The organism is Lactobacillus huangpiensis (assembly GCF_019972815.1).
In the GTDB taxonomy this organism is placed as follows: domain Bacteria; phylum Bacillota; class Bacilli; order Lactobacillales; family Lactobacillaceae; genus Lactobacillus; species Lactobacillus huangpiensis.
Map to the genome: position 1 here is coordinate 115,343 of NZ_BPPA01000005.1, position 112,106 is coordinate 227,448.

Below are 112,106 nucleotides of genomic sequence, written 5' to 3' on the forward strand. Positions count from 1 at the left end.
CCATAAATTCAAAACCGCTGCTGAAATTCTTGATTAACTGGAAACTGCCCGCCTTGCTGGAAGTATAAATATAAGAATAAGCAGGATTTTCCTTCAGTTGTTGTTTCTGCAATTTTAAGATAGTGGGGAAATCCTGATCAAAGTTTTTCACTTTTACAAAGCTGACAAACTTGTCTTGTCCTTTTTTTTCGGTCCATTTTTTTGGTGAAACCAGGCGAATGATTTTAGCAATACCATCAGGAACCATAGCTCCAAAGGCATTATTAGCGTATGTTGCTGGGACGTCCAATTTTTCAGTAGGCAAATTGACCTTCTTGTATGCCGGTTTGCCATTTTTCATGTAAAACTTGACGTTTTTGACCGGGTTATTGTTAAATTCACTGCGGTTAAAATACAAATATTTACCCTGTTCTTTATAATGATAGGTTTGCTCACGAGTAATCGTCAGTTTATTTTTAGCCTGCTCAACTTTGGGAGAGTCACTGATAATAGTAGTGTCATAATAAAAATTGTCTTCAAGCTGCTCACTGAGCGTGCTGAAGTTAAGCCCTACAGTAATAGCTCCAAGTGCCAAGGCAAAAAGCAGTGAAACAACTGTCAAAATTCGCGTATAATCATGCAATCGAAATTTCAACTGACCTAAAGTAAATACCCGAATGCCATGATAGGAAAAGCTTCTGCGGTTAAGCAAAAATCCGATTAAGGCACTGAAAAAAGCGTTAAATGTGAAATAGGAACCAGCGACTATTGTCACCAGCGCTGCTGGAATAATAAATAAAATAGCACCGCCTGGAAGACCCAAAATAAAGTAGCCTGCAGCTAAAAGTAACAGACCCAGTATTCCTTGAATCCAGTGCAAGACCGGCCGGTGTTTGTAAGCAACTGGCTTTTGGTCATCGCGTAACAGTTCAATTACTGGCGTCTTGGTTAATTTACGGACGTTTTTCAAAGCTCCGAATAAGAACATGATAATGAAGAAGATAACTGTCCAAATGATAGCGTTTGGTAAAACAACAGCAAAATGTTTCACCGTCAACCCTAAGCGAGATATCAACAGCTGTGACACTATTGCAGTCAGACCAAACCCGAGCACAATACCCACTAGTGTAGCTAAAATGCCAGTTATTAGAGTTTCCAAAAAAATTAATAACCCAATTTTGGTACTCTTAGCTCCCAGCATCATGTACATGCCGTAATCGTGTTTGCGCATGCTCAACAAAAAAGAATTGGCATAAACAAGGTAAACCATGGTAATGATTATCAGCAAGATAATACCAAAGGCAAAAGTGAACCGAACATAGTTACTTGGTGCTGAAATATCGTTTTTGATAAAAGTGGGGTTAATTGTGATTGTAAGGAACATGTAAAAGATCATGCTGGCAACAACCAAGCCGGAAAATAAAACCGCATAATCTTTAAAACGACTTTTGATTCCCGTTAAGGACAACTTCCAAACCATTTTAGTTCTCCTTATTCGTCAGTATCTAAGTGGTCGATTAATAGATGGTAAAATTCTTGTCTGGACTGACCGTTTTTCAACATTTGCTCACCAATCTTGCCGTCTTTAATAAATAAAATACGACTGGCAAAGCTGGCAGCAAACGGATCGTGCGTAACCATCAGAGTGGTAATACCATCGTTTTGATTCAAATCAGCCATAGTATAGAGCAATTCGCGGGCGCTCTTTGAATCTAAGGCACCCGTCGGCTCATCGGCAAGCAAAATTGCAGGTTCATGTACTAACGCCCTGGCAGCTGCCACTCTCTGTTTTTGCCCACCTGATACTTCAGCGGGATACTTGGGCAAGATTTCTTTGATGCCTAGTCTAGTTGCAATTTTGTCAACCAGCGGATCAATTTTTCTGGGAGAAATACCCCTTAAACTTAAAGGCAAGGCAATATTTTCACGATTAGTTAAATTTTCCAGCAAATTAAAGTCTTGAAAAATAAAGCCGATTTGCTTACTTCTAAAGTCAGCTAATTGATTGGCATTTAAAGTGCTGTTATCCTCATGGTTAATAAAAACATTGCCTGTTGTCGGTTTGTCCAAAGTTGACAAAATGTTAAGCAAAGTTGTTTTACCGGAACCAGAGGCACCCATAATGGCTACAAATTCACCTGAATTAACCGCGAAATTAATGCCTTTGAGAGCCTGATACTGCTTTTCGCCACGCTTGCCGTATGTCTTAGTAACTTGGTCTACTCTTAAAATTTCAGTCATTTGTAAGATCCTCTTCGCAATACTTCTGTACTATTTATCTAATACACTAATTCTATTATTAACTTTTGTCAATAAAAAAATAAGTCTCTCCGACTTTGAAAGACTTATCTGAATACTTTTTCCTTGTTTTTAGCGGTCATTTAAGAATATTAAGTTTTTCTTAAAAACACTTCTTTTTTCTTAGCCTACTCTGCGTAATACCTTGTTAAGCGGCGTCATAATAATTGGCGTCACAATTGCAGTGAATACTGCCTCAACCAGACCATTCAGACCCAGGGCAATTATTAACGCTTTAATTAAAGGCGTCCCCTGAGCGAAGCTGCCCAAATGGCCTAGCAGTTTGGCAGAGTTGCCCATGAAAACCAGACTGGTTAATAGAATTACAAAAACAGTGTTAGTTAAAGAAGTCACTGCTCCCGCAACCGTGTAGCTTACTTCTTTAATGCTATTTTTCTTTTTAGCAGTTAATTTTCCAATCAGTCCTGGAAAAAGCCCCGCCAAAACACTAGGAATTACGGCAATCGCAAAGTTTTGAAAGAGCATTAAGCTGACAATATCCCCAGGTTGCGTATATGCCTGCACCATACGGGCAATACCCCAGAAAATACCGAAAAATGTGCCGGCAATTGGTCCCATAAGCAAAGAATAAATGGAAACAGTCAAAGGAATAGTAGTTATAGCCGGCAAAGTTGGCAATATGCGAATATAACCGATATTAGGAATGAAAGTTTGCAATAAAAAGATTGCGACAAATATGGCAGTAATAGCCAGGTTCTTAGTTTCTTTTCTGCGCATTTGCGTCCTCCTTAAAAAACACCTTGCTATTATATTGCTTAGAATTATTTGTCGCAAATATTATCTCTGCTAAGTATTAGTTTTAGCAATAATTACTTCAATAAAAGCTATATTTTAAATCCTTTCTCTAAAACTGATCCAGACTCAAAAAAGCGCTTGAATTTTTCAGCTTCCGTAAGTAATTTTTCCCGATTATCTACCTGTGAAAGCTTATAGCCGACAAAATATGGCGAAGCTGTGTAGCGCAAAATCAATTTCGCACAAATCCCCTGATCAAAACGCGGATAAAAGAACAAATTGTAGGAGTCACAGCGACCATTGGACAAAACTTCCAGCATGTATTTAGCACCACTTTGAATCCAGTCAGACCAGTCATCAATACTTTTTTCGTCAAGCAGATTAAAATCTAATTCGATATAGCCTTGAATCGGATGGGTGCCAACGTTAACCTCCAGCCCGTTGTTGTTAAAAATACTAATGCCTTCAAAATTATTGGGCTGCAGATACTTATAGCCGTTCATCTTTTTCAAGCCAACAATTTGCATGTGTGGGTGTTCAAGTGAACCTCCAGAATTTTTGCCAAAATTCTTGTACCACAATACTGATCTGAACTCAGGTGAATCATTCATTTGCTTAAAACATGACAGTGAAAAGCGCATCAAAGCCCGATTATATTCAGGTGAATAGGTAGTGATATCTCCCGCATGTTTATTGGATTCAATCAAAACTGTCTGAACAGTATCCAGCAATGTGGGATACTTATTATCAAGCCAAATCATCCCTCCCTGCCTTTTTATAATATTAGTCAGTTCCGCCACATTACAAAAGGGACAACCAGAATTGTTTTTCACTTTACGGTAAGAATTAGGCTTTTCTTTAGCTATGTTAACATCAAACACTAATGGATCATTTTCCATTGGGCAATCCCTCCTAAAAAATTTTCTTAAATCTTGCATTTTACTAGAGCCGCAATAGATGGTAAACTGTAACCGCAATTATTTTTTAAAAAATTCCAACGGTGGTAGAACTATGCAATCAAAAAGAAATTTAAAAAAATACAATAACCGCAATAATATGTTTCTGATTATTATCGGAATAGTTCTGATTTTAGCAGTTATATTTGGCGTGGTTCTATATAATAATCACGTTGAATCGCAAAAGCAGGCTAAAGCATTCGCTATTAATCATTTTAACCCTAATGTTAATATTTATGGAGTCGAAGTTGGAAACTTAACAATTAATAAAGCAACAGCCAAGATTAATCGGAAAGCCAACAATATTGTTTCCCTAGAAAATGGTAAAGTTGCAATTGAACGCGATCCTAACATTGATACGATTAAGAAAAAGGAAGTTGCGAATTACTTTAATAAGCAGCATACAACGATGCCAGATAAGCAAAATTATGAATACCGCAATACTGATTTAGATGCTGCCAATAAAAAACTGCAGGCTGTGAGTCACGCTGTGGTCAGTTACCATGTAGCCGGCAAAGACTATCAGCTTAAAGCTCAAAGTCTGATTAATCAGGTAATTTACAAAAAAGGCAAATATTCGTTTCTTAATTCAGAAAATTTAACAGCAAAACTCAATAAAATTGATCAGGAAGTTTCAACTATTCACCAAAGCTACAAGTTCACTGTGCCAAAGGGCAACAAAGTTGCAGGAAGCAAAATTACCGTCAAAAACCAAAGCTATGGCTGGGGTGTTCATGTCAAAAGAGCTCAAGCCGCTGTCGAACAAGCATTTTTAAACGGGACTAAAAATCTTGATGGTAAAGATTACATCTATGGCCTGGGTTATAGTACTTATGGCTTAGGCTATGATAAAAACAATCATGGCATAGGAAATAACTATATTGTTGTTTCACTTAAAAAGCAGGAAATGTGGATTGTAAAAAATGGCAAATTAGTCGTACATTTGAATGACATTGTCACTGGTACGAGAGATGGCGTTAAGGGTAACCGGACTCCGCAAGGCGTTTGGTACATTCACTATAAGCAAGGTCATGCTGTATTGCGCGGACGCAATAACGACGGCTCTAAATATGCTTCACCAGTCAGATACTGGATGCCGTTTACTTTAAGTGGTTGCGGCTTCCATGATGCGAGCTGGCGCGGTGATTGGAGTAAAAAAGCATATTTACGTGGGGGTTCTCACGGCTGCGTTAATATTAAGCCTAGAGAAATAAAACAAGTTTGGCATAATGTAAGCAAGCATGAACCGGTAATTGTATATGATTAAGTAATTTAATAAGAAATTAAAGGACAAGAATTTAAAAAACTTGTCTTTTTTGTTATGCAAAAACCTGTTAACTTAATATCAAGTTCACACTCGCTTTAGTTAACAGGTTTTGCAATTTTAAATATTAAATAATTTTTACTTATAAAGCTTCCTTAACAGCCTGATTGACGGCATCCTTTTCAGCATTAATCACGTCAACCTTGGACTCGATATTCTTGGTATCCATTCTGATCTCACGACCAAGCCCCGGCTGATCAACCTTTGGCTCAAAGAATTCTTTGAATTCTTCCAGTCTCTTTTCAGTATGGAAAATGTTTGAAGCCACAGTAATATAAGTGGTAAATTCCATATCACCACCGACTGTTTTTTCCAGCCATGACCATTGGTCCCGTAACCAGTCCCAAGCAAATTGTTCGCCTTTTGGATTAGCTAAGACATTCGCAAACCAAGAGCGCAAATCTTGAGGCTTAACAACTGCAGCATTCTCAAAATTCTCAATAAGTTTCTTGATTTCAGATGGATTCTTGGTGTTGGTAATACCATCAGTAAGATCGTCCTTATAGTTAGGATCGATGGCAGCTTGATATTCTTTCAGCAAACGATCAACTAATCCTGGTTCATTATAATTCCCAACTTCATTCATTAAAACATACGGCCGAACTGAAGCATCAATTTCGTTTAAGTTTTGATCGTGCTCAACAAAAATTTGGTGACCATCTTTTATCACAGCAGAATTATCGGCATACAAAGCTAAGGCTATTTCTAGTGGTCGAATTCTCTTATCATCATCTGTATCAGAATCTTTTGCTTGCCAACCTAAACGTTTAACTTGCTCTTGGGTTAATTTATTAACAAACGCCTTCAAATCTTTTTCTTGAGCTGAATCAGGTGTAACAAATTTAAATAATGAACGGATACTAGATAACAAGGCACTAATGACAATGTATGATTTAGAATTCGCAAATTTCGGCAGCAACGGTACAATTTCAGCGTATGAGATTTGCTTGCCTTCTGCTAAAAGTCCTAAATCTTGCAATAATTGTAATTGATCTACCGGTTTAAGCTGATCAAATTCAGCCATAATATCGTTCATCAAGGTTTCATCATAATTGACAATGAAATGTGAACTATTGCCTACGTTTACACGCAAAGCGTGACCAGCTGCACTGCGTAATTCTTTGTAATCTCCCAAATCCAGTTCACGTTCAGACATAATCTGCGGTGCCTCAAAGTTTGCGTTCAAAGGAATAGCCCACTTGCGCCCAACTTCTTTGCCTTCACCAACGAAGAACTGCTTTTGGCTCAAAATTAAGTGACCAGCTGTGTTTACTTTAGCGGAAACAACAGGGTAACCGGGTTGGTCAAGCCAAGTATGCATGATCTTACCAATATCTAAATCAGTGGCTGTCGAAAGAGCATTCCACAAGTCATCACCCGTAGCGTTGCCATATTGGTGCTGCTCAAAGTAATACTTAAGTCCCTTACGCAAAGCATCGTCTCCTAAGAGTGCCCGTACCATAACCAGCATTCTTGAACCTTTAGCGTAAACAATCGCACTATCAAAAATCGAATCAATATCAGCTGGATGCTCCACATTAACGTGAACAGATTGGACACCATCAGTGGCATCACGTTTTAAAGCTGCTGGCACTTCAGAAATTTGATAAAGATTATCCCAAACATGCCAACTCGGCTCCAAAGCATCAACTGAAACATATTCCATCATGTTGGCGAAACTTTCATTGAGCCATAAGTCATCCCACCACTTCATGGTAACTAGATCGCCAAACCATTGGTGCGCCAATTCGTGAGCGATAACTGTTGCCACATACGCTTTCTGATAAGGAGTAGCATTATCAGGATCAAGCAAAATTGCGACTTCACGGTATGTGACTAAGCCCCAGTTTTCCATTGCTCCGGCAGAAAAGTCAGGCAGCGCTAATTGCCAAGAATGTGGCAGCGGATACTTGGTTTGATAAAATTCTTCGTAAAATTCAATTGCCCGTTTTGCGATATCCAAAGCAAAGTCTAGTTCCTTTGCTTGATGTGCTTTAGTCGCAAAAACTCCTACTTTAACGCCGTCTTTGGTTTCGGTGATCTTTGATTGTAATTCACCAAAAGCAAAGGCAATCAAGTAGCTGGACATTCTAACGGTTTGCTCGAAGTAGTGCACGCCATCTTTAACTTTAACTTCCGGCATGTTGGCAATCGTAGTTTCACCTTCATGCTCATCATACTTAAGTGCTAAAGAAAAAGTAGCTTTGGCTTCTGGCTCATCAACACATGGGAAAGCCTGACGCGCAGCTGTTGTTTCAAATTGAGTACCGATAATCTGTTTTTGAACACCATCAACTTGATAGTATGACGGATAAATTCCCATCATAGAATCAGTCAGCGGTGCCGAATACTTAATCTCAACTGTGACTTTACCGGTTTGACCCAGTTCAATAGCAATAGCTTCTTTGTCCTCATTGACAGTGAACGGCACATCCTTGCCTGCACTGGTAACAGAAGCAATTTTCATATACTTCTGATTAATTAAAATAGTATTTTCGAGTGCCTTACCTGTAATTGTTGAAGTACCGTTAATAGTTTTCTGTGCCCGATTAATGTCTATGAACAAGTCATAGTGTTCAGGGTGAAAAGTTTCATAAAAATGTTTAGCAGCCATATTTACCTCCTAAAATAATAGTTACTATCAATTTTAACAGACATATATGGAAATAACATGATTTTTCATAGCAGTAGATATTTGCTCTACTTTTTTCAATAGTGGCAGAATTATTAAATTTCTAAAAAATATTGTAAGAGTTGCGTGTTCTTTCTGTAACAACAATGACATATTGACTGTGTATGATTATCCATAGAATTAATATAGTTAATTGTGGGGATTGAAATATATTGAAGAACAGTAAAAGTTTAATACTTAAGTTAATTACAGCACTGGCGCTTTCATTTAGTTTTGTCACTGCTATAAATATAGAAACAAACAATAATAACTCGTGTACACAAACAGTACAAGCTGCTCGTAAAAAGTCAAAAGCTGAACGCGCAGCTAAAAGATGGATTGCCATGCGTGAATCAGGTGGTAATTATTACGCGCGCAACGGTGTTTGTTATGGTAAATACCAACTAAATATTGCTTACCTAAACGGTAATTACTCTAAAAAGAACCAAGAAAGAACGGCTGACACATACGTTTACGGTCGTTATGGTTCATGGGTTAACGCCAAGAACTTTTGGTTAGCCCACCACTGGTATTAATAAATATCTCTTTAATACAAATATCCCATTATAAAAAATAGCCTAACTAATTGTTAGGCTATTTTTTATATGAATTTAGATGTTAAAACAAAAGAAATTTAATTTTCTTCATTATGAGTCTTTGACAAGAACGGTGCCAAGGTCTTCAAATCTGGTCCCTTACCGCTTGGAATATTTTCTGCACGAGAGACAATAATTGGATTAAGTCCTGTGTGAGTCAAAATATAGAATTTATTTTCTTCTAATGCCTTGAACACAATTCCAGGTATTTTATCTATTGGCATGCCCGTCACAATATCTTGCTTAGCACGTTCTTGACCTTCCTTAAATGCTTCACTTGAATAGTAAGGATCATTCTTATCAGTGTATTTAGCTGGTCTGTGATTTTCAGTATGATATAAGTCTGTCTGGACAAAGGCAGGACAAAAGACGTGCATGCTAATGTTAGCTTTTGCCACCTGCATATCATATTCTACTGCCTCAGTCAGTCCCACAGACGCAAACTTAGAAGCAAAGTATGATGGCATTGAAGGACTGGCAACTAGCCCAGCAATTGAAGCCACATTAATAATGTCACAATGATCTTTTTGTTTACGCATAACTGGTATTACGCGTTTTAATGCCCAAACCTGACTCATTAAGTCAGCATGCAAAATCCATTCCCAATCACGAGTAGGAAGTTCACAAATACCACCAGGTACCGCAATCCCAGCTGAGTTAATCAATAAATCAATTTCATGATATTCAGCTACTGTCTTTTTGACCATGGCATCAACTTCATCTTCATCGGTTACATCAGTAGTAATGCTAATAACTTCCGCGCCTAAATCTTTAATATCAGTTTCTGCCTTGCTCAACGCTTTATCATCTATATCAGCAATAGCAAGTTTCATCCCTCTTTTTGCTGCTTCTAATGACAATGCTCGTCCAAATCCGTGCGCTGCACCAGTAATTAGTGCAACTTTATCTTTAAATTCTTTCATGTGCAAGCCTTTCTATTTAATTGTTCAATACTGAACTAACTTACTTACATCATCAATATTAAGCGCTTACTGTATAAATAAAAATATATAATATTCACAGTTTGTTAGATATTTAACAATTTCGCATATCTATTAGGCAAATTAGCTTTTATGACTTTGATCAGCCATCTTTAAACAATGAACTATTACATCTTTTTGCGTTCTGCGAAACATATCTCTCATTTCCTCTGGAGTCTCTTTTTGTCCATTATTAAGCCAGTCAATAATTATTTCTGTAAATCCACCAGTAAAGAAATGGGCTATAAAGTCACGGTCTTTCTGACTTACATGTAATTTTTCTTTGCTTATTACTTCATCAATATAGCCAAGAAGTATACGATTTTGTGGTTCCCTAAAAATTGCATTAAATTGTTTAATATCTAAATTTTCATAAATGGCTCGTCCCAAGGTTGGATTAACAGCAAAATATTGAAAAATTTGATATAAATCATCATACCATTTTTCATAACCTTTTGACTGCTCTAATAAATTAATTATCTCATCCTGGACAGTCCACTTGATTAAATCAGGTACATCCCTAAAGTGATAATAAAAAGTAGGTCTACTTTTATTAGTTAAAGTAAGTAATTCACAAACAGTAATTTTATTTAAAGGCTCTTTTTTGAGCAACTTCTTTAGTGCCCGCGCAAATTCTCTTTTTGTATTTAGTGAAATCTCTTTATTTTTCATTTTATTTGCCACACTGTAACCCAATAAGAAAAATTTCCAGCAATTATTTGTTACTTGCCACTATTTTCTTAATTTTTGCAAAGCGCTCATCCCACTCGTTAACAATTAAATCATCATATTCCTGCTTTAATAAAAAGTCGAGCAAGACTTTTTTATCAGGCCGGTCTAAAAACAGGTAGCTTTGCGGAATAACAATCTGGGGCAAAACAGTGCGCAACTGGTTAAGTGAAATCTTTTTAACAGCACAAGATTTTAAAATTGGAATAATACAACCATCATCTTTAGGCATAAAATAGTCATAAATTTCGTCATAATCATCATTTTGAATTTCTCGGCCTATCTGAGCTAATGTTGCCGCATTGTTGCGAATCAAAGGTGCGCATTTGATAAATAACTGAATTCCGCCATTATTGCCTGTTGTATAAACAAAGGCTTGAAAACTATCTTTAAAAAATCTCTTGCGATATTCAATTATTTTTTGACCCGTTAAAATTTCTTTGACATACTCCTCATGCAGAGAAATTAGTAAAGTAGGTAAAAACGGATCGTAAACTTCATCTTCTATCTGACACATTAATTATTTTCCTTTTCTTTGTTCTTAATTGTGCAAATACTTATGTTTATCATAAATATCTTCGGTTAAACAAGCAACTGAATATTTAAAATATCAGATTAGCAAAACTGAATTATTATAGACACAAAAAAACTGAGCTGCACTTCAACCATTGAAGTACAGCCCAGCTTTTCTAATCATCTTACGCTCTGTGTCTTAATAAATGAGCCTTTGCGGGTTCACCTTTTAACCAAGTAGCAAAGAATGCATAGCCGAAGACCATCAAAGCAACCACAGCTGCCAAAATAATCATATTATTATCGTTCAGCGAAATTGTCTGTTCCTCTTCTAGCAGATTCTTTGACTCATTAACTTGATTGCATAATCCAAAGAATAACATGATTAGACTGCTTAGAGTTAGTAAGCCATTAACTGCCGTTAAAATTTTCATTTTCGTTAACTTCAAAAAATCATGTCCTTTCTTTCGATTTAAATACCAGCATTATATACCCTTTAAAAATAAATGCAAGGCCTTTGCTTAAAATAATTTAAATTTTTTGTTTATAATATGAATATTATTATAATTTTATAATCAAATCTTCTAAAACCCGAACAAAAAGGAGTACAGCATCTGTACTCCTTTTATTGCCATTCACTTGCCAGCCATTCCTGTGCCAGTTCGAACCAGTGGGCAGCGTGTGGATTCTCCTGCCATTCTCTACCCTTAACCACCATGTCCTTGCGAGCTAAAGAAAAACCGTGACCACCACGATTGAATATATGGGCTTCACAGGGAACCTTCTTGTTATGCAAGGCTTCCACGTATTCAAACGTATTAGTTACAAGTACAACTGGATCATCCCAGGCATGGAAGATAAAAGTTGCCGGAGTATTTGCAGTTACACCTAATGAACTATCCTTAATAAATTCATCTTGGGGTACTTTATCTTGTTCATCTTCTGGAATATCAAAGCCAATTTTAGGCAGATTAATTAAGGGATAACCCAAAATAGTCTTATTAGGCAGAACTTCCGCACTCTTAAAACCAAACTCTTTTTGATATTTTGCAGAGTTAGCCATACTGTTGGCAAAACTGGCAACGTGACCACCAGCAGAAAAGCCGATTGTGACTATTTTATCTGGATCAATCTGATAGTCTTGCGCATGCTCACGAAAGTATTTAACAGTGCTTAAGACATCAAGCCCGGCATCTGGATAAATGTCACCTTCGTCTTGCACAAGGTTGTATTCCATGACCACGCTGTTAAAGCCGCAATTATTGAAAGCCAAGGCAACCGGCTCTCCCTCTCTTTTAGACAAATGGTCAAAACTGCCACCTGGAACTACTACAGCCAAAGGGTGTTTTGGAGTTACCAATTCACCAATTGAACCCAAGGTGTATGTGTGCAGATTGAACTTGCGCTGGTTAAAATTAGTTAACGTTAAATCATTTACTTTCATTTTCTTCCCCCACTTTTACCATATTTTTTGCTAAAAATGTTGTTGCTAATGGTACTGTTAATAATACACCAATTAGAGAGTACATTATAATCAAAGCCTCATTGACAAACATTTTTTCGTTTAATACCTCACCTAACGTATAATTCAAACGAATATACCATAAGAATAACGAAAGAAAGCTGCCGAACATCCCAAATAAAATAGTATTCATAGCTGTCCCCAGAACATCGTTGCCGATTTTAGCACCACTTGCTTTGAGATCCTCATATGATATATCTGGATTATGCTTTTTAATTTCTAAAAGTCCTGAACTCATAGCAACAGCGGATTCGGCTACAGCACCCAGCGTTGAAAAGATAGCTACCGCAACTGCAATTAAAGGATAGCTTAACCCCGGCATCTGGGACAATCCTACCAAAATTTCACCTGCTTCAGGTCCAAGACCAGCAGCTTGTGCCAACCATTCAAAACCCATAATTATTACACTAGTTGCCAGGCACACAATCAGTGAAGAATAAAAAGAGTTTTTAGCAACTTGATAATCATGCGTTCCTAAGAAAATAATGGTTACCAGTTTTAACGGGACAAAAATTAAAATCAGAAGTGGAATATTAATCCCCCAGGAAATCAGAATAGCAACTAAAATTAATAAGAAAGTATTGATTAAAACACTAAAGAAACTGCGAATCCCTGTTTCACCGCCAACAACAGTCATCAAGATTGCGAGCACAATTAGTAAGGCAGTTAAGGTACTCATTTTCTAATCCCCGCTTTCCGCTTTTTCTCTTCTAAAAACAGCAGGCTGCAACCCGTGGCAAAGACCACCGTCAAAACTATCCCAATTGCGGAAATGATACTTTGTGTGACTCCCAGGGAAAGGGTGAAGCCAAAAGTGGAACGCAAGCTGTTGTTATCCCGCAAATAGATAATCGTCATTGGCAATTCTTCTGACATAAAGATTAATACCAAAACGTTAATCAGTGGTCCCATTATTTCTTGTCCCATTGTGCGTCCGCTTTGAATTAACTGCTTGGCAGTTAAATCGACCTTAGTCTGGATCAATTCATAAAGACTGGAAATAATATCGGTGGCTTCGTCCATCACGGCTCCTAAAATACCCAGTAATGTTTGTGCCAAAAAGATGCCACGAGGATCCTGAGTCGCATAATCTCCTGTTTCATATTTAATTTCCGATTCTCCTGTCAAACGCATAATTAAGTAGCATAATGCAAAAGAAACAAAAGTGCCTAGAATTGTCGCCAACCACGTTGCCAGCATCTTGCGGTTAAAGCCTTGGACAACTAATAAACTAAAAAATGAAAAAACAATATCGGCTAAGCCAAATAATAAAACGATATAGGAGCCATTTAGCTTAATATCCAGCATAATCACAAGGTAAAAAATTACCCAGCTGAGTATCATCGATGCAATTAAACTAAACGACTTTTTACCTGAGACTGCCACCATCAGCGTGGACATTACTGTCATTGCCAAAACCAAAACCCAGTCTCGTTTAGGATCCTGAATAACCGGTTCACCGTGTTTGACACTGACAAACAGGCGCTGACCTGCACGAAACTTTTGTGTGACTAACTGTGATGGATAATACATGTTAGTGGTTTCGTAGGTTTGACCCTTGAATTTACCAGACAAAACTTTTAAATGAAGAACTTGTTTTCTGGTTTCATCCTTGTTGCCGTAAACATCTGTACTTTTTTCTTCCAAAGTATCCTTGATTTTACTGTCCGTGACCACAGCTACATCATTTTTAGAATAAATATCTGTTGCAAAATAGGTGCAGGTAGTTAAAATCAACCCCACAACTGCTATTAATACCGCAAATAAGTAGCGTTTTTTAATTTTTTTCAATCAAATCATTCCAATCGATTTATACTTACCTACTGTAACTTAAAAACAGTTATCAGACATTAATTTTAAGCTAAATTTGTAAAATTTAAATATTATAAAAACGACTTTTAACCAAAAGTCGTTTTTTATGTGCCTACATGTCCAAAAACCGTTGCCACCAGTGAGTTTTTTCCGGTTCGATCTGCATATCTGCTAACGTGCGGTGGGCATTGGCATTTGCACTTTTTTCAGCATTTTCCTTAGCTTTGGCTAAAATTTCTTCATGCATCTGCTCACTTGATTTTCCTTCATCCTCGGCCACCTGAGCCCGTTTTTCGGCCGCTGTTAGAGGCTTCGTTTCTGGCATTTCCTGCACATCAGTTATGTCATCACCGTTATCGGTAACAATTCCTGAAATATCCGGTAACACGCTGAAATCTTCTTCAGTACTAGCTTTTTTAGCTGCAGGCTGCTGTAATTGCTTTTGCTTTTTGAGCAGCTCTTTATTCTGCTTTTCAATATGGTTCAATTGCGTTTGCAAGTTGCTCAGCGCTATATTTTGCTGACCAATAGTTTGTTGCAAAGCATTCAGTAATTTCACCATCTGGGAAGTAGACATTACCTCCTGCTTTTTGCCATTATCCATATGCTGAGGCTTGTCTTTTTTGTCAGTAACAGCAAAAACCTGCTGTGCGGCTTCTTGCAAAGTTAAGCCATTATCCTGGGCTAATTGGTGAAAATCTTCGAGATCCTGCACATCCTGCTTACTGTATAAGCGCGCATTTTGCTTAGTCCGTGCGTAGTAATCCGGTTTACCAGTAACTTTTTCTACAATCAAAGAATATTTACGTAAAGTTGCAACACTAATGTGCAATTTCTTAGCCGTCGCGGAAGGCGCGGTTAATTCTTCAAAATTATGCTTATCTTCGCTCATCAGATATACTCCCCAGCACAATTAAATTAACCAATTTTGTGTAACAAGTTTTTCTTATGGTCAAAACGCTCCTGCGCTTTGACCATCAAACGGGTAATTAATTCCGAATAAGAAATTCCTGCTTCTTCAAAAAGTTTAGGATACATACTAATATTGGTAAACCCGGGCAAGGCATTAACTTCCGTTAAGATTACCTTATGATCACTTTCACGCAAAGTAGAATCTACACGGGCTAAGCCACTGCATTCTGTGACTTGATAAACTTTTAAGGCGTTCGCTCTAACCTTATCTACAATTTCTTGAGGTAATTTGGCAGGAATTTGCAAAGTAGTAGTTGAATCATCATCATATTTATTTTCATAACTGTAAAAAGTACCTGCCGCATTAATAATTTGTCCTACGCCGGAAACAATCGGCTTGTCATTGCCTAAAACAGCAGTTTCAACTTCTGTACCGTGAATGGTTTCTTCAATTAAGACCTTATCATCGTATCTAAAAGCATCAGCCAGAGCTTCATCAAATTCTTTTTTATTGGTAACATGATAAACTCCAACTGAAGAACCTTGATTTGACGGCTTAACAAAAAGATCACCGCCTAGTTTTGCACTCACTTTGTCATAATCACGTTTAACATTATTAGCATCTTCATATTCAAAACGCTTAATTGCGATCCAGTCAGCTACAGGAACACCAACTCGCTGTGCTAAAATTTTGGTAAATTCCTTATCCATGGTCACGGCAGAAGCCAGGACATCGTCACCAACAAAAGGCTTGTTTAAGATTCTGAACAGTCCTTGCAAACAACCGTCTTCACCTAAATTGCCATGTACAATCGGGAAGAAAACATCAATTTCCGGTAAATTCTTTAGTTGAATTAAATTTGAAATGTTGGCTACTTCATGCGGATTCTCAATAGTATATTTTGGATCCTTTAAGACTTTAAAAGAGTCTTCTTCACTGGCTAAATAGCCATCATTGGTAATCCAAATTGGGTGGACATCAAATTTATTTTGATCGATCGCTTTATAAATGTTGTGGCCAGACATAATTGAGACTTCGTATTCAGATGAATTACCGCCAAAAATTAAACCAACTTGTGTTTTCTTAGTCATTATTTTTACCTCTTAATCATTGTTTCTAACTTTTAATTATACGGCAAGAAAAACCCGAAGAACTGTAAATTAGACAATTTTTTAGGAATATTTTTTATTATAAGCAAAAAGTCTTGTATAAAGCAAAATCATAAAGCAAAAATTTACACTATATTAAAAATTGCTATTCGATTCCCAAGTTATTTCATACAGTTGATTGATTTTGGTTGGATGTTTGCCCAAAGCGGTGGGATCAAAGGACTGATGATAGGCTACGGTTAAGTAAAGATCATTAGTGGTAGCTAGTTGAATGCCCTCAAGCTCAGTATAATAGCCCGGAATTCCCATTTTACTTTCATTGGCTAAATTTACCAACTCCCAAAATGCAGGGTCAACTTCTCCCCAAGGAATTTTAACAATTTTTCTATTTTGACCGAGCCTGTCGTCTGCAAATTGACTGGAAACATAGATTGTGCGGTTGTTGTCAATAGCAAAGCCTTGCAGCGAACCAACTAACCCAGCTCGTCCAGAAAATTGTGGTATTTTAAAAGCGGCTATACTTTTTATTGTTCTGATATCAACGTATTTGCTTGCAGTTGCAGCTTCATCAAGCGCCATATTAATTTCTGCTAAATAATAGAGTGCAAAATAACCGGTATAGTCGTTATCACCGTATGCAAGCAGAAAATAACGCAAATCTGGTGAAACTGCAGCTTCTACGCGGGAAAATTGATTGCCTGCACAGCCTATGCCTAAATCAGCTCCCGCATAATTTAAATTTGATAATCTTGGTTGCATTTTGGTATTAGCCGCTATCTTAAAATAATGCGGAATTTTTATGCGCGCAATTTGTTTAGACCAAGTCGACCAGATGGGGTTTAAGTCGTTTGGCTTTGTGCCAACGAACCACTGCCCTGGTCTTCCAGCATACTCCAGCGTCTGAGTATGACCTGCAGCGGTGCCGGTTAAATGCAAAACTGGAATTTGCTTATTAAAAGAAACATTGTTGCCATTTTTGCCGCGATAAACAAAGTTGTCTCCTGCTACGTGTTGCAAAACATAAGTATAACCGTCAATAATGCTGGTTTTCTGGACTACCACTTGGCGCAAGTCCTTATCTATTGATCCAGTTACCCCATCCCAATCGTCCAACTTGCTTAACAGAGCAATTTTGACGTTTTGTGCTGCCTGCATCTTTTCATTATTAGCCAAGATCTTCATTTCCTCACTAAATTTTTCCAAAAACTCAATCAATTTATTAAATATAATTATTATTTTAAAAATAAAATTCTACTCGGTTTTATTTTGCCTTATAATTTATGCTAAAGAAAGGAGAGCATCTTAAATGATTAAAAAATTTTACTCTGCCCTCTTCTGTTTGCTTTTCACTTTTCCTTTTAGCAATACACAAGTTTTCGCTGCAGAACTCACTCCAAGTGAAACGAATGAAGTGAGTCGTTTGCAGCAGGAATATGCACGACTTGATAACACTATTTATAATCTTAATAATCTTTATTTAAACAAGCCACAGTTTAAAACCAAGTTTAAGTCGGGAGCACTTGTGCCGGACTATCTTAACAGTCAATTGGCATATACAAACTATTATAGAAAATTATTCAATTTGACTCCCGTTAAAGAAAATTTTCAAGATAATATTGCTGCCCAAAAAACTGCTGCAGTTTTAGCCGCTCTCGATGCTAATCCAATGGTAAATCAGCATAATTTGCCTTACGAAAAAAGACCGAAAATAATTAATAAAACTACTTGGCAACTAGCCCGCGACATTTCCAGCAAGGCCAATCTTAATTTTAATACCAGTGACCAGACTGCAGGTGAAGTTATCACTGACTTAATTACTGATCGGTATAACTTGACCGGCGCTGACACTGGTCACCGTGCATGGCTGTTATCAACGCGCTTAACTACAACAGGCGCAGGTGCAGCTTATGGCAAAAACGGGTATCGCTACTCTGTTCAAAAAGTTTTTAACCCCGCTGATGTCTTTCGTACTCCCAGTCGAGAAACAGTAACTTATCCCAATAGTGGCGTCTTTCCAATTGAGCTTTTACAAGGTGATAATATCGCCTGGTCAATTTATCTCTCTAATAAAATTTATAAAGGCACACCAAAAATAACCATAACTGATAAAGACACTGGTGAAGCTTATCAAGCAGAAAATGTACGCAATTATAGTCACACAGGCTATGGCAATTTTGAAACTATTATTACCTACTATCCATGCTCAGTTCCACTAGTTATCGGTCACGAATATGAAGTAAAAATTACGGGTTTAACTAGTTACACGTTTAAGCTGTTTCAACTTCAAAACAAGTCAATAGAATAGTAAAAACCTCGAAGAATTATTTTCCTTCGAGGTTTCGTATGTTTTATTATGTGAACTGAGTTAATTTTAAATATAGTTAGCTACGGCAGCTAATAAATCTTTTTCATTATTAACTATGGTGCCATTAAGTTTGATCAGCCCAGTAGTATACAAGTTAACATAATGGAATTGGTTTTCAGCAATTTGGGTCAAAGCTTGTAGCTTCTTTTGGTTAGTAGCTCCCTGCTGACGAGTATCTGTATATAAACCAATTATCGGAATTTCTTTTGCATAAGCTACGCCTATTTCACTCGCTACACCATTGTCAATGCTGAGACCGTCAAGAACGGCAATCATCAAATCGCTATTAAGCAGCTTTTCAGTATCAGCTTGAGCAATCATTTTAGAATCAGCATAAGCCTGTTTGTCATTAATTGACGCGTTTTCCTGGGGCAAATATAAATCAATTGAATTATCTATTTGACGTATTTTAGCCGCCAATTGCGCGTTATAATTAATTTCTGCTTGTGAAAACAGAGCATTTGCAAAATAAATTTTCATATGTGTTTCCTTTAAAAAAACGATTAATTATTTTAAAACAGAGAGCCTAATTGTTTGGAGAGCTAATTTCCCACGGAATTGCACTTAAAATATAAAGAACAACTCCTACAATAACAAAGTCCAAAAAGATACTGCTGCTTATTTCTAACACAAAACCTAATACAGCTAAACCTTCAACATTAAAAATTACTGGAATAATAGCCAATATGCCTGCAATTAATATTAACCAAAAACCTGCCCACATACCACATGCGGTAACTTCGTGAGTCAGCATTTTTGAATTGAAAAATAATTTCATATCACTTATTAATGAACGTAAACTAATAATAGCCATTATCAGGATAATTACGTTAACAATTAATAAGATAAAAGCAATATTGCCTCCAAGAGTGATTGTGTTCAGATTAAAAGTATCGATTACATCAAATGGAGCATTGTTTTCCTGCTCCTTTAATTTTTCTTGTACTAACTGGGCATCACTGGATGAACCTTGATCAATGTTTAAATCAATGTCATGTAAAATTTGCTTGGCCAATTTCATATTACTAAACTTGAACCAGGGGGTTCCCAAAGTATAGTCAATAATATGGTCAGCAATTGGTTGGGTTTGCTTAGTAGTCAGCAGATTGGCATTTCCATTTTTATTAGCTCCAATTGTTTCTGCTAATGCATCAAAATGCTTGTTTATTTGTCTGACTACTACAGCTTCATTACTACTGTTTCTAATTTGTCCCTTCATAAAAAAGGGATTAAGGAAAGTCGCGGTAATCATGGTTAGCGATACAATCAGAAAGATGATAAAGGACAGAACCTGTTTGTATTGGTTGTTCTGTTCTTGATTTATTCTGTGCAAACCATCTCGCACGCCATTTGCCATATTTTTCCTTCCTAACAGACAATCTCCTTGTCTTCATCAAACATCGTATCTATTGCATGATGAATGGTCTTAATGTCAGTAGATTCAATAATCTCATGACCCTCTTTAAGCGCCTTTTCAATAGTTGGTTTTGAGGAATGTAAAAAACTGTACATAAATGCTTTGGTACCATAATCAGCTATCTCTTCAGGAGAAACTCCATATTGTTTATTATCATAATAAAGACGCCCTACACCAGTTACGGAAAAGGCAATCCCCATGCGAACTTCTTTTGGATCAAAGTCAAAGTGATTAAACAACTGCTTTTCTTTCAACCAGTCGTTGATAGTTTTACTCCAAAAATCTAACGATTCGTTACTCTTAAATACCTCAGTAATAATACGTTTAAGACCTTCATCATAAATACCCAGCATTTCAATTGTATAAATAAAAGCTTTAGCGCGAGCCCATACTTCGACTTCCTTGCTAACACTAAACTTTTGCACTTGCTTATCTAATGTATTGAGAATATTCCGAACTACATCAGCAATTAAACTTGCTTTATGTGGATAATATGATTGCAATAAAGATTTGGAAATTCCAGATTTTTCTGCGATCATTTGAAATGAAACACTGTCCATGCCATTTTCTCTAATTAAGTGAAAAGTATTACTTAAAATTGTACGTCTTCTTTTATAATTTTTACGTCGTGCCATAATATTTTCTCAGCTCCTATACATTTGCCTTAATTATACCAATGATATTGAATAAATAAATAAAAATGCACCGGTATATTATTGGCTGATAGTATTTACTAAAGAAACATATACTAAAATAAGCCGTTTATCTACGTAATTACTTTAATTTGCTTTCACTTAACAAATGCATTGAACGGTCATTATATACATAATTAATTCCACGCGCTAAAAGCAAATCGACTGAAATACGAACCATTCTATCTGGATAATGACTATGTTTAATTGTATCAGTTACCACTATTTGTTCGATTGGCAACTCATTCAGAACTTCAGTTGCATTTTGTGATAATAATGCGTGAGTTGATGCAACGTAAACTTTCTTTGCACCCGCTGCTAAAACGGACTTAGTGGAGGAAGAAATACGTGACCCCGTATCAATTAAATCATCTACAATAATACACTTTTTGTCTTTAACATTTCCAATCATATCATGCACATCAGTGTCATAACGTGCACGACGCTGATCAACAATCGCAATCGGGGCATCAAAGCACTGACCAAAATTACGAGCAAGCTTAGCTCCAGAGTGATCTGGAGAAACAACTACAATATCGTCTTCCTCTTTGGTAGCAATGCCATTATCTATAAAATATTGTGCTAAAAGTGGCATAGCATGCAAATGATCAACTGGCACATTATAAAATCCTTGAATTTGCGAAGCATGCAAATCAAGTGCAATTAAGTGATCCAGACCAGTAATTTGTAATAAATTAGCTATTAGTTTAGCAGTTATTGGTTCCCGCGAACGAGTTTTTGTATCTGAACGTGAATAAGCCAGGTATGGCACTACCACATTGATTCTGTGTGCTGAAGCGCGATGCAAAGCATCCAAAACAATTTCCAGTTCCATAAAGTTTTCATTTACAGGATCCTGAATTGACTGAATAACGAAAACATCGCATCCTCTGACACTTTCGCCAATATTAACTTGAATTTCACCGTCACTGAAATGTTGCACAGCAGTTTCAATTAACGGTTTTTTCAAAATTTGCGCAATTTTTTCATTTAATGCGGGATTTCCGCCCAACCCAATCAGCTTCATCGGGTGCAATATTTGAAGAAGTTCTTCCTTGTTCATGACTACCTCGTTTTTTTAAAATTACAATCTTTGCAAGTCTATTATAACCAAAAAAGTCCCCAGTGCCTAGAAAAGTAAAAATTCAAAAAAGCCGAAACTAATATCGGCTTTTAAACATTATGTTTGAAACAAAAATATTCTTAAACTAAATAAACTACTTAAAAAAGTCTTCCATTAAGTTTAGCAGTTTAAAACTCCTAACTGCATAACCTTCATGCTTTTGTCTAGGCATAATCAGAAGCTGTCCTTGAGGAATAATTTGACTGTACCAGCGAACATGTTCTACTTTAACCCAGTCTTTTTCTCCAACGACACAATAAGTCGGTATCTTGATTGCCTTCAAGCTGTCAACAGACATGAAACTTTCTGACAATTCCACTTTACTATCACGGTTCATGCGCAAGAAGCGCAGAAAGCCTTCAGTCAAATAATGATATGATTTGATACCATTGCCATTTACAAAGACACCGGCTACCATGAGCTTTTTAAAGATATTTTGATCCTGACTTGCAAGCATCATTGCCACCAAACCACCGGCATCAAAGCCAAAACAATAGCAGCCTCTGATATTCACCTGCTTAATAAAAGCAGCCAAGTCTTCAACTTCTGTTTGATAGTGCTCGGCAGGTTCTCCCTGACTGAGACCATGGCCTCTCATATCTAGAACATAAACCGCATAGTAAAGAGAAAGCGGGGCAACAATCTGGTCAAACATGCCACCATCTAAATGATGTCCGTGTAATAAAAGCAGCGGGGCACCCTTGCCTAACTTACTGTAATAAAGCTCGTTACCATTAACTTTTTCTCTCATCTTTGGTCTCTTTCACTAGCTTCTACCAAACTTCGATTAGAATTTTTTTCTTTCTTATGCTCATGCCACAAACTGCGAACAATGATCTTAGCAATAATATAGTTAGCTTTAAAATTATCAGGAATCATTTTAGCGTTAAAGTGATGAACCATGCTGTCCTTACGCTGCCAATAATGGTATATAGGTTTACTATCACAATAAAAGCCTTCAGTTAAAGACAAATATTGCACATTAAATATCTGATCTTCCATGAAAGCCAAATTTTCCATGAAGTGAAGATGATTCCTCCGCACGACAGATAATTTATAGCCCTTGTTCCAGGTATAGCCTTTGACTGGAGTAGCCAAACAATGATTATCACACAAAGAGCCTAATGGGTTGCTGATTAGCTGGTAAGTTCTAGCCTTGCCCTTCATACCCTGGACAATTTTTTTGGTAACAGGAATTGAGTCTGGTTTCGTTTCGTAGTCAAGCCAAAAGCCACAGGAAACCATTGCAGCATCAGGATGGTTATGAAAAGCATTTACAAAAAATGCTGTGTAATCGGAATCTACCCAGTCATCACCATCATGAAATGTAAAATATGGCGTATCGACATTTGCAATACCGACATTACGTGCATCAGACAAGCCACTATTGTGCTTGTTTATTATCTTAAAGTAACGGAATCTTTCACGATAGCTTTCTGCTATTTTTCGCGTATTATCCGTTGAACCATCATTGACAATTAACAACTTAAAATTCGGATCATCTTGCTTAGCTAAATGTTCAAGTGCCCGATCTAAATATTTTTCAACATTGTAAATTGGCATAATGACAGTTAATTCAGGTTGCTGAATCATAGCTCCCTCCTTCAATTTGTTATTATACCATCTTAAATATTAAAAATAACGTAAAGTAAGTAGTACATAACTATAATTTAACCTTTTGTATTTAGCATTTAGTATAATTAGGAACAGTCAAAAGGAGTTAATTTTTTTATGAAAAAAGCAAAAACAATTTCAACTATTATTACACTGTTATTTTTTAGTATGCTTATGTGCGGTGCTGTCACACAAACTGTTAAAGCAGATGAATTACCAGTTGTTTGTCTTGGGACTTCTTTAACCGATTCTCAAAGAAGCGGTACACTGAAAGCACTCAGCGAACCGCTAAACGGCAGTAGTTACCAAACAATTACTATTACTGGTGAGGATTTAGTCAAATATCTTAATCCTTCAGGTGCAAACTTTACCACCCACTCTGGTGTCTGGTCCAGTGCCATGATTGAAAAAGCAAGACAAGGTAATGGCATTAATGTCCACATCCTTGATTATCAGGGGCGTAATAATATTACAACAATTACAGCTGATCAATATAAAAATGCTGCTTTAACTGCCGGTATTTCTGATGCCAATATTTATGTTACCAGCGCTGTTCCAATTGATGGCTCTGGTGCTTTAGCAGGTGTTTATGCTGCCTACAACAAAACTGGAGAAAATTTAAATCAAAATCAAGTGAATGCGGCACAAGATGAAATGAATACCTTAAGTAAAATTACCAAGGAAAATAAGGATAAAAGCGGTTATAGCGATGCACAATTAAATAATGCAGTTGCCGGCGCTAAACAGGAAATGGGTAAAATCGGCAACAATGTGTCAGATAGTCAAATTCATGATATTGTAAACAATCAGATCAATATTAATCATCTTGGTGACGTCATTAATAATAATCAAAAACAGCAGATTATTAATGTCTTAATTGAAGTTCGTGATTCCGGTGCTTTAAAAAATCACAAATTTAAGGATCAGGCTGATGCTTTGTCCAAAAACATCAAGAAAAATGCCAAAGGAATTTTCGATAAAATAAACACTCCAGAAAATCGTAACTGGTTTGAACAAATTTGGCATAATATTACTTCATTTTTCAGCAATCTTTTTAGTGGTCTGATTGTTGTTAATTTTAATTAATTACATTTGGTCCATAAATTTGTTTAATGTATGATCAACAAATTCATTACCGCGATTATTAGCGTGTCCTTTAGTCCATTCGAATTTAGACTGAGAAAATTTATTTAAAAGCTGATCAAGCTCCTGCCAACACTCAAGGTTTGCAATTGCACCTTTCGTACTTTTTGTCCATCCCCGTTTTTTCCAGCTTTTAAGCCAGCCTTTAGTTATTGGATTTAAAACGTATTGTGAATCCAGCACAAATAATAATGGTCTTTCATTAAAGCCCAACTCGAGCAATTTTTTGAGCGCTTCTATTAAAGCTGTTAGTTCCATCTTATTATTAGTAGCTCCAAATTCACCGTTTGAATCATAAACAGATCTTTTATGACCCTGATCATGCCATTCAATTAGATAAGCCCATGCAGCTTTATCGGTTTCTCGCACATGACCACCCTTAAAATTACCGGTATTGCGGGTACCGCCGTCAGTATAAATAGTAGCAAAATAATTGCCGGAATCTGCTGGAAGTAATTGATCAGTTGCTTTTGCCACTTTTTGTGTATTGTCAATGGCAGAATTTTGTTTGATTTTGCGACTTTCTTTTTGAATCTTGGCAATGGCTTTTTGTAATGAATCCTCGTCTTTTTGAAAAACTTGATTTACTGTTTCGCGATCCCAATTTAAATATTCAGTGGCATCAGTTATTTTGGTGAAGGATTTGTATTCAGCACCAGAATAGCCCTCAACCTGTTTCCGGGCCTCTTCCCAGGTGCGATAAACGCCTGGCTTGCGGCCTTTTTTTACTGCATAAAATTTCATATGTTCCCCCATCACTAAAATTCCCAGTCAATGCTAAAATATAAGTAGTTCTATTTTTAAGGTGGTATTATGTTCTTCAATACTAAAAAATACAAGGAAGAAGTGGAGAAAAACCACAAGCGCGACCTTGCAAAGGAACCGAGCAGACTATGCATGGTTTTCTTGGCTGCCTTGGCAACTTTTGCACCTACACGTATTTTCTTGCGTTTGCACAAAAAAGGGATCGAAGATGACGCCACTATTGAACCAAAAAAAGGCAACTTTGAACAGGTACCTATAATTTATTTTCATGGCTTTCGCGGCGGTGACTACACTACAAGGGTAATGGTCAAGCAGGCACTTGCTGATAAAGGCAATCCCAAATATCTCAAAGTTACTGTTGATTTACTGGGAAACTTTAAGTTAGAAGGGACTTGGACTGGTGATCCCAATCCAATAGTGCAAGTTGTTTTTCGCCAGAGACTCGTTGGCGTATATGCAATTGACTACTACCTGCGTTTTACACTGCCCTTTTTAGCTCAAAGGTACCACTTTTCGCATTATTCAGCAATTGCACATTCATTGGCATGTCCCTGCATAGTACGGACTGAAATGCGTGAATATCGGAAGAAAAATTTCCCTCATTTAGTCAAATGTGCGTTTATCGCAGGTCCTTTTGACGGTGTTGTTTATTTAGGAGATATCCCAAATGTAAATGCCTTTAACCAAAAAGGTCGTCCAGCTGTAGTTAATCTGCACTATCTGTATCTGTTGCTCAGACGCAAACGGTTTAATCCTAATATTTCAGTATTAAATATTTATGGTAATGTTTTGGATAACACTAATAGTGACAGATTTATTTCCGTCACTTCTGCTAAAAGCATACGCTATATTCTGGCTCCTTATGCTAAATCTTATCATGAAGTTGAAATTCGCGGTAAAAAATACGCTGAACACAGCTGGATGCACGATAACCCATTTGTAATCGACATTATTGATAAATTTATTGGCATTAAGAAGTAATTTGATTTTTGGAGGAAATACGTGTGATTCTGCTCCGCGACATAGGACGTATCATCATTATTACTAATACTATACTAGCCTTTTATATCGTCTTTCATAGAAGACGCTCTGTCTCAACTACTTGGGCCTGGCTGATTATTCTGCTGGTTTTTCCAGTTTTAGGGATGATCATTTACGGCTTTTTTGGTCGGGGAATTTCACAGGAAAACATTTTTGCCATTAACAAGCAGCATCATATCGGTCTGCGCAATGTGCAAAAGTCTATTACTGCTGCACCTAAAAAAATTAGTACATCCGACACCTCAAATAGAGCTAAAATGGTGGTACACTTTTTTGATCATGATGGAGAATCACCATTGAGCAAAAACAATCATGTTAAGCTCTATACCGATGGTAAAATAATGTTTCATGACATGATGGCTGACATTAATAACGCTAAGCAATCAGTAAATGTTGAATTTTATACCTTTTATAATGATGAAATCGGCAACGATTTTCTAAATTTACTGATTAAAAAGGCACAAGAAGGCGTGTCAGTGCGTTTGTTATATGATGCTTGGGGGTCTATGGGCGCAACTAAAGCCTGGTTTGATCAGTTAAGAAAAGCCGGTGGCGTAGTCCTGCCCTTTATTACTTCTCGCAACATGATTACCCGATACCGGATTAACTACCATTTGCACCGTAAAATTGTGGTAGTTGACGGTAAAACCTCCTGGACTGGTGGCTTTAATATAGGGGATCAGTACCTGAGTCGCAAGAAAAAATTTGGTTATTGGCGTGACAGCCAAGTGAGGATTGTCGGATCTGCCTCTTTATTATTGCAAGAGCGGTTTGTGATGGATTGGAACGCCTCTATTCAAAAAGAAAATCAGGTTATTGCTTTCAATACCATCCTTTTTCCCAACTTGGATGAAAACGAGATTCATCCTGGTGATGTAGCAACACAAATAGTTTCAGACGGACCTGACCGCTATAATGCTAATATGCGTAATGGTATTATGCGGCTGATGTCTCTAGCAAAAAAACGTCTCTGGATTCAGACACCGTATTTAATTCCTGATGATGCGATGTTCGCCACTTTGCAAACAATTGCCCAGTCAGGAGTAGATTTACGTATTATGATACCGTGTAAACCAGACCACCCATTTATTTACCGCGCTACTCAATGGTATGCCAATGAATTATCCCGTTATGGTATTAAAATTTATATTTACAACAAAGGTTTTATTCATGCCAAAACAATTGTAGTAGACGATACTTTTTCTACAGTGGGGTCAATGAATCAGGATTACCGCTCATATGATCTTAATTTTGAAGATGTTGCCGTTTTTTATGATAAAAATTTCACTAGTGAAGTTGCTAAATCATTTGAAGACGATATGAAAGTTTCTTCATTATTGACTCCTGAGGATATTGCCAAACAGGGTCGCTGGCTTAAGATTTTGCAAAGCTTTTCGCGGATGCTTTCGCCAATTTTATAATTAACAAAAAGCCTTCCAGAACGGAAGGCTTTTAAAATGCGCCATTATTAATTATTCTGCAAAGTGATAAACAGTTTCAGCTGGGTAGCGAGTTGTTTTAGCCATAGTTTCTTCGGTTTCATTGCTCTTACCAATTACTATTGCCATTACTGGTAAGTAGCGTTTTGGCTCTAAGTTAAAGGTTCTGGCAATTTTAGATTCATCATAACCAGCAATTGGGTTAGTGTCGTAGCCATGATTGCGGGCAACAAGCATAAACTGCATAGCAGCAAGTGAGCAAGACCTAATGGAATCAATTGCACAAGAATAATATGTACCATTTTCATAAGATGGCAAAAAGGTTCTTAAGACTTCGTCTAATTTTTCCTTAGTGATGTTGCCTGTCTCATATTCCTTGGTCCAATTTTCACGATACTTTTTATAAGCATAAACATCAGCAAAGACTTGCACCACCGCAGCACAGCTGTCCATTTGTGGATCGTTAAATCTAAGCATGTATTTCTTAACTTTAGCAATAGTTTCCGGGGTATCTGCTACTTCAAAGTGCCAGCCTTGCAAATTGCAGCCGGAAGGAGCCGTTACTGTTTCTTCAAACATTTCTTTAAATTCTGAACGCGGAATTTTAACACTTTTATCAAAGTGACGCACAGAATGACGATTTTGTACTACATCATTAAAATCGTTATTACGCATATTTTCACACTTTCTAATATAAATATATCTCTTCTTTCTAATTTTACTACATTTTGTTATCTTCTTCACATAATTTTTTGAAAAAATTAGCAGTATAATAAAATTTAAATATTATAAGTAAGGAAGGCCATAAAAATGAAAAAATTAGTTAGAGACAAAATACCGGAATTTGCGCACTATGCTACTTATCGTGAACTTAGTCACGCAGAAATTGAGCCAGCTTTAAAGAAAAAATTAATTGAAGAAACTAATGAAGTTCTTGCTGCTAAAACTGAAACTAATTTAATTGAAGAATTAGGTGATGTTTACGAAGTCATTTTGGCATATCTTAAATTTAAAAACGTTGATCAAGCAACTTTTTTAAAGCAAGTAAAAGAAAAGCGCGCCCTTAAGGGTGGCTTTACCAAATATCTAGAAATGAATTGGGAAGAAAAATAAGCCTATTAAAAAAGCCACGTTAATGTGTGGCTTAAAAAATATCTTGAATTTCAATCCGAATATCATGGTGTATATGATTTTTAAGTGCTTCGACAATTTGTGCTACGCCGTATGAAAAACGAAGGTAATATTGTCTGTTCTTTTGGGTTGTTAAAATACAAATTACCTGCTTTTTCTTCGGATTAGGCACTTTAATTAAAGTGACCATCGCAATCTCTGAATATGAGACTGTCCGCCGAAAGTAACCTGAAACAACAGCCCTTTTAGGTGCGAGACCCGTAAAACCATCAATAATACCAATCAACAAAAATATTGCCAAGAAAATACTGAGACCTGGATCGCCCTTTTCAATTAATTGCCAGGCAAAACCGATCCAAATAAAAATTACGGCCCAAATAACTGAAGACGAGCGATAATGTCCCTTTAAGTCAATATTTGCCTGCCAGTACCAACTATAACAGGTGTAGCCTAGAAGCAAGGCATCCAAAATTAGATAAAAAACTACCATATTACTCTCCTCAATTGTATTTTCATCTATTATAACAGATTGACAGTCTTTAGATATTTTATTCAACATTAATGATATTTTACTTGCAATTTTATTAAAATCATGATTAAATTATTATCAAATTAAATGCAATGAAAAAGACGAGTAGATAACTTACCTCTTTAAGTGAATCGGTGACAGTGGAAAACCGTTAGACCCTGGGTTATTGAAAAACACTTTTAGCAGCACGCTGAAATTTTTGTAAAAGTAGGTTGTGTCGTCTCCAGTACGTTACCACGCTGGTGAAGCATGATAGTGCTTCATGAGTTGGCCCTATATTTGGGCAATTAAGGTGGTACCGCGGAAAAAGCCTTTCGTCCTTGTTTTTATTAAAAACGGGATAAAGGGCTTTTTCTTTTCCTTAAATTTACAGGAGGTCAAAACAATGACTTTAATTTTACCCGAAGATTATCATCCAACTCTCACAATTCGCGATACCGAAGCAGCGATTGTTTTCATTCGTGAAAGATTCCAAACAATTTTGGCGAAAAAATTAAATTTACAACGAATGTCTGCACCGCTATTTGTTGAAAAATATACAGGGCTTAATGATAACTTAAATGGAGTTGAGCGTCCAGTTGCTTTTGATGCCAAGGATTTACCGGCAGATGACACACTTGAAATAGTGCATTCACTAGCCAAATGGAAAAGAATGGCACTTAAAAAATATGGCTTTAACATGCATGAAGGACTTTTTACTAACATGAACGCCATTCGCCGCGATGAAGATTTAGATAACTTTCATTCAATTTATGTTGACCAATGGGATTGGGAAAAAATTATTGCCAAAGAGGAAAGAACAGAAGAAACTTTAAAGAGTACTGTTACTAAAATTTTTACTGGTATTAAGGAAATTGAAGCAGAATGTGCATCCCGTTATCCTGCTTCTACTTACCGTTTGCCAGAGAAGCTTTACTTTATTACTACTCAGGAATTAGAAGACCGCTGGCCGGATATTAGTCCTGAAGAAAGAGAAAACAAAATTACTGAGGAAGAAAAAGCTGTCTTTATTATGAAAGTCGGTGACAAGCTGAAGAGAAGCGGCAAGCCACACGATGGTCGTGCACCCGATTATGATGACTGGGAATTAAACGGTGACCTAATTTTTTGGTATGAACCTTTAAAACAAAAAATTGAAATTTCTTCTATGGGTATCCGTGTTAGTCCTGAAAGCTTGCACGAACAGCTAAAGAAGGCTGATTGCCTTGATCGTGAAAAACTGGAATTTCACCGAATGTTGCTTAATGGAGAATTACCTTATACCATCGGTGGTGGAATTGGTCAATCCCGCTTATGTATGCTTTTGCTTGGCAAAGCTCACATCGGTGAAGTTCAAGCTAGTGTTTGGCCTCATGATATGATTGCCAAATGCGAAGAACATGACATTCAAATTTTATAATAAATGAAGAAAAGCCATACAGTTAAAAAGAAACTGCATGGTTTTTTATTGCAATAACCCTATATGTTAGACAAAATCTTGTAGTAAACTAGCAGTAGCAGAATTAGTTTTAAGAAAGGCAAAATTATGATTGATGCAAATGAAATAGCTGAGTTAAAAAATGATATTGATCAGGCACGCCACATTACTTTTCTGACTGGTGCCGGAGTTTCAACTCATTCTGGCATTCCTGATTATCGCTCTAAAAACGGTATTTATGATGGCGTCTCTGAAAGTCCGGAAACGATTTTAAGTGAGGAAACACTTTATCAGCGACCAGATTTCTTCTACAAATTTGTGATGGATAATATGTATTTCCCTGAAGCCAAGCCAAACGAAATCCACCAGAAAATTGCCGAGATCTGCAACGAAAAAGGCGATCTAATCACACAAAATGTTGATGGCTTGGATACCAAAGCCGGCAATAAACACGTAACCGAATTTCATGGCTGTCTTTATAATATTTACTGCACTAAGTGCCATAAACCAGTTTCATACGCTGAATACGCCAAATCTTACCAGCATGAAAATTGTGGCGGTATTATCAGACCAGGAATTGTTTTATACGGTGAAGCCATTAACGGAGACAGTTTAGCTAAATCTGTCAATGCAATGCAAAATTCTGACCTTGTAATTATTTCAGGCACCAGTTTCGTCGTGTACCCTTTTGCCCAGCTTTTATCTTACAGGCAGTCTGGAGCTAAAGTTTGGGCAATTAATAAAACTGCCATTCCAGCAGAAGGTATTTCCTCCATTATTGCGGATGCACTAGATGTTTTTAAACAGCTTTAACTAGTTTTTAAAAAGAAAGCCCTTTAAACCAACAGAATTGCTTTTTTACCCGGATGCTATAAATTACTTGTGCTAAAATACGACACAGTAATTAAAAATAATTCTGAACTAGAAAAGAGCTTTTAAATGGCAATTTTTAAAATGTATGCTCCCTTTTTCAGTGGAAGTAATTGGATTCACGTACTGACCAGTGGCAAAGATTGGCTCGTCATCTTAACCCTGATTCTAATGGAATGCTTGCTTTCTGTTGATAATGCAGTTGTTTTGGCAGCTCAAACCAAGGTTTTGCCTGACAAGAAACAACAGGAAAAGTCATTATTCTATGGTCTTTGGGGCGCATACATTTTTCGTTTCATTGTGATTGGCATTGGTACTTATCTGATCAATTTTTGGGAAATTAAATTAGCAGGAAGTCTCTATCTTTTCTATTTATCGTTCAAGTTTTTCTATGAGCAAAAGCATCCCCAAAAAAGAGCAGCCAACACAAAAATTACAACTGAAAAAAGTCCCAGCCATGCTTCCAAAAAGGGCAAACATTTTCTGTCACTTTTCTGGCGGACCGTTATTTCAATTGAAGCAATGGATATCGTATTTTCAATTGATTCAGTTTTAGCTGCCCTAGCAGTTTCCAATAATCCGGTAGTAGTATTAATTGGTGGCATGATTGGTATCTTATGTATGCGCGGTGTTGCCGAAATCATAATCAAATTGATGGACATTATTCCTGAACTGCAACCGATGGCTTACGTTTTAATTGCTATCATTGCTCTTAAACTTTTATTGTCTTTACCACCACTGCATTACGAACTGCCTAATACAACTTTTGCCTTTATTGTGTTCGGTATTCTTCTCTTAACTATTGCTTTTCATTTTATACGAGCAAAAAAGAAAAGACGGAAACTATAATCTTTGTTCAACGTATTCTTTGAGCACAACTGCCTGGTTGTGCTCTTTATTCTTTGCACCATAAAGAAAAAGGACATCTTGTTTTGCAAGTTCGTCTTTCACTCGGGTAACAAAACTAACAGTCACAGGATTATGTTCTAATTCAGCAATGTACTTTTGCCTAAACTCAGGATATTTAGTATCATCATGATTGAACCACTTACGCAATTCGGTGCTGGGACCAATTTCTTTGACCCACTCATCCAAATCAGCATCTTTTTTACTTTTGCCTCGTGGCCACAGACGATCAACTAAAATGCGGTAACCAGCAGGCTGCTCATGTTCGTAAATGCGTACTAATTTTATCTTTGTCATTGTAATATCTCCTTTTAGTTTAAGTTTACTACACGGAAGAAAAAATGAATTATTCAACTTATTTCTCTAATAAATCAACTGCTGCCATTACTAAAGATTTGATTGGCAGACCATTAACATATAATGATGGCCAGAATATAATGGGTGGCTATATTGTAGAGGCTGAAGCTTACTTAGGCATTAAAGACCGGGCAGCACATTCTTATGGCGGTCATCGCAGCCCGGCTAATGAGGGTCTTTATCGTAAAGGTGGAACTATCTACATTTACGCCCAAAGACAGTATTTCTTTTTCGATGTCGCAACACAAGAATATAATGAGCCGCAAGGAGTTTTAATTAGAGCCATCGAACCAGTCTGGGGCATAGAGCAGATGATTAAAAATCGTGCCGGCAAAAATGGGGTGCTTTTAACTAACGGTCCTGCGAAAATGATGCAGGCTTTTGGTATTCACAGTAAAAAGTGGAATTTACATTTCTTAACTGATTCACCTTTTAAAATTGACTTAGATGACAGTCACAAAAAACTGGCTAAGGAGATCCAAACCAGTGCCAGAATTGGCGTTAGTCAATCCGAATTAGAATGGGCCAATAAAAAATTACGTTACTATGTAGCAGGTAATCCGTATGTTTCCAGAATGAAAAAAAGTGCCTATCAAAAAGATAATGGCTGGCAGTGAGAGCAGTATCCCAGTGGTCTTTTAAAATAGTAAAAGATAATAAATGAGATAATTATAAAATATTTTTTAAATAAAGTTATTGACAAGTCACTCTTAATAGCCTATTATTTTTCTAAGTTAAATAATTTCCAATGCAATAGAGGTCGCGGTTGTTACGAAACTAATCTGAGTGAGCGAACACTTTGAAGATTAGCGTAAGAATTACTGCCGAAACAAAAATGTTGTTCGTTTCAATCTTTTTGTTGGGCTGCAAGAGAATATTTTGCAGACTGTCCTGGTTCATTTCCAGGGAGCGCTATATGATTTGTTTAAAAAATAGATTATAACCTCGTTGTTTTTGACTAACAGCGAGGTTTTTGTTTACGCTTTTATTGTATTGGCTTTATTTGAAACATATTTTGTGGAGGTTTTCAAAATGAAGTCAAGATTTAAGTGGCTGGCTACCTTAGTTGCCTTATTCACCTGTTTGGGCATTGGGGCTAATTTTAGTCTGAATGAAGTTAACGCCAAAAAGGACGATGGTACGCTAAAAGTCGCCATGGAAGCTAATTATCAGCCGTACAATTGGACACAGACTAATAATGCCAATGGTGCTGTGCCAATTGAGGGCTCAAAAGAATACGCCAATGGTTATGACGTTAAAATTGCCAAAATTATTGGTCAAAAATTACATAGAAAAGTAGAAGTTGTTAAGACTGAATGGGATGGTTTACTCCCCGCTTTGACCAGTGGCAAAGCTGATTTGATTATCGCTGGGATGAGTCCAACAGCTGAACGTGAAAAGGCCATTAATTTCTCTAAGCCATATAGAAACAGTACTTTTGTGGTAATTACCAAGATTAACAGCAGATATGCTAATGCTAAAAAGCTGACCGACTTTAAGGGTGCCAAATTAACAGCGCAGCAAGGTACTTTCCACTATGATTTAATCAAGCAGTTAAAAGGTGCTAAGAGACAACCTGCTATGCGCGATTTTGCGGCTATGCGACAAAGTTTAATCTCCGGCACCATTGACGGCTATGTTGCCGAAGACACTGAATCAACTTCCTTTAAGATGGTTGACCCTGATATTAAGTCAATTCCTGTCAGCAAAATGGCTGGCTTCCACGCTACTAAAGAAGAATCTGTCACTTCAATCGGAATTGCCAAGCCCAACAAGGCACTGCTTAAGAGCGTTAACCAAATATTAGCTACTATTCCCCAAGCAAAAAGAGTCAGATTAATGACTGAAGCTGTCAAGCAGCAGCCTAAAACTGATAATAATAAAAAAGGCAAAAAGGCTAAGTCAGAGCCTTGGTTAGTATCTATGTGGCGCCAATATGGCGGCATGATCTTAAATGGTATCGGCATGACGCTTCTTCTAGCTTCTGTAGGTACCATAGCAGGCTTCTTTATTGGATTGGCCGTTGGTATTGTGAGAACTATTCCTACACCAACAACCGGTGGTAAAAGATGGCTGCTCAAGTTTGTCAACTGGCTGCTTTCAGTTTATATTGAAATTTTCCGTGGTACTCCAATGATGGTTCAAGCTGCTGTTATTTACTATGGTATTGCCCAATTCTGGCACCTGAACATTGACAGAACGGTCGCCGCACTAATCATTGTTTCCATTAACACTGGAGCATATTTAGCCGAAATTATTAGGGGAGGAATTATTTCTACACCCGAAGGTCAGTTTGAGGCAGCCAGCGCGCTGGGAATGACTCATAATCAAAGAATGTGGCATATTATTTTGCCACAAGCAATCAAGAACTGCTTGCCTTCAATTACTAACGAATTTATCGTTAACATCAAGGATACCTCAGTTTTGAGCATCATCTCTGTATCAGAGTTGTTCTTCGTCGGTTCAACGATTGCGAGTCAGACATTTAAGTTCTTCCCAACTTATTTAACAATTTCTGCTATCTACCTCATCTTGACCTTTACCATTACCAGAATATTCAACTTAATTGAAAAACACCTCCAAGGAAGTAAGAATTACAACTTAATGGCAAACCAAGTTCAAGTTGGCACACCAAAAGACATGGAGGCTAAGAACTAATGACTGAATCAAACGAAACTATTTTAAGTTTAAAGCACATCAAGAAAACATTCGGTGAACACCAAGTTTTGAAAGATATTTCTTTTGATATAAACAAAGGTGAGATTGCCACAATTATCGGACCTTCAGGTGGTGGTAAATCAACAACTTTGCGCTGCATCAACCTGCTTGAGGAACCCACTGCTGGTGAAGTTGATTTTCACGGCAAAAATGTTTTGGCGCCAAACTACAATCGCAATATTTACCGGGCAAAAGTCGGCATGGTTTTCCAACAATTTGATTTGTTTGAAAACAAGAATGTATTAGCCAATTGTATGGTAGGTCAAGAGTTGGTATTAAAACGCTCAAAAGACGAAGCACGTCAAATTGCGCTGGCAAATTTGAAAAAGGTAGGCATGGAGCAATACGTTAATGCCAGACCAAGCCAACTTTCTGGTGGACAACAACAAAGGGTCGCGATTGCCCGTGCTATTTGCATGGATCCTGAAATTTTGTTATTCGATGAGCCTACTAGTGCTTTGGATCCTGAAATGGTAGGAGAAGTTTTAAGCGTTATGAAGAACCTGGCCACTACAGGTTTAACGATGATTATCGTAACGCACGAAATGGCATTTGCTAAAGAGATTTCCGATCAAATGTTTTTCATCAGCGACGGTGTAATAACTGAACAAGGTAAACCTGATCAGTTATTCAATCACCCGCAAAATGAAAAAACCGCGAAGTTTTTAAGTAATTTTCAGAATAACTAATAAAGTCTAATTAAACAAAAAACTGGTAACCTCACCTTGTTAATAATGTGAGTTGCCAGTTTTTAGTTTGCTTGTGACTCTAAAAGCATAATAATTTTCTGATTAAATTTAGTTGGCTCCTCCCACTGCGGGAAATGACCAGAATGGTCAAACCAAATCAATTTGCACGGACTAGTAATTTTAGCAGCATATTCTGCAGTCAATTGTGAGGACACATGATGGTCATGTCTGCCTTCACAAAAAGTGATGGGAATGGCAAAATGCAGAATATTTTCAAAATTAACGGCCATCAGTTCTTCCCAAAAATATTGAATTGATTGCTTTGAGCCTTGCAAGCGGTGAATTAAGTCTTTAAAAGAATAATCTTTAGCGGATATAAACGGCCAAATTAATTTACGGTAGTTTTTAGCACCATGGATCGAGCCGCCATAAGCCACAATCATTTTAGTTAATTTCAGGCTGGCATCAATTGGTTCATGTACAAAATCAAGTTGATCAAGTTTGGCAGTATTTTTCATTTTTGTTCGTAAAAAAGCTTTTTGTAAAACAATATTCTTTTTCATATTAACCACTTGACCAATTCCGATATATTGCGTAACCAGGTCTGGATACATTTGAATAAAATAGAGTCCTAAAACCGTACCCCAAGAATGACCCATGATAATCAATTTATCCTGTTTTAACCGTTTTAATAAATAAAGCACAAACTGATGAATATCTGCCAAGATGGTGTCAATAGACAAGTTTTCTTCAGGCGAGAATTTGTAATACGATAGTCCACTGCCCCTTTGTTCCAGATTGACAAAGATAAAATGATCTTCTAGTTCGCTATTAAATTTTTTGGTCAAGGGGATGCAAGCATCGCCCGGTCCACCATGCAAATATAAAATGATTGGTTTCTGACTTTGCTTTGAACTAACTGAAAAATAAAGTTTAGTGCCGTTAATTTCTACGTTTTCTATCACTGATGTACTACTCATTTTTTGCCTATATTCATATAATCGACTGTTATTATGGATACACTGCTACTTTATTTAAGTATATTATTAATGTCCCTGCTTTGTAAATTGCAAATTATATTTACAAGACTGACGCAATTTTTATCAAATAAAGGCTCGTAACTTTTACTACTCTAAACTAAAAAAACTATTGGAATAGCCAGCTGAGAAAACCGATAAATATCAAATAATCTGACGAACTTTATGCTAGAAAAAAGTACCAAGCATTTTAATAGCTTAGTACTCAAATTATGTTAAATTCTAATCATTTTTATCTTCAACTTTGTAAAATTTAACTCGATTAATTAAGTAGTCAAATAAGAACACACAGATTAAATTAAAGACAATAATAAAGAGTATCAATAACGGGTGGTCTTCTTGCTCATCTGTCATATTTAACAAATATAAAGTTTCAAAACTAATAGGTACGCCTTGTAATGCCAAACAGTAAATTAAATCATTTTCGACTTGGTCAATAAATGTATCTTCTTTTACTTCAAACCAAGCTGTAGCAATTATTGTCATGATGAACGCACTAATTGACCATATTAAGTTAAAATTCAGCTTATTGGAGAAAAAAAGCGCCATTCCAAATGTACACAACAATCGTAAGGCGGCTCTTGCTAATTTCATTTTCATCTCATTTCCTATAACCTTTCTTATTTTGAATTTTTTAATTATTATATAATTTATAATTATAAATGAAATATAATGTTAATCAACAGTCTAATCAGTAATTGCAGTTAAATCATAAAAAATGCTGCGCTTATTTCATGATATTTAGTAATAAATTTAATTTATTTTTAATTACTCACTTTACATCTTAATAGTTATGTACTAGCCTATAAGTTATTATTATCATAGATATAACTAATGTTTTAAGTTAAATTAAAACTGCTTTTTTGTATCTGAAAAAATTCAGAGAGACATAGAAAAGTTAGTATCTGTAAAAAATTTAATATTGCTTTGTGCATAATAAATCTTGGCAATATCATGATTGGAGCTATTAATAATGTTCAAAAACCAGACTACGATGAAAGAACAGCTGCTAATAGATCATGGCTATAAATATTTATGGTTTATTGTATTAGGCGCATTCTTATTGGTTTTAATCTTACCGTTTTTCAAATCTGTTGATTTAAGCGTTGGCGCCTTAGGTCTTCTACTATCAGCTTTGGCGGAAGTATTGACAACATTTTTTCAACACAGACATATTACCTTTATTATAAGTTTGGTTTTGGGTTGGCTATTAGCTCTAATAATTAGTGTTATTCTGTTTTTTACATTATGTGGGCTTCAGGCAACATGCTTTTTATCAAATAATGAATTTAAGCAAATATCGCCACAGAAAAGAAAGAGCATCAAAACAGGCAAACCACTTAATTTGTGGTTTGCCTGCTTTTTAGTTGATGCTTAAATAGCAGTGTCCGCTTAATTCATCATCTAGCTAATCGATCTGTTATATTATTCTTTTAGTGTCCCGGTAATTAAAACTAATGAGGTTAGACTTTAAAATCTGCGCGCTATTTATCGTGTTCTTTGTGCCATTCTTTAATCTGCTCCAGCCTCTTTTTAAAGCGGTCTTCATGACCCTGCGAGGTTGGCAAATAATATTCGTGTCCCTCTAAACTTGGTGGCATAGTTTTCATTGTCGTTAACTTGTCTTTAGCATAATGCGCGAGCTGGTAACCTTTACCATAGCCTAAATCTTTCATTAACTTAGTCGGAGCGTTGCGAATTTGCAAAGGCACTGGTTCATCAATAGTCTTCTTAACATCTTCTTCAGCAGCTAGTCTAGCCTTATAAACCGCGTTTGATTTCGGAGCAAGCGACAGATAAATCACAGCTTCCGTCAAATGCACATCACATTCCGGCATCCCCAAAAACTGGCAAGCCTGAAAGACATTGACCGCTACATTCAGTGCATTAGTATCTGCCAAGCCAATATCTTCACTGGCAAAGCGCACTAGTCTGCGTGCTATATAAAGCGGATCTTCTCCCCCTTCAAGCATGCGCGACAGCCAATAAATTGCCGCGTCTACATCGCTGTTACGCATTGATTTATGCAAAGCGGAGATAATATTGTAGTGTTCTTCCCCGTCTTTATCATACAAGACTGATTTTTGGGTGATTAATTGCCCCAGACTGTCCATAGTCACGGCGATCGTATTACCACTTTTGTTGCCATTTAAAACCGCCATCTCCAGCGTATTTAAAGCAGTTCTGGCATCACCGTTGGCAAATTTGGCAATGGCTTCAATCTCCTGCTCACTGATTTTGACGGTTAATTTGCCAAAACCGTTAGGGTTGCGCAAAGCATTTTGCAATAACTTGATAATATCTTTGACTTCAAGCGGTTTTAAGACAAAAACCTTGCAGCGTGAAAGCAATGCCGAATTAACTTCAAAGGAAGGATTTTCGGTCGTGGCGCCAATTAGCGTGATACTGCCACGTTCAACATAGGGTAAAAAAGCATCTTGTTGTGCTTTATTAAAGCGATGAATTTCATCTACAAATACCAACGTTTTTTGCCCCACTTCGTGTTCTGCTTCAGCCTGCTTCATAATTTTACGAATTTTAGTAATGTTGCTGTCAACCGCACTAAAATTAAAAAAGCTTGCTTGACTCTGCCGGGCAATTATTTCAGCCAAAGTCGTTTTGCCGACTCCCGGTGGCCCCCAAAAAATCATTGAGGAAACCTGGTCATTATCAATGATTTCTCGCAAAATTTTTCCCGGTCCCAGCAACTGTTCTTGTCCTACAAACTGATCTAGATTTTGGGGACGTACACGGTTAGCCAATGGTTCATTTTGCCCATTATTTGCAAATAATGATTCTTGCTTCATCATTACATCTTCTTTGTTTACTTCTAGACACTTACTAACCTAATTATACAAGTATTTGTACGCTAGCAAAAACAAATGAACGTCTGTTTGCCCTGATTTTACTAACTAGTTTGCGTTATAATTATATTAGGTATTAAGTTACACATAATGAGGTGAAGATATGGAATTTTTTAAGAAAATTGGTCTTGGCTTAGCCACAACAGTGTTGACAATTAGTCCGCTGCTGCCAAGTCTAAATCATATTCAAACAGTGCAAGCTGCGCCAAAAACACAAAAACTAGCTAAAAACAGAATTACTTTAGTCAATGACGCACCCGTATATAATCAATATGGTCAAAGACTTAAAGCAAGAAAAAACGGAGATCTATCTAAAATTGAAGCAGATGTGAATGGATTCTGTTATGTTTCTTCTTTTGATATCGACTCCTTAGATTATTACGGCACAATAATGATTAATGGGCAAAAATACTATAAAATTGGTCAAGGAGAATATATTAATGACGGTGATGTCAATAACGTTAACGGCAAAAGCTCTAAGACCGGTAAGCTGGTTTTGAATCACAGATCTGCAATCTATACTAAAACTGGTAAGCTAAAAGGCAAGACTCTACCAGTTAAATCAGTCGTTAACTATCAGGGTCAGGTTAAGCAATCTCAATCCAAGCCAAAATATTATTTTGCAAAATTTAACGTTTCTGAGCAAAAGGCAACCTTTTATTATTTGCCGACAGAAACAGTTAATGGTAAAGACTGTTATGCAATAGGTAAAAATCGTTATATTAGAGCAAATAACGTTGACAGTATAGATGGGTATCCTCTTATGTATAATGGCGTTACCTATGCCACTGTTCTCAAAAAGACGACAACTCAAACATTAACCAATGATTCTACTAAGCACGTTCTAAAAAAGGGTCAAAAAATTAAAGTTGATTTAGCGGTCCAGCCTTGGGCAGAAGACTTTGAAGGCTATATCTATCGCCTGCACGATTATCCTAACGAATATGTTGGTCAAAGTTACATTAAATTGAGAAACTATTTGCCAACATCAAGTTACGATGAACTTACATTCACCTATGTAAGGCCTAATACTACGACAAATACTAAATTCTATAATTTTGACGGTACTCCAACAGGTATCAGTTACAGGAACCGTAAGCAAAACCCCTTGACCGTTGATGGTCTTTATTACTTATGGGTACCTAGTGAAAAGAAAGCAGAACTGTTTTATCACTATTTAACCTACAGAATAGACAGAAACTATTTTGTTAATAACGATGGTACTGACCTTAAAAAACCAGAGTTTGACAAAAACAATAAACTAATTGAATCGACAGAAGATAAGATCCACTATACTAACAGCTTGGTCAAAGCTAGTGATGTTACTTTCGCCAGTGGAATTAAGCTTACCCCTCTCAATACTGCTAAAGACGCTGAGAACGATCAGAAAGTAGCAACAGATAAGGATAAGCAAGAATTGCAAAGAAAATTTGAGGAAACTAAGAATAACAAGAATGTTAAGTGTGAGCAACAAAGTGCAGTAAGTAATTATAATAATGCTTTGATGATTGCTTCTTCTATTTTACAATCTCCAAAAGCAACGATTGCACAAGTAAAACAGGCAATTTGGCTACTTGACACAACCAAAATTCAATTAAGTACTTTAAACTTCGCTGAATGGAGTTAAATTAAAAAATAGAGTTAGTCCACTTTTATGGTGGATTAGCTCTATTTTTATGTTAACAATTAGGTTAACACATAGCTAATCTAATAGCTCTACATCGAGCAAGTACATGATTAGCATAGATTTCTCCTTTATATGAAAAGCGCAGTTGATCAAAATATAATAAGTTACCATCTGACACAACTGGAAGAAACTCGCGTGGGTACATCAAATAAATATTCCAAAAGTATAAATATTCTGTATCACATAAATTCTCAATAATTTCTACTTTAGATTCAACCGTAGGTGAAATTTTTGTATAAAATTTAGAAAAATTTATATGATCATAATTAAAGTTTAGTACATAAAGCAATGTTTCTGCATCATACGGTTTTCTTCCAAAATCTTTCTCTTTTTCCGAACTTATTATTATTTGTTTGAAATATTTTTGCGCATAATCATCATATGAAAATTGCTCTAAATTAAATAAATCTACCAATTCTCTATAGATATGAAGTTTTTTACCATTAGTAACTACATGATCTGCTTCTTTTTGAATATTATTAAAAATCTTTTCAAATTTAGAAATAACATATTCATCAGCACTTGCTTTATATTTTGATTTTTCTTGCTCTGACAATTGGCTGTTTATCTTTGTTTTTCTTCCATCATAAAGCTGACTAGCATATTTTTGTAATACAAATCTGATTAAGTCATTTGGCATCTCATATTCTGAAGACCCCACTACTTCAATAGCTACTTCTGCCATAAATGAATAGTCTTTTTTTGCTACATCCTTAGTGATAAAATAATAAAATTCTAGATAATCTTTCTTATTTTTTATATAAAATATAGATTTTAGTTCCTCTTTATTCTTTGAAGTTTCAATTAATTCTGCCATACTATGATTTGTTGCTAGGTCATCAATAAAATAAGAAATAGGGTTCTTTTTAAAACTTATTCGTAACGAGTTATTTGTGAATAAAATTCTATTAATTAAATTTTCAATTTCTGTTTTACTTTTTCCTGCTTGCACAACTGAATGATTATTTAACAAATCATTATAATAATTTCGGTGAAACAGATACAAATAAATAATAAGCAATTCTTGCGTTAAGTAAACCTTATCAAGTTTATTCCTACCTATTAATTGATTCTGTACATAATTCAAATATTTATTAGCATCTCTGGCATTTTTTCTTTCATTAATAAAAATTTCGGCTATATCATTAAATTCAAAATCCCTAGTATATTTATAAAGATAAGACTTTTTGTCAGGATTTTTATAGTTTTGTAGATTATTTCTAATTTTCGTATTAATTAATTTTGTAATATTCTCCGATTGTAATTGCACAGGTAATCCGATTTGACGATCAATTATCTTACTTAAATAGTTATCTTCATTTTTACTTATTTTATCAAAATCACCTACAAAAATGATTCTTGTTTTTCCGTTAAGTTGGTTAAAAAACAAGTAAAGTTCATTTTGCACATCCTTATGCAGTCTGTCAAAATCATCAACTATCAAAATCCTGGGGTGCTTTTTACGTTGCAAGTTTCTTTTATCTATCCACAATAATAACCTATCCATATCAAAAAATTTATTTTGATAATATGTAATTAAAGTTGTGATTAAGCACGCTACAACTACTAACCAACTTTTTTCATGATTACTAAGTTGCCTTTGAATAATAGTAATTGTTGATAAGTATGTACCAGCTACAACTGTTATAAAGAGCAGTGCAATATATAGAATTATCTTTAGCCAATAGAACCTTGGATGAATAGCTTCGAATATATTTTGAGCAAGTGAAGCTTTATTTTTAGGTTTCCATAATTCCAAATAAACAAATTTAAAATTGTTATTACTTACATTCTCAACTTCTTTCAAGTACTCGGTTTTTCCGCTTCCCCAAGTACCATTAAGAAAAAAAGTTTTAGGTTGCCCTTCTTCAAGCTCCTTTGCAAAAGCTTTAGCAACATTAGTAGTGTTAATTTTATCTATTTTCCAATCTTGATCCATGCTACCTCTCACTAAAAACTTCATTTTACTAATGATCCCAATAACATTACTTTTTAGTCCAAAATTTATAAAGTCTAATGCAAAATAAAAACTGGACTAATATATCTTAAAATTATTTTGCAGGTAGAATCTAATGATATTAAGATTCACTTCAAACTAAGACTACTTTTTAAGTTCATTATATGCTGTTTTACACCTAAAATAGTTCAGAAAATTGCAGTTTAATCTCGCAAAAATATTACAAACCAGACAAAAGTTCTAACAATTTATATAATAAAACAATTTTAAATATCAGTTTAGGGTACAATGATATTAACATAAGCGTTTTTTGTGAGGTCATAAAATGAAATTTTTCAAGAAAGTTGGCATTGGCTTAACAGCCCTGGCTATAACTACTAGTCTATTTTTGCCATATACTGCTAACCCCCAAACGGTAGAAGCAGCTCAGAAAGCCAAAGGAAAAGTCATGCTGCTTGAGAGTGATTATGTTTACAACTCGTCAGGCCATAAAATAAAATTGAAACAAAATCGGGGTACACATAGCTATAACATTCCTAACGGTTTTAATGCTGATTCCAAAGGCTATTTGATTACAGAAATGATAGTTTATGATAATGACAGTAGAACCAGTTATCCCTACTATGGCACTAAAAAAATTAACGGACAAAAATTTTACCACTTGGGACATAACTATTACATTAATAGTGCTAATGTTTTAAAAGTCAATGGGCGCAATATCACACAAGGTAAATTGACTATCAAACACGATGCACTGATTTACACCAAGACTGGCAAAACAACGGGAAAGAAACTAAGAACTAATACAGTTGTTAAGTACCAAGGAAAAGCTAAGACTGCTACTAAAACACCCAAATATTTTTACTACCTTAATGATGTCGCAAGGTACTTCCAGCCTAAATACGTACCTGCCCACAAAATAAAAGGAAAATATTTTTACTCTTTAGGACATAATCGTTACATTAAAGCAGCCAACATCGGCTACATTAACGGTCACATCGCTCGCTACAACGGCGTTTCGTCAGCAACTGTTCTTAAGAACACCGCCAGCATAACGGTAAATTATTCTGCCGTTAAACGTAAACTGAAAAAAGGACAGAAGATTAAACTTGATTTAACTGTTATTCCTTACCAAAATGATGGCTTTGAGGGTTATCTTTACAGACTGCACGACTATCCAGATGAATATGTTGATGAGGACGATGTTAAACTGAAAAAGAGTCTGCCTATTATTGATTATCGCGACTTAGTTTATACTTACGTTACGCCAGTGACAGACAACAGCGTTGAACTTTATGACACATCTGGCAAGACAATTGGTAAACGTATTATAAAGCCGCAATACAGTAATCTAACAGTTGATGGCATAATGTATCTCTGGGTATCTGAGGAAAATAAGGCGGAACTGTTTTATCATTGTTTAAATTACAGTGACGCTAGTGTGATTGATGCCAACCAACCAAACTCGGTGCCAAATTCAGAACCAACTTACCCTGCAAAAAAGCAAGCACTAATCTATGGCAATAACTTTATTAAGGTGAATGATGTGAAATACGTCAGCGGGCTAAAACTAAAAGCACTGAATACGATTGAGCAGGCTGAAAATGGGCAAAAGTTTGCGACAGGAGCTGACAAGCAGGAACTGCTTACACTTTTTAATGAAGGAAAAGATATAGCACAAAATAGCGCTTATGATAATCTCATGTCTAACTATGATTGTGCCTTAAGAAACGCTTCTGCTATGTTAAGGTCTGATAAGGCAACTGTCACACAGGTAGATGAAGCTGTCTGGTACGTTAAAACCGCTAAAAAGCAGCTGACAACTATGTCTACCCCTCCCGGTGATTAAATGGCTACTGGTCAGAGCAATATTAGTTTTACAAAAATAGTCCAAGCAAATATAATAGACAATATGTAGAGCATGGCAAAAACGAGACTATCAGTTTAGTGCCGATTTATTAGTTATTAAAAAATAGCTATCAACTGACAAAACGTGATGACCAGCCCAGCGATAAAGGTTATTGAAATCAAATTTAAAGGAGTAAACCAAAGTGAAATTACATAAAAATACTATTGTTGCAGCTGTCGCGGGTATTACCGTTTTAGCGCCAGTTATTAGCCAAACTTCAGCTGTTTTAGCAGATGTTGCTGCAACTAACGAACCGAATACAAATACAAACACTGATACAAATAATCCAGACACAAGTGTAACAGATAAAACTGAAACTCCTATAGCTGAACCAATTTCCCAACCTATCCAAGATAATGATCCCGAGCCTAAGACCAATATCCACAAGACTAAGAAGACCTGGTCAAAACGCCATCAGAAAGCAAATAATTATTTCAATAAGAACGTCGTCAAGAAGGGGCAGAAGTTAACGAATAAGACTAAAAAATTAGCCCTTTACAAGAAGACCTTGAAGCATTTTAAAAATTACAAGACTAAGTATGCCAAGACTTTCAAGAATTATCTTAACGCTGAAATTAAGTGGTTAAACAGACAAATTAAATTGGAAAATGTTCCTACTACTAAACCATCGGGTGATCTGAAGCCACAACCTGTGCAAAAGCCAAAGAAAGCAAAAGCACCTAAAGAACCGTATAGTGGATGGGTTGATTCAATATTATACGTAACATATTTAAATGATTATAAATATTTTAAGAAATATCCTAAAGAAAATAGAAAATATGTAAAACAAGACATTAAAGCTTTGAAGAAACGGGGATACAAGTTTAATGCCGACTTATCTGATAAGGGTTATAAGAAGCACAACAAGAAACTTGAAAAACGTGACGATGATCTCATTGAGGCAGGCAAATTAAAATAGTCTTCAGTGCTCTCACTAATAAAGCAAAAAGGCTAATTCGTAGTTAAAACGAACTAGCCTTTTTTGTCTTATCTATTTGAGATTGAACCCTTTAGGAAGTTTGGGCTTTTTGCCATTATACATGACATAAGTTTCCCTGGGACTCTTTTTAGCCGAATGGTTATACAGTTTTAGCAATTGCTTTGCAGTATATTTCTTGCCTTTCGGCTTTCTAATTGTGCCTTTGCCAAGAGCTTGGATATGTTTAAAGCCTTTGCCTACTCCCGAACTCTTACGTAAGCGGTAATGCCCGAGTTTGACAACAAAGCCCTTGGGATTACCTGCATTAAGCAAAATTTGACTGTTATGAATGTTAAAATTGCTTAAATCAACTCCAACTAATTTTTTATCGTTTTCAAACATTATAGTTGAAGATTTTAGTTTCGGTAAATGCCAGCCACTTAAATTCACATACTTCAGATTAGTACAATCATTAAACATCCCAGTTGTACTAGTAACATTAGTCATTCTGAAATGCGAAAGATCTATGCTAACCAAACTCTTATTATCAGCAAACATATAAGTCATGTCTTTAACATTCTCAGTGTTCCAGCCATCCAGGTTCAAATTGGTTAAAGAATAATCTCCAGTAAACATCCCCCACATGGTGGTAACTTTAGCAGTATTTAAATGACTTAAATCTAGACTTTCTATATTAGGATCTTCCGCAAACATTTCCCGCATATTGGTTACATTTGATGTATCTAAATGATTTAAATTTATGCTTTTTATATTAGGATTTTTCGCAAACATTTCCCGCATATTGGTTGCATTTGACGTATCTAAATAATTCAAATTTATACTCTTTAGATTAGGATTTTTCGCAAACATTCCTCTCATGTTTTTAACATTATGAGTATCAAGCTTGGCTAGATTTAATTGCTCTATCTGTGAAAAGCCCTCGAACATGTATGACATGTTTGTGACATTCGCCGTATGCAATTTGCTCAAGTCAACATCCGTTAAATTAGGACATTCAGCAAACATATACGACATATCTGTTACCTTATTGGTGTCCCAATTGTCTAAAACTAATTTTGTTATTTTGCTTGAAGCAAACATATTTGACATCTTAATAACATTACTGGTATCTAATGAGCTAAGATCCAGGGTCTTTACCCCGATTGTTCCTGAGAACATGTATTCCATGTCTGTAACTTTACTAGTATTGAGTTTGGCAAAATCTAAATTAGAAATATCAGCCCGCTCAAACATTCCTGACATATCGGTCACATTGCTTGTATCAAGGTCAGCAAAATTAAGATTTTGAAGTTTGGTTAGACTAAACATATTACTCATTTCAGTAACGCGACTGGTGTTAAAACTACTCAAGTTAATGCTTTTGACAGTGCAACCATTAAACATATAATCCATTTTAGTGACATTACTAGTATTAAAACTGGTCAAGTTAATGTTTTCAGCAGTGCAATTACTAAACATATAATTCATGTTAGTGACATTGCTAGTATTAAAATTGCTCAAATCTAGCGTTGATAGTCCCGTAGACTCAAACATTCTATTCATATCAGTTACTTTATCAGTTTGAAAGTGACTTAAATCAAGCTCAGTCAGAGCCTGATCCATATCAAACAAGCCACTCATGTCAGTGACTTCACTGGTGTCAACTAAGTCCAGTCCCTTAATGTCTTTCAAATTATTTAGCTCGCTAAACTTATATTTTGAATCTGCAGGAAGTTTTACGTGGGAGGCAAAAACAATATGGGTAATATTATTCCCCCAACTCCATTCTTCATTAAACGGGCGACTCGAAAGAGTGCTATTTTTCTGAGTTCCTTTAATTGTCAGGGTTCTGGTAACAATATCATAATTCCAGCTGCAGTCACCATCTTTGCCTGACCAAATACCTGGTATTTCTTGAATATCATTATTCACTTGATCGCTAGCATCAGGTTTATTAGTTGCAGCAGAAACCGGCTTAACAGCAGCTGCCATTAAACTCAGACTACAAAAAGCAATACTGCTGCTAATACCAACTTTTTTAACTAAACCTAAAATTTGTTTTGAATGGTTGTGATTCATTATCATGACCTCCTTTTCATTAACTTAATTATAAGCCGTTTCAAATCCAAAATATTGCAAAATATAGTTTTCCTAGTTGCAAAAAATAATGAAAGCCAGGCAAAATCCATTAAATTTACCAGATAAAATAAATTTGAGTTTCATTTTGGGTTACGATAACATTAAATTATAAGCTCATTTTTGTAAGGTCATAATTTGCGAGGTCATAATATGAAACGTTTTAAGAAAATTTGTATTGGACTAACAGCCTTATTATTAACTGCTGGTCCATTATTGCCAAATATCACCAATTCCCAAACAGTAGAAGCTGCTCAAAAAGCCAAAGGAGAAGTTACGCTGCTTAAAAACGATTATGTTTACAATCCGTCAGGTCATAAAATAAAATTGAATATTTCTCACGGCTTTACCGTTCCTGAAGGTTTTAGCGCTGATTCCAAGGGTTACGTGATTACTGACATGGAAATTGATGAATACAGCGATGGTAGAACCAGTTATTCCTACTACGGTACTAAAAAAATTAACGGGCAAAAATTTTACAACCTTGGACATAACTATTACGTTAAAAATGCCGATATTTTAGAAGTAAAAGGCCACAATATTAAAAAAGGCAAACTAGTATTAAGTCACAATTCATTGATTTACACCAAGACTGGCAAAGCAACTGGTAAGAAATTAAGAACTGATGCAATTGTCAAGTATCAAGGAAAAGCTAAGACTGCTACTAAAACACCCAAATACTTTTATTATCTTAACGATTTAGACAGATACTTCAAGCCCAGATATATACCTACTCATAAAATTAAAGGGAAATATTATTACTCTTTAGGACATAATCGCTACATTAAGGCAGCTAATGTCGGGTACATTAACGGTCACATTGCTCGCTACAATGGTGTTTCGTCAGCGACTGTCCTTAGGAACACCTCCAGCACAACGGTAAATTATTCTGCTGCAAAGCGGAAACTGAAAAAAGGACAAAAGATTAAACTTGATTTAACTGTTATTCCATACGAAATTGATGGCTTTGAGGGTTATATATACAGATTGCACGATCACCCAGATGAATATGTTTCAGAATACGAAGTTAAACTGAAAAGGAACCTGCCTATTATTGATTACAGTGACTTAGTCTACACTTATGTCACCCCATTAGCAGGCAACAGCGTTGAACTTTATGATACTTCCGGTAAGGCAACTGGCAAGCATATCATGAAGCCGACACATAGTAATCTGACGGTTGATGGCTTAATGTACTTGTGGATTCCTGAGAAAAACAAGGCGGAACTGTTTTATCACTGTCTAAATTACAGCGATACTAATGTGATTGATGACAGTCAACCAGATCCGATATCAGATCAAGACTCAGTAACCCACAATAATAATCCAAAATTAAACTATGGCAATAACTTTATCAAAGTTAGCGATGTTAAATACGTCAGCGGGTTAAAGCTAAAAGCACTTAATACGGTTGAGCAGGCCAAAAATGATCAAAGAGTTGCAACGACTGCTGACAAGCAAGAATTACTAGCACTTTTTAATGAAGGCAAAGATTTAGATCAAAATGCTAAATATGATACGGATCTAATGAATAATTATGATAGCTCCTTAAGTAATGCCTCTGCCATAATAAGATCTGATAAGGCAACTATCGCCCAAGTTGATGAAGCTGTCTGGTATGTTAAAACGGCAAAAGAGCAGCTGACAACTATGTCTGTTCCTCAGGGCGATTAAATCTTTTAGACTAATAGAAAAAGGCTAATTCGTACATAAAACGAATTAGCTTTTTTGTCTTATCTATTTAAGTTTGAACCCTTCAGGAAGCTGGGGCTTTTTGCCATTATACATAACATAAGTTTCTTCAGGACTCTTTTTAGCAGAATGGTTATACAGTTTTAGCAATTGCTTTGCAGTATACTTCTTGCCCCGAGGCTTGGCAATTGTGCCTTTGCCAACAGCTTGAATATGTTTAAATCCTTGACCTACTCCTGAACTCTTACGTAAGCGGTAATGACCGAGCTTGACAGCAAATCCTTTAGGATTACCAGCATTTTTCAAAATCTGACTATTATGAATATTAAAATGGCTTAAATCAACTCCAGCTAGCTTCTGATCATTAGTAAACATTTCCGTTGAATCATACATTTTTGGTAACCGCCAGCTACGCAAATCAACAAAAACAAGATTATCACAGTCCATAAACATTTGGCTGACCCTGGTAACCTGACGTGTATCCCAAGTATGCAGGTCAAGCTGCTCAAGACTTTTTGCACCCTTAAACATCCTAAGCATATCAGTAACTTTGGCAGTATTAAAGTGACTCAAGTCAATGTCTTTTAGACTGCTGTCGCCACTGAACATTGAATTCATCCAGCGTACGTTCTTGGTATTCCAGCCCATTAAATTGAGTTTAGCCAAAGAACTGTCCCCAGAAAACAGCGAGATCATATTAGTAACGTTGCTGGTATCAAAACTGCTTACATCCAAACTAGTAATAGCTGGATTGTCTGCGAACATTTCTTTCATATCTTTAACTTTACTCGTATCAAAGTGACTGAAATTTAGCTGATCCAAATGGGCGAATTTTGCAAACATACCCGACATATCTGTAACATTACCGGTATTAAAGCCGCTTAAGTCAAGTTTAGTTAAGTCAGAACACCCTTGGAACATATTTTTCATACTGGTGACGTTTTTGGTGTTCCAATTAGCCAAATTTAAGTGAGTAACAGTACTACCACTAAACATTTCAGCCATATCAGTCACTTGACTAGTATCAAAATTACTCAAATCAAGACTTGACAGATTTTGGGTACCGGAAAACATGCCTGACATATTATTAACTTTGCTAGTGTTAAAGTGCTCAAGATTTAGTTCAGGAACTTTTATTCCAGCAAACATACCAGACATGTTAGTGACATTACCGGTATCAAAATTAGCCAGATCAAGCTCTGCCACATCGCTATCCGCAAACATATCTGCCATATCGGTCACTTGGCTGGTAGCAAAACTTTTCAGATTAAGATGTTTCATCGGGCTGTTTCTAAACATACCGCTCATATTTGTGACTTTGCTTGTATTAAAACTGCTCAAATCTACTTCTGTTAAGGCTGTGTTGTCAAACATTCGTTCCATATTTGTCACTTGGCTGGTATCAAAGTGACTCACATCAGCTTTAGTTAGAGCTTTGTCATTAGTAAAAAGCAAAGCCATATTTGTCACTTGACTAGTATCAACTTTGTCGAGACCTGTAATATCCTCCAAATACTCAAGACCGGAAAACTTTTCTGCCGAATTCGGAGCCATTTGAACTGGTGTTTCAAACACAATATGCTCAATATTGCCAGACCATTTAAACTGCTTTAAAAATGGTGTGCTGGATAATTGACTGCTCTTTTGCGCGCCACTAATCCGCAGAGTTCTACTAATAACGTCGTATTCCCATGTGCAGCTGCCATCAGTGCCAGTCCACAGACCGGCATCAGATGGCAAACCTGTCGCACTAATTGGGACAACAGCAGGAGTTTCTGTTGCAGCAGCAACATTTACGTTTGTTTGCACCGTTACGACTAAACCTAATGCTATTGTTGCAATACCTATCCCAGTTTTTTCAAACTTGATTAAATTTGGAAGCTTCATCTTGATACCTCTTTTCTCTTACCCTAATTATACGGGTTTTTTGCTTAAAACTTATTAATGATTTGAAACTTAAGTTAAACTTTGTCAGCCTTTATTCATTTATTGTAAACATGTATTGCTGCTCCTATATTAGGTTATAATAAATTTAGTAGAAAGGATTAGTAAGGAGGTAAATCATGAAATTAACCAAAAAAATCTGTTTGGCGATCACAGCTTTGGCATTGGTCGTCACACCTTTTTTAGCAAATTGCAATCAAATACATACAGTTGCAGCTGCCAAAAGCAGTAAAAAGACCGCAAAGGGTAAAATCACGTTAATCTATGATGCCCATCTTTATAATAAATATGGTCATAAAATTAAAAACAAGAACAAATATCTGCCTTATGCTGAAGATGATGCCAATGGCTATAAGTACATTCCAGGATTTAATGCAGATGTTATGCAATATTACGGCACCAAAATAATTAATGGACAAAAATTCTATAATATTGGTAATGGCTGCTACATTAGTATGGCAGATATTAAAGAAGTCAATGGTAAGAACAGCAAAAAGGGTAAATTGGTTTTACTACAGAAATCAGCTGTATATACTAAAGCTGGTAACAAGAGTGGTTACACTTTACCTAAGCGCGCTATTGTTAAGTATCAGGGCAAAGTTAAACAAGTTAAGTCAAGACCAAAATACTATTATAGTAAATACTTTAAATCAGATAACGATGAGCACTTTTTCTATCTTCCTCTTACAAAAATTAAAGGGAAAAATTATTATGCCATTGGTCAAAATCGCTTTGTCAAAGCCTATAATGTTACAAGTTTAGATGGTTATCCTCTAACTTACAATGGGGTTACAACGGCCATCGTTCTCAAAAAGACAGCTACTCAGACTTTAAACGAAATGAAAACCAAACATATTTTAAAAAAGGGTCAGAAAATAAAAGTTGATTTAGCCGTTACGCCTTGGGCAGAAGATTTTGAAGGCTATATTTTCCGCCTGCATAATCATCATAATGAATACATAGATGAAAACTGTATCAACCTGAGAAATTACTTACCAACTACCGACTACTCTGATTTAACCTACAGTTTTGTTACTGCAAAGACTACTGCAAACGTTAAGCTTTATGACGCCACAGGAAAACCCGTTGGGATTAGTTTTAATACTGCAAAGCAGTCTGATTTTAATGTTGACGGCTTATTCTATATTTGGAATGCGGCTACAAACAAAGCGGAGTTGTATTATCACATTCTGAGTAACAATTTAGACAGAAAAGCCCTTATCAATAATGATGGCACACAACTAAAGGCCCCGGCGACTGACAAAAAATATGGTCCAATCACTCTAACCACCAGTGAAAAAATAATAGCAGCTAACAGTTTCGTCAAAGCAAGTGATGTGAAATTTAGCAGGGGCATAAAACTTTCTCCTGTAAACACTTCTTTAGCAGCTGAGCAGAAACAAAAAGTAGCAACCGACAGCGATAAAGTGAAGCTCCAGAAAGACTTTGACTCTGGACAGCAAACTATTAACGAGAGTGTCCATTATGATGCACTTATGCAGAGCTATGACTATGCTTTAGCTAATGCTGCGGTTGTCTTACGGTCGAGCAAAGCAACGCTGGCACAAGTAGATCAGGCAATCTGGCTGTTAAAAACCACTAAAACACAGATAAAAACTTTAAACTTCCCTGAATTTGCCTAAAGTATACTAGAAAGACAAACTAAAAAGGATTGGTTCTGAAATGTGATGTGAACCCTAAAATTAGGTCACACCAATGAGCTAATCCTTTTATTTTACTAAAAATCAAAAATGAAATGATTTTGGTAACTGTGGTTTTTTACCGTTATACATGACATAGGTTTCTCTAGGGCTCTTTTTGGCAGAGTGATTATACAGCTTAAATAATTGCTTTGCAGTATATTTTTTGCCTTTCGGTTTTCTAATTGTTCCTTTGCCTACAGCTTGAATGTGCTTAAATCCTTGTCCTACACCTGAACTCTTACGCAAACGGTAGTGGCCCAGCTTCACAGCAAACCCTTTAGGATTGCCTGCCTGATTTAAAATCCTGCTGTTATGAATATTAAAATTAGTCAGATCAACCCCTGCTAATTTCTTGTCCTGCATAAACATATCTGTCGAATCAGTCAGTTTAGGCATGTGCCAGCCGTGTAAATTAACATTAGTAAGATTAGGACATTGAGCAAACATCTCACTTACTTCAGTTAATTTGCGGGTGTTCCAATTATGTAAATCAACAGTTTTGAGACTCTGATCATTTTTAAACATCTCATATGCTTCAGTGAGACTATTAGTTTTAAGATGACTTAAATTAATATTGACTAGCTGCGGGTCGTTTTTAAACATGCGACTCATACTCCTGACCCGTTTGGTATTCCAGCCTTTCAAATTAACTGTCTTTAAATTGTCATCATCACTAAACATGCCAAACAAGGTCGTATTAGACTTAGTATTAAAATGACTTAAATCTATGCTGGTAATTTTTTTCATACCAGAAAACATATAGCTGGTGTTAGTCACCTTGCTGGTATCAAAATGACTAATATCAAAATCAGTTAAATTTTCAGCACCGTTAAACATGCTAAACATATCAGTTACCTTGCTAGTATTAAAGTGCTTAATATTTAAACTGACGATATTATTTAATCCGGCAAACATAGTGCTCATGTCAGTAACATTGGCAGTATTCCAGCCCGCTAAATTAAGTTGTTTTAATGCTGTATCGTTTGAAAACATGCCTGACATATTAGTTACTTTACTAGTATCAAAATTACTCAAATCCAAACTGGTCAAATTTGCATCCCCAAAAAACATAGTTTTCATATTTTGGACATTAATAGTATTAAAATTGCTCAAATTTAGAGTTGTTATGTTCTTACTTTGAGAAAACATGCTGCTCATGTCCGTTACGTTTTTGGTATTAAAGCCTGAGCAGTCGAGCTGTTTAATCATGCAGTTATTGAACATTCCGCTCATATTTTGTACTTTACTGGTATCAAAGCTATCTACATTAATCGTTTCTGCCTTGGTACTGGAAAACATATTTGCCATATCGGTTACTTTGCTAGTATTAAAATTTTTTAAATCCAGCTTTTTAAAATTGGTTGCCGCAAACATGTTGTTCATAGTGGTTACATTTGCGGTATTCAATTTACTCAAATCTATTGCTGTAGCAGTAGCATTATCCATACCTAAACTGGTGAACATGTTACTCATATCTGTAACTTTATCAGTATTAAAATTACTAATATCTAAACTAGTAAGTTTTGTATCACCGGCAAATAAACCAGACATATCGGTTACATCACTGGTATCAGCGTTCTCTAAGCCCTTAATATCAGACAAATATCTCAAATTGGCAAATTTTTGTTTTGAATTTGCAGGTAACTTAAACGGATTTTCAAAAACGATATGCTCAATACTTCCAGCCCATTTGAATTCTTTGGTAAAAGGTGTACTTGACAATTGTGCTCCTTTAGCGCCGCTAACAGTCAGCGTATTAGTAAGGACATCATATTGCCACGTGCAGTTGCCATCAGTGCCAGTCCAAAAGCCCAGCTGATTATTGACAGTACTGGTTGCAGTCGGTGTTGTTTTTGCAGTTTGATCGTTAGCAGCAGGTGCAACAGAAGCTGCCAAAACATTCTGGACCAGATTAGCGCCATTCATCATGCCCAAGACTGCGGCAGCCATACTGATCCCCAATTTTGCTAAAATATTTTGCTTGAATTTAGTTGACTTCATTTTCTGACCTCCTTTTCCTCTTAATTTCATTGTAAGCCTTTTAAAAGTTAAATAATATCTTCTTTTGCGTTTACTTGCGCTAGTTTCCAGCCAGTCATAAAATGCTGCTCGCGTAAAGAACGCAAGTCGTTATAATCGCTCTCCAAGCTATCAATTGCATCCTGCAATTTTTTGTTTTGCTTACGGATCTGGTCAAGTTCAGGATCATTAACAACACCCTTCAGGTGCATTTTAGCGGCTAATTCCCGTCGTCTTTCCTCAAATTCACCCTTCAAAGTAGCAAGAGCGTCTTCATATTTGACCAGTTTTTGGTTAACTTCAGGAATTTCATTATTTAAACTGACAAACAATTTATACGGCATGTTGGACTTGATGCGATTGCATTCCGTGCAGGATAAAATCAGGTTGTCAAAATCATTATTATGTGAAAGTGAAACCGGGTCTTTGTGATCGACGCTACGTCCGCGCCTGCCACAATATTGGCAGCGATAATGGTATTTAGCGCGAATACGCTCACGGTCAATATAATCCACTTCATTTAGTTTAAAGTCGACGGTTAATCCTAATTTACTCAGATTTTCGGCAAAAGTGAATTCGCTGCTGGGCACAAAGTCAGTTTGACCTGTCTCGCTGTCTATTACTGCCTGATTAAAATCATGTGCTGATAGCTGTTGCTGGGCTAATTCATTGCCATCATAATCCTGAATAAAAGCCTCATAGCGCTTACGCATGTCATTTTTAGCAACCAAAAATGTTGAATTATCTGCGACTTCATCTTTTCCTACAAAAGTAAACAATAAGCATTGCGCAAAGATTTTCACTGCAATATTGGCAAAGTCTTCCGGCTTTTCTCCTCTTTGAATGCATAGATCGCAAATACTGGTCAGTTTAGGATTAATCAGACCCGTTTGTTTAAAATGTTTGGCATTTATGCGCAATCCACACGCACTGCATTGAAACTTCACTTTTAAGCATTCTCCTTAGAGCAAAATGTATGTATCATTAATCTAATTCTACTCAATTTAGAGCAATAAAAAAAGGCGGACGAAAGTTTCATCCACCTTTTAGTCTTGTTTAAAAACAAACTATTTATTTTCGTCTGCTTTGGCCTTGTTCAAGAAAGCAACAACTGCTGCCACGTGCGCAACACGTTTCTTGCCGTTCTTCTTGTTCTTAGGTCTTTGGTTTGGTTCACAACCAGTGTTGTAATTTTCACCTTTACGCATAGTACTATACTTCCTTTCAAGATTTTCGAAAATCTTATATAGTTTAACACTTAGGACTTTTTGAAGCAAGATTTGCTGATATTGAGTCATACGTTTTACCATTTAAAATAAAAAGCGTTCCATAATGGAACGCTATAAAATAAAGTTATTTTTGAGCACATATTATTAGTTAAATGCACTAATTATTTTCACTAACTGTCATGGCAGCATCAATTACGCCACTATCGTCTGCCAAACTGATAGCTGCATTTTTTTCATCTACTACTAAATCGTTGCCTAAATATTGCATTTCTGCTGGACTGGTATATAAGTCTAAGCCAATATTATTTTCAACATTAATTGAAAAGTCTGGGTCTTTCTGATCCAAGACTACAAATTGAAAACGAGTACCAGCCGCACAACTGCCAGCAATATTAGAGTACTTGTTAGAGCCATCGTTTAGTGACAATAAAACAACCTGTCCATCTTTCACATTTTTTTTGATTTTATCAGCAGCACCTGATTTAACATTCATTTTAACTGATTCGGAATTACTCATTTTAATATTTCCTCCTAATCCTTAGCAATTTTCTCAAGTATAGGATATATTAAGTTATAGTGTCAAAAATTATGTTTATAGTAAAAGTGCTTTTCACCATGAAAAATTTATTATTGCGTATAACAGAAAAAAAGGTCAAAATGTATATAGCGATTATAGATGATTATAACTTGTGAAAGGGGACATTTTATGACCGTCTTGAAAAAGGTTTTTAGTGATAAAATCCTGCAAATTACTTTTGTAATAACGATTATCAGTCTTTTTTTTGCTAGACCGCGGCTTGAGGATATTAACTTACATACGATTTTTTCAGTCGCCGCGATGCTAATCATTATTCAAATATACGCTTACTTGCACGTTCTGGACGTGCTGGCGTATAAACTGACCAGTATTGCCGACAATATGCAGAAATTAAACATCTTGTTTACGCTTCTAGCGATTATTGCTGGGATGTTTCTCGGCAACGATATAACAGCGCTTACATTGATTCCCCTGTATTTAAATATTGCCAAAAGATGTGACTTGCCACAAATTTTGCCTGTCACTTTAATTGGTATGGGTGCAAATATTGGAGCTGCTTTTACTCCGTGGGGCAATCCCCACAATATTTTTTTGGTCAGTAAATATTCTGTTAATGCCCTGCAGTTTTTTTCCTGGTCTTTGCCCTATTTATTAATGGCATTAGTCATTACGTTTATTATTTTTTACTTTATCCCTCGTAAAAAAATTCCCAGACAAGATATTAAACAGATTAATATCAGTTTAAGACCTACAATCATTACTACAGCAGTATTTGCTTTATTTTTCTTAGGGGTATTTAAGGTCATTAATGTAGTAATTCCGATGATTGTTGCAATTATCTTAGCATTATTAATCAATCCCAGAATTTTACTTAAAGTAGATTTTGCTTTGCTATTAACCTTTACCTGTTTCTTCATCTTCATTAGTGATATTCAACAGATCCCGCTGATTGTCAGTATTATTCATACGATGATCAATTCGGAAAGTTCTACCTACTTCACTTCGATTATTTCCAGTCAGATTATCAGCAATGTTCCTGCAACTATTTTAGTTGGTAAGTTTACTCCTTATGCTGAAGCACTATTTTTAGGTTCTAACATTGGAGGATTTGGTTCTCCTATCGGTTCAATGGCCAATATGCTGGTCTTAAAAACATTTACCCAAAACGCTACAGTTTCAAGAGGAGAGTTCTTCAAAAAATGGTCCGTAATGCAGTTTATTGGTTTGATTGTTTTAACCGTTGTAGGCTGGGGACTTTTATTAATTTAATATACATTTTAGTAAAGCTTTGCTAATGAAAGATAGTATAAGCTTCTTTTTTATATTCAAAAGGTTCTTAATCAGTTATAATTAAGGGATATATATTAAGGAGGAATACTATGAATAGTTTAACTTGGGTAATTGTAATTATTGTTGTTTTATTAATTGCACTCTATATTACAGTTTACAACAGTTTACAAAAAGCCAAAGTATACACCGATGAATCTTGGAGTCAGATTGATGTACAACTGAAGCGGCGTAACGACTTGATTCCCAACCTAGTCGAAACAACTAAGGGCTACGCCAAACATGAAAAAGAAACATTGGAAAATGTTGTTCAGTTGCGTAATCAGTTAACTAATATTCCAAGCGATGATCACGCTCAAACTTTAAAAGTTTCCAATCAGATTTCTGATGCACTTAAATCAATTTTTGCCTTATCAGAAAACTATCCTGACCTTAAAGCCAACCAAAACTTCTTGAAACTGCAAGAAGAATTGACTAACACAGAAAACAAAATTGCTTATTCGAGACAGCTTTACAATTCATCGGCTGCACTATACGACCAAAAGCTTTTAACTTTCCCGTCTAATATTGTTGCTCACATTCACGGTTTTAAGAAAGTTGACTACTTACAAACTAATGAATCGGAAAAAGAAGTACCTAAAGTTAAGTTTTAAATATCAGGTCTGTTTTTATGCTATTTCAACAAATTGCCAGCAATAAACGTAAAACCGTTGGGATTATGGGATTATTTGTCATTATTTTGGCACTTGTAGGGGCAGGACTAGGCTATCTTTTTGGTGATCGGCCTGTTTTAGGATTGATCATTGCTGTAGTTTTTAGTCTAATCTACATGCTAATTGTCTTGCCTAACCCTGCTAATATGGTTATGAGTCTTAATCACGCTCAAGAAGTCCATGAACAAGATAATCCGGAACTGTGGCACGTTGTACAAGATATGGCACTGGTCGGCCGGGTACCAATGCCTCGGGTTTTCATTATTGATGATCCTAGTCCCAATGCTTTTGCAACCGGACGTGATCCCAACCATTCTGCTGTGGCAGTTACTCAAGGTCTGCTGGACATGATGAACCGGGAGGAACTGGAAGGCGTTTTAGGTCATGAGATTTCGCACATTAGAAACTATGATATTTTAGTTTCTACTATTGCTGCAGTATTAGTCGGTGTCATTTCTTATTTATCAGGTATTGCCAGCCGTTATATTTGGTGGATTGATGATGATCGCGACAGCGATAACGACAGTGGTGGTACTATTGTTGTTATTTTTAAGATTGTGGCCATTGTGTTTGTATTAATTCTGGGACCTATTTGTGCCAGTTTAGCCCAAATGGCATTATCGCGAAATCGTGAATATCTGGCTGATGCGTCATCAGTAGAATTAACCCGCAACCCACGAGGATTGATTTCTGCTTTAGAAAAAATTGACGGTTCTGAGCCAATGAAGAAAGCCGATCCCAGCAGTGCTGGCATGTATATTGAAGATCCTGTACGCAAAAAACGCAGTTTTGCTCATTTATTTGACAGTCACCCGCCAACAGCTGACAGGATCAAACGCTTAGAAAAAATGTAATAAAATAAAGCAACCTTTTTAGTCAAGGTTGCTTTTTATTTTAAGTTGATGTTTGCCTGTCTAAATAATTCAGCTCGCATTTGGACTGGCGTTTCATGATAATATTCACTGAATTTTTTATAAAAGAAGGACTTGCCACTATAACCTACCCGTGCAATTATTTCTTTTACGGAAATATCTGGTCGTGCAAGCAAATTACGCGCCTCTTGCATACGCCTTTCATCAACATGCTCTACGAAGCTTTTACCAGTTTTTTGTTTAACCAAACTTGAAAAATAATTAGGATTGAAGCCAAAATGTTTGGCTGCCTCATTAAGCGTTATGTCAGTAAAATGCGCATCAATATAATTTTCTAAATCAGTTTGAACAAATTGGTGATTAGTTACAGGACCTGTCGCTAAGTCTTGATTTCTAATTGCGGCAATTAAAAGCAAATTTAGTTCTGCCAAAATAACATTGTGAGTATACAAATCCTGATTAAGATATTCATCAATTACTTTTTTTAGCGCATTTGCAGATTTAGACAAAGGCGTACTGTTTAAAAATAATAAGCGCCTTTGATTGTAAGCGTCAGTAATTTCCTTAAACACCCTTTTTTCACGATGACTCATGGCAGAATAGCTTCCGAGAAAATCCAGCATCTTGAAATTATGGTCAAATTCTAACTTAACTAATATATCGTTTTCTCCCTGCCGCAATATTTCATAATCGCTTTTTCTCTGTAAAAATACGATATTGCCGGCTTTAAGCAAGAAATCCTCATCATTGATTCTGGCTTTTACCGATCCCTGAGCTTCATATAAAATAGTTGAAGCTGTAGTTTGGTAGCGATGAACTCCAGTATTATGATTTTCCAAAAACGCTCTAAATAAATCAAAATTATCGTTTTTGGGTTTGATTCTTACCTCATTAGTGTCAGACTTAGTTGAATTCAAAATGCTGGCTAAATATTGTTCAAGTTTAACAGCTGCCATTATTTCACCTTCTTATTCAAATTTTGGAATATATAGATTCATTATATAGCAAAACTTCATCTTACTAACAGAATTTTGTTATTTAGATTAAAGAGAATACTTGTGTATGTAGACATCTATTTTTCTTTTATGTATAATAAATTTAACATCGGGGTGCCCTAGAGGCTGAGAACAGACCCGTCGAACCTGCTATGGATAATGCCAGCGAAGGGAAAACGAAAGATTTTACATCGTCAGGCTTTATCCTGACGATTTTTTTGGTAACTAAATTGATTAAATTAAACAACCTGACTTTTTCATATGATAAGCAAAATAAAATATTAACAGATATTAATCTCACTATTCCCACTGGTGAACTTTCACTGTTAGTTGGTCCAACCGGCTGTGGCAAATCTACATTATTAAAAATTCTAGCAAATCTATATCCTGAGTTTGCGGGCCAATTAAGCGGCAGCGTTAATTTAGGCGGATTAAGATCTGCTATGATGTTTCAAAATGCCAGTGAACAGTTTACGATGTCAACACCGCGAGAAGAAATTATTTTTGCACTTGAAAATCTTTGTCTTAATAAATCGCAGTATACAAAGCGCTTGAATGAAGCTGTTCAGTTTACACAAATTGATTATTTGCTTGATCAAAAAATTAATACAATGTCTGGCGGCGAGCAGCAAAGAGTTGCTTTAGCTGTACTTGTTGCGATGAATGTCGATCTTTTTTTACTTGATGAACCCTTTGCCAGCTGTGATCCAGCCGCTCGCAAATTCTTAATTGCTAAATTAGCTCACCTGCGTGATCAAGGGAAAACAATTATTTTAAGTGATCACGTATTAACTGACTATGAAGGCCATTGTGATAATCTGTTTCAATTTCAAGGTAAAAATTTGGTACAACTTTCTGCTAGTGAAAAAGAAAAACTGCTGCAAAAAAATACGGAATCCGTTTCTTATAATTTTGCCTTACCTGAAGAAAACAAAGAAATTTGTTTTAAACTCAAAAATACAGAGATTACACAAAATCGTTTGCTTTTACGGCAGGAACACCTAAACATTTTTTTTGGTAAAACTACTCTTATTACTGGGGCAAATGGGGTTGGCAAAACATCACTTTTTAACGCACTGACCAAAATGATCCCATATGCAGGCAGTTTAACTTATCACAATCAGGAAATCAGTAAATTATCAGCTCGCAAGCATCTCCTTAAAGTGGGGCAAATTTTTCAAAATGCGACCGATCAGTTTATCAACGTTTCTGTTGCGGATGAAATCAATTTAAGCAAAAAGCAACAAACCAATAATTATTTTACTGATGACAGAATAAATGAGGCTTTAGCCACCCTTAAGCTTGATTCACTGCTCGATCATGTGGTTTATTCATTATCTGGCGGGCAACAAAAGAAACTGCAAATTTTACTAATGTTGATCTCCGATCAGGATGTATTGCTAATTGATGAGCCCCTTAATGGCCTGGATGCGGACTCTGCTAACAAGGTGATGACTTTATTAAAAGAAAGTCAGAAAGCACGTAGTCAAACGCTTTTAATTATTAGTCATGAACTAAGGAATCTGGCAGATTGGTGTGACTATCACCTCATCTTTAAAGACCAGCATTTAACCTATGTGAATAAATGAGGTGTGATCATGAATCCCAGTTTTAAATTTTTTCTAGCACTGATTATTTCTATAGAAATATCTCTTAAATCAAGCTTGCTAACCAATCTTTTAATAATCTTTTTTACCATAATTTATCTAATCTACAAACACATCAAATTGAAGAATCTGCTTTTAACTTTATTAATGCCCTTAATTGCTGCATTTACGGTTTTTGCTACTTTATACTGGTTTGCACCTCAGCCTAATTTGCAAAATGCACTGAGTTTATCCAGTCGTATTTACGTCTATACGCTGACTATCTACTGTGTATCAATAGGAACTACTGCCACGGAATTAGCACGTTCTTTTGAGCAGAATTTTCATTTACCCAGTAAGTTTGCCTATGGAGTTTTAGCCGCCCTAAATATCGTCCCCAGAATGAAGGAAGCAGTTAAACAAATACGCACTGCCGGCATGATGAGGGGCGTTTACTTGAGCTTTTGGTCACCTGTTTTATACTTTAAAGCTATTCTTGTTGCGCTTAATTCTGCAGAAAATTTAGCACAGGGCATGGCATCTCACGGCTACCGTGAGAGCGCCCAGCGGTCAGTTATTGTACCTGTTCCTGTTCAAAAAAGTGATTGGCTTAAATCGATTGTTATCCTGTTTTTAGTTAACCTGGCATTATTCACATTAAAATAAAAAAGTGGACCTGCGTGTCCACTTTTTCTTTAGCCTAATTTATTTTGCCATAGTATAGCCTGTGACATTTATTTTGACTGACTGATCTGCATTGACGAAAATCTGAGGTGTTTCGGAAGCGTAATACCGTTCTGAAAATACCAGCTCTCCGTCATTTAAGAAAAACTCAATTGAACTGGTATCAATAAATACCTGTATTTTCAAATTTGGCTTTGGTCTTAATCTGCCATAACGTCGAGAATCATCTGCCGGCTTATCAGCTCGAGTTAAAACTACTTCGTTATTCCTTTTGTTCCAACTTAGTGTTACCAAATTTTCCTGCTCATTTTTGAGTACAAAATTAATCTCACTGCCAGACCAATTTTCTGTTTCAGCTGTCAAAAGCAATTCCAGGTGCTGCGGATCGGAAACATTCATCTGCTTTAACGAAGTCATCAACTTTTCATCAATTACTTTTTCTTGCCGCAGCTGTTTTAATTCTTTAACTGGCTTCATATATAGCTGATTATTCTTTAAAGTCACTTCTCTGGGCAAGGTTAAAGCACCACACCAACCATCAGCCTGTTCAGGAAAGTCAGCGTGCCACATATCAAGCCAGCCAAAAACAATGCGCCGATTATCAGGTGTTAACATGGTTTGCGCTGCGTAAAAGTCGTGGCCATGATCAAGTTCTTGAAACGCTCCGTGTTCAAACTGGTTTTTGTGATAATCCATCTTACCGATGAAATATCCCGTTTGATAAAGATTAAGATACTTTTTACCCTTTGCTGCAATCCCCTGTGGTGAACACAACAGAACATCTTGCCCATTTAATGAAAAAAGATCCGGACATTCCCACGTATATCCTTCATTATCTCTTCCCTGAGAAACTGCAATTGGTCCTAAATATTCCCAGTGCAATAAATCAGTTGACTTATAAGTAATTGCACGACCCAATCCTGCCTTATCTTGACTGCCAACAATAATATAATATGAATACCCATGTTGCCATACTTTCGGATCACGAAAGTGCTGTGAGTTATCAGCCGGTGGTACGGCAATCACTGGATTACCACTGTATTTCGTAAAATGAATACCATCATCACTGTATGCAACATTTTGTGTTTGGCAAAAACGGCTGTGATCATTCACATCATAATAATGATTGCCAGTATAGATCAGATATAAACGGCCATCTTTTGCAATCGCACTGCCGGAATAACAGCCATTGTCATCTTCAGGGCTGTCTGGTGTCAGCGCAATTGGTAGTTCTTCCCAGTGAATCAAATCTTGACTGCGATAGTGTCCCCAATGCATTGGTCCTCTTTTAGATGAATAGGGATAATACTGGTAAAAAATATGGTAGTAGCCTTGATAATACGAAAAGCCATTAGGATCATTCATCCATCCGGAAGGCGTTGAAACGTGATAATTAAGGCGATAACGATCGTTGGTAATTTTTGCTGGAACCCGCATTTTTGTTTCTTCCTTATATCTATAAATTTCAGTTCACTTACTTGTTTAATTGCAAAATTAAATTGCCGTGATTTACTTCTGTATCCTTGTTCTTGATGGCAAAGCCATTTTTATATTCAGGGAATAATACCATGACTGTTGTTTGCTTACCAGCTGCTTGAATAGCTTTTAAATCCATCTTAGCCAAGGGATCGCCTGCTGCAATTTCTTGACCATCTTTTACTAAAATTGTGAAACCTTTGCCACCTAAATCAACAGTATCAATCCCCATATGCAATAATATTTGTACACCATTTTCACTCTTTAAGGTAATTGCATGCTTAGTCGGGAAAACAGATACTACTTTTCCATTAACGGGTGCAAAAATGTCACCGGTAGTCGGCTGAATAGCAAAACCATCCCCAACTAATTTTTGGGAAAAAGTTTCATCATTAACTTTTTCAAGGGGTAAATACTCACCATCAACAGGTGCTAAGACAGAATTATCATCAGTAGCAACTAGTATTTTGCTTTCTTTGTGGTCCACTCTTCTTTTGTTTTCCGGTAATATCGGTTTAAATTTATTCCAAACCAGAATAAAAATAATTGGCAAAACAAATGCAATGAGGTTACCAATAACATACGGTCCAATCGGTCTGGCAACCGTTAAACCGGGAAGTACAGTAAGACCCTGTGCTAAACCTTTAACATTTAACAGCTTCATGTAAACTCCGCCAAATCCGGCTCCCAGAAACGAACATACGAAAGGCACAATACTGTATTTAAGATTAACAGCAAAGATAGCGGGCTCAGTAATTCCGACTAACGTAGGGATAAAACTGGAAATAGCAATATCACGATCTTTGGATTTTTGCTTTAAAATCAAGTACATCCCAATACAGCCACCGCCTTGGGCAATAATGGAAACTGACCAAATAGGTTGAATATAATCAAATCCTGTCTGTACAATTAAATTAGCTTCAATTCCCTGGATAGCTTGATGCGTTCCAGTTACCACTAAAGGTTGCAATCCTGCAGCAAAGACAAAGGCACCAAAAGCACTCATTTTCATATAAAGGAAATTAATAATGCCGCCTAAAATATTCCCAATCCAGAGACCAAGAGGTCCAAAAATTAGAAATAGTGATAAATTGGCCGCCAGCAAAGTGACAGCAGGCACTAGTATATATGAAACAACTTGAGGTATATATTTAGTAGCTATTTTTTCAACCTTGGCCTGAAACCACGCAGTTAAAATTGCCGCAAAAACGCCGCCTTGAAAACCCACAGCAGCTATTTTTAGACCAAACAAATTCCAGTATGCTGGATGAACTTGTCCCAAGACAAAAGCATTTCTATCAGCCAAATCAGGTGAAATCATGACAAAGCCGACCAGTATCCCCAAAATTGGATTACCACCAAAGCGCTTAGTGGCTGAATACATTACTAATACGGGCAAAATTTTAAATGTAGTGGCAATAACATTTAAAAATTTACAAAAATCTCCCACATATACACTCTGCTGGGCCAGTGACTTGGTCATACCAAACATGCCCGGAGTAGCAAGCAGTGACCTTAATCCTAAGATCATAGCAGCACCAATAAAAGCTGGAATTATAGGTATAAAGATATCGCCAAAAACTTTAAATGCTTGCTGAAATTTATTTTTGTTTTTGATACCTTCATCTTTAATTTGATCGACTGATACTTCTTTAGTCCCAGAGATTTTTACAAAAGCATCATAAGCTTGTTCTACTGCTCCCGGACCAAATACTATTTGCAGTTGCCCGCTGTTGTATATTACTCCTTTAGTGCCCTCAATGTTATTAAGGGCATCTTGGTCGGCCTTATTAACATCTTTTAAAACTAGCCTTAACCTGGTAACGCAGTGGGTTGCACTAACTACATTATCTGCACCACCAACATTTTTTAAAACTTCTTGTGCAATTTTATTATAATCTGCCATTTATTTTGTTCCTCTTTTATCATTTACGATAATCATTGGAAAATTCAATTTGTTCAAGTCGAAGCGTTCCGTTAGTTACGGTCACACTTAAAGTATGACCAAACTTGTGGTAAACGCGAGCATTTAACGCAGTACCATTTAGATAAATCGTTAGGATATTATCATCCACAATTACTTTTAGATCATATTCTTTACCAGCCTTTAAATCGATTGGTCTGTTAAGTCCTTTATTCATCATTTGGTACCATCTGTAACAAGGATTTTTATCCAAAGTTAAGTAGTTCTCATCCAAATTAAATCTAAACTCATAAGATTCATCTGTTACAGGATTTCGGTAAAGTCGAATAGAAAAATCACTAACAGATTTGCTAAAACTGATTTTAGTATGGAAATAAAAGTGTTCTCCCGTATCTTTAATAAGTTCTTTTTCTTCAAGAGTGTCTGTAGTTTGCAATTGCTGTGACGCAATTGCTGTTTTATTTGCAAAAGCTGCACAAATTTCTGCAACAGGACGCACACCCAGCGTATTATCCGCACGTTGGTAAATTTCTTGCGGCACAAAAGTACCGCCCCATTCATAATTGTTCATATCATTCAGACCAACTTTAGTGGGAACCCAGCCAAAGAGTACTCGGCGCTTGCCATCAAAAGCTGTTCTGGCAGCATAATAAGCTCGACCGTCAAAAGCTTCATCTTTAGGTTTGAGCCACGGACCATTCAGGCTTTTACTCATCCTGTAAAAGACCTTGTTTTTGACGCTATATTCTGAATAAAGCAGATACCACCAGTCACCCATTTTAAAAAGCTGCGGCATTTCAAACATGGTATATAAATTCGGAGCCCAGAAGTCACCCTCAAAGTGCCAATTTTCGAGGTCTTTTGAAGTATATTTGACAAGTCTTCCAGTCAACTGATGCTTATCTTGACCTTTGCGCGCTCCTAAAATCAACAGGTATTCCTTTTTGGTATCATCATAAATGACTGATGGATCACGCCAATTACGGTTATCATAACCGGGTTGTGGTTCAAGCCTTAAAGCATTCTTTGATTTCGTCCAGTGAATAAAGTCCTTGCTGGTGGCGTGCAGTAAGATTTGCGATGTCTTTCCTTCTTTTAAAAATTCCTTATTAAAACCTGTATAAAAAGCATGAATTTTACCATTAGCTTTAAAAACAGACCCAGCATAAACAAATTGGTCCCAGTCTTGATCGCTGCCTCGCTTTAATACTTCTCCATAATCTTGGTAGTGCACAAAGTCTGTGGTGGTTGCCAGCGACCAGCCAAACGGATCAGTAATTGGGCCATGAATCCGTTTATCTCGTTGATGGTAAATATAAAACTTACCATCCTGAGCGTAAGGCATAATATCTCCCACCCAAACGTCTTTAGGTTGATAATAAATTTGTTGATTATTAGTTGGCTTTAAATCCATCGTTTCCTCCTTGTTAGCACTTACATTTACTATTGAATATACTGCAACCCGTTACATATGTCAACCGGTTACATATATAAAATAAAAAAACCAGTTAAAAAAACTGGCTATTATTACACTGTGTGGCCTATATAAAGGCTTACAGGAAGGTCAAGGCAATCTGGTTCTTTTTTGCCGTTAATTTTATTTATTAATTTTTCCGTTGCTACTTGTGCTATTTGACCAATTGGTTGTCTGATTGTTGTTAATCTGGGATTATATAATAAAGTTTGCTTTGCCCCATCAAAGCCGATAACTTTGACATCTTCCGGTACTCTTTTACCATGCATCTCTAGATAAAAAATAGCTAGTGAAGCTAATAAGTCATCTCCAGCAAAAATGCCATCGATTTGGGGATGTTTCTGCAAATAATTTTCAATAGTTTCTTTCTTTTTAGCAGCACTCCACACAAATGGGACTTCCAGAACATTTTCAGGTAAATTATTCTTTTTCATCAAATCTAAATATGCAGTTGAGCGATCGTTAGCCGGCAATTTGACCGAACTATCGCCCCTAATATCCAGTATTTGCTTACACCCATGGTCAATTAACAATTGTACCGCCATTTTGCCACCAGCATAATTATCACAGGCAACAGTTGTAGTATTTTTACCCAAGTCACGATCAATAGCAACTATGGGCAATTTAGAATTTTGATAGCCGGAAACATGCTTATTATGCGTGCCAACAATAATGCCGTCTACTTGGTTTTTACGGAGCATTGTCAAATAAGCAATTTCTTTTTGGGGATTATTTAGACTGTTGCAAAGAAGCATTTTGTAGCCTTTTTGGGATAACAAATATTCAATATCCTGTATTAATTCAGCTTGAAAAGGATGAACATTTGAAGGAAAAATGACACCGACTGTATATGTTCTTTTTTGATAAAGCGCACGAGCTAAGTCGTTGGGATAATACTCTAATTTTCTCATAGCGGCCTGGACTTTATCACGAGTTTCTTTACTAATATAGCCCCTACTATTCAAAACTCGTGAAACCGTAGCCGTTGAAACTTGTGCTTCTTCAGCAACTTCGCGGATTCCAATCTTTTTCATACTAAAATTCCATCCTAAATATAATTTTAAAAATTACTTTGTGTACTGATTAAAATACAACATTAAGACAATTTGGTCTACTTATGATACGGACTGCCACTATTAATCATAAAGCCGCGATAGATTTGTTCAATTAAAACGACCCGCATTAATTGATGTGGCAAAGTCAACTTGCCAAAACTCAGCAGATCATTGGCACGCTGGTTTACTGCTGGACTAGTACCTAAGCTGCCACCAATTACAAAAGTTAAATCAGAATGCCCATAAGTTGCCAAATCCTTTAATTCACGAGCAAACTCTTCACTACTGCGCTGTTTACCTTTAATTGCAGTTACAAAAACGTATTCCTTATCTTTAATCTTATTTAGGATCCTTTGCCCTTCGACTTCTTTGACATTTTCCTGTTCTGCTTGACTAAACTTTTCCGGTGCCTTTTCATCAGGTACTTCAATTACTTGTACCTTGGCAAAACGGCTCAGCCTTTTTTTATATTCAGCGATTGCATCTTTAAAGTATTTTTCTTTTAACTTACCCACACAAATAATTTTAATATTCATAATTGCTATTTTATCCCCCAATTCCCAAAGTTTCCACTTGCTTTTTCCACAGCTGTGTAAAGTTCAAAACTACATTTTGTGGTTTTTACCTTTAGTAAGAGAACAAATTGTGTTTTGACAAAATTTTTATATTTATCATCGCTGATTTACCCACATAAATATTTTTCATAGTTGATTTTCACAAACTTTTTGCTCTAAAATACTGCTGTTAAGCCTTGAACAACTGTTTGAGCTAATTAATTTTCACTATTATTTACACACAATTCACAGGTTATACACAATTTATCCCATCAGGTTTTTCGCATTTTATGCACAATCCACAAAGTTATCCACAGTTGTCAACAAAAAAGGCTATGATATTTTTTACTTGACAATAATATTTCGCGAACTTTTTTATGTTTCCCAATAATAATGTTAACAAAAAAGCTATACTTATGTCTAAAATCGCATAGTATAGCCTTTTTATCACTTAATTCTAGAATATTCTTTGTTTAATCGGATTGTAATTTTACACGTAAATTAATCTCTTTTCCGTTACGGTTAATGGTTAAAGTAATGGTATCTCCGACTTTGTGATTATACAAAATGCTGTGTAACGAAGCAACATCTGATACAGATTTGTTGTCAACTTTGATAATCACATCACCAGTCTTAATTCCGACCGCAGACGCAGCACTGTGCTTGGAAACCGAAGCAACATAAATACCATTTTTCAGATTAGACTTAATGTTAAGTTGTTTTCTGTTGCTAGAAGGTATACCTTGCAAAGCAATCACTTTAACACCTAATTGTGGGCGGACAATCTTGCCCTTTTTAACCAGCTGATTAACTATGGTTACCACTTCATTTGATGGAATAGCAAAGCCCATGCCTTCAACTGATGTGCCGTCACTTGATTGAGAAAGTTTCATTGAATTGATGCCAATTACTTGCCCTGCGGAATTGACTAACGCACCGCCTGAATTACCCGGATTAATAGCAGCATCAGTTTGAATAACCGTCTGCTGATTAGCAGAAGAAGTCGTAATACTACGTGCTGGTGCTGATATTATTCCTTGAGTAACCGTTGAAGCGTATTCGCTGCCAAGTGGCGAACCAACTGCAATAACTGTTTGACCTGCCTGTAAACTCTTAGAGTCACCAAATTCAGCTGTTTGAGTTACATAGCTGCTATCAATTGAAAGAACAGCTAAGTCTGTTGTTGCATCCGTACCCACAATACGTGCATTAACAGTTTTGCCATTAGACAGCATTACTTGCACTTTATCGCTGCCCGAAACAACGTGATTGTTAGTTACAATATAACCTTTATTGCCAGATCTCTGGTAAATTACTCCAGAGCCCTCGCTATATGTTTGCAGTTTTCCCTTACCTTTATTGTCATTATCGTTATCGCCAAAAATATCGAAAATAGAGTTGCTGCTGCTTGATTGCCGTTTCATATTAATAACTGAAACAACGGCACCTTTAACGTCATTATAGGCTGGCGTCATTGTGCCACTGGTTTTAGCACTGTTTCTGGAAGTTTTCGCACTGCTGGAGCTAATAGTCGTTTGAGCATTATTATTCATATTAGCGTTATTAATTTGATCTAAGGCTACATATGAAGCTCCACCACCGATTAGTCCGGCTACAACACCAACAATAGCAGTTTTCATAATGCCATGTTGCTGATGACCAGAGTTTTGATTATTCATTATTTAATCTCCTTTACATATCTTTTTACTATACTAACAAAACTTGAAAAAAGATAAAAAGTTTCCTTAAATTTGTACTAAATTAGTTGGCTGGATCGGATCGGTCAGAACAATTTTAACATCACTGGGCAAATTAGCATCCCCATCAACCATTATTTTTTTAGCAGCATTATAAGCCAACTTTGCAGTATTATTATGCTGACTTCTATGTGCTAAAAAAATGTGTTCGGTTTTACTTGTCACCACATCGAGCAAAGCCTGCCCGGCATCATCATTTGATAAATGTCCGACATCTGACAAAATACGCTGCTTTAAGCTCCAGGAATATGGACCATTGCGCAACATCATATCATCATAATTAAACTCCATGAGATAGGCATCCGCATCTTCAATCACGCTTTTTACCTTACGAGAGACATAGCCGGTATCTGTCAAAAAAGCAATTCTCTTGCCACTACTGGTAAAAACGTAATATTGAGGCTGTGCTGCATCGTGACTAGTCGCAAATGCTGTCACATCCAAATCGCCAAAAGTCTTGGTTTGCCCCGGCTCAATAATATTAATTTGTTCAACCGGTATTTGCCCAATTTTTTGTGTTTCAGTTAAATATTCCCAAGTGCCACTGTTGGCAAAAGCCGCAATTCGAGGGTAACGGCGCATTAAAACCCCCAGTCCTTTGCTGTGATCTGAATGATCATGACTTAAAAAGACCATGTCAATGTCTTTAATATCAACGCCAACTTGACTTAACAAGGTCTTGATTTTTTTACCTGATAAACCTGCATCCATTAAAATTTTATGCTGACCAGTTTCAATTAAGCTGGTGTTACCAGTTGAACCGCTGGCTAAAACAGAAACCTGCACCGCATTATCCCTTCCTAATTTTTCTGTACATTAACATTATATGAGCTGCCTTGCAAGATTTGTGCTGTAAATGCATTAACTCTTTTAACAGTGATGTTCTTAGTTGTCTTATTTTCAACTTGAATTAGCCATGTAGGCAGCAAAATTGTACTGCCGCGAACATCGGTTAATTTAGAATAGCCTAAACTAACTCGCATTACCCGCGAATTGTTGGCAATTTCCCTGTCAGTATACATTGCTTTAACAGCGTGCCAAGCACTGATAATTAATTGCGGTTCACGAACTGCTTTAATAGGACCCATATAGGAAATAGTATAGTTAATAATTTGATCATTGCGCACATTAATTGTCAACTGAGCATCACTGTCGTAAATGCGACCATAATCGGTATTTTGCACATAGCAATATGTATTGTCACCAGACATGCTGGGTTCAAACTTAAAAGTTTTACCATAGGGTACATTTTTAGGATCGTTTTTAAAATCTTCCAGCTGCTGCATATTATTTTTGCGGTTGCCACTAAGTAGAATCATGGACTTAGGTGTCCCAGTTAAAGAATTGTCACTTTTGGAATAATGGGTTGTAACTTGTGTAAGACTACTGCTTTTACTAGAAAGATAATCACGCTTTTTAACAGCTAAATAATAACCAGATTGTTGCTTATGTGAAATATGCAGGGGCACGTCAATTCCGTCAGCTCGCATCTCGGCACGAATGCTTGTTGCAGTAGAACCGGAAGTATTGCTCAAGCTAATAGGCGAACGCCAAATTTCAATTCCTAAATAAATATCGATTAACAAGAAAATGACGAAAAATAACCATTCTATTCTTTTACGGTCCATCTTATTTCCCCTCTTCCGTTAATGTCTGCCTATATTTATTCAGAGCCAGAAAATCTATTTTCTCCCATTCGGCTAAACTCTTCCACTCATCATATGCTTTAACATAATATCCTGGTACCAGGTTAACCAAGTGGTCGTGTGAATTATCCTTTTCAACCTTAAAAGCCACTATTATACGTTGAATTTCATCTTTTCTCATACCGGCATTTATTAATCTTTGCATTACTGCTGCGCTTGTTGGCAAAGTTTTCGTCTGACCATCAAAAGGTATTGGTATTTGTAAATCTGTATTGTTAAAATCAACTTTTACTGCATCTTCAGTGAAAGCGGTTGCAACCTGTGGACTGCTTTCATCCCAAAAGACTGGTATGCCCTCAATATAGTTAATATAGCTTATAGAATCATTTACAGTATCAAAGTAACGCAAATCCTGCTCGCTTAAACCTAGTTTATGAACAAAATCTACGCTCTCTAGAAGCTGATCATTAAGTGATATATCTTTACGCTTCTCATACCCAGTATAGTGAAAATCATGTCGTTCAGTTTTAGCCTTGGGAGCTCGTAAATTGGTATAGTAATTAAGCGAGTACGTAGTCCAGCCTTTTTTGTTGGAGCGGGTTATCACGTTAGTAGTACCAAGCAGCCGAGATACAAAATATGAATCAGTTTGGGTATTAGTAAGGTAGCTGTATATTTTCCAATGGTCTTGCTTAGTAAAGAATACCTCATAACAATTTTTGAGACGTACGAACTCCACTGGAACTCTTCCTTGAGCTCTGCTGGCATAATTGCGTAGTTTAGAAAAGTTGCCTTTAATTAAACGAACCCGGTAAACAGTGAAAGTCTTATCATTCCCGAGATAAAGGTAATTATTGCTGTCTGACACAAAAACGCGTCGAAATTGCACATCATCCTTTTTTACGTTTTTTCTAGTAAACAGATTGATGCTAACTTCTTTAGGAAAGCTTAACTGAATACAATTTTCATCATGCAGCATTTTTTCATACTGCGTTTTACCGGTACTAATTTTATTAATACTGCGATATTTTACCCCTTTTACTTCTTTGACAAACTCCAGTGGCAAGTTCTTTTTAGCATCATATAAACGATATAACTGACCATTTCTAAATCCATAAGAGTTAGTAGGAATGTAGAGGTTGGAAACAATACGATTACGTCTGTTTTTTGCCTGTTCAGTTACTCTGCCCGTTTGATTAATATGATTAAAGTACTGATCATTAGTCATAATAAAAATCCAGAGAACAATTGAGAGAACGAAAACTGCCAACGTTCCTAGTAAAAGCAGTGCGTCGCCGAGCTTAAATTTAGACTTCATCCCAATCATCCCCTTCACTCATTGGTTCATAAGGCAGTGCAATATAAAAAGTTGAGCCATTTCCTTCACTGCTATTAGCCCAAATATGACCATGATGTTCTTCCACAATTTCTTTAGCAATCGCAAGACCCAGACCGGTCCCTCCTTGGGCCCTTGAACGAGCTTTATCAACACGGTAAAAGCGATCAAATATTTTAGTCAGATCTTCACGTGGAATGCCCAAACCCTGATCTGCGATACTAAGAACAATCCGATTTTGTTCAGAATGAAGTTTAACCGTGATTGTCCCACCATTAGGTGAATACTTAATTGCATTATTCATGATATTATCAATTACTTGGGCAAACTTATCTGTATCAATTTCTACCCACAATGCCTGCGTACCTAATTCACGTTTAATAGTGTACTTTTTGTTTTCTTTTTTATCCGTTTTGACAATCATGTCAAAGCGATCAAGAATATGAGCTACAAAGTCATTAAAATTGACCCATTCCACATCAACTTTAGAAACTCCTCTGTCCATGCGTGACAAGCTGAGCAGCTCGCTAATCATTCTGATCATGCGCTCGGTTTCTTCTTGTGTAACTTGCAAAAATTTAGGAGCAACATTTGGATCTTTCCAGGCACCCTCATTTAAAGTTTCAATATATGCATGAAGACTAGTAAGCGGTGTACGCAACTCGTGAGAGACATTAGAAACAAACTGCTTTTGTGAATTTTCATTTTTTTGTTGTTCGGTAATATCATGCAAAACGCAAACACTACCGGAAACAAAACCTGTCACCCTTTTAATAAGAGAAAAACTGGCATGTAAAATGACTTCATCTCTTGTTCCCTTATTGATGGTAATAGCTATACCCTTTTGATTTGCAATTAAATCCTGCGAAGATTCTTCCAAACCCAAAACTTTAGCAATTGGCTTATTAATAATTTCTTCTTCTGTTTGATTTAAAAAGTTGAGCGCCATTTGATTAACAACGTTAACATTGCCGTGCCTGTCTGTAGCAAGGACGCCATCACTCATATGTGACAAAACACTATCCAATCTGCGCTGTTCACTTTCAGATTCTTCTTGTGAACGTTCAATTCTGACGGACAAAGTGTTAAAGGCCTGACCCAACTGACCCAACTCGTCATTTGAATAGATCTTTACTTGGCTCGAATAATCGCCGTCTGCGATATTAAGTGCTTGACTCTGCATTTCCTCAATTGGTTTGGTAATCGCATGCGAAACAACTAAGGATAAAATTGCACCTATCACTGCCGCAATTAAAGAAGTGACCAAAAACATCAGTGAGATATTACGCAAGTCATTGAAAACTCCCTGCATTGACGCTCGTACGTATATTGCACCAACTATATTAGCAGAACCATTACCGGCACTTAAGGGGGTAACCTGCACCATGTAGTCTCCATGGTCATTAATTACTTTAGTTGCCTGTCTGCCAGTGGAAGTTACCTGCTTCACTAAAGTATTATTGACACGCTGACCAATTCGGTTTTTATCATTTAAGTTTGAAACTGCACGAATAATGTCTTTATTATCTACAACAATAATTTCACTGATCGTGCCAATACCATTGCTATAGTCGTTAACAATCCTATTCAAATTGCTGTCAGTATGCTTGTTGTCTTTCAGTAATTGAGTTGACAACTGATTAGACACAATGGGCAGAACCTGAATGGAAGATTGGAAGTTTTCAATGCTGTTTTGCTCTAATTGGCGCGTAAAATAAGCACCAATGACCTCAATTGTGGCAATAATTGTCGCCATAAACACGATGGCTAATGTTGTATTAATAGAAATAGTTAAATGTTTAAACTTATTCTTGATTTTTTTCATAATTTTTGTAGTGATTAAATAAAAAGAAAGCCTCGCTTGCTAAACATTGCGGGCTTTCTTAATTAGTCTTCATTAGGCTGTTTTACATAATAGCCAACACCGCGACGAGTTACTAAAATCTGCGGCTGAATAGGATTATCTTCAATTTTTTCACGCAAGCGGTGTACAGTAACATCAACTGTCCGAACGTCGCCAAAATAGTCATAACCCCAAACGGTCTGCAAAAGATGCTCTCTGGTCATTACCTGATCCATGTGCTGGGCTAAATAGTAGAGCAACTCAAATTCACGGTGAGTCAGCTCAATCTTTTTGCCTTCTTTTTCAACAATATAGGCATCTGGCATAATAACCAGATTACCGATGGCAATATTTTTTGTAGAACTATCATCATTAGCACTTTCATCTTTTTTGACGATATTGCGCCGACGCAAATTAGCCTTTACTCTTGCTACTAATTCACGGTTAGAAAAAGGTTTGGTAACATAATCATCTGCGCCCATTTCCAGACCTAAAACTTTATCAATTTCAGTATCTTTTGCTGTCACCATAATGATAGGCATATCATGAGTTTGTCTTACTTCACGCGCTACATCCAAACCATCTTTTTTGGGTAGCATCAAGTCTAAAATCATTAAGTCAGGATTATATTCGTCAACTTTCTTGATAGCCTCTTCGCCATCATACGCAGTGTCGACGTCAAACCCTTCTTTTGTCAAATTAAATTTAATAATATCAGAAATTGGTTTTTCATCATCAACAACGAGAATTCTCTTTGACATCGAAAAGCCCCCTTTTGTGATCATTATACTGGTTTTTAGTTTATTAGCCAAAAAAGTCACCAAAATTTAATAAAAAAACTTGCATTTCAGTGAAAATAATAGCATAATAGTCTCCGTCGGTTATTTGTAATAACGCTTATGGGTGGCTAGCTCAGCTGGCAGAGCAACGGACTCTTAATCCGTGGGTCCAGGGTTCGAACCCCTGGCCACCCATTAATAATAAAGGTAGTAATCACTTGGTTGCTACCTTTTTTGTTTGTCAAAAGACACTAAACCTTTATATAATATCAGATCAGTTTCATTTGTCAATTCTATTGTATTTGTTATTGTTTTAAACAATTAATCCAGCACTTTTTCAGCAAAAACATTGATTCAACAGTATTTTATCCACTCATTTTACTTTTGCAGAACCTCATGAAATTAACAAATAAAAGCAACAAACTATAGCTTTATAACTACAAATTCTGCCCTAAGCAAATGTTAAGCAGAGTTCTTTATACTTTTTTATACAAAAGCCTTGTCAAAAGCCGAATTAATTGTTATCATAATTAACTGTCAACAGAAATGGTGACGGGTGGCTAGCTCAGTTGGCAGAGCAACGGACTCTTAATCCGTGGGTCCAGGGTTCGAGCCCCTGGCCACCCACCATAATAAAAATAGCACTGCAAGTAGTCGGTGCTTTTTTTATTGCTTTTAAAAAATTCAGTTTGAAGGAGACTTTCTAGTCCCCTTTTTTGTTTTCATAATCTGCAATATCCGTTAGAACTTGTTCTGCCAGTTCTTTGACAGTGGCACTTGTCAGCTTACGCTCTTTTTCGCCAAGTGTATCTTGTTCAAGCCACCATTTCTCGAGAGTCTCAAGCGGAAAAGGACTTTCTTTTTCTTCATTATTTTTTAGGGTTTGCGCAAAAGAAATATCTAAGTAATAAACAAATGCTCCTGCACCAAATTCATGAATTATTTTAGTTAAAGTTGTGCCATAAATCCTTTTGGGCAATATCCCTTCCAATATAATTATAGGGTAGTATTGTTTGCCCCATTCAATCATTAATTCTATCAGACTGGCAGTTGGTGCCGTCTCTTTTTCCTTAACATGCAAGATATCAAGGCGCAATAAATCTTCATGTAAAAGCAAACATCTTTGGTAGCCAAAATGATTTTGCAAACAATTGGCTAGGACAGTTTTGCCACTACCAGAATTTCCTCTAATTAAAATAAAAATTGGTGTCATTGAATATTTTTCCTTTCAATACCGGTGACTAAAGAATTAACGTTACTATTTAAATTATATTATTAAGCTTTTATATTTTTAATATTAAAATAATGCACATAAGATATAATTAATACATTAAATTATCAAAGTAGGCAATATTAATGAAGAAAAAATGGTTAATAGGAGTAAGCAGCATTTTAGGCTTGCTCTTAGTTACAATTGTCCTGTTTCACACTTATGAACAAAAAAGTTCGCATACGGATACGGAAGAAGTCAATTCTGGCAATACGAAAAAAGCTCATTTTAAAGCTACGCCTACCATTTATTTGCATGGCTATGGTGCTGGTGCTCGCTCGAGTGCAGGAATGATTGCATATGCCGAACAGCATAATGATGCACACAAGGTATTAACAGCTAAAATTTCTCCTGCAGGTAAGGTTGAATTACAGGGAAATTGGCCCCGCAAAACTAAAAGACCGCTTATTCAAGTAATTTTGCAAGATAATAAAAACAGCAACTATTACACAACGCGAGAGTGGTTTCACAACCTGATAATATGTTTAAAACAAAAATACCATATTAAGCAATATAATACCGTAGCTCATTCTATGGGAAATATCATGACTCTCTCTTATCAGTTAAAATACGGACAGGATCGCAATTTGCCTCGATTAAAAAAGCAGGTCAATCTTGGTGCGCCATTTAATGGTATTATTGGTTTAGATGAGAAGCCCAATCACAATTATCTGCTTAAAAATGGGAAACCAAAATATATGACCCAATCCTACCAGTATTTTTTAACGCATCGTCATAACTTTCCAAACAATGTATCAGTGTTGAATATTTTTGGCAATAAAGAAAATGGTACCAATTCTGATGATGACGTCAGTTGCGTTTCAGCCCAGTCTTTACGATATTTGTTACGTGGCAAAGTAAATTACCATGAAATTGAAATTAAAGGTGCAGGTGGACAACACAGTAAGTTGCACGACAATTCCAAAGTAGATCAGATTATCGGTCAGTTTCTGTGGGCTAATTAACTATTAATTCTATAAATTATTTTAATATTTTTTTCATAAATTATAGCGTATAATAAAAAGAAAAAGGATATTTTATAGTGACAGGAGAAGAATGATGACTCCACTAATTGAAAACTTCATCTCAAAATTGGCTCTGAATTTGACATCTTTATCTAAATTAGAGCAAAAATATACGCTCGCTTTCTACCGTGATTTTCTGCTCGACGGTGATTTTCAAACAAAAGAAGAAATAGTTAAAGAACTAGGTACTCCAGATGACTTGGCAAAAGAAATTAAGCAAGACTACGTTAAATTTTTAACAGCAGTTACTGCCTCTGCTAATGATCCCAATGCCAGTGATAATTATTTTAATGGGTTGCGTGTCAAAAGATATCCCCGCAGGGAACGTACCATTACCCTTGAAAACTTCAATCAAGTAAAATTGGCAGTTAAGACTACAGATGTAATTATTCATCAAGGCAGTCAGTTTCAAATAACAGTAGCAGATTACAGCAGCAGACCTGTAGAGGTAAATTTAGTCAAGCAAACGTTAGTTGTTAAAGAGGCTCCTGTTGAGGAAAAAAGCCATGTGATCATGTTCAACAGGCTCACTAATGCCAGTCGCGTGGAAATTACTGTTCCTAAATTAGATTCTTTATCTAAAATTAGCGGACAAAGTCACAATGGCGACATCATGTTGCAAAATCTAAAGCTTAAAAACATTGTACTTAACCTTCATAATGGCGACATATACATCAATAATGTTCAGGTCTCAGATGAGTTGATTTTTTCCGGCAGAAATGCGGACTATTTTATTACTCAGTCACTAATTGCTCAATTATCCAGCAAAGATCGTAACGGTGATGGCAGTTTAAAACGCAGTATCCTTAAGCAAATAATTGCTCAAACAAGTGAGGGAGATATAGAACTTGTCCAATGTCATACTAACATCAGTCTGGAAGCACGAGATGGAGATATTCAGATCAGGCAAAGCCAACTAACCAGCCAAAATATTGTTAAGGCTGCAAATAGCGACTTGAAGTTAAGCCAACTTGCCCATGACATCAGTGTGCAGCTTAAAGTAAACAATGGCGACATTATTTATCGCAATTCCAGTATTGGTAATAGTTTTAACAGTCAAAGCATGCAAAGTGACACGTTAAAAGCAACTCTAAATGATGGAGATATAATCATCAAATAAAAATAAGGCTCAGATGAGTCTTATTTTTTTGTATTATTTATCAAAAATTTCGGTTTAATACTTGCTAATTTCTTAAACCTAAATTAAAATATTATATATCATATAATATTAGGGGAGGCAAAGCATGGCAATCCAAATACCAACTCGTTTGCTAGATGGTGCGGTTTTAGCTTTTCTAAAACAAGATGATCTGTATGGCTACGCTTTGACACAAAATGTGCAAAAGATTTTTTCTATCTCCGAGTCAACTATCTATCCTGTTTTACGCAGATTAAAAAAGAATAACTGCTTAACAACTTATGATGAGCCTTATCAAGGACGCAACCGGCGTTACTATCACATTACTGATGAAGGGCTGACGTTGCTAAATACAATTCAAGATGAATGGCAAGATTTTAGTGCAAGAGTTAATCAAGTATTAGGAGGGCAAAATGACCAAAGTAATTGATGATTATATTTCCGAACTAGAACAAAACTTAGCTGATTTGCCTGAAAAAGATCGCGAAGATGTTGTCGAATTTTACCACGAATTTTTATTGGACGGTGACTTCATCAGACGTTCTACCATCGAAGCTGAACTAGGAACGCCCAAACAATTAGCAATCAATATTTTAGCCGATTATTCAAGCAAAGATGATTCTGTTTCTCCAAGAAAGGAGACTCCGAAGTCAAACCTAAAGGCCAGCTGGTACATTTTATTAGGAATTTGTGCTGCTCCAATTGGCATCCCACTCGTTTTAGCAATTTTATTCGTGCTCTTCTTTATACTCGCAGTTTTCTTTGGCTTATTTTTTACGATAATAGCCTTTTTGTTTAAATTCTTTGTCGGTGGAGGCCTAAACTTTCTTAAATCTTTATCCCTGCTATTCACTAACAACTGGCCAGTCGGCTGTCTTTACTTGGGTAAATCCTTAATTTGCATTGGCATTATTCTTTTATTACTCCCATTTATTATCAAATTAGGCAAAATTTTAATTGCCAAGTGTACCCAGTTTATGCGTAACCTTGGTAAAAATATTTTAAAGAAAAATTATTTTCAAACTAATACCGGAAAAAATACAGATAGGGAAAAATAAAAATGAAAAAGTTTTATAAAATTTGTGGGCTAATCTTTGGACTGGTAGTGCTTATTGGGCTGATTCTACTAGTCGTATTTAGATTAAATGATAACCCGTCACATGATTATAATGGTAAACACGCTCATTATAATGAAAGCAAAACTTTTTACGTAAAAAAGTTCGACAGTATTAAGTTAGCCTGTTACAGACCCGATATCCGAATTTCACTTAAGGATATTAACAAGTTTAAAGTGGTTGTTAGAGGGGGGCACGGTGCAGACATCAAAAAAATAAAAACTAAAGTTGATCATAATATGCTCACTATTTCGGATCAGCCTGAACATGATTATAACGATGGCTATTATAGCGTTGATGTTTATGTTCCTGCTAAAAGCGCCTTGAAAAAAATAACTGGTTTTTGTGAAGAAGGCGATTTCTATATCAATAGTTTAAACGTTCCCCACGTCAATTTGACAATAGAAGATGGCGACGTTTTGATTAATAAGCTTACTGCGAAAAGCCTTGACCTAAATTCAAATGACGGTGACCTCAAAGTAAACCAGTCGACTTTTTCACGTAGTTCACTAAAACTAAATGATGGCGATGTTAAGATTAGCGACTCTCAAATACTAAATAACAGCTCAGTCATATTGAATGACGGTGACTTTTCAATGTCAAACGCTCCTAAGATCAACTATGTATTGACAAATCACTCGGATGATAAAATCATTTTTAAAGGTTCTTATCATTCCAATCATTTTGCAAAAAAAGTTAAAAATAAACCCGTATTAAAAGTTACTAGTATGGATGGCGATATTCTAATTAATTAGTGGGCAAGTAAACTTTACTTAGATGTTTTCTTGGTTAGTAATACCCATTTTAAAATTAAAAACTTATCCAAAACAAGGAGAATCAAAATGAAGAAGTTTTACCTAATCAGTGTTGCCATCATTACTATCGGTATAATTTTGCTTGGTATTGGTGAAACTAACGGTGGCAGAGAAGATATCAATAATATCCATTCAGGCATAACAACCAATATTGAAAACTTTTTTAATCGTAATCAAACTCACGTATACTCACATCATATACCAGCAAAATCCCGTACTTTCAACGTAGGCAAGTTCTCTAAAATTAATATTGACGCTGAAGAACCCAACATCCAAATTGCTAAAGGAGACAACTTCCAAATTAAAGTTAGTGGTCCTAATGTAAAAAAGAACAGTGCCAAGGTTCATGGCGAAAAACTGACCATTTCAGACAACGGTGCTTATGAGGATGGTACTTATAAGGTAATTGTCACTGTTCCAGAAGAAGACTCGCTAAAAGAAATAACTGGATCATGTTCTGAGGGCAATGTTCATTTAGCTGATTTGACAGTTGCCAGCATCAATTTACAATCAGAAGATGGCAATATTACTACAGATAGTATTAAAACGCAGGAAGCCAACTTTGACCTTGATAATGGCGATTTGAAAATCTCCAATTCAACATTAACAAGCAGTTTCCTCAACATGAGTGAAGGCGACCTGATTGTTACCAGTAGTCACTTTAAAATCAAGGCTACCTTAGGTGACGGTGATGCTAAGATAAATAATTCTAATTTACTTGACAACAGCTTATTTAATCTAAGCGAAGGCGATTTTCAAATGAGCAGGTCTCCCAAGATCAGTTACCAGCTTTCAACCGCTTCAGATGATGATCTTGTCTTTCATGGCAATAATCATCGCAAACACTTTTCTAAAAAATTAAAGGGTTTGCCTTTGCTTAAAGTTACAAGTGGAGATGGGGATATAGTTATTAATTAAAAATTCCAAAAGACTTGAGTTGGGAAGCCTTTGTCACATTAAAATAAATATAAGAATAAAAAAGGCATTATTTTTTATTTCTATATTGTCTGAATCAAGTTGCGGTGCTAATATTTACTAAATATAATATTAGAACTAGATTAAAGAAAGAAAAATACAATGAAAATTAATTTTAACGGGTCACTTGAATTTCAAAATAAACCGGATCCTGAACCACATGAAATTGACCTATCTTCATTTACCAACATCACAATGGATCTTTATGCTTTTAGCATTGATATTCATTCTGGAACAAATTATCATGTAACGATTTGTGGTAATGACAAAGACTATGTAACTGCTGAAGTTAAAGAACAAACTTTATTTATTAGTGAAAAAGGACATAATTCTAATAGTTTTACTTTCGAGCATTCTTTCAAAATAAATAAAATAATAGTTACTGTTCCAGAGGATGCATCGCTTAACACACTGCAAGCAAGTGAACATGCTGGAAGCGTCCTTTTATCTGACCTTAATATGCAACAGCTTAAATTGAAAAATGAAGCCGGTTCAACAAAATTGCTTAACGTTACTATAACTAAAGATGCAAAACTTAATCTAGAAGCAGGCAGTTTATCAATCAGCCACTGCAATATAAACCTAAAAGCAAAACTTTCTGCTGGTTCGGTTAAAATTGATAATTTGCAAGGAAAAAGTCAATTCGTACTCTCTAGCGGATCATTTAAAATGACTGACAACAATAATATTAAGACTAGTTATGATTTATCTGCTAATATCGGGTCAATATATTTTCACGGTAATAGAGAAGGTCAGAGCTTTTATTGCCTAGGTGACGATCAAAACCAGGTAACTGTTCAATGTGGAGTGGGATCAATCAAAATTGTATAAAAAAGTCTTACCTTAACCTATTCAGGCAAAGGTAAGACTTTTTTGATGCAAAAATTAGCGCTGAACATCAATTACAAAAGAATTAATGTCTCCTCTATATTTAGCAATTGAGTATTCAATTGGCTGTTCATCAGCCGTAAGACCCTGAGTATGAAAGTAAAATATCGGCTTATTGACTGCAATATTAAGCAAGTTGGAAGTAGTTTCATCTGCTTCCATTACTTCCAGCTTTCTGATTACCTGCGTTACTTTTAAATGATATTTTTCAAGAGTACTATATAAAGAATCCTGGGCAAAATTATAATTAATCAGCTCGGGTATCCTTTGTTTGGGCACATAGGTTGTAACCAGAACAATTGGCTGATCATTAGCATAGCGCAACCGTACTAGCTTAAAGACAGGTGCTTTTTCAGGCAACTTTAAATTTTTGCTTACTTCAGGTGTGGCTTTTTCTTCATCAAAATAAAGCAGATTGGTTTTAGGATAGATGCCTTTAGCACTCATTTCTTCGCTATAGCTTTCAATCAAATGGGTAAATTCCTGCTCGATTTTAACCTTTTTAACTAGTGTACCTCGTTTACGACGCCGCTCTAAATAACCTTGATTAACCAGCAATGAGATTGCCTGACGCATTGTTGGCCGACTTACCTGATATTTATCCGCTAATTCAGTTTCTGGAGGAATAATTGTATTTTGCGCATAAATGCCCGTTTGAATTTTATTCAAAAGATCGTTGGCAATTACTTGATATTTAGGGAGTTCTTTTTTTACCAATTAGTCCCACCACTTTCATCTTACTAAATTATACCATTATAAGAATACTATACCATGCAAAAAACCGGTGTAAAGAGCTAAATAGCCCTTATTTACACTGGTTTTTTTAACACTATTTTTTTATTCACACTTAAATTTCAATTGAGTTGATGCCATCTTTTTCAAACCGCTGTTTAAGAGTTTCAATGATTTTTACACCTGAGCTAGTGCCTATTCGTTCTGCTCCAGCTGCGATCATTGCTAAAAAATCATCGGTATTGCGAATTCCGCCTGCAGCTTTGACTTTAACACCCGAGCCAACATTTTCTTTCATCAATTTTACATCTTCTACTGTTGCACCAGCTGTCCCAAAACCAGTTGATGTCTTGACAAAATCAGGTTTTACTTCTTTTGCAATTAAAGCCAGCTGCTTAATTTCTGACTTAGACAAGTAGCATGTTTCAAAAATAACCTTACATGGAACATGGTGATCACGGCAAAGATCAACCATCTGAGTCATTTCATCTTCAATATAAGACCAATTATGAGCTTTCACTTGCGTTAAGTTAACAACATAATCAATTTCATTGGCACCGTTTTGTAATGCATCTTTAGTTTCTGCCAACTTGCAAGCTACCGTTGTTTGACCCAAAGGAAAACTAATTGCAGCTCCTGTATCAATATCAGTCCCCTTTAACTGCTGGGCGCAAAATTCTGATTGGACTTCATTAATTGCTACCATCTTGAAATGATATTTTTTAGCTTCATCGCATAACTTTCTCATGTCGTCTTCAGTAGCATCCGCATGTAAGTTAGTATGATCAATTAATCGTGCAAAGTCATCAATTGTGTATTTCATTGTTATTCTCCTTTTTGTAATTACATAAACTGATTTTAACCACAGAAAGCTTTAATGTCAACCGCTTACTTTTTTTATTTAAAATAGTGTTTTACTTATATAAAGCGATTACATATAATTGTGTTGTAAATTAATATGTATTTACAAAAAGGAGTGGTTTTAGTGAAAATATTGTTAACTTCACACGGACATTTAGCACAAGGCATCGCTTCTGGTTTTGAATTTATTGCTGGCAAATCGGATTATATCATGACACTTGAATTAGATGAAAGAGGAATTGGTTCATACCGTAATCGTCTTCAAGAGCTGCTTGACGGTGAAACAGAATCAGTCTTAATTTTGGCAGATCTAAAAGGTGGAACTCCATACAATGAATCCTTTAAGTACTATTTAGCTCACACTGAAAAAACACGTGTAGTAAGTGTCTGAACTTACCCATGCTTTTAGAGCTTGTCCCCCAATTATCTGACAATACAACACTTGATGAAGCCGTACAGACAGTTTTACAGGCGGGAACAAACGGTATTGCTGTTGCTCAAGCCTTAGAGAAATGTTATTAACTTTTTGTCCAAGTTTTTGGACTCAGTACATAAGTGTGCTCTTTTATATAAATTCATCTTTATAAGTAAGTAATTACTTACTATAATAACTTTTATATGTGTGATTATCCACTTATGAAGAAAGCAAACCCTCCTATCAACCATAGAGAAATACATATCTAAGGTAAAAATTATGACAAATAACCTATATGGCACCCTTTTTAATCTTGAGCAATTCATGATAAAATTACTTAATGACGTTATTGAAAGAAGGGTTCGATGGGCAAGCGAAAATACTTCTATCATCATTTAACAGATGATTTGGTGGTTAGCCTGAACCAAGATTATCAGTTACCAAATAGTTATGCTATTTTTCCGAAATCATTAGGTGGGAAAATCTGGTCTAAGATTGTACGTCCTTTAGGACATTTAATTAGTATAGTCTATATTAATTTGATTCTGAGAGTACGAATAGTTGGCAAGGAAAAGTTGCAAGCTATAAACGATCAAGGGTATTTTATCTATGGTAATCATACCCAAACTTTTGGCGATGTGGTTTTACCACTTAGCATTATTCCTGCGAAAAACTATTATGCTATTGCAGCACAATCAAATTGGGGCATCCCTGTTTTAGGAAAACTGGTTTTACCATATTTTGGACTTCCTGTTGGTCAAAACATAGAACAATCTGCAAAATTGATTAAAGCAATCACTGCGGTTATTAAAGCAAAAAAGGTAGTTGTCATTTATCCTGAATCACATGTTTGGCCTTATTACACTAAAATCAGGCCTTTTCCAGTGAACAGCATGCATTTCCCTGTTGCACTTGACTCTGCCAGCTTTACTATGACTACAACATATTCTAAGCCTAGGTGGGGTAAGAAACCGCAAATAACGGTCTACATAGATGGGCCCTTCTTTCCAGATAATCATCTTACTAAAAAGCAGGCGCAAGAAAAGCTGCATAAGCAAGTTTATCAGACAATGCAAAAACGAGCCTTAACAAGTAATTTCGAATATTGCATTTATCAAAAAATAAATTAAGGAGTTCTCAATGAATATTCTTTTTTGTGGCGATCACAACGCCGAAGATGGTATTCTTATCGCTACGCTTTCATTAATAAAAAATAGTGGTGCAAAAGAACTCCATATCTACATTCTAACAATGTACACTCAGAGTTATCACAAGAAATTTAAGCCCTTCAGCAAACATGCAGCAGACTATTTAAAAGAACTTTTGGTAAAACAAAATCCTCAAAGTACGTTAAAATTAATGGACTGCACGGGACTATTCGTCAGAGAGCCTCTAATAGCTAACATGAGTACTCATTTTACTCCTTATGCTATGCTCAGGCTCTTCGCTGACGAAATACCACAGTTGCCAAATAAAATACTATACCTTGACGCTGATGTAATAGTCAGGCGAAGTCTCGTTAGTTTTTACCAACAAGATATAACTAATTACGAATTCGCCGGAGTCCTTGATTACTGGGGACGGTTCTTCTTTCACAACCTGCACGAGCATAAAGTTTTTGATTATATTAATTCCGGCGTGTTGCTGCTTAATCTCCCAGAAATTAGAAAAACTAAATTATTCGCTAGAATCAGGCACCTTCTGCAGACTAGAACCGTATTAATGCCTGATCAAACTGCAATTAACCGTTATGCCAGAAATAAGAAAATTGCCCCGCGTCGTTATAATGAACAGTATAAATTGCAGTCGGACACAGTAATTCAGCATTTTACTACCAGTTTCCGTTTCTGGCCCGTGTTTCATACCTTGACAGTTAAGCCATGGGATGTTAAGCGGGTACATAAAGTACTAAAATTGCACGAATATGATGACATTCTGAATTACTATCTCAGTGTGAAAAGCAATTTAGTACAAAAATAATGTTTGGAGAAAATAAATATATGACAATTCCAGTTTTTTATGCAATTAGTGATGATTTTACAAAATACGCAGCAGTTTCACTGAACTCTTTAGTAAAGAATGCTGCTGAGGATAAAGATTATACTATCTATTTTTTAAGTCAGGACTTATCACCGCAGCACAAACAAGATTTATTAGAAATAGGCTCTTCTAATGTTCATGTTAAATTCTTTAAGATTAACGATGAAATAGTTGCACCAATTCAAAATCGTACTGAAAACTATTTACGAGCTGATTTCTTTACAATGTCCATTTTTTACCGCTTATTTATTCCAGATCTGTTTCCCCAATATGATAAGGCAATTTATATCGACAGTGACACAATCGTAAATGATGATATTGGTAAATTGTATGATACAGAACTTGGCAATAATCTCTTTGCAGCTTGTACTGATTCTTCCATTCAATTTGTAACAAAAATGGTTGCCTATATTAAAGAAGTATTAGTTCTTGATCCTAAAAAATACATTAATTCCGGCATGCTGGTTTTAAACTGTAAAGCATTTCGCGATGAGAATTTTATTGATCATTTCATGCGTTTACTCAGTAAATATCATTTTGACTGTATTGCCCCAGATCAAGATTATTTAAACGAAATTGGCGATAAAAGAATTTTACATTTAGATCCCAAATGGGATGCAATGCCAAATGATAATACTGAACCTTTAACTAATCCCAGCTTGATTCATTACAACCTTTTCTTTAAACCATGGCATTTTAAAAACGTTCAATATGAAGAATATTTCTGGAAGAGCGCAAAAGAAACCAAATTTTATAATGATCTGTTGACTGAACTAAATACATACACTGATGAGCAACGTGATGAAGACCGGCATAAATTAGATCATATGCTAGCTAAAGAAGATAAAACTATTAATGACCCATACAACTGGGCTAATGTGAAAAAGCAAGGACCTGTCAGTTTATGATTATAGGCGACAATCGTGAACAAGTTATTCAAAATATTAAAGAAGCAGTTAATAGTGGCAAGTGGGATGCCAAAGTTGAAGTCGGTGATCCTGTTCTTTCTATAAAGGAAAGTAAAGAATTAGTCAATGCTTTTTGGCGAGAGCAAAAAACTTTTAAGGGAAAAATTAATAATCGGATTGGACATTTAATTTTCAACACTTTAATGCATATTTTTACATACTCCACTACATTTACCGGTCTGGAAAATTTAGCTAATTTGCCACAAGGTGGAGCAATTATCACTGCTAATCATTTTAACCAAATTGACTCTTTACCCATTAAGCATTTAGCAAATAAAACACACCATTCCTTAACTATTGCCATTGAGGACACCAACTTAAAATTACCCGGAATATTGTGCTACCTAATGAACTATGTTGGCACTATTCCTTTAATAGAAACCCCTAGCTATGTCGGTAATGAATTTCCACGTCACCTGCATGATGCGTTAGAGAAAAATAGCTGGGTTTTAATTTATCCTGAACAGGAAATGTGGTGGAATTACCGCAAGCCCCGCGAATTAAAACGAGGCGCCTATTACTTTGCTGCCAAGCAAAATGTGCCGGTTATTTCAACTTTTATTGAAATTCAAATAACTGACAAATTAGAAAAAGACCACCCTGATTTTTACCAAACTAAATATGTAGTTCACGTTTTGCCACCTATTTTCCCTGATGTTAAACTGAATGCCAATGAAAATTCTAAGCAGATGATGAAACACGATTACCAGCAAAAAGTAGCAGCCTATGAAAAGGCTTACCAGCGTGAATTAGATTCGGCTTTTACCCCCTGGGATATTGCTGGCTGGCGTTTTAATTATCAAAAAAAATCAAAGTAAAAGTTAGACTTGTTGATTCTTTGAGCTATAATATAGGTGACAATAAGTAAGTGTATTTGGAAAGGGGATATTTTCCAATGGAGAAGTTTACAAAAGAATCTTTAGCAAAATATGATGGTAAAAATGGCAACCCAGCTTATGTCGCTATTAAAGGAGTTGTTTATGATGTCACTGGCAATCCACACTGGACTGATGGCGAACACCATGGCAATTTAGCTGGTCGTGACCTGACTGTTGCAATAGGACAATCACCTCATGGTGAAAGTGTCTTAGGCAACCTGAAAAAAGTCGGTACCTACGAAGATTAATTAGATAATATAAATAAAAAGAAAAGAATCAAGCAGCTAATAAACTGCTTGGTTCTTTTCTTTTACCTTTTTTGCCAATCTGATCTTAGTTTACTTTATTGCTCATTATTATACTGTAAATTGTTAGAAAAATAATGCACAATATTTGTCAAAGGAAGTGATGCTCATGTTACAAATTCGACCTGTTTCAGAATTAAGAAATTACAATAAAGTCCTTGACAAAGTTAAAAAAGATAATCTAGTTTTTCTTACCAAAAACGGCTATGGCAAATTTGCGCTCATAGATATTGAGGACTATGATGAATTTACTACTGCTCTTGAGCTGGTAACTAAGCTGAAAAAAGCTGAAAAGTCAAAGCATTATAATTTTGATGAAATTAAAGGAAAACTATTCAGCTAATGTTCTCATTAAAATTATCTAGCCCGTCTAAAGAATATTTTGAAAACCTAAAAACATACTTATTGGCTAAGTTTGGTGAAAAAGTAAAAAAAGAAGTTTTGGCTAGGGAAGAAAAAAACTGGATAATTTAAAGTCATTTCCATATCTGGGCATTAAAGCTGCTAAGTTTTTTGAATTATTTGATGGTTGTTATGTTCTAATTGATAAATATGAATATATTTTTTGCCGTGTAGATAAAAAAGAAAAAATAATTTATATCGAACTTATATTAAGTACCAAAGAAGACCTCATTAAAAAAATCCAAAATTACTTTCATTAATTAAGGCGCATCCTAAATGGACGCGCCTCTTTTGTAGTCTTAAACCACAATATTCCAATTTCTATTTAGTAAAAGCCAAAAAATCAATGATGAATTATTGAATTTTTATTATTTCTCAGCCAATTTCGCTGCAGCTGCAATATTTTGCTGTGCGGGCAAGGGGATCCTTCCTAAACCATCAAGGCCAATATTTAATAAATAATTGATTCCCAAGCTGTTTAAATATTTACGGTTGTGATAAATAGTTTCAGGGGACTTCCAATTTTGATCACGATAAGAAAAGCCCCAAGAATCATTAGTGGTACCGGCTGACTCATATAAACCATATGGTGAAGGTTTAAGGCCATTAAGTGAGTTAAAATTAATATCTTTTTGCTCCTTTTCTTTTTCATTTGGAATTTCATTATCGCCAAGGGAAACATAATCATATTTGCCATTACCAAGACGTGAATTTATTAGGCAATTTGGTTGCAATTTTTTTACTGTCTCATAAATTTTCTGACTTTGGCTTGCAGTTAATGTCATTGGTACATCAAACCAAGCAACAGCTATCTCCCCATAATTATTCATTATTTCCTTAATTTGGGGCAGAATTTTGTCTGTAAAGCATTGATTATAATTCTTATTTTTTTGAGGAAAGTCCCAGCTATTGTCCCAAGTAGTGCCAGAGGATTCAATATCATTTGAAAGGTAGCCTCCCCCATTTGGTTCATGCCAATCTAAGTCTTGGGAATAATAAAGACCCAGCTTTAAGTCGAATTTTTGGCAAGCTGCTGCAAGTTCACCGATTACATCCCGCTGAAATGGTGTTGCATCATACACATTATATGAATCTACTTGTGAATGGTACATTGCAAAGCCATCATGGTGTTTAGTTGTAACTACCAAATATTTCATACCACATTTTTTAGCAAATGCTACGATTTTTTCGGCATCAAAATATATTGGGTTAAAAGCGGTAGCAAGCTGGCGATACTTTGCAACAGGTATTTGCAATTTAGACTGAATCCATTCAGCGTAATTGCTTGCAGATTTTCCTTCATATTCACCAGCAAGAAGTGAATATAAACCCCAGTGAATCATCATGCCGTATTCAGCATTTTTAAACCATTCAATATTCTCGTTTGCAGTCATACATTCCTCCATTACTAAACTTACGCTGGAAATACATAGTGTTGTCATTAAAGTTTAACACGTATTTTTCGTATAAATTTGATTTAACCAAAAAAGAGTTAGCCTTAATACTTAAAGCTAACTCAAAATATCTATTATCTTAATAAAATTTACTGTAATGCTAAGTAATTTTCCGCATTACGCAGATCCTCAATTGACAACTGACCAGGTGCAGAAGTTTGACCAACAGCACCAAAGGACAGACTTGAACCGAAAACCTGGCCTGCTACTCTAGTGACTTTACCGATATCGCCCATGGCCATAGTAATCAGGGGATTAGCAATCTCTTTGTTCATTTCTGTCGTTGCTGTTAAAAGAGTTAAAACGTCAGCGGCACAATGAGGCATGCAAGCTAACTTTGGCACATCAGCACCAAGTTGCGCCATTTTTCGTAAGCGAAATTCAATTACATCTTTAGCTGGCACTTTTTCAAAGTCATGGTTACTCATAATTACAACAACATTGTAGTTATGAGCTAAAGTCACCAAAGACTTTATTCTTTTTTCATCATGAAAAAGTTCAATATCAACAGCATCACCCAACCTGTTAGTAATTACATATTCTACTAAATTTAAATACTGATCCTCGTCGAGCTGACAAACTCCACCTTCATTTTTGGTACGAAAAGTAACTAAAACTGGTAACTCGTCCACTTCTTGGCGCAATTTTTTGGCAGTAGTATTTAGTGTATTAAAATCCTTAATCCCTGCAGCATAATAATCAATGCGCCATTCCATTAAATCCGGTTTAGCAGCATTAATCTTCTTAGCTGAATCCATAATCTCTTTTTCAGTTGAACCGACATTTGGCACAGCAATTTTAGGCAGACCTGCACCTAAAACAATATTTCTAATCTTGACAGTAGCCATTATTCAATACCTCAACTAATTATTATCATCTGAAAACATAATTTCACGGATATAATCAGTTGGCATATCTTTACCTGTCCATAACTTAAATGAGGCTGCACCCTGATCAATCATCATGCCGATGCCATCAAAAACATGCTTAACTCCAGCTTTTTGAGCCACTTTCATTAATTTGGTAGTTCTAGGAGCATAAACTGTGTCAAACACCACCATATCTTCATGGAACCAGGAAGGATCTGAAACTAGCGTCTTATCCTCAAGTGGTTTCATACCAACGCTGGTCGCGTCACAATAAATATCGCTTTCTGCAATTGATTGTTTAAATGCTTCTTGATCAGTCAACTCAGTTAAAGAAACTTGGCAATCAGTTTTTTCTTGAATAGTTTTGACGTTCTTTTCAGCCTGAGCCCACTTATCATCTTTAATATTAAACAATCTGATTTCTTTAGCACCATCTAAAGCAGATTGAACAGCTATTGGGGTTGCGGCACCGCCGGCACCAGTCAAAGTCATCACTTTACCTTTAATGTCAATGCCTTCATCCTTAAGCGATTGGACAAAGCCAATGCCGTCGGTAGTGTAGCCAGTCAAAACACCATGATCGTTCACAATAGTATTAACCGCATCACACATTTCAGAAGCTGGCGATAATTTATCAAGGTACTGGATTACCTCTTTTTTATTGGGCATCGAAACGTTTGAGCCACGCATATCTAAAGTGCGGATAGCGTCAACTGCACCTTTTAATTTATCATTGCCAATTTCAAAACAGAGATAAGTATAATTCAAGCCCAACTTAGCAAAGGCATTGTTGTGCATTGTCGGTGACATTGAATGCCGAATAGGATATGCCATTAAGCCAATTAAGTAGGTATGACCATCTAGCCAGCCAGTAATCGGACCATTAACACCAGTAATTTTATTAGCCATCATTTTTCTCCTTTATTAAATTTAAAAATAAAATAATTAATCAACGTTAACTTTTAGAAGCACCGGACACTGCATCAGTTGAATCAGATGCAGTCTTTGCCAGTTTTTGGTAGTTAGCATTATCAGCAGCCTCAGTTCCGGCCACAAAACCTGAAGCATAGGACCAAGAATTCATCATACTTGGCATTGAATCATGACCATTAGCACCACCAACAATCTCCCCGGCGACATAGAAATTGTCTAGTGCTTCGAAATCTTCGTCTAATAGCTGCATATGCCGGTTAGTTTCATAGCCACCAAGAGTAGTACAAAAGCGTAATTTCTGTTCAATCACAAAATATGTATCGCCTTCATATTTATGCATAAACTGAGAAGGGCGATCAAACTCAGGATCATTACCTGAGGCGACATATTTATCGTAGTCAGTTAAAGTTTTCTTCAGGTTTTCATAATCAATGCCAGCTTTTTGAGCCACTGTTTGCAAGTCTCCGCTTACTAAAATCGGACTCTTCTTGCCATCAAGATCAAAGAAACCTTGAACTTCATCTTTGGTAAAACCATATTTAAGAAGCAATTCATAGAATCTGCTCCATGTTCTTTCATCCATCACTACAAAGGCAATTTTATTCTTTTGTTCTGCAATAGCATCCCGAAAATGAGTATACGGAGCTGATTCATTTACAATTCGTTTACCACTAGTATTAACAAAAATAGCACCCATGTCTGTCGCTTCTTTTGTTGAATAGGTTGTTAATTTGGCAATGCCAGGTTCAACTTCTAAACCATGTGGGTAAACTTTATACCAATCAAGATTGCGTGTAGCCAGATTCATATTTTTAGCAAAATCGAAATAATCACCAGTAGAAGTCATTGGACCGTAGTAAGGAATATTGGTTTTATGTTTAAGGTAATCACGAGCGCCCCAGCCACCAGCTGCCATAACTAAGGACTTAAAGTTTACTGTAACTGTTTCATGTTTGCTTTCAGCAACTAAAGAGGAAAGCTGGCCCTGTTTGTTTTTATTAAGTTGTTCCACCCGAGTTTCAAGTAAAATTTTACCACCCTTTTTGGTAAAGGCATTTGCCACTTTAGAAACTACTTCATAAGAACTCTCTGAGGGCATTTCAATTTGCCTGTCAACAGAATGCTCAATAGTCTGTGTTTCAGCTTTTTGATAAGTTAGGTCTGCAAATTCAGTGATAAAATCAACTGCTTTACCAATATTTTGAACAAGTATATTTGAAAGTAGTGGATAATTAGTCCCCCGGCATTCACGGACAATATCTTGGACTAAAAGCTGAGGAGAATCTTTTTTAGCTTCCTCGCCAAATAAAGCAGCTGCTAGTTTTGAACCAGTACCAACCACATTGGAACCATTAAGAATTGTAGCTCCACCAAGATAGCCATTCTTTTCAATTAAAAGAACGTTTTTACCCATTGATAGTGCCCGAGAGGCTGCCATCAAGCCTGCCATACCTGAACCAATTACAGCTACATCCACATCATAAGTTACATCTTGATGCGACTTATCACTAGACTTAGCAACAACGTTTACATCATTTGCTTTTAAGGCTTTCTTTCCAGAATCAAGCATGGCTTGTGTCATAATCGAAGCACCAGAAATGGCATCAACATCGAAACTTTGATTATTAATAATATTCTTCTTTAATTTACCTACAACCTGGTTAAAAATACCTGGGGTTTCTGCAGTTTTGGTCACATTAATATCTGTAATGTGATTATTTTCAACTTTGATGTCAAAGTCGATTTGGCCATTTCTTCCTTCTGCCGTTGCTTTAATTATTTTTTCTGACATAACTCCACCTTCTGCTTTATATTAATTTTTGATGTTGAAATTTTTACCACGACTAATTAAGACAACACACAGAACTACAGAAATAATCGTTATCACTGTAGTTATCCAAAATACCATTAGTGTACTTGCAGCATTGGCCTTTAACACAAATGCAGCTACAAGTGGTGCTACGAAGTAAACTACTGCTGGTGCAAAACTGTAGTATGATGTAATCTTTCCATGACTTTGGGGGAAATAAGAAGTTAAAACTGAAAGTCCAACTTGCCATACTCCTCCTGCAGTAAAGAAGCCAACAGCTAATGCGCCTATTTCCCCAGCTAATAGGGATGGCTTTAGAACCATAAACAGCAGGCCAAGAGCAGTAATAGCTGAATAAACCATAATTAAATTCAATCTCTTTACCTTAGTAACTAGAGCTGATGTAACAAATACAGATATTAAGGAAGCGATTGAATACCATGATACAAGCTGATTGGCATTAGCAGCAGATTCATTTAAAACATACTGTCCGTAATAAGGAGCATAGAGTGAAAAAATATAAAATGTGAAGCAAAGCGTAAAGCCCAAACCAATGATCATTAGACCATCAACGGCTAACTTAGGTTGGTTTTGACTACTTACGCTAGTTTCTTTTTCTTCTTCTGTTTCAGTAGTCTCTTTTGCCTCAGCTTGGGGAGCAAAGGCAGTCTTCATTGTAAATACAACATCCAATAAAATAATAATAACTAAAATAAATGCTGTAATCTTTGGATTTTTAATTAGTTTCACACAAAAAGGAAACAACATCTGCATTACTTGCATTGCAGCTTTAACAAATGAGTTCATTGTAGCTGTTTTATCTGGAAAAGCGTCTGCAAGTGCAGGGTAACCTGCTGTATCACCAAATGAATTAGTTGCCCCGAAAAACATTGCCGCTAGGCCAGCAACCCAGATATTGTTAGCAAAAACAGCGCCGAGAAGGAAAACTGCGTCACTGAGCAATGCAATTAACAAAGTTCTTTTCCGGCCTATCTTGTCTGAAATAGCGCCTGCAAATAAAATTGTAATAATTCTGCCTAAGCCCACCATTGCGATTACCAGTGAAACTTGGGTCTCATTGGCATTCCAAGAATGTGCCAAGATTTCTCTATATTGACTAATAAATAAGGTAGCTGCCCCTACAACCGCAAAATGGATATAAACAGAGGCAGCAACGCCAACATAACTTTTTTCTTCTTTCATAGCTTTACCTTTCAAAGTTAAGATTTGCTAATAATTTCATAAATAAATATATCTTATTAAAATAAATATTAATAATTATTTATGATTACCAAATTATAAATAATAACTATAATTACAAGCACTGGTATATCAATGCTTTCTTGCTTTATAAAAAAGTTAGAGTCTTGATTTTAGTGTTTCATGGGTAATTAACCCCTACATATCAATCTATTATCTATTAAAATATTTAATACTTAAATAGTTAAAAGTAGTAGTATTACTAATAAACAAATTAAATCAGGATCTCAACCTAAAACAACTCTATTTAATGCCAAATCTCTTTTTGACTGACTCAATATATTCTTTTTCTTCTGCATTAGTAACGTGATATTGCTCAATAGAACCTGAGATCGGCTCCAAGCTTGCATTAACTGCAACATAGGTAAATACCGCTTCGCCGATTAATTCCGAACTTGAATTATCAAGAGAAATTCTATTCACTTCAGCATAAATAGTCATTGTCTTTGCTGTTGTTTTTAATAAAGTTACGCAAAAGCAAATATGATCACCAGCATAACTTTTTTTATGAAAAATAAATTTATCTATTCGACCAGTTAACGTACGTGTATGACAATATGAATTTGCAAACAAGCCCATTGCTGAGTCTGCATTATCTAAGAGCGTACCACCATGAGTAATTTCCATATGGTTAAGCATCCTTGGAGTTACAAAATAATCTGCCATTTGACGTTTAAAAAATTTATTCTTCATTTACTTTTTTACCTTCCAGCCAATTTTTTAAAAGATACTTTTTTATTTTGCCATTTGACGTTTTTGGTAATGAATCAACAACCCATAACTTTTCAGGCCATAATTTCTTATCAACGTGCTGCTTTTCTAATTCTGAAATCAACTCAGCTTTGGTTAATACTTTTTGGCCATGATTTAGAACAATAAAGGCACCTATTCTCTGCCCTAGACGAACATCTGGGACTCCTAAAACGGCTACTTCCTCAATATTTTGGCAGCCCTTGATCTTGTCTTCAACCATATGAGCGGAAATATTTTCACCACCACGAATAATTTTATCGCTATTGCGTCCATCTATTTCCAAAAAGTCATCTTCATTATAATGGCCAACATCTCCAGTAACAAACCATTCACCGTCAAATGCTTTAGCCGTTTTTTCAGGATCATCCAGATAACATTTAAAAATGATCGGTCCAGAAACTTCAATTTGTCCTTGTTTGTTGCTATCTGTAATTATATTTTTGTTCTTCACAAGTCTGACTTTAATATTGGACATTGGCTTGACTGCCGTTGTCATTGCGCCTTTACTTAAATAATAATCTTGAGGAGTATAACTAAATGGAACTGCTTCTGTCAGACCATAACAGTTGTAAAGGGGAATATTTCTTTTTTTAGCCTGAACTAAAATACTTTCTTTAATTTTGTCACCACCACAAATGAGCATCCGCAGCTTACCCAAATTTTGAACTTTAAATAGCAGATCATACATAATTGTAGGCAAACTATCAATATATGTAATTGGTTCTTCTTCAAGCATTTTTGCCACTTGTTCAATATTATAATGTTTAATTATTGCCAAGTGACTTCCTGCCATAATCGTTGAAATTAAGCCATGATGAAATCCAATTGCATGATACATCCCCGAAAGAATTAAAGTCATATCATTTTTAGTGATGCCAAAAGCATCATTATATGCACTTTCTGCACTAATAATATTTTTATTGGTTAAAACTACTCCTTTATAAAGCCCACTAGTACCCGAAGTATTGAGAACCAGTGCAGGAGCATCTGATCCATTACCTCCAATGAATTCAGATGGTAAATGCTTTTCTCTGGTAAAAAATACCAGATCCGCGATTTTTTTAGTCTGATAATTATCCAAATTAGCAATATTACTAATAGTGTCACGACCACGCACAGATTTTTGCGAAATGATAGCATATGGCTTAAACCTATTAATCATGCTATTAATCTCATCAATATCAAAATGCGGGTTTAGTGGATTAATAACCACTCCCATTTTGATACATGCAATAATCGTTACAATATTTGCCAGATCCAGTTCGAACTGAATTGCTATTAAATCACCTTTCTTAATGCCATTATTCCGGAGCAAGTCCATCTGCTTATTGGCCAAAAAATCTATTTCCTGATAACTGTATTTACGACCATCCTCAGTGACAAAAATACTTTGAGCACTTTGCTTTAAGCGCTCCCGCCATAAATCATTTAAGGTTTGCACCTTTTTGCTAGAAGTCATTTTTTTACCTTACAAAAGCTCATTTAATTGCTTTATCACTTGGTTAGCATCCCCAACAATGCCATAATTTGCTAATTTAAAAATTGGTGCTGCTTCATCAGTATTGACAGCAATGACACATTTTGATTTAGTCATTCCCGCAGTGTGCTGGACGGCTCCCGAAATGCCAAAAGCATAGTAAACATCTGGTGCAACAGACAAATTCGATATTCCAATCATACGGTTCTTATCAATCCAGCCTTGATCTGTAACTGCTTTAGTTGCTCCCACGCTGGCATTTAATTTTTGGGCTAAAGTAGCTAAAGGTTTAAATTTATCTGGGAAACCCAGACCTTTACCACCAGCTACAATCACCTTTGCATATGCCAAATCATTGCCAGAGTTAGCTTCGGGTACATATGCTGCTCTATTAGTTTCTGCACATTCCCAGTCAATTATGTCAACTTCATTCTTACTGTGGCTCACGACACCATTACAAGAAAGAGATATTACTGCCCTGTCATTCAGTGTTATTTTTCTTAAGGCTTGTGTTTTGCCGATATCCTGGTTAACTATTATATGATCTTGATCACAGCAAATATCTTTGGCATTATAAATAAATGGGACATTTAGTACGGCAGCTAATTGACCGCCAAGACTATTACCTAAATTGCTCTTATCAAATACTATTAAACTATTTGCTTTATCGACAAAAATTTTCTCAAGAGCATTAGTCACAGCTGGCAAGTTTGTCACACTAAAGTTTTCATTTTGGTATATGGCAGTCTTGACTCCTGAAGAAGCATATTTATCCTTAATTTCACTAGCATGATTACTGAAAACCAGTACTTCTTTTTTACCTTCGAAATTGCTGGCAAGACCTGCTAAGTTATTACTGTTATGACCTTCATCAATATTCTTATCTTCTAATTGAATATAATAAATTGGTACCATTTTTCTACCTCAACATCCCGTTTTGCTTAAGTATTTCAACCAGTTTTTGCGTAGCTTTAGGATCTTGATCCAGATTGAAAATAATTTTCTCATTTTTAACTGGTTTAGCTACAATTTCACTTGTAACGCCTTCATCACTAGTTTTAAAACTTACGTTATTAATACTTGAATTAATTGCTGTACTTAACGACGTAAAACTAGCAAGGCGCGGCACATTGATTGAATCTAACGTGGCAATTACAGCTGGCAAGACACATTGCCCAGTGATTTTGCCTTTTTCAAGTTTCATTTCATAATTGAGGGAAGTATCAATCATAGAAACATAGTCATAAAATGATATTCCCAGTCTTGCAGCAATAGCAGCTGAAAAAGCTGAAGATGTTGTTTTTCCTGTTAAAATCAAGTCGTAATTTTCATTATTTTCTTTTAAGTAATGGACAAATTCACTTGCAATTTGATTTTGCAGTAAAGGATCATTGATATTACCCGCTGAAACTTTAGTAGCTGTTGTTGCTCCCATAGCCAGTGCTTCATGCAAAATCCGTTCAGCTGCTTCATTTTGTTCAAACGTAAAGACATCAATAGTACCTTTTTTTAACTCTGTTAATTGCAGGGCAAATTCTAGGGCACTTTTGTCTTCCTCACTCAGAAATAAATTTTCTGGATGATAAGTTACTTTGTTCTTATGAGAAGTATAAGTTTTAGGATTATCTGCCTCAGCCTTAGCAATTAATGCGATTTTCATTATAGTACCCTCCTAGTCCTGATATTTTTTGCTAACTTCACGTGCAATTGTCATTCTCTGAATTTCATTAGTTCCTTCCAGAATTTGAAATCCTTTGACATCACGCATTAGCTTTTCAACCGGATAAGCTCGGGTATAGCCATAACCACCAAGAATCTGGACTGCATCAGAAGTTACTTTTTGTGCTACATCAGTAACATAAAGCTTGGTCATTGCACCTTCTTGACGTACAGACAAATCTTTATCCATCATTTTCATTGTGTTGTTAACTAATAAGCGGGCTGTTTCAACTGCCGTTGCCATATTAGCAAGCATATTTTGCACAGATTCAAATTGAGAAATTGGTTGATTAAATTGTTCACGCTGATTGGCATATTTGGCAGCTTCATTAAGTGCCCGTTGCATAACACCAACGGTCAAAGTAGAAACATACGCACGTGAAAGGTTAAGGCTGTTTAACGCAATATTAATCCCTCTTCCTTCTTGGCCAATCAGATTTTCGGCTGGCACGTGTACATTTTTAAATCCTAACGGTACTGTATTTGATAAACGCAGTCCCATTTTATCTTCATGCCTTCCTACCCAAATACCTGACGTATTTTTATCAATCATGAAAGCAGATAAGCCATGATTACCATTATTAGAAGTTCTAAAAATTCCAATAAAAATATCTGCAATTCCACCATTAGTAGCAAAAGCTTTATTTCCGTTTAAAATATATTCATTGCCTTGCCGAACAGCTGTTGCTTTCACAGAACCTGCGTCAGAACCTGCATCTGCTTCTGACATTGTAAAGGCAGCAAAACGTCCCGGTCTGATCACATCGGCAAATCTTTGTGCTTGTTCTTCAGTACCAGCTAGCATTACGCACCGCAGTGCAACAAATGAGGTAATTAAAGTAAGTGCATAACCTGCATCATATTCAGCCAGTTTTTCAAAAACGAGGGCAGAATCTTCATAAGAAAGGCCAGCACCACCATATTCCCGCGGGATCTCAAGCATATGAAGGCCAATTTTAATTGCAGGCTCAAACAAGCTGGAAGGACAATCACCTTTTAAATCGTATTTCTTAATAATTTCAGGGGTTAGATACCGATCACCAAATTCTTGTGCTAAATGAATATATTCTTTTTGTTCTTGTGTATAAAGTAATGTCATTTTAATACCTATTTAATTGGGTCTCCTATATGACGCAGGCCACTGGCAGCACCACTGGCAAACATCTCACTGATTTTTTCATCGCTGTAGCCTAACTCATCTTTGAGTACTTCTCCTGTATCAGATCCCTGAGCACGAGAAGGAGTTAGCGTAGGCTTGCCTTGAGACGAAAAGCGTACTGGATTAGTGGGAATAAATCTCTTATTTCCAGATGGAAATTCCATCAGTCTAATTTCGTCATTATCCAAAGCCTCAGGATCCTGGTATATTTCCGTTGGTATCTGACAAGCCTCAAGCGGTAAGTCTTCCTTATTAAAAAGGTCTATCCAATACTGCAACGGTTTTTTCTTAAAAGCATCTTCTAAAATGGCAATTACTTCATTGCTGGTACCATTAGCATTCAAAGTGTCCATTTTGTTATATCTTTCATCGCCTTTGACATCATCACGACCAATGTCATGCATTACTTTGTCAAAATCACGGTCATATTCGGGAACGCATAGTACAAACCAGCGATCATCAGAGGTTTTATAAGTGTCATTAAAAGGATTAGTAACTTCTTTACGACTCTTAGGATATACATTGCCATATTGTGCAGAAACCATAGCGATATTTTGCATAAATATCGCTGCGTGATTCAAGTTAACGACAACCTTATCACCCTTCCCGGTTCTTTGAGCTCTCAGTAAGGCTGCACAAATACCTGCGGCTAAGGTCATTGATACTTGGAAATCACCATAGCCATTTACTGGATTATATGGATTCCCTCCTTTATCTATCGTTGTTCCCTGAACTCCGCCACGTGCTTGATAAGCAGTTGCATCATAGCCGGCAGAATCTTTTTTAGGACCAAATTCACCATATCCGCGATCTTGTGCAAACACTAATTTAGGAAATTCTTTATGCAGCTCTTCCCAAGTGATTCCCATATGAGCTAAGCTCTTTGTTCTCACTGAGGTTAAAAATACATCTGCGGTTTTTAATAGGTCTTTAAAAGCTTGCATCCCTTCAGGAGTTTTCATGTTTAAAGTAATGAATCTTTTATTCATATTAGAAACATCAAAGCCCAAATTCTCATCATCTTCATACTTCATGCCAAAAACTGCACCTTGGGTTCTTCCAGCATCACCCTTAGGAGCTTCAACTTTAATTACATCAGCTCCCCATTCTCCAAGGACTCGTCCTACGGTTGGGGCTGCCAAAAATTGTGTGAGATCAATAACTCTTATTCCTGATAATATTTCGTTAGCCATCTTTTTCTCCAAAACTATATACAACAAAGAGGATTGAACCTTGCAAAGTAAATTTTAGATTCAGCCCTCCTTGATTTATTTACTCAAGTTAATTTAATTGATTGCCTTAAAGACTTGTTATTGGTGTATTGCCACCGTCTTTAATTAATAAACGACCTGCAGTTAGTCTTTGAACGGAACGAGGTCCTTCTTCTAACCACATAGCACGACAATCACGGTAAAGTCTTTCAGCAGGTCCATAAGGATTGTCCTGGAAGTAACCAATACCACCAAAGATTTCAAGCATGTAATCAGAAACTAATTTGACAGTATTGATGCTTTCCAGTTTGGCTAGAGAAGCTTTTTTGGTAATATCCTTTCCTTCGTCATAATCTTTTGCCAAGTCCCACAACATTAATCTAAGGGCATGAATGCGCGCACCCATGTCAGCAATTTCAAAAATGATTGATTGCCGTTTGCATAGTGGCTTACCAAAAGTTACACGATCTTTAGAATAAGCAATGGACATTTCTAACATCCGTTGAGCCATTCCTAAGTTGGAGTCAGCAATATGCGCACGAGAAAGTGAAAGTGAAGAAATAGCTACTTTCATACCCTCTCCTCTCTTGCCAAGCATGTACTTATCAGGTACTCTCATATTAGTGAATTTTAAATCGGCATGTCCGGCACCACGACAACCCATCATTAAAGGCATCTCATTAGATTCAAATCCAGGTGTATTTGTTGGTACAAAGAAAGCTGATAATCTTTCATCCCCTTCTTTATCTGGGTCAGTAACTACAATTAAGTAAGTAAAATCTGCAACATCTGCATGAGAAATCAAAGTTTTTTCGCCGTTGATTACCCAGTCATCGCCATCCTTAACAGCTAAAGTATGAAGGTCTGCTCCAGTACCACCGCTCTTTTCGGTTAAAGCAAAGTTGGCATAGATTGATTTGTCTTGAAACTTGTTCATATACTTGTCTTTAAGTTCTTGACTACCAAAATTATCCAATATCCGCCAGTTCATATCTGAAGCATGGTGCAGGTGCATTCGAATTCCACCCTGGGTTCTTGAAAATTCTTCTTGAACTTGCAGGATTTGCTTTTCACTGAGACCCCAGCCGCCGTATTCTTTAGGCAATGCAAAACGATATAAATCATGTTTAATTGCAATTGGGAAAAAGTCTTGCGGAAACTTGCGATTTTCCTCTATATATGGGGTCATCCTGTCAAACTCGTTTTGTGCCAGGTGACGAATTTCTTTTAAGTAGTTTTCAAAGTCTTCTTCAGGCATTGATTCACCCGGTTTAGTTTTGTGCATAATCGGAGTTTCTTCATATGGTGGTAATACATGCAACTTCTTTTGTTCTGTCATAATACAATCTCCTTTTAAACTTTAATAATGCTTTTGAAAGCGTTTTTCTATCAACAGTTGTATTATGTTTTAAAAAGTTTAGATTGTAAAATTGATAACAAAGTCAGAACTATTAATTTTATAAATACCCTTATGGCTATATATATTAAAAAAAGCGGAATTATAAGATTATTAACTGCAATAATTAAAAAGACTCACCAAATTTGGAGAGTAAAATCACAATAAAATCAACACTAATAAACTAATATTAATTTTATCAATATTATTATAAATAATTTTTGTAAGCGTTTTATAAAAAATAGGTATAGCATTTATTTATATAGGTATTGAATATTAAAATAATTTTTGAGGTAATATCATGAATTTAAATCAACTTTACTATTTTCGTGAATTGGCAGATCAAAAACAATACACTAAAGCAGCAGACAGCTTATTTATCAGTCAGCCTACCCTCTCAGTATCAATTAAACAGCTTGAAAAAGAACTCCACTGCCAACTGTTTAAACACAATGGTCATTACGTGCAATTAACTGAATATGGACGTATTTTTTACGATACTGTAACCAAATCTTTAGACTCTTTAGATCGCGGTAAAAAGAAAATTGAACAGCGTATCAGTCAGGACCATGGCAATATACACATTGCTGGTATACCTACTGCAATTGGAACCATCTTGCCTAACTTAACAAAGCAATATCAACAAGAAAGTAATATTTCACCTCATTTTATATACCACGATAACCCTTCATATCAGATTTGTGAAGGTATCAAAAATGGCTGGTATGATATTGGAATTTCTTCATTCGTACCGGAATTTAGTTATTTTACTTACATTCCCCTTTATACTGAAGAAATCATTGCCATTGTTTCAAAGGAAAATGACCTGGCAAAAATAAATGAAATCTCTCCTGAAGAACTACAGGGTGAGTCAATTATTACCTATTCTAAAAAAATTCAAATTGGAAAAGACATCACTAATGCTTTACTGGCCAATGCCTCTGATCTGAATATTACAAATAGACTTCATGACGAGCTGGCAATTGCAGGACAAGTTTTGACCAACGATATCGTTGGTGTAGTAGCAAAAACTATTTATTTGAGTGGTTTCGACATCCACATCATCAAACTGGATTTGCCCAAAAATACTCGTCAGGTTTATTTAGTGTATGATTCAAGTCAAAACTTTTCACCGGAAATAGTTGATTTTATTGACTTTCTTAAAAGTCATAAACCAGATATTCAGAAAATCGTCGATAATATTCCTGTCAAATAAGATTTTAAAAAGGTATAAAGCTAATGAATAAAATTTGTCAATTATTGGGAACAAATTACCCTATTGTTCACGAACCTATCCACACCTTAACAGATGGCAAACTGGTTGCTGCTATTTCAGAATCAGGTGCACTGGGTATCTTAGGTATTAATGCAGGATATAAGGTTAGAAGTGACGCTACATCAAGCGCTTCTATTTCTAATTCAAATAAAATAGGTACTATTAGCAACAATTCTTTGCTTGATGCCATGACAGAAAGAAACTTGATGAATGAGCAAATTGATCAAACTCTGTCTAATACCTTTAGACCTTTTGGAGTAGAAATTGCCAGCTCCTTATCTAGCCCAGAAGATGATCATAGAGCAACCGAATTAGTAGAATTAATGCGAAAAAGAAGGCTGACTATTGCACTGTTTGAAGGTTTTGGTAAAGTTGCATCTAGAAAATGGATAAATTTGCTACATAATAGTGGCATTAAAATTATGCAAATTATTAATAATATTAATGATATACGTGTAGCTCAAAGTAATGGCATTGACATTTTAATCTGCAAAAGTAACACCGATCTGGCAAATTTTGTTCATCAAGCAGGAAAGACACCGGTTTTAGCTGGGTATGATACTACTGACTCACATGTTTTAAAAGACGCTTTGGCCAAAGGTGCACAAGGAGTTTTTCTTAAAACAGTTTTTGCACTTGCTAAAGAAGCTCCAACTTCACCAATAATCAAAGACAAAGTTATAAATGCACAAAAACAAGAACTAATAAGTTTTAAAATTAACTCACAGACTATCTATTCTTTACCTGGAAAATTGCCCCAGAAACTGGCAAAATTAACACAGGATAACGAAGACGGAAAGCAAATATTTACTGCTGCAAACGGTTATCAGGGATTAATAAACGGTATGGCAAAAGGTGATCTTGAAATGGGGTATACTGATATTGCAGCAGATAGTTATAACATCAAAACTATTAAAACTGTCCACGAAATTATTGCAGAATTAACTAATAACAATTAAATTTATACTATGACTAATTCAATTACAAAAAATGCTCTACGCTCACTTTTATATGAAGTTGTTACCGCACCAAAACCTGGTTTAGTAGACCCCATCAACCAAGGTCCGCATCCCGACATGAATATTTATACTTTTATTGACAGCAGTTTAAGCTTAGAGGCATATTTTTCTACTGCTGTTGAAATTGGACAAAATTTTCAATCGACTGATTTAACCCAAATGTTTTATAAATTAAGACAAAGAGGTATTACTGCTGAAAAAGAAATGTTTGCTGCAACTCACGGCGCTAATACACATAAAGGAGCAATTTTTGCTCTAGGCATTTTTGTCTGCGCTGAAAGCTACAGTATGACAAACAATACTGAACTATTTCTGACTATCAGCAAGATGTGTAAAGGGCTTGTACAGCATGATCTGATTCAAAATAATGAGTTACAAACAGCAGGTGAAAAAGAATTTGAGCAGTATCATGTTGGTGGGGCTCGTGCTCAAGCGGAACAAGGCTATCCCATTGTACGTGAAGTAGCTTTACCTTTTTTTAAAAAAAGTAAGGGAACGCTCCAAACGAGACTCCTTGATACTTTAATGAAAATAGCAACAGTTACAGTTGATAGTAATCTGATTAAGCGAGCTGGAAATTATAATGTAACTAACTGGCTACATCAAATGGCCACAAAATACCTAGATTTAGGTGGTTATGCTTCTCCAGCTGGAAAAAAATGCCTGCAAAAATTAAATGATGACTGTTTGGCCCACAATTATAGTTTAGGTGGCTGTGCAGATTTATTAATTGTTACCATTTTTGTAGCTCTAGAACGTGGATACATATAAAAAAGAAGGCTTGTGCCTTCCTTTTTTAAAATCAAAATAATATTTATTTCTTTGATGCACCTGTCACTGCATCATTATCTGCAATTTCACTGCAAGTAGTGTCAGCAGCAATACGACCAAAAGTAAAGATATCAGCTAGTGAATTACCACCAAGACGATTGCCAGCATGTAATCCGCCAGCGACTTCACCTGCTGCATAAAGACCAGTAATTACTTGTCCATCTTTGTTTATTACTTGCGCTTTTGGATTGATCTTTAAGCCACCCATTGTATGGTGAATAGCAGGTTTACGAGGTGTAGCATAAAACGGTGCAACTTCACATTTAAGGTTAAACGCACTCTTACCAAATTCTGGATCACTACCCGCATCAACATATGAATTATATTTTTTAATAGTATCAACCAAAGTGTCTGGATTCATACCGGCTTTTTCAGCTAATTCCTCCAAAGTGTCTGCCTTTAACAAAGTACCCGCTTTTACCTGAGCAGCAAGCGATTCTTCGGTTGTGTTATAAGCTGTAGCTTTTATTTTTTCATCAGCTATTAAGTAGAACAAAGTACCATTGGCAATAGCGGCCTTAGCTAAAGTATCGCGTTCAGCAAATTCATTAACAAAGCGTTCACCTTTTTGATTGACCATAATAAAGTTTTCGGGTGGGGTTTGAATACCAGTAAATAATTCACCTGTCTTAGGATCTGAAACAGGCATTAATTGAATAAATCCCATACCCACTAAATCAGCACCAGCCTCTTGACCTAAGGCAATACCGTCACCAGTAATTGCAGGCGAATTAGTAGTAGCAATATCATCATCAATATGCTTCCAATAAGTGTTATACTTTTGTACCATTTTAGTGTTTGCACCAAAACCACCAGAAGTTAAAATTACTTTTTGTGCATGAATAGTAACTTTACTGCCATCACTAGTTTGGGCTACAACACCGGTAACTTTACCATTTTCAATAATTAAGTGTTGTGCCCGAGTTTCTGTTAAAACTGTAGCACCATGGTCTTTTACCCAATCACCCAAAACGTGAATAAAGGCATAGCCCATAGGTTCAACTGGCTTGTGACCACGACGCCACAAGGCTCCAACCGGCATGGTAACATCAGAGCGGTCAAACTTTAGGCCTAAGTCATTCAACCACTTAACTGAATCAAGTACGTTATTGACAAGCTCAGTAACCAGGGCATAATTACCATGAATTTCATTACCATTCAAGTCAGTTCTTTTACCACCTATATAAGTCTGTATTTCATGCAATAATACTGAATCAAACAGATATTTTTTACCAGAATCTACATAAGCCTTAATTTGCTTTTGCAGTTCTTTAAAGTCATCACGATATTCTGGATCAATTTCATCAATTGGAGTTGCAGCTAGTTTTTCCAAACTTTCTTTTTCACCCGGTAAAGCTTTAAATTGATTTTGCCACTCAGGTTCAGCAGCGTTTAAAGGTCCACCCGCTCTGGTAGTATTACCACCAATTTGAGGGAATTTTTCTAGTACAATTACTTTTTTACCATTTTGAATTGTTCTAGCAGCTGCAGTGAGACCAGCACCACCGGCACCAATAACTACAACGTCAGTTTGGTATTCTCTGTCAGAAGCATTAGAAGTCTTTGGCTTTGGTCTGTTAAGCCATTCTTGTGCGTCTCCACCAGCTTTTGTAATCGCCTGAGCCACACCATCTATCACGCCATGACTGGAAATTGTAGCTCCACTAACAGCGTCAACATTTAAAGTTTGATTAGCAATAATTTGCTTGGGCAGACGTTTAAAGACCTCATCTGCTACTCCAGCAGTTTCGCCACTGGAATCAATATCTATTTCCTTGATTTTGTCTTCAGAAAGTTTCACCTTCATAGGCATAAAACTAGAACCATGACCCTTAGCTTTTACTTCATAAGTTCCTGATTTCATCATTAATATACTTCCTTTCTTTCAATACTCATTAGTTAAATTTTACTAACTTTTCTGATTAAAATGAAATAGTTTTCTAGCAAGCGGGCTATAATAAAATTGTTATCGGAGGCAAAATATGAACAATTCTGAAACTGTCTTACATTTTATTGATGTGCTATTAAAAGAAAGTAATTTTACCAGACGGCTAGTGAATTATATATATCACAGCCATATTTGACTCAACTAATTAAACGAATTGAACATAAATTGGGATCTGAAATAATTAATCGTGAGACTATCCCATTTACATTAACGGAAGCTGGGGTAATTTATTACAATTATCTGGAAACAAAAATTAGTAACAGGCAAAAGTTAGCTGAGCAGCTAATTCCCTATGCATCACCAAATAAAGAATTAATCCGAATCGGAGTTTTAGAAAGCCTGGGGACATTTTTATTGCCAGAGCTTTTACCTCACTTTATGTTTACACATCCAAATATTAAAATTCAGCTATCAGAAAACTTTCCTAGAGTAAGTGAAACTCATCTTTTACATGAGCAAATTGATTGTTATCTGGGTCAAACACCTGAGTCTCTTAATCAAGGATTGGATTTTTATGTTAACGGTGGAGAAAACTATTTTGTAATCATTTCACCAAGATCAAAATACTTTAAAAAAGGTCGATTTATACTCGAGCCAAATGAATATGATATTAAAGACATTTTACAAGAGCCGTTCGTTGTTAGTTCAAGCAATTCTGCAATCCGTCATCAAGTTAATGGTGCATTTCAGAAATTTCATATCAAACCTAATATTATATTGGAAAGCAGCAGTATTATTACTGCAACTAATTTAGCAATAAAAGGAGTAGGACTAACTATTTCAGCTGCCAGCATTATTAAGCGAATGGCTCAAACACCTATTAACTTACTTCCAGTTGATCATAATTTGATTCAAATTAAATATTTTATTGCAGTTAAACATGGGCAAAAACTGAAACCCGGACTCAAGAATTTGATTTCAGAATTTAAGAAACTAAAGATTGAACCAAATATAAGTTAATTATTAAATTTAAGCACAAAAAAAGAGAACCCGCAGGTTCTCTTTCCTCTCTGCTCGCTCCGGCTGTCAGACTCGAACTGACGACATCTTGATTAACAGTCAAGCGCTCTACCAACTGAGCTAAGCCGGATTGCTAAAAAGCACGGCAGCGTCCTACCCTCGCAGGCAGTCTCCCACCAACTACTCTCGGCGTGAAGAAGCTTAACTGCTGTGTT

At 36.1% G+C, this 112,106-nt stretch carries 106 protein-coding genes, 3 tRNA genes, 2 pseudogenes, 2 riboswitches and 1 other annotated feature (1 of these 114 cut by a window edge); of the genes and pseudogenes, 46 read left to right on the top strand and 65 right to left on the bottom strand.

Going from position 1 to position 112,106, the window contains the following annotated elements:
• From LDM90_RS04970 to LDM90_RS04985, 4 genes are all read right to left on the bottom strand, one after another.
• Window positions 1–1,459 carry the 5' portion of an ABC transporter permease gene (locus LDM90_RS04970; RefSeq protein WP_223896724.1) on the bottom strand. Its footprint begins 347 nt before the window's first position, so the window shows 1,459 of its 1,806 coding nt (coding positions 1–1,459); it begins with the start codon at window positions 1,457–1,459; its stop codon lies off the left edge, out of view.
• A gap of 11 nt (window positions 1,460–1,470) precedes the next feature.
• Entirely contained in the window at window positions 1,471–2,220 is a 750-nt protein-coding gene (locus LDM90_RS04975) for an ABC transporter ATP-binding protein (RefSeq protein ID WP_046331498.1), read from the bottom strand.
• A 180-nt stretch (window positions 2,221–2,400) separates the two neighbouring features.
• Window positions 2,401–3,015: an ECF transporter S component gene (locus LDM90_RS04980; protein ID WP_223896725.1), complete on the bottom strand. Its 615-nt coding sequence runs from the start codon at window positions 3,013–3,015 to the stop codon at window positions 2,401–2,403.
• A gap of 107 nt (window positions 3,016–3,122) precedes the next feature.
• Window positions 3,123–3,932 (bottom strand): DUF4931 domain-containing protein, encoded by an 810-nt coding sequence (locus LDM90_RS04985; protein ID WP_223896726.1) that lies wholly within the window; start codon window positions 3,930–3,932, stop codon window positions 3,123–3,125.
• Window positions 3,933–4,044: 112 nt separating this feature from the next.
• Between LDM90_RS04985 and LDM90_RS04990 the strand changes: the two genes are divergently transcribed.
• Window positions 4,045–5,256: a L,D-transpeptidase family protein gene (locus LDM90_RS04990; protein WP_223896727.1), complete on the top strand. Its 1,212-nt coding sequence runs from the start codon at window positions 4,045–4,047 to the stop codon at window positions 5,254–5,256.
• Window positions 5,257–5,395: 139 nt separating this feature from the next.
• Here the strand turns inward: LDM90_RS04990 and LDM90_RS04995 are convergent, their stop codons facing one another.
• The gene (locus tag LDM90_RS04995) at window positions 5,396–7,927 is read right to left on the bottom strand and encodes a M1 family metallopeptidase (RefSeq protein ID WP_223896728.1); all 2,532 of its coding nucleotides are present in this window, start codon (window positions 7,925–7,927) and stop codon (window positions 5,396–5,398) included.
• Window positions 7,928–8,154: 227 nt separating this feature from the next.
• Between LDM90_RS04995 and LDM90_RS05000 the strand changes: the two genes are divergently transcribed.
• On the top strand, window positions 8,155–8,520 hold the full coding sequence (locus LDM90_RS05000) for an aggregation-promoting factor C-terminal-like domain-containing protein (RefSeq protein WP_034980791.1): 366 nt from the start codon (window positions 8,155–8,157) through the stop codon (window positions 8,518–8,520).
• A 98-nt stretch (window positions 8,521–8,618) separates the two neighbouring features.
• Here the strand turns inward: LDM90_RS05000 and LDM90_RS05005 are convergent, their stop codons facing one another.
• The 10 genes from LDM90_RS05005 to LDM90_RS05050 form a co-directional block, all read right to left on the bottom strand.
• Window positions 8,619–9,503, bottom strand: a complete 885-nt coding sequence (locus tag LDM90_RS05005; protein ID WP_223896729.1) for an SDR family NAD(P)-dependent oxidoreductase — start codon at window positions 9,501–9,503, stop codon at window positions 8,619–8,621.
• A 141-nt stretch (window positions 9,504–9,644) separates the two neighbouring features.
• On the bottom strand, window positions 9,645–10,232 hold the full coding sequence (locus LDM90_RS05010; RefSeq protein WP_198213570.1) for a TetR-like C-terminal domain-containing protein: 588 nt from the start codon (window positions 10,230–10,232) through the stop codon (window positions 9,645–9,647).
• A 43-nt stretch (window positions 10,233–10,275) separates the two neighbouring features.
• Window positions 10,276–10,806: a hypothetical protein gene (locus LDM90_RS05015; RefSeq protein WP_198213569.1), complete on the bottom strand. Its 531-nt coding sequence runs from the start codon at window positions 10,804–10,806 to the stop codon at window positions 10,276–10,278.
• A 181-nt stretch (window positions 10,807–10,987) separates the two neighbouring features.
• Window positions 10,988–11,236 carry a hypothetical protein gene (locus tag LDM90_RS05020; RefSeq protein ID WP_052726843.1) on the bottom strand — a complete coding sequence of 83 codons (249 nt, stop codon included), beginning with the start codon at window positions 11,234–11,236 and terminating at the stop codon, window positions 10,988–10,990.
• A 191-nt stretch (window positions 11,237–11,427) separates the two neighbouring features.
• Window positions 11,428–12,246, bottom strand: a complete 819-nt coding sequence (locus LDM90_RS05025) for an alpha/beta hydrolase (protein WP_198213567.1) — start codon at window positions 12,244–12,246, stop codon at window positions 11,428–11,430.
• The gene (locus LDM90_RS05030; RefSeq protein ID WP_198213565.1) at window positions 12,233–13,003 is read right to left on the bottom strand and encodes a YibE/F family protein; all 771 of its coding nucleotides are present in this window, start codon (window positions 13,001–13,003) and stop codon (window positions 12,233–12,235) included. The genes LDM90_RS05025 and LDM90_RS05030 overlap by 14 nt, the downstream gene beginning before the upstream one ends.
• A complete protein-coding gene (locus tag LDM90_RS05035; RefSeq protein WP_198213563.1) occupies window positions 13,000–14,115 on the bottom strand; it encodes a YibE/F family protein in 1,116 nt (371 codons plus the stop codon). Before LDM90_RS05035 ends, LDM90_RS05030 begins: the two co-directional genes overlap by 4 nt.
• Window positions 14,116–14,248: 133 nt before the next feature.
• The gene (locus LDM90_RS05040) at window positions 14,249–15,028 is read right to left on the bottom strand and encodes a MerR family transcriptional regulator (protein ID WP_223896730.1); all 780 of its coding nucleotides are present in this window, start codon (window positions 15,026–15,028) and stop codon (window positions 14,249–14,251) included.
• A gap of 26 nt (window positions 15,029–15,054) precedes the next feature.
• A complete protein-coding gene (locus tag LDM90_RS05045) occupies window positions 15,055–16,140 on the bottom strand; it encodes a D-alanine--D-alanine ligase family protein (RefSeq protein ID WP_198213559.1) in 1,086 nt (361 codons plus the stop codon).
• Window positions 16,141–16,293: 153 nt separating this feature from the next.
• Window positions 16,294–17,331, bottom strand: coding sequence for a helveticin J family class III bacteriocin (locus tag LDM90_RS05050; protein WP_198213557.1), 1,038 nt, complete (start codon window positions 17,329–17,331; stop codon window positions 16,294–16,296).
• A gap of 133 nt (window positions 17,332–17,464) precedes the next feature.
• Between LDM90_RS05050 and LDM90_RS05055 the strand changes: the two genes are divergently transcribed.
• Window positions 17,465–18,463, top strand: a complete 999-nt coding sequence (locus LDM90_RS05055; protein WP_223896731.1) for a CAP domain-containing protein — start codon at window positions 17,465–17,467, stop codon at window positions 18,461–18,463.
• 66 nt (window positions 18,464–18,529) lie between these two features.
• On the opposite strand, the gene LDM90_RS05060 is transcribed toward LDM90_RS05055, so the two are convergent.
• From LDM90_RS05060 to LDM90_RS05085, 6 genes are all read right to left on the bottom strand, one after another.
• A complete protein-coding gene (locus tag LDM90_RS05060; RefSeq protein WP_187154834.1) occupies window positions 18,530–19,003 on the bottom strand; it encodes a nucleoside 2-deoxyribosyltransferase in 474 nt (157 codons plus the stop codon).
• 46 nt (window positions 19,004–19,049) lie between these two features.
• The gene (locus LDM90_RS05065; protein ID WP_198213553.1) at window positions 19,050–19,880 is read right to left on the bottom strand and encodes a hypothetical protein; all 831 of its coding nucleotides are present in this window, start codon (window positions 19,878–19,880) and stop codon (window positions 19,050–19,052) included.
• An 11-nt stretch (window positions 19,881–19,891) separates the two neighbouring features.
• Complete coding sequence (locus LDM90_RS05070) at window positions 19,892–20,575, bottom strand: TetR/AcrR family transcriptional regulator (protein WP_198213551.1); 684 nt, start codon at window positions 20,573–20,575, stop codon at window positions 19,892–19,894.
• 139 nt (window positions 20,576–20,714) lie between these two features.
• Window positions 20,715–21,695 carry a ribose-phosphate diphosphokinase gene (locus tag LDM90_RS05075; protein WP_223896732.1) on the bottom strand — a complete coding sequence of 327 codons (981 nt, stop codon included), beginning with the start codon at window positions 21,693–21,695 and terminating at the stop codon, window positions 20,715–20,717.
• 154 nt (window positions 21,696–21,849) lie between these two features.
• Window positions 21,850–22,506 carry an alpha/beta fold hydrolase gene (locus LDM90_RS05080; protein ID WP_223896733.1) on the bottom strand — a complete coding sequence of 219 codons (657 nt, stop codon included), beginning with the start codon at window positions 22,504–22,506 and terminating at the stop codon, window positions 21,850–21,852.
• Window positions 22,503–23,348, bottom strand: a complete 846-nt coding sequence (locus LDM90_RS05085) for a glycosyltransferase family A protein (protein ID WP_198213547.1) — start codon at window positions 23,346–23,348, stop codon at window positions 22,503–22,505. The genes LDM90_RS05080 and LDM90_RS05085 overlap by 4 nt, the downstream gene beginning before the upstream one ends.
• A 138-nt stretch (window positions 23,349–23,486) precedes the next feature.
• Between LDM90_RS05085 and LDM90_RS05090 the strand changes: the two genes are divergently transcribed.
• Entirely contained in the window at window positions 23,487–24,455 is a 969-nt protein-coding gene (locus tag LDM90_RS05090) for a DUF1002 domain-containing protein (RefSeq protein ID WP_198213544.1), read from the top strand.
• Here the strand turns inward: LDM90_RS05090 and LDM90_RS05095 are convergent, their stop codons facing one another.
• Window positions 24,456–25,256: a ribonuclease H family protein gene (locus tag LDM90_RS05095; RefSeq protein WP_223896734.1), complete on the bottom strand. Its 801-nt coding sequence runs from the start codon at window positions 25,254–25,256 to the stop codon at window positions 24,456–24,458.
• Between the two features lie 69 nt (window positions 25,257–25,325).
• Between LDM90_RS05095 and LDM90_RS05100 the strand changes: the two genes are divergently transcribed.
• Entirely contained in the window at window positions 25,326–26,258 is a 933-nt protein-coding gene (locus LDM90_RS05100; RefSeq protein WP_223896735.1) for an alpha/beta hydrolase, read from the top strand.
• A gap of 17 nt (window positions 26,259–26,275) precedes the next feature.
• A complete protein-coding gene (gene cls, locus LDM90_RS05105; RefSeq protein ID WP_370520799.1) occupies window positions 26,276–27,739 on the top strand; it encodes a cardiolipin synthase in 1,464 nt (487 codons plus the stop codon).
• Between the two features lie 51 nt (window positions 27,740–27,790).
• Here the strand turns inward: cls and LDM90_RS05110 are convergent, their stop codons facing one another.
• Window positions 27,791–28,432, bottom strand: coding sequence for a nitroreductase family protein (locus LDM90_RS05110; RefSeq protein ID WP_034980832.1), 642 nt, complete (start codon window positions 28,430–28,432; stop codon window positions 27,791–27,793).
• Between the two features lie 135 nt (window positions 28,433–28,567).
• Here LDM90_RS05110 and LDM90_RS05115 point away from each other — a divergent pair, with 135 nt between their 5' ends.
• A complete protein-coding gene (locus tag LDM90_RS05115; RefSeq protein ID WP_034980833.1) occupies window positions 28,568–28,870 on the top strand; it encodes a nucleoside triphosphate pyrophosphohydrolase in 303 nt (100 codons plus the stop codon).
• Between the two features lie 31 nt (window positions 28,871–28,901).
• On the opposite strand, the gene LDM90_RS05120 is transcribed toward LDM90_RS05115, so the two are convergent.
• Complete coding sequence (locus LDM90_RS05120) at window positions 28,902–29,378, bottom strand: hypothetical protein (protein ID WP_034980835.1); 477 nt, start codon at window positions 29,376–29,378, stop codon at window positions 28,902–28,904.
• 122 nt (window positions 29,379–29,500) lie between these two features.
• Window positions 29,501–29,742, top strand: a binding site (T-box leader).
• A gap of 60 nt (window positions 29,743–29,802) precedes the next feature.
• Here LDM90_RS05120 and asnA point away from each other — a divergent pair.
• The 3 genes from asnA (at window position 29,803) to LDM90_RS05135 (ending at window position 32,553) form a co-directional block, all read left to right on the top strand.
• The gene (gene asnA, locus LDM90_RS05125) at window positions 29,803–30,816 is read left to right on the top strand and encodes an aspartate--ammonia ligase (RefSeq protein WP_198213535.1); all 1,014 of its coding nucleotides are present in this window, start codon (window positions 29,803–29,805) and stop codon (window positions 30,814–30,816) included.
• A 126-nt stretch (window positions 30,817–30,942) separates the two neighbouring features.
• The gene (locus LDM90_RS05130; RefSeq protein WP_223896736.1) at window positions 30,943–31,647 is read left to right on the top strand and encodes an NAD-dependent protein deacylase; all 705 of its coding nucleotides are present in this window, start codon (window positions 30,943–30,945) and stop codon (window positions 31,645–31,647) included.
• 126 nt (window positions 31,648–31,773) lie between these two features.
• Window positions 31,774–32,553 carry a TerC family protein gene (locus tag LDM90_RS05135; RefSeq protein ID WP_223896737.1) on the top strand — a complete coding sequence of 260 codons (780 nt, stop codon included), beginning with the start codon at window positions 31,774–31,776 and terminating at the stop codon, window positions 32,551–32,553.
• On the opposite strand, the gene LDM90_RS05140 is transcribed toward LDM90_RS05135, so the two are convergent.
• Window positions 32,548–32,907 (bottom strand): DUF488 domain-containing protein, encoded by a 360-nt coding sequence (locus tag LDM90_RS05140; RefSeq protein WP_198213532.1) that lies wholly within the window; start codon window positions 32,905–32,907, stop codon window positions 32,548–32,550. The genes LDM90_RS05135 and LDM90_RS05140 overlap by 6 nt on opposite strands.
• Window positions 32,908–32,951: 44 nt before the next feature.
• On the opposite strand from LDM90_RS05140, the gene LDM90_RS05145 reads away from it, so the two are divergent.
• From LDM90_RS05145 to LDM90_RS05155, 3 genes are all read left to right on the top strand, one after another.
• The gene (locus LDM90_RS05145) at window positions 32,952–33,584 is read left to right on the top strand and encodes a DNA-3-methyladenine glycosylase (RefSeq protein ID WP_198213530.1); all 633 of its coding nucleotides are present in this window, start codon (window positions 32,952–32,954) and stop codon (window positions 33,582–33,584) included.
• Between the two features lie 129 nt (window positions 33,585–33,713).
• Window positions 33,714–33,890: riboswitch (Lysine riboswitch) on the top strand.
• Window positions 33,891–33,999: 109 nt separating this feature from the next.
• Window positions 34,000–35,625 (top strand): ABC transporter substrate-binding protein/permease, encoded by a 1,626-nt coding sequence (locus tag LDM90_RS05150; RefSeq protein ID WP_198213528.1) that lies wholly within the window; start codon window positions 34,000–34,002, stop codon window positions 35,623–35,625.
• On the top strand, window positions 35,625–36,374 hold the full coding sequence (locus LDM90_RS05155; RefSeq protein ID WP_223896738.1) for an amino acid ABC transporter ATP-binding protein: 750 nt from the start codon (window positions 35,625–35,627) through the stop codon (window positions 36,372–36,374). The genes LDM90_RS05150 and LDM90_RS05155 overlap by 1 nt, the downstream gene beginning before the upstream one ends.
• 62 nt (window positions 36,375–36,436) lie before the next feature.
• On the opposite strand, the gene LDM90_RS05160 is transcribed toward LDM90_RS05155, so the two are convergent.
• Both LDM90_RS05160 and LDM90_RS05165 read right to left on the bottom strand, forming a co-directional pair.
• Window positions 36,437–37,354, bottom strand: a complete 918-nt coding sequence (locus LDM90_RS05160) for an alpha/beta fold hydrolase (RefSeq protein WP_223898715.1) — start codon at window positions 37,352–37,354, stop codon at window positions 36,437–36,439.
• A 279-nt stretch (window positions 37,355–37,633) separates the two neighbouring features.
• Complete coding sequence (locus LDM90_RS05165; RefSeq protein ID WP_223896740.1) at window positions 37,634–38,005, bottom strand: hypothetical protein; 372 nt, start codon at window positions 38,003–38,005, stop codon at window positions 37,634–37,636.
• Between the two features lie 400 nt (window positions 38,006–38,405).
• Between LDM90_RS05165 and LDM90_RS05170 the strand changes: the two genes are divergently transcribed.
• The gene (locus tag LDM90_RS05170; protein ID WP_223898716.1) at window positions 38,406–38,789 is read left to right on the top strand and encodes a hypothetical protein; all 384 of its coding nucleotides are present in this window, start codon (window positions 38,406–38,408) and stop codon (window positions 38,787–38,789) included.
• Window positions 38,790–38,895: 106 nt separating this feature from the next.
• Here the strand turns inward: LDM90_RS05170 and LDM90_RS05175 are convergent, their stop codons facing one another.
• Window positions 38,896–40,218: a replication-associated recombination protein A gene (locus LDM90_RS05175; RefSeq protein WP_223896783.1), complete on the bottom strand. Its 1,323-nt coding sequence runs from the start codon at window positions 40,216–40,218 to the stop codon at window positions 38,896–38,898.
• 160 nt (window positions 40,219–40,378) lie between these two features.
• On the opposite strand from LDM90_RS05175, the gene LDM90_RS05180 reads away from it, so the two are divergent.
• Window positions 40,379–41,902 carry an SLAP domain-containing protein gene (locus tag LDM90_RS05180; protein ID WP_223896742.1) on the top strand — a complete coding sequence of 508 codons (1,524 nt, stop codon included), beginning with the start codon at window positions 40,379–40,381 and terminating at the stop codon, window positions 41,900–41,902.
• 64 nt (window positions 41,903–41,966) lie between these two features.
• Here LDM90_RS05180 and LDM90_RS05185 read toward each other — a convergent pair whose 3' ends face one another.
• Window positions 41,967–43,901, bottom strand: coding sequence for a P-loop NTPase fold protein (locus tag LDM90_RS05185; protein ID WP_223896743.1), 1,935 nt, complete (start codon window positions 43,899–43,901; stop codon window positions 41,967–41,969).
• Between the two features lie 343 nt (window positions 43,902–44,244).
• Here LDM90_RS05185 and LDM90_RS05190 point away from each other — a divergent pair, with 343 nt between their 5' ends.
• The gene (locus LDM90_RS05190) at window positions 44,245–45,768 is read left to right on the top strand and encodes an SLAP domain-containing protein (RefSeq protein ID WP_223896744.1); all 1,524 of its coding nucleotides are present in this window, start codon (window positions 44,245–44,247) and stop codon (window positions 45,766–45,768) included.
• 202 nt (window positions 45,769–45,970) lie between these two features.
• A complete protein-coding gene (locus tag LDM90_RS05195) occupies window positions 45,971–46,747 on the top strand; it encodes a hypothetical protein (protein WP_223896745.1) in 777 nt (258 codons plus the stop codon).
• A gap of 72 nt (window positions 46,748–46,819) precedes the next feature.
• Here the strand turns inward: LDM90_RS05195 and LDM90_RS05200 are convergent, their stop codons facing one another.
• Window positions 46,820–48,826 carry a BspA family leucine-rich repeat surface protein gene (locus LDM90_RS05200; RefSeq protein WP_223898718.1) on the bottom strand — a complete coding sequence of 669 codons (2,007 nt, stop codon included), beginning with the start codon at window positions 48,824–48,826 and terminating at the stop codon, window positions 46,820–46,822.
• 210 nt (window positions 48,827–49,036) lie between these two features.
• On the opposite strand from LDM90_RS05200, the gene LDM90_RS05205 reads away from it, so the two are divergent.
• A complete protein-coding gene (locus LDM90_RS05205; RefSeq protein WP_223896747.1) occupies window positions 49,037–50,557 on the top strand; it encodes an SLAP domain-containing protein in 1,521 nt (506 codons plus the stop codon).
• Window positions 50,558–50,620: 63 nt separating this feature from the next.
• On the opposite strand, the gene LDM90_RS05210 is transcribed toward LDM90_RS05205, so the two are convergent.
• Window positions 50,621–52,462, bottom strand: coding sequence for a BspA family leucine-rich repeat surface protein (locus tag LDM90_RS05210; protein ID WP_223898721.1), 1,842 nt, complete (start codon window positions 52,460–52,462; stop codon window positions 50,621–50,623).
• Window positions 52,463–52,638: 176 nt separating this feature from the next.
• Between LDM90_RS05210 and LDM90_RS05215 the strand changes: the two genes are divergently transcribed.
• Window positions 52,639–54,162, top strand: a complete 1,524-nt coding sequence (locus tag LDM90_RS05215; RefSeq protein ID WP_223898723.1) for an SLAP domain-containing protein — start codon at window positions 52,639–52,641, stop codon at window positions 54,160–54,162.
• Between the two features lie 102 nt (window positions 54,163–54,264).
• On the opposite strand, the gene LDM90_RS05220 is transcribed toward LDM90_RS05215, so the two are convergent.
• From LDM90_RS05220 to LDM90_RS05235, 4 genes are all read right to left on the bottom strand, one after another.
• The gene (locus tag LDM90_RS05220) at window positions 54,265–56,223 is read right to left on the bottom strand and encodes a BspA family leucine-rich repeat surface protein (RefSeq protein ID WP_223896750.1); all 1,959 of its coding nucleotides are present in this window, start codon (window positions 56,221–56,223) and stop codon (window positions 54,265–54,267) included.
• A gap of 47 nt (window positions 56,224–56,270) precedes the next feature.
• Window positions 56,271–57,188 (bottom strand): HNH endonuclease, encoded by a 918-nt coding sequence (locus LDM90_RS05225; RefSeq protein WP_223896751.1) that lies wholly within the window; start codon window positions 57,186–57,188, stop codon window positions 56,271–56,273.
• A gap of 120 nt (window positions 57,189–57,308) precedes the next feature.
• Window positions 57,309–57,449 (bottom strand): hypothetical protein, encoded by a 141-nt coding sequence (locus LDM90_RS05230; protein ID WP_090094091.1) that lies wholly within the window; start codon window positions 57,447–57,449, stop codon window positions 57,309–57,311.
• A 178-nt stretch (window positions 57,450–57,627) separates the two neighbouring features.
• A complete protein-coding gene (locus LDM90_RS05235; RefSeq protein ID WP_223896752.1) occupies window positions 57,628–57,987 on the bottom strand; it encodes an iron-sulfur cluster biosynthesis family protein in 360 nt (119 codons plus the stop codon).
• Window positions 57,988–58,176: 189 nt separating this feature from the next.
• Here LDM90_RS05235 and LDM90_RS05240 point away from each other — a divergent pair, with 189 nt between their 5' ends.
• From LDM90_RS05240 to htpX, 3 genes are all read left to right on the top strand, one after another.
• On the top strand, window positions 58,177–59,277 hold the full coding sequence (locus tag LDM90_RS05240; protein ID WP_223896753.1) for an SLC13 family permease: 1,101 nt from the start codon (window positions 58,177–58,179) through the stop codon (window positions 59,275–59,277).
• A gap of 110 nt (window positions 59,278–59,387) precedes the next feature.
• The gene (locus LDM90_RS05245) at window positions 59,388–59,948 is read left to right on the top strand and encodes a LemA family protein (RefSeq protein ID WP_034980895.1); all 561 of its coding nucleotides are present in this window, start codon (window positions 59,388–59,390) and stop codon (window positions 59,946–59,948) included.
• Window positions 59,949–59,965: 17 nt separating this feature from the next.
• A complete protein-coding gene (htpX, locus tag LDM90_RS05250; protein ID WP_223896754.1) occupies window positions 59,966–60,862 on the top strand; it encodes a zinc metalloprotease HtpX in 897 nt (298 codons plus the stop codon).
• Window positions 60,863–60,897: 35 nt separating this feature from the next.
• Here htpX and LDM90_RS05255 read toward each other — a convergent pair whose 3' ends face one another.
• On the bottom strand, window positions 60,898–61,836 hold the full coding sequence (locus tag LDM90_RS05255; protein WP_223896755.1) for an AraC family transcriptional regulator: 939 nt from the start codon (window positions 61,834–61,836) through the stop codon (window positions 60,898–60,900).
• 139 nt (window positions 61,837–61,975) lie between these two features.
• Window positions 61,976–62,066: riboswitch (TPP riboswitch) on the top strand.
• Between LDM90_RS05255 and LDM90_RS05260 the strand changes: the two genes are divergently transcribed.
• Window positions 62,028–63,464, top strand: coding sequence for an ATP-binding cassette domain-containing protein (locus tag LDM90_RS05260; protein ID WP_223896756.1), 1,437 nt, complete (start codon window positions 62,028–62,030; stop codon window positions 63,462–63,464). Its footprint overlaps the riboswitch before it by 39 nt.
• Before the next feature lie 9 nt (window positions 63,465–63,473).
• On the top strand, window positions 63,474–64,127 hold the full coding sequence (locus LDM90_RS05265; RefSeq protein ID WP_045927385.1) for an energy-coupling factor transporter transmembrane component T family protein: 654 nt from the start codon (window positions 63,474–63,476) through the stop codon (window positions 64,125–64,127).
• A gap of 39 nt (window positions 64,128–64,166) precedes the next feature.
• Here LDM90_RS05265 and LDM90_RS05270 read toward each other — a convergent pair whose 3' ends face one another.
• The 12 genes and pseudogenes from LDM90_RS05270 to yycF all read right to left on the bottom strand — a co-directional run bounded on the left by LDM90_RS05270 (window position 64,167) and on the right by yycF (window position 77,971).
• Window positions 64,167–65,582 (bottom strand): glycoside hydrolase family 32 protein, encoded by a 1,416-nt coding sequence (locus LDM90_RS05270; protein WP_223896757.1) that lies wholly within the window; start codon window positions 65,580–65,582, stop codon window positions 64,167–64,169.
• A gap of 37 nt (window positions 65,583–65,619) precedes the next feature.
• Window positions 65,620–66,108, bottom strand: a complete 489-nt coding sequence (locus LDM90_RS09445) for a PTS sugar transporter subunit IIA (RefSeq protein ID WP_308443170.1) — start codon at window positions 66,106–66,108, stop codon at window positions 65,620–65,622.
• A pseudogene (locus LDM90_RS05275) lies at window positions 66,109–67,527 on the bottom strand (PTS transporter subunit EIIC); the annotation flags it as partial.
• A 19-nt stretch (window positions 67,528–67,546) separates the two neighbouring features.
• The gene (locus LDM90_RS05280; RefSeq protein ID WP_223896759.1) at window positions 67,547–68,959 is read right to left on the bottom strand and encodes a family 43 glycosylhydrolase; all 1,413 of its coding nucleotides are present in this window, start codon (window positions 68,957–68,959) and stop codon (window positions 67,547–67,549) included.
• A 113-nt stretch (window positions 68,960–69,072) separates the two neighbouring features.
• The gene (locus LDM90_RS05285; RefSeq protein ID WP_223896760.1) at window positions 69,073–70,053 is read right to left on the bottom strand and encodes a LacI family DNA-binding transcriptional regulator; all 981 of its coding nucleotides are present in this window, start codon (window positions 70,051–70,053) and stop codon (window positions 69,073–69,075) included.
• 77 nt (window positions 70,054–70,130) lie between these two features.
• Window positions 70,131–70,610: a 23S rRNA (pseudouridine(1915)-N(3))-methyltransferase RlmH gene (gene rlmH, locus LDM90_RS05290; protein ID WP_223896761.1), complete on the bottom strand. Its 480-nt coding sequence runs from the start codon at window positions 70,608–70,610 to the stop codon at window positions 70,131–70,133.
• 491 nt (window positions 70,611–71,101) lie between these two features.
• Complete coding sequence (locus tag LDM90_RS05295) at window positions 71,102–72,307, bottom strand: S1C family serine protease (protein WP_223896762.1); 1,206 nt, start codon at window positions 72,305–72,307, stop codon at window positions 71,102–71,104.
• A 66-nt stretch (window positions 72,308–72,373) separates the two neighbouring features.
• Window positions 72,374–73,171, bottom strand: a complete 798-nt coding sequence (locus LDM90_RS05300) for an MBL fold metallo-hydrolase (RefSeq protein ID WP_198213486.1) — start codon at window positions 73,169–73,171, stop codon at window positions 72,374–72,376.
• A 14-nt stretch (window positions 73,172–73,185) separates the two neighbouring features.
• Entirely contained in the window at window positions 73,186–74,013 is an 828-nt protein-coding gene (locus LDM90_RS05305; RefSeq protein WP_223896763.1) for a two-component system regulatory protein YycI, read from the bottom strand.
• A 1-nt stretch (window position 74,014) separates the two neighbouring features.
• Window positions 74,015–75,349 carry a hypothetical protein gene (locus LDM90_RS05310; RefSeq protein WP_223896764.1) on the bottom strand — a complete coding sequence of 445 codons (1,335 nt, stop codon included), beginning with the start codon at window positions 75,347–75,349 and terminating at the stop codon, window positions 74,015–74,017.
• Window positions 75,339–77,192: a cell wall metabolism sensor histidine kinase WalK gene (gene walK / locus LDM90_RS05315; RefSeq protein WP_034980924.1), complete on the bottom strand. Its 1,854-nt coding sequence runs from the start codon at window positions 77,190–77,192 to the stop codon at window positions 75,339–75,341. Before walK ends, LDM90_RS05310 begins: the two co-directional genes overlap by 11 nt.
• Before the next feature lie 62 nt (window positions 77,193–77,254).
• Window positions 77,255–77,971, bottom strand: coding sequence for a response regulator YycF (gene yycF / locus LDM90_RS05320; RefSeq protein ID WP_034980927.1), 717 nt, complete (start codon window positions 77,969–77,971; stop codon window positions 77,255–77,257).
• A 140-nt stretch (window positions 77,972–78,111) separates the two neighbouring features.
• Between yycF and LDM90_RS05325 the strand changes: the two genes are divergently transcribed.
• Together LDM90_RS05325 and LDM90_RS05330 are read left to right on the top strand one after the other, a co-directional pair.
• Window positions 78,112–78,184: transfer RNA gene (locus LDM90_RS05325), tRNA-Lys, on the top strand.
• Window positions 78,185–78,543: 359 nt separating this feature from the next.
• Window positions 78,544–78,619 (top strand) — tRNA-Lys (locus LDM90_RS05330).
• 73 nt (window positions 78,620–78,692) lie between these two features.
• On the opposite strand, the gene LDM90_RS05335 is transcribed toward LDM90_RS05330, so the two are convergent.
• Window positions 78,693–79,202, bottom strand: coding sequence for a zeta toxin family protein (locus LDM90_RS05335; RefSeq protein ID WP_198213482.1), 510 nt, complete (start codon window positions 79,200–79,202; stop codon window positions 78,693–78,695).
• A gap of 143 nt (window positions 79,203–79,345) precedes the next feature.
• Here LDM90_RS05335 and LDM90_RS05340 point away from each other — a divergent pair, with 143 nt between their 5' ends.
• From LDM90_RS05340 to LDM90_RS05370, 7 genes are all read left to right on the top strand, one after another.
• Window positions 79,346–80,224 (top strand): alpha/beta hydrolase, encoded by an 879-nt coding sequence (locus LDM90_RS05340; RefSeq protein ID WP_223896765.1) that lies wholly within the window; start codon window positions 79,346–79,348, stop codon window positions 80,222–80,224.
• A gap of 94 nt (window positions 80,225–80,318) precedes the next feature.
• Window positions 80,319–81,404 carry a DUF4097 family beta strand repeat-containing protein gene (locus tag LDM90_RS05345; protein WP_223896766.1) on the top strand — a complete coding sequence of 362 codons (1,086 nt, stop codon included), beginning with the start codon at window positions 80,319–80,321 and terminating at the stop codon, window positions 81,402–81,404.
• 124 nt (window positions 81,405–81,528) lie between these two features.
• Window positions 81,529–81,852, top strand: a complete 324-nt coding sequence (locus tag LDM90_RS05350; protein WP_034980930.1) for a PadR family transcriptional regulator — start codon at window positions 81,529–81,531, stop codon at window positions 81,850–81,852.
• Window positions 81,836–82,480, top strand: coding sequence for a DUF1700 domain-containing protein (locus LDM90_RS05355; protein WP_198213476.1), 645 nt, complete (start codon window positions 81,836–81,838; stop codon window positions 82,478–82,480). Before LDM90_RS05350 ends, LDM90_RS05355 begins: the two co-directional genes overlap by 17 nt.
• Window positions 82,481–82,482: 2 nt before the next feature.
• Window positions 82,483–83,292, top strand: coding sequence for a DUF4097 family beta strand repeat-containing protein (locus LDM90_RS05360; RefSeq protein ID WP_198213474.1), 810 nt, complete (start codon window positions 82,483–82,485; stop codon window positions 83,290–83,292).
• A gap of 87 nt (window positions 83,293–83,379) precedes the next feature.
• The gene (locus tag LDM90_RS05365; RefSeq protein ID WP_223896767.1) at window positions 83,380–84,270 is read left to right on the top strand and encodes a DUF4097 family beta strand repeat-containing protein; all 891 of its coding nucleotides are present in this window, start codon (window positions 83,380–83,382) and stop codon (window positions 84,268–84,270) included.
• Between the two features lie 159 nt (window positions 84,271–84,429).
• Window positions 84,430–85,158, top strand: a complete 729-nt coding sequence (locus LDM90_RS05370) for a DUF4097 family beta strand repeat-containing protein (protein ID WP_198213470.1) — start codon at window positions 84,430–84,432, stop codon at window positions 85,156–85,158.
• A 54-nt stretch (window positions 85,159–85,212) separates the two neighbouring features.
• Here the strand turns inward: LDM90_RS05370 and LDM90_RS05375 are convergent, their stop codons facing one another.
• Window positions 85,213–85,932, bottom strand: coding sequence for a GntR family transcriptional regulator (locus tag LDM90_RS05375; RefSeq protein WP_223896768.1), 720 nt, complete (start codon window positions 85,930–85,932; stop codon window positions 85,213–85,215).
• A gap of 130 nt (window positions 85,933–86,062) precedes the next feature.
• Complete coding sequence (gene deoC / locus LDM90_RS05380; RefSeq protein WP_223896769.1) at window positions 86,063–86,770, bottom strand: deoxyribose-phosphate aldolase; 708 nt, start codon at window positions 86,768–86,770, stop codon at window positions 86,063–86,065.
• A gap of 162 nt (window positions 86,771–86,932) precedes the next feature.
• Here deoC and LDM90_RS05385 point away from each other — a divergent pair, with 162 nt between their 5' ends.
• From LDM90_RS05385 to LDM90_RS09430, 9 genes are all read left to right on the top strand, one after another.
• Entirely contained in the window at window positions 86,933–87,199 is a 267-nt protein-coding gene (locus tag LDM90_RS05385; protein ID WP_223896770.1) for a PTS sugar transporter subunit IIA, read from the top strand.
• A gap of 8 nt (window positions 87,200–87,207) precedes the next feature.
• The gene (locus LDM90_RS09425; RefSeq protein ID WP_274381261.1) at window positions 87,208–87,330 is read left to right on the top strand and encodes a hypothetical protein; all 123 of its coding nucleotides are present in this window, start codon (window positions 87,208–87,210) and stop codon (window positions 87,328–87,330) included.
• Between the two features lie 258 nt (window positions 87,331–87,588).
• Window positions 87,589–88,353 (top strand): lysophospholipid acyltransferase family protein, encoded by a 765-nt coding sequence (locus LDM90_RS05390; protein WP_223896771.1) that lies wholly within the window; start codon window positions 87,589–87,591, stop codon window positions 88,351–88,353.
• Window positions 88,354–88,363: 10 nt separating this feature from the next.
• The gene (locus LDM90_RS05395; protein ID WP_198213462.1) at window positions 88,364–89,203 is read left to right on the top strand and encodes a glycosyltransferase; all 840 of its coding nucleotides are present in this window, start codon (window positions 88,364–88,366) and stop codon (window positions 89,201–89,203) included.
• A 20-nt stretch (window positions 89,204–89,223) separates the two neighbouring features.
• Window positions 89,224–90,171 carry a glycosyltransferase family 8 protein gene (locus LDM90_RS05400; protein WP_198213460.1) on the top strand — a complete coding sequence of 316 codons (948 nt, stop codon included), beginning with the start codon at window positions 89,224–89,226 and terminating at the stop codon, window positions 90,169–90,171.
• On the top strand, window positions 90,168–91,049 hold the full coding sequence (locus LDM90_RS05405) for a lysophospholipid acyltransferase family protein (RefSeq protein WP_223896772.1): 882 nt from the start codon (window positions 90,168–90,170) through the stop codon (window positions 91,047–91,049). The genes LDM90_RS05400 and LDM90_RS05405 overlap by 4 nt, the downstream gene beginning before the upstream one ends.
• Window positions 91,050–91,126: 77 nt before the next feature.
• Window positions 91,127–91,357, top strand: coding sequence for a cytochrome b5 domain-containing protein (locus tag LDM90_RS05410; protein WP_034981697.1), 231 nt, complete (start codon window positions 91,127–91,129; stop codon window positions 91,355–91,357).
• Between the two features lie 166 nt (window positions 91,358–91,523).
• Window positions 91,524–91,757, top strand: coding sequence for a type II toxin-antitoxin system prevent-host-death family antitoxin (locus tag LDM90_RS05415; protein WP_198213454.1), 234 nt, complete (start codon window positions 91,524–91,526; stop codon window positions 91,755–91,757).
• Window positions 91,757–91,888: a hypothetical protein gene (locus LDM90_RS09430; protein ID WP_274381262.1), complete on the top strand. Its 132-nt coding sequence runs from the start codon at window positions 91,757–91,759 to the stop codon at window positions 91,886–91,888. Before LDM90_RS05415 ends, LDM90_RS09430 begins: the two co-directional genes overlap by 1 nt.
• 296 nt (window positions 91,889–92,184) lie before the next feature.
• Here the strand turns inward: LDM90_RS09430 and LDM90_RS05420 are convergent, their stop codons facing one another.
• From LDM90_RS05420 to LDM90_RS05475, 12 genes are all read right to left on the bottom strand, one after another.
• Complete coding sequence (locus LDM90_RS05420) at window positions 92,185–93,210, bottom strand: alpha-L-fucosidase (protein ID WP_223898726.1); 1,026 nt, start codon at window positions 93,208–93,210, stop codon at window positions 92,185–92,187.
• A gap of 149 nt (window positions 93,211–93,359) precedes the next feature.
• Entirely contained in the window at window positions 93,360–94,118 is a 759-nt protein-coding gene (gene aroD, locus LDM90_RS05425; protein ID WP_223896773.1) for a type I 3-dehydroquinate dehydratase, read from the bottom strand.
• A 15-nt stretch (window positions 94,119–94,133) separates the two neighbouring features.
• A complete protein-coding gene (locus LDM90_RS05430) occupies window positions 94,134–95,048 on the bottom strand; it encodes a shikimate dehydrogenase (RefSeq protein ID WP_034981657.1) in 915 nt (304 codons plus the stop codon).
• Between the two features lie 46 nt (window positions 95,049–95,094).
• The gene (locus LDM90_RS05435; protein ID WP_223896774.1) at window positions 95,095–96,864 is read right to left on the bottom strand and encodes an FAD-dependent oxidoreductase; all 1,770 of its coding nucleotides are present in this window, start codon (window positions 96,862–96,864) and stop codon (window positions 95,095–95,097) included.
• Between the two features lie 21 nt (window positions 96,865–96,885).
• On the bottom strand, window positions 96,886–98,085 hold the full coding sequence (locus LDM90_RS05440; protein ID WP_034981653.1) for an MFS transporter: 1,200 nt from the start codon (window positions 98,083–98,085) through the stop codon (window positions 96,886–96,888).
• A 300-nt stretch (window positions 98,086–98,385) separates the two neighbouring features.
• Complete coding sequence (locus LDM90_RS05445; RefSeq protein ID WP_034981652.1) at window positions 98,386–98,835, bottom strand: hotdog domain-containing protein; 450 nt, start codon at window positions 98,833–98,835, stop codon at window positions 98,386–98,388.
• Window positions 98,825–100,354, bottom strand: a complete 1,530-nt coding sequence (locus LDM90_RS05450; protein ID WP_223896775.1) for an AMP-binding protein — start codon at window positions 100,352–100,354, stop codon at window positions 98,825–98,827. Before LDM90_RS05450 ends, LDM90_RS05445 begins: the two co-directional genes overlap by 11 nt.
• Before the next feature lie 9 nt (window positions 100,355–100,363).
• Window positions 100,364–101,287, bottom strand: coding sequence for an electron transfer flavoprotein subunit alpha/FixB family protein (locus tag LDM90_RS05455; protein ID WP_223896776.1), 924 nt, complete (start codon window positions 101,285–101,287; stop codon window positions 100,364–100,366).
• A gap of 4 nt (window positions 101,288–101,291) precedes the next feature.
• Window positions 101,292–102,032: an adenine nucleotide alpha hydrolase family protein gene (locus tag LDM90_RS05460; protein ID WP_034981648.1), complete on the bottom strand. Its 741-nt coding sequence runs from the start codon at window positions 102,030–102,032 to the stop codon at window positions 101,292–101,294.
• 12 nt (window positions 102,033–102,044) lie between these two features.
• On the bottom strand, window positions 102,045–103,190 hold the full coding sequence (locus tag LDM90_RS05465; protein WP_223896777.1) for an acyl-CoA dehydrogenase family protein: 1,146 nt from the start codon (window positions 103,188–103,190) through the stop codon (window positions 102,045–102,047).
• An 8-nt stretch (window positions 103,191–103,198) separates the two neighbouring features.
• Complete coding sequence (locus LDM90_RS05470; protein ID WP_223896778.1) at window positions 103,199–104,443, bottom strand: CaiB/BaiF CoA transferase family protein; 1,245 nt, start codon at window positions 104,441–104,443, stop codon at window positions 103,199–103,201.
• Between the two features lie 106 nt (window positions 104,444–104,549).
• Window positions 104,550–105,800, bottom strand: a complete 1,251-nt coding sequence (locus LDM90_RS05475) for an acyl-CoA dehydrogenase family protein (RefSeq protein ID WP_198213430.1) — start codon at window positions 105,798–105,800, stop codon at window positions 104,550–104,552.
• A gap of 358 nt (window positions 105,801–106,158) precedes the next feature.
• Here LDM90_RS05475 and LDM90_RS05480 point away from each other — a divergent pair, with 358 nt between their 5' ends.
• From LDM90_RS05480 to LDM90_RS05490, 3 genes are read left to right on the top strand one after another with little or no spacing between them, the layout of a single operon-like run.
• Window positions 106,159–107,073, top strand: coding sequence for a LysR family transcriptional regulator (locus LDM90_RS05480; protein WP_034981642.1), 915 nt, complete (start codon window positions 106,159–106,161; stop codon window positions 107,071–107,073).
• Window positions 107,074–107,096: 23 nt separating this feature from the next.
• Window positions 107,097–108,092: an NAD(P)H-dependent flavin oxidoreductase gene (locus tag LDM90_RS05485; protein WP_223896779.1), complete on the top strand. Its 996-nt coding sequence runs from the start codon at window positions 107,097–107,099 to the stop codon at window positions 108,090–108,092.
• A 9-nt stretch (window positions 108,093–108,101) separates the two neighbouring features.
• The gene (locus LDM90_RS05490) at window positions 108,102–108,923 is read left to right on the top strand and encodes a triphosphoribosyl-dephospho-CoA synthase (RefSeq protein WP_223896780.1); all 822 of its coding nucleotides are present in this window, start codon (window positions 108,102–108,104) and stop codon (window positions 108,921–108,923) included.
• 43 nt (window positions 108,924–108,966) lie between these two features.
• Here the strand turns inward: LDM90_RS05490 and LDM90_RS05495 are convergent, their stop codons facing one another.
• A complete protein-coding gene (locus tag LDM90_RS05495) occupies window positions 108,967–110,847 on the bottom strand; it encodes a flavocytochrome c (protein WP_223896784.1) in 1,881 nt (626 codons plus the stop codon).
• 118 nt (window positions 110,848–110,965) lie between these two features.
• Between LDM90_RS05495 and LDM90_RS05500 the strand changes: the two are divergent.
• Window positions 110,966–111,891, top strand: a pseudogene (locus LDM90_RS05500) (LysR family transcriptional regulator).
• Window positions 111,892–111,948: 57 nt separating this feature from the next.
• Here the strand turns inward: LDM90_RS05500 and LDM90_RS05505 are convergent.
• Window positions 111,949–112,021, bottom strand: a tRNA-Asn gene (locus LDM90_RS05505).
• Between the last annotated feature and the right edge of the window lie 85 nt (window positions 112,022–112,106).

Bases quoted from the DNA above. Each gene is read 5' to 3' on its own strand.
- LDM90_RS05190 (WP_223896744.1), top strand. From the start codon at position 44,245: ATGAAATTTTTCAAGAAAGTTGGCATTGGCTTAACAGCCCTGGCTATA.
- LDM90_RS05470 (WP_223896778.1), bottom strand. From the start codon at position 104,443: ATGGCTAACGAAATATTATCAGGAATAAGAGTTATTGATCTCACACAA.
- LDM90_RS05340 (WP_223896765.1), top strand. From the start codon at position 79,346: ATGAAGAAAAAATGGTTAATAGGAGTAAGCAGCATTTTAGGCTTGCTC.
- LDM90_RS05440 (WP_034981653.1), bottom strand. From the start codon at position 98,085: ATGAAAGAAGAAAAAAGTTATGTTGGCGTTGCTGCCTCTGTTTATATC.
- LDM90_RS05220 (WP_223896750.1), bottom strand. From the start codon at position 56,223: ATGAAGTCAACTAAATTCAAGCAAAATATTTTAGCAAAATTGGGGATC.
- LDM90_RS05090 (WP_198213544.1), top strand. From the start codon at position 23,487: ATGAAAAAAGCAAAAACAATTTCAACTATTATTACACTGTTATTTTTT.
- LDM90_RS05005 (WP_223896729.1), bottom strand. From the start codon at position 9,503: ATGAAAGAATTTAAAGATAAAGTTGCACTAATTACTGGTGCAGCGCAC.
- LDM90_RS05015 (WP_198213569.1), bottom strand. From the start codon at position 10,806: ATGTGTCAGATAGAAGATGAAGTTTACGATCCGTTTTTACCTACTTTA.
- LDM90_RS04985 (WP_223896726.1), bottom strand. From the start codon at position 3,932: ATGGAAAATGATCCATTAGTGTTTGATGTTAACATAGCTAAAGAAAAG.
- LDM90_RS05085 (WP_198213547.1), bottom strand. From the start codon at position 23,348: ATGATTCAGCAACCTGAATTAACTGTCATTATGCCAATTTACAATGTT.
- LDM90_RS05360 (WP_198213474.1), top strand. From the start codon at position 82,483: ATGAAAAAGTTTTATAAAATTTGTGGGCTAATCTTTGGACTGGTAGTG.
- LDM90_RS05410 (WP_034981697.1), top strand. From the start codon at position 91,127: ATGGAGAAGTTTACAAAAGAATCTTTAGCAAAATATGATGGTAAAAAT.
- LDM90_RS05170 (WP_223898716.1), top strand. From the start codon at position 38,406: ATGAAAGAACAGCTGCTAATAGATCATGGCTATAAATATTTATGGTTT.
- LDM90_RS05365 (WP_223896767.1), top strand. From the start codon at position 83,380: ATGAAGAAGTTTTACCTAATCAGTGTTGCCATCATTACTATCGGTATA.
- LDM90_RS05435 (WP_223896774.1), bottom strand. From the start codon at position 96,864: ATGTCAGAAAAAATAATTAAAGCAACGGCAGAAGGAAGAAATGGCCAA.
- LDM90_RS04980 (WP_223896725.1), bottom strand. From the start codon at position 3,015: ATGCGCAGAAAAGAAACTAAGAACCTGGCTATTACTGCCATATTTGTC.
- LDM90_RS05485 (WP_223896779.1), top strand. From the start codon at position 107,097: ATGAATAAAATTTGTCAATTATTGGGAACAAATTACCCTATTGTTCAC.
- LDM90_RS05390 (WP_223896771.1), top strand. From the start codon at position 87,589: ATGGGCAAGCGAAAATACTTCTATCATCATTTAACAGATGATTTGGTG.
- LDM90_RS05350 (WP_034980930.1), top strand. From the start codon at position 81,529: ATGGCAATCCAAATACCAACTCGTTTGCTAGATGGTGCGGTTTTAGCT.
- LDM90_RS05020 (WP_052726843.1), bottom strand. From the start codon at position 11,236: ATGAAAATTTTAACGGCAGTTAATGGCTTACTAACTCTAAGCAGTCTA.
- LDM90_RS05205 (WP_223896747.1), top strand. From the start codon at position 49,037: ATGAAACGTTTTAAGAAAATTTGTATTGGACTAACAGCCTTATTATTA.
- LDM90_RS04990 (WP_223896727.1), top strand. From the start codon at position 4,045: ATGCAATCAAAAAGAAATTTAAAAAAATACAATAACCGCAATAATATG.
- LDM90_RS05400 (WP_198213460.1), top strand. From the start codon at position 89,224: ATGACAATTCCAGTTTTTTATGCAATTAGTGATGATTTTACAAAATAC.
- LDM90_RS05150 (WP_198213528.1), top strand. From the start codon at position 34,000: ATGAAGTCAAGATTTAAGTGGCTGGCTACCTTAGTTGCCTTATTCACC.
- LDM90_RS05280 (WP_223896759.1), bottom strand. From the start codon at position 68,959: ATGGATTTAAAGCCAACTAATAATCAACAAATTTATTATCAACCTAAA.
- LDM90_RS05370 (WP_198213470.1), top strand. From the start codon at position 84,430: ATGAAAATTAATTTTAACGGGTCACTTGAATTTCAAAATAAACCGGAT.
- LDM90_RS05080 (WP_223896733.1), bottom strand. From the start codon at position 22,506: ATGAGAGAAAAAGTTAATGGTAACGAGCTTTATTACAGTAAGTTAGGC.
- LDM90_RS05010 (WP_198213570.1), bottom strand. From the start codon at position 10,232: ATGAAAAATAAAGAGATTTCACTAAATACAAAAAGAGAATTTGCGCGG.
- LDM90_RS05460 (WP_034981648.1), bottom strand. From the start codon at position 102,032: ATGAAAATCGCATTAATTGCTAAGGCTGAGGCAGATAATCCTAAAACT.
- LDM90_RS05110 (WP_034980832.1), bottom strand. From the start codon at position 28,432: ATGCGTAATAACGATTTTAATGATGTAGTACAAAATCGTCATTCTGTG.
- LDM90_RS05255 (WP_223896755.1), bottom strand. From the start codon at position 61,836: ATGGCAGCTGTTAAACTTGAACAATATTTAGCCAGCATTTTGAATTCA.
- LDM90_RS05475 (WP_198213430.1), bottom strand. From the start codon at position 105,800: ATGACAGAACAAAAGAAGTTGCATGTATTACCACCATATGAAGAAACT.
- LDM90_RS05210 (WP_223898721.1), bottom strand. From the start codon at position 52,462: ATGAAGCTTCCAAATTTAATCAAGTTTGAAAAAACTGGGATAGGTATT.
- LDM90_RS05160 (WP_223898715.1), bottom strand. From the start codon at position 37,354: ATGAGTAGTACATCAGTGATAGAAAACGTAGAAATTAACGGCACTAAA.
- LDM90_RS05185 (WP_223896743.1), bottom strand. From the start codon at position 43,901: ATGGATCAAGATTGGAAAATAGATAAAATTAACACTACTAATGTTGCT.
- LDM90_RS04995 (WP_223896728.1), bottom strand. From the start codon at position 7,927: ATGGCTGCTAAACATTTTTATGAAACTTTTCACCCTGAACACTATGAC.
- LDM90_RS05285 (WP_223896760.1), bottom strand. From the start codon at position 70,053: ATGAAAAAGATTGGAATCCGCGAAGTTGCTGAAGAAGCACAAGTTTCA.
- LDM90_RS05130 (WP_223896736.1), top strand. From the start codon at position 30,943: ATGATTGATGCAAATGAAATAGCTGAGTTAAAAAATGATATTGATCAG.
- LDM90_RS05215 (WP_223898723.1), top strand. From the start codon at position 52,639: ATGAAATTAACCAAAAAAATCTGTTTGGCGATCACAGCTTTGGCATTG.
- LDM90_RS05075 (WP_223896732.1), bottom strand. From the start codon at position 21,695: ATGAACAAGGAAGAACTTCTTCAAATATTGCACCCGATGAAGCTGATT.
- LDM90_RS05040 (WP_223896730.1), bottom strand. From the start codon at position 15,028: ATGAGCGAAGATAAGCATAATTTTGAAGAATTAACCGCGCCTTCCGCG.
- walK (WP_034980924.1), bottom strand. From the start codon at position 77,192: ATGAAAAAAATCAAGAATAAGTTTAAACATTTAACTATTTCTATTAAT.
- LDM90_RS05395 (WP_198213462.1), top strand. From the start codon at position 88,364: ATGAATATTCTTTTTTGTGGCGATCACAACGCCGAAGATGGTATTCTT.
- LDM90_RS05060 (WP_187154834.1), bottom strand. From the start codon at position 19,003: ATGAAAATTTATTTTGCAAATGCTCTGTTTTCACAAGCAGAAATTAAT.
- LDM90_RS05065 (WP_198213553.1), bottom strand. From the start codon at position 19,880: ATGGCAAATGGCGTGCGAGATGGTTTGCACAGAATAAATCAAGAACAG.
- LDM90_RS05145 (WP_198213530.1), top strand. From the start codon at position 32,952: ATGAATTATTCAACTTATTTCTCTAATAAATCAACTGCTGCCATTACT.
- aroD (WP_223896773.1), bottom strand. From the start codon at position 94,118: ATGGCTACTGTCAAGATTAGAAATATTGTTTTAGGTGCAGGTCTGCCT.
- LDM90_RS05415 (WP_198213454.1), top strand. From the start codon at position 91,524: ATGTTACAAATTCGACCTGTTTCAGAATTAAGAAATTACAATAAAGTC.
- LDM90_RS05490 (WP_223896780.1), top strand. From the start codon at position 108,102: ATGACTAATTCAATTACAAAAAATGCTCTACGCTCACTTTTATATGAA.
- LDM90_RS05260 (WP_223896756.1), top strand. From the start codon at position 62,028: ATGGATAATGCCAGCGAAGGGAAAACGAAAGATTTTACATCGTCAGGC.
- LDM90_RS05180 (WP_223896742.1), top strand. From the start codon at position 40,379: ATGGAATTTTTTAAGAAAATTGGTCTTGGCTTAGCCACAACAGTGTTG.
- LDM90_RS05165 (WP_223896740.1), bottom strand. From the start codon at position 38,005: ATGAAATTAGCAAGAGCCGCCTTACGATTGTTGTGTACATTTGGAATG.
- LDM90_RS05455 (WP_223896776.1), bottom strand. From the start codon at position 101,287: ATGGTACCAATTTATTATATTCAATTAGAAGATAAGAATATTGATGAA.
- LDM90_RS05495 (WP_223896784.1), bottom strand. From the start codon at position 110,847: ATGAAATCAGGAACTTATGAAGTAAAAGCTAAGGGTCATGGTTCTAGT.
- LDM90_RS05200 (WP_223898718.1), bottom strand. From the start codon at position 48,826: ATGAATCACAACCATTCAAAACAAATTTTAGGTTTAGTTAAAAAAGTT.
- LDM90_RS05025 (WP_198213567.1), bottom strand. From the start codon at position 12,246: ATGAAAGTAAATGATTTAACGTTAACTAATTTTAACCAGCGCAAGTTC.
- LDM90_RS05140 (WP_198213532.1), bottom strand. From the start codon at position 32,907: ATGACAAAGATAAAATTAGTACGCATTTACGAACATGAGCAGCCTGCT.
- yycF (WP_034980927.1), bottom strand. From the start codon at position 77,971: ATGTCAAAGAGAATTCTCGTTGTTGATGATGAAAAACCAATTTCTGAT.
- LDM90_RS05100 (WP_223896735.1), top strand. From the start codon at position 25,326: ATGTTCTTCAATACTAAAAAATACAAGGAAGAAGTGGAGAAAAACCAC.
- LDM90_RS05115 (WP_034980833.1), top strand. From the start codon at position 28,568: ATGAAAAAATTAGTTAGAGACAAAATACCGGAATTTGCGCACTATGCT.
- LDM90_RS05305 (WP_223896763.1), bottom strand. From the start codon at position 74,013: ATGGACCGTAAAAGAATAGAATGGTTATTTTTCGTCATTTTCTTGTTA.
- LDM90_RS05270 (WP_223896757.1), bottom strand. From the start codon at position 65,582: ATGCGGGTTCCAGCAAAAATTACCAACGATCGTTATCGCCTTAATTAT.
- asnA (WP_198213535.1), top strand. From the start codon at position 29,803: ATGACTTTAATTTTACCCGAAGATTATCATCCAACTCTCACAATTCGC.
- LDM90_RS05465 (WP_223896777.1), bottom strand. From the start codon at position 103,190: ATGACATTACTTTATACACAAGAACAAAAAGAATATATTCATTTAGCA.
- LDM90_RS09430 (WP_274381262.1), top strand. From the start codon at position 91,757: ATGTTCTCATTAAAATTATCTAGCCCGTCTAAAGAATATTTTGAAAAC.
- LDM90_RS05120 (WP_034980835.1), bottom strand. From the start codon at position 29,378: ATGGTAGTTTTTTATCTAATTTTGGATGCCTTGCTTCTAGGCTACACC.
- LDM90_RS05345 (WP_223896766.1), top strand. From the start codon at position 80,319: ATGACTCCACTAATTGAAAACTTCATCTCAAAATTGGCTCTGAATTTG.
- LDM90_RS05070 (WP_198213551.1), bottom strand. From the start codon at position 20,575: ATGGCACGACGTAAAAATTATAAAAGAAGACGTACAATTTTAAGTAAT.
- LDM90_RS05155 (WP_223896738.1), top strand. From the start codon at position 35,625: ATGACTGAATCAAACGAAACTATTTTAAGTTTAAAGCACATCAAGAAA.
- LDM90_RS05240 (WP_223896753.1), top strand. From the start codon at position 58,177: ATGACCGTCTTGAAAAAGGTTTTTAGTGATAAAATCCTGCAAATTACT.
- LDM90_RS05175 (WP_223896783.1), bottom strand. From the start codon at position 40,218: ATGAAGCAAGAATCATTATTTGCAAATAATGGGCAAAATGAACCATTG.
- LDM90_RS05045 (WP_198213559.1), bottom strand. From the start codon at position 16,140: ATGACTAAGAAAACACAAGTTGGTTTAATTTTTGGCGGTAATTCATCT.
- rlmH (WP_223896761.1), bottom strand. From the start codon at position 70,610: ATGAATATTAAAATTATTTGTGTGGGTAAGTTAAAAGAAAAATACTTT.
- LDM90_RS05295 (WP_223896762.1), bottom strand. From the start codon at position 72,307: ATGAATAATCAAAACTCTGGTCATCAGCAACATGGCATTATGAAAACT.
- LDM90_RS04975 (WP_046331498.1), bottom strand. From the start codon at position 2,220: ATGACTGAAATTTTAAGAGTAGACCAAGTTACTAAGACATACGGCAAG.
- LDM90_RS05095 (WP_223896734.1), bottom strand. From the start codon at position 25,256: ATGAAATTTTATGCAGTAAAAAAAGGCCGCAAGCCAGGCGTTTATCGC.
- htpX (WP_223896754.1), top strand. From the start codon at position 59,966: ATGCTATTTCAACAAATTGCCAGCAATAAACGTAAAACCGTTGGGATT.
- LDM90_RS09425 (WP_274381261.1), top strand. From the start codon at position 87,208: ATGCTTTTAGAGCTTGTCCCCCAATTATCTGACAATACAACACTTGAT.
- LDM90_RS05405 (WP_223896772.1), top strand. From the start codon at position 90,168: ATGATTATAGGCGACAATCGTGAACAAGTTATTCAAAATATTAAAGAA.
- LDM90_RS05310 (WP_223896764.1), bottom strand. From the start codon at position 75,349: ATGAAGTCTAAATTTAAGCTCGGCGACGCACTGCTTTTACTAGGAACG.
- LDM90_RS05445 (WP_034981652.1), bottom strand. From the start codon at position 98,835: ATGAAGAATAAATTTTTTAAACGTCAAATGGCAGATTATTTTGTAACT.
- LDM90_RS05430 (WP_034981657.1), bottom strand. From the start codon at position 95,048: ATGGCTAATAAAATTACTGGTGTTAATGGTCCGATTACTGGCTGGCTA.
- LDM90_RS05450 (WP_223896775.1), bottom strand. From the start codon at position 100,354: ATGACTTCTAGCAAAAAGGTGCAAACCTTAAATGATTTATGGCGGGAG.
- LDM90_RS05420 (WP_223898726.1), bottom strand. From the start codon at position 93,210: ATGACTGCAAACGAGAATATTGAATGGTTTAAAAATGCTGAATACGGC.
- LDM90_RS05235 (WP_223896752.1), bottom strand. From the start codon at position 57,987: ATGAGTAATTCCGAATCAGTTAAAATGAATGTTAAATCAGGTGCTGCT.
- LDM90_RS05055 (WP_223896731.1), top strand. From the start codon at position 17,465: ATGATTAAAAAATTTTACTCTGCCCTCTTCTGTTTGCTTTTCACTTTT.
- deoC (WP_223896769.1), bottom strand. From the start codon at position 86,770: ATGAAATACACAATTGATGACTTTGCACGATTAATTGATCATACTAAC.
- LDM90_RS05265 (WP_045927385.1), top strand. From the start codon at position 63,474: ATGAATCCCAGTTTTAAATTTTTTCTAGCACTGATTATTTCTATAGAA.
- LDM90_RS05355 (WP_198213476.1), top strand. From the start codon at position 81,836: ATGACCAAAGTAATTGATGATTATATTTCCGAACTAGAACAAAACTTA.
- LDM90_RS05480 (WP_034981642.1), top strand. From the start codon at position 106,159: ATGAATTTAAATCAACTTTACTATTTTCGTGAATTGGCAGATCAAAAA.
- LDM90_RS05135 (WP_223896737.1), top strand. From the start codon at position 31,774: ATGGCAATTTTTAAAATGTATGCTCCCTTTTTCAGTGGAAGTAATTGG.
- LDM90_RS05245 (WP_034980895.1), top strand. From the start codon at position 59,388: ATGAATAGTTTAACTTGGGTAATTGTAATTATTGTTGTTTTATTAATT.
- LDM90_RS05335 (WP_198213482.1), bottom strand. From the start codon at position 79,202: ATGACACCAATTTTTATTTTAATTAGAGGAAATTCTGGTAGTGGCAAA.
- LDM90_RS05030 (WP_198213565.1), bottom strand. From the start codon at position 13,003: ATGAGTACCTTAACTGCCTTACTAATTGTGCTCGCAATCTTGATGACT.
- LDM90_RS05230 (WP_090094091.1), bottom strand. From the start codon at position 57,449: ATGCGTAAAGGTGAAAATTACAACACTGGTTGTGAACCAAACCAAAGA.